Origin of the sequence: Polynucleobacter sp. IMCC30063 (genome assembly GCF_021395235.1) — a bacterium.
Lineage (GTDB): Bacteria > Pseudomonadota > Gammaproteobacteria > Burkholderiales > Burkholderiaceae > Polynucleobacter.
In genome coordinates this window covers 1-115,343 of sequence record NZ_JAJVCQ010000003.1, presented here as the reverse complement: position 1 = coordinate 115,343, position 115,343 = coordinate 1, and the positions used below count along the sequence as shown (strand labels likewise).

At 43.6% G+C, this 115,343-nt stretch carries 98 protein-coding genes, 1 tRNA gene, 1 other RNA gene, 1 pseudogene and 1 riboswitch (1 of these 102 running past the window's edge); of the genes and pseudogenes, 17 read left to right on the top strand and 84 right to left on the bottom strand.

Annotated features, from left to right (window positions below; all coding sequences use genetic code 11):
* The 21 genes from LZG75_RS07040 to LZG75_RS06940 all read right to left on the bottom strand — a co-directional run.
* A protein-coding gene (locus tag LZG75_RS07040; RefSeq protein ID WP_233936738.1) for a type VI secretion protein IcmF/TssM N-terminal domain-containing protein crosses the window boundary here: on the bottom strand, positions 1-3,106 show its 5' portion. It extends 767 nt beyond the left edge of the window; the window shows 3,106 of its 3,873 coding nt (coding positions 1-3,106); its start codon is at positions 3,104-3,106; its stop codon lies beyond the left edge, outside the window.
* 2 nt (positions 3,107-3,108) lie between these two features.
* Positions 3,109-3,792, bottom strand: a complete 684-nt coding sequence (locus LZG75_RS07035; RefSeq protein WP_233936735.1) for a DotU family type IV/VI secretion system protein — start codon at positions 3,790-3,792, stop codon at positions 3,109-3,111.
* Positions 3,789-4,448: a type VI secretion lipoprotein TssJ gene (locus LZG75_RS07030; RefSeq protein ID WP_233936732.1), complete on the bottom strand. Its 660-nt coding sequence runs from the start codon at positions 4,446-4,448 to the stop codon at positions 3,789-3,791. Before LZG75_RS07030 ends, LZG75_RS07035 begins: the two co-directional genes overlap by 4 nt.
* 88 nt (positions 4,449-4,536) lie before the next feature.
* Entirely contained in the window at positions 4,537-5,862 is a 1,326-nt protein-coding gene (tssK, locus tag LZG75_RS07025; RefSeq protein ID WP_233936730.1) for a type VI secretion system baseplate subunit TssK, read from the bottom strand.
* A gap of 179 nt (positions 5,863-6,041) precedes the next feature.
* Positions 6,042-8,684 carry a type VI secretion system ATPase TssH gene (gene tssH, locus LZG75_RS07020; protein WP_233936718.1) on the bottom strand — a complete coding sequence of 881 codons (2,643 nt, stop codon included), beginning with the start codon at positions 8,682-8,684 and terminating at the stop codon, positions 6,042-6,044.
* Between the two features lie 21 nt (positions 8,685-8,705).
* Positions 8,706-9,689, bottom strand: a complete 984-nt coding sequence (tssG, locus tag LZG75_RS07015) for a type VI secretion system baseplate subunit TssG (RefSeq protein ID WP_233936709.1) — start codon at positions 9,687-9,689, stop codon at positions 8,706-8,708.
* Positions 9,653-11,398, bottom strand: a complete 1,746-nt coding sequence (gene tssF, locus LZG75_RS07010; protein ID WP_233936705.1) for a type VI secretion system baseplate subunit TssF — start codon at positions 11,396-11,398, stop codon at positions 9,653-9,655. Before tssF ends, tssG begins: the two co-directional genes overlap by 37 nt.
* A complete protein-coding gene (gene tssE, locus LZG75_RS07005; protein ID WP_233936689.1) occupies positions 11,388-11,825 on the bottom strand; it encodes a type VI secretion system baseplate subunit TssE in 438 nt (145 codons plus the stop codon). Before tssE ends, tssF begins: the two co-directional genes overlap by 11 nt.
* Before the next feature lie 44 nt (positions 11,826-11,869).
* Entirely contained in the window at positions 11,870-12,355 is a 486-nt protein-coding gene (tssD, locus tag LZG75_RS07000) for a type VI secretion system tube protein TssD (RefSeq protein ID WP_233936683.1), read from the bottom strand.
* A 59-nt stretch (positions 12,356-12,414) separates the two neighbouring features.
* Positions 12,415-13,905, bottom strand: coding sequence for a type VI secretion system contractile sheath large subunit (tssC, locus tag LZG75_RS06995; RefSeq protein ID WP_233936674.1), 1,491 nt, complete (start codon positions 13,903-13,905; stop codon positions 12,415-12,417).
* Between the two features lie 33 nt (positions 13,906-13,938).
* Complete coding sequence (tssB, locus tag LZG75_RS06990) at positions 13,939-14,427, bottom strand: type VI secretion system contractile sheath small subunit (protein ID WP_233936664.1); 489 nt, start codon at positions 14,425-14,427, stop codon at positions 13,939-13,941.
* A 332-nt stretch (positions 14,428-14,759) separates the two neighbouring features.
* Entirely contained in the window at positions 14,760-15,137 is a 378-nt protein-coding gene (locus LZG75_RS06985; RefSeq protein WP_233936656.1) for a PAAR-like domain-containing protein, read from the bottom strand.
* 12 nt (positions 15,138-15,149) lie between these two features.
* Complete coding sequence (locus LZG75_RS06980; protein ID WP_233936654.1) at positions 15,150-16,661, bottom strand: pentapeptide repeat-containing protein; 1,512 nt, start codon at positions 16,659-16,661, stop codon at positions 15,150-15,152.
* Between the two features lie 9 nt (positions 16,662-16,670).
* Positions 16,671-17,894: a DUF2169 domain-containing protein gene (locus tag LZG75_RS06975; RefSeq protein WP_233936652.1), complete on the bottom strand. Its 1,224-nt coding sequence runs from the start codon at positions 17,892-17,894 to the stop codon at positions 16,671-16,673.
* Entirely contained in the window at positions 17,894-18,142 is a 249-nt protein-coding gene (locus LZG75_RS06970) for a hypothetical protein (RefSeq protein WP_233936651.1), read from the bottom strand. The genes LZG75_RS06975 and LZG75_RS06970 overlap by 1 nt, the downstream gene beginning before the upstream one ends.
* A gap of 47 nt (positions 18,143-18,189) precedes the next feature.
* Positions 18,190-21,120: a hypothetical protein gene (locus LZG75_RS06965; RefSeq protein WP_233936649.1), complete on the bottom strand. Its 2,931-nt coding sequence runs from the start codon at positions 21,118-21,120 to the stop codon at positions 18,190-18,192.
* A 151-nt stretch (positions 21,121-21,271) separates the two neighbouring features.
* Positions 21,272-22,081 (bottom strand): hypothetical protein, encoded by an 810-nt coding sequence (locus tag LZG75_RS06960; RefSeq protein ID WP_233936641.1) that lies wholly within the window; start codon positions 22,079-22,081, stop codon positions 21,272-21,274.
* Positions 22,082-22,148: 67 nt separating this feature from the next.
* Positions 22,149-23,189, bottom strand: coding sequence for a glycosyltransferase (locus tag LZG75_RS06955; protein ID WP_233936639.1), 1,041 nt, complete (start codon positions 23,187-23,189; stop codon positions 22,149-22,151).
* A 45-nt stretch (positions 23,190-23,234) separates the two neighbouring features.
* Positions 23,235-24,845 carry a type VI secretion system Vgr family protein gene (locus LZG75_RS06950; protein WP_233936635.1) on the bottom strand — a complete coding sequence of 537 codons (1,611 nt, stop codon included), beginning with the start codon at positions 24,843-24,845 and terminating at the stop codon, positions 23,235-23,237.
* 4 nt (positions 24,846-24,849) lie between these two features.
* A complete protein-coding gene (locus tag LZG75_RS06945; RefSeq protein WP_233936633.1) occupies positions 24,850-25,422 on the bottom strand; it encodes a DUF3540 domain-containing protein in 573 nt (190 codons plus the stop codon).
* Positions 25,423-25,438: 16 nt separating this feature from the next.
* The gene (locus LZG75_RS06940) at positions 25,439-26,509 is read right to left on the bottom strand and encodes a pentapeptide repeat-containing protein (protein WP_233936632.1); all 1,071 of its coding nucleotides are present in this window, start codon (positions 26,507-26,509) and stop codon (positions 25,439-25,441) included.
* A gap of 76 nt (positions 26,510-26,585) precedes the next feature.
* Here LZG75_RS06940 and LZG75_RS06935 point away from each other — a divergent pair, with 76 nt between their 5' ends.
* A complete protein-coding gene (locus tag LZG75_RS06935) occupies positions 26,586-28,469 on the top strand; it encodes a glycosyltransferase family 41 protein (RefSeq protein ID WP_233936631.1) in 1,884 nt (627 codons plus the stop codon).
* A 49-nt stretch (positions 28,470-28,518) separates the two neighbouring features.
* Positions 28,519-30,048, top strand: a complete 1,530-nt coding sequence (locus LZG75_RS06930; RefSeq protein ID WP_233936630.1) for an FkbM family methyltransferase — start codon at positions 28,519-28,521, stop codon at positions 30,046-30,048.
* Here the strand turns inward: LZG75_RS06930 and LZG75_RS06925 are convergent.
* The 14 genes from LZG75_RS06925 to ndk all read right to left on the bottom strand — a co-directional run bounded on the left by LZG75_RS06925 (position 30,045) and on the right by ndk (position 46,367).
* The gene (locus tag LZG75_RS06925) at positions 30,045-32,252 is read right to left on the bottom strand and encodes a malate synthase G (protein ID WP_233936629.1); all 2,208 of its coding nucleotides are present in this window, start codon (positions 32,250-32,252) and stop codon (positions 30,045-30,047) included. The genes LZG75_RS06930 and LZG75_RS06925 overlap by 4 nt on opposite strands.
* Before the next feature lie 59 nt (positions 32,253-32,311).
* Complete coding sequence (locus tag LZG75_RS06920) at positions 32,312-33,688, bottom strand: adenylosuccinate synthase (RefSeq protein WP_233923694.1); 1,377 nt, start codon at positions 33,686-33,688, stop codon at positions 32,312-32,314.
* 27 nt (positions 33,689-33,715) lie between these two features.
* On the bottom strand, positions 33,716-34,900 hold the full coding sequence (locus LZG75_RS06915) for an ATP phosphoribosyltransferase regulatory subunit (RefSeq protein ID WP_233936628.1): 1,185 nt from the start codon (positions 34,898-34,900) through the stop codon (positions 33,716-33,718).
* A 101-nt stretch (positions 34,901-35,001) separates the two neighbouring features.
* The gene (gene hflC / locus LZG75_RS06910) at positions 35,002-35,871 is read right to left on the bottom strand and encodes a protease modulator HflC (protein WP_233923741.1); all 870 of its coding nucleotides are present in this window, start codon (positions 35,869-35,871) and stop codon (positions 35,002-35,004) included.
* A gap of 5 nt (positions 35,872-35,876) precedes the next feature.
* A complete protein-coding gene (gene hflK / locus LZG75_RS06905; protein ID WP_255698819.1) occupies positions 35,877-37,409 on the bottom strand; it encodes an FtsH protease activity modulator HflK in 1,533 nt (510 codons plus the stop codon).
* A complete protein-coding gene (hflX, locus tag LZG75_RS06900; protein ID WP_233936627.1) occupies positions 37,402-38,658 on the bottom strand; it encodes a GTPase HflX in 1,257 nt (418 codons plus the stop codon). The genes hflK and hflX overlap by 8 nt, the downstream gene beginning before the upstream one ends.
* Positions 38,636-38,881: an RNA chaperone Hfq gene (gene hfq / locus LZG75_RS06895; RefSeq protein ID WP_233923697.1), complete on the bottom strand. Its 246-nt coding sequence runs from the start codon at positions 38,879-38,881 to the stop codon at positions 38,636-38,638. Before hfq ends, hflX begins: the two co-directional genes overlap by 23 nt.
* A 59-nt stretch (positions 38,882-38,940) precedes the next feature.
* Positions 38,941-40,296: a ribosome biogenesis GTPase Der gene (der, locus tag LZG75_RS06890; protein ID WP_233936626.1), complete on the bottom strand. Its 1,356-nt coding sequence runs from the start codon at positions 40,294-40,296 to the stop codon at positions 38,941-38,943.
* Between the two features lie 24 nt (positions 40,297-40,320).
* Entirely contained in the window at positions 40,321-41,451 is a 1,131-nt protein-coding gene (gene bamB, locus LZG75_RS06885) for an outer membrane protein assembly factor BamB (RefSeq protein ID WP_233923699.1), read from the bottom strand.
* Complete coding sequence (locus tag LZG75_RS06880) at positions 41,451-42,104, bottom strand: tetratricopeptide repeat protein (RefSeq protein ID WP_233936625.1); 654 nt, start codon at positions 42,102-42,104, stop codon at positions 41,451-41,453. Before LZG75_RS06880 ends, bamB begins: the two co-directional genes overlap by 1 nt.
* Before the next feature lie 63 nt (positions 42,105-42,167).
* Positions 42,168-43,475 carry a histidine--tRNA ligase gene (gene hisS, locus LZG75_RS06875; RefSeq protein ID WP_233936624.1) on the bottom strand — a complete coding sequence of 436 codons (1,308 nt, stop codon included), beginning with the start codon at positions 43,473-43,475 and terminating at the stop codon, positions 42,168-42,170.
* A gap of 9 nt (positions 43,476-43,484) precedes the next feature.
* Positions 43,485-44,762, bottom strand: coding sequence for a flavodoxin-dependent (E)-4-hydroxy-3-methylbut-2-enyl-diphosphate synthase (gene ispG, locus LZG75_RS06870; RefSeq protein ID WP_233923702.1), 1,278 nt, complete (start codon positions 44,760-44,762; stop codon positions 43,485-43,487).
* 11 nt (positions 44,763-44,773) lie between these two features.
* Positions 44,774-45,940, bottom strand: coding sequence for a 23S rRNA (adenine(2503)-C(2))-methyltransferase RlmN (gene rlmN / locus LZG75_RS06865; RefSeq protein ID WP_370634794.1), 1,167 nt, complete (start codon positions 45,938-45,940; stop codon positions 44,774-44,776).
* Between the two features lies 1 nt (position 45,941).
* Positions 45,942-46,367 (bottom strand): nucleoside-diphosphate kinase, encoded by a 426-nt coding sequence (gene ndk / locus LZG75_RS06860; protein WP_233923703.1) that lies wholly within the window; start codon positions 46,365-46,367, stop codon positions 45,942-45,944.
* Positions 46,368-46,656: 289 nt separating this feature from the next.
* Here ndk and LZG75_RS06855 point away from each other — a divergent pair, with 289 nt between their 5' ends.
* Positions 46,657-47,358, top strand: a complete 702-nt coding sequence (locus LZG75_RS06855) for a Bax inhibitor-1 family protein (protein WP_233923704.1) — start codon at positions 46,657-46,659, stop codon at positions 47,356-47,358.
* Positions 47,359-47,423: 65 nt separating this feature from the next.
* Here the strand turns inward: LZG75_RS06855 and rlmD are convergent, their stop codons facing one another.
* From rlmD to LZG75_RS06790, 13 genes and pseudogenes are all read right to left on the bottom strand, one after another.
* Positions 47,424-48,833 carry a 23S rRNA (uracil(1939)-C(5))-methyltransferase RlmD gene (gene rlmD / locus LZG75_RS06850; RefSeq protein ID WP_233936623.1) on the bottom strand — a complete coding sequence of 470 codons (1,410 nt, stop codon included), beginning with the start codon at positions 48,831-48,833 and terminating at the stop codon, positions 47,424-47,426.
* 11 nt (positions 48,834-48,844) lie between these two features.
* Positions 48,845-49,675 (bottom strand): 3'-5' exonuclease, encoded by an 831-nt coding sequence (locus LZG75_RS06845; protein WP_233923706.1) that lies wholly within the window; start codon positions 49,673-49,675, stop codon positions 48,845-48,847.
* Positions 49,676-49,687: 12 nt separating this feature from the next.
* The gene (locus LZG75_RS06840) at positions 49,688-50,569 is read right to left on the bottom strand and encodes a peptidoglycan DD-metalloendopeptidase family protein (RefSeq protein WP_233936622.1); all 882 of its coding nucleotides are present in this window, start codon (positions 50,567-50,569) and stop codon (positions 49,688-49,690) included.
* Positions 50,566-51,189: pseudogene (locus LZG75_RS06835) on the bottom strand (protein-L-isoaspartate(D-aspartate) O-methyltransferase); the annotation flags it as partial. The pseudogene LZG75_RS06835 and the gene LZG75_RS06840, both read right to left, overlap by 4 nt.
* A 26-nt stretch (positions 51,190-51,215) precedes the next feature.
* Complete coding sequence (gene surE, locus LZG75_RS06830; RefSeq protein ID WP_233936621.1) at positions 51,216-52,007, bottom strand: 5'/3'-nucleotidase SurE; 792 nt, start codon at positions 52,005-52,007, stop codon at positions 51,216-51,218.
* Between the two features lie 61 nt (positions 52,008-52,068).
* Entirely contained in the window at positions 52,069-55,125 is a 3,057-nt protein-coding gene (locus tag LZG75_RS06825; protein ID WP_233937199.1) for an efflux RND transporter permease subunit, read from the bottom strand.
* Positions 55,126-55,146: 21 nt separating this feature from the next.
* Positions 55,147-56,340, bottom strand: a complete 1,194-nt coding sequence (locus LZG75_RS06820; RefSeq protein ID WP_233936620.1) for an efflux RND transporter periplasmic adaptor subunit — start codon at positions 56,338-56,340, stop codon at positions 55,147-55,149.
* A 78-nt stretch (positions 56,341-56,418) separates the two neighbouring features.
* Positions 56,419-57,885, bottom strand: coding sequence for a TolC family protein (locus tag LZG75_RS06815; RefSeq protein WP_233936619.1), 1,467 nt, complete (start codon positions 57,883-57,885; stop codon positions 56,419-56,421).
* A 145-nt stretch (positions 57,886-58,030) separates the two neighbouring features.
* Entirely contained in the window at positions 58,031-58,678 is a 648-nt protein-coding gene (gene recR / locus LZG75_RS06810; protein WP_233923711.1) for a recombination mediator RecR, read from the bottom strand.
* Positions 58,678-59,001 (bottom strand): YbaB/EbfC family nucleoid-associated protein, encoded by a 324-nt coding sequence (locus tag LZG75_RS06805; protein WP_233936618.1) that lies wholly within the window; start codon positions 58,999-59,001, stop codon positions 58,678-58,680. Before LZG75_RS06805 ends, recR begins: the two co-directional genes overlap by 1 nt.
* Before the next feature lie 72 nt (positions 59,002-59,073).
* A complete protein-coding gene (dnaX, locus tag LZG75_RS06800; protein WP_233936614.1) occupies positions 59,074-60,660 on the bottom strand; it encodes a DNA polymerase III subunit gamma/tau in 1,587 nt (528 codons plus the stop codon).
* A gap of 24 nt (positions 60,661-60,684) precedes the next feature.
* On the bottom strand, positions 60,685-63,831 hold the full coding sequence (locus LZG75_RS06795) for a CHAT domain-containing tetratricopeptide repeat protein (protein ID WP_233936605.1): 3,147 nt from the start codon (positions 63,829-63,831) through the stop codon (positions 60,685-60,687).
* Positions 63,832-63,867: 36 nt separating this feature from the next.
* Positions 63,868-64,542: a hypothetical protein gene (locus LZG75_RS06790; protein WP_233936603.1), complete on the bottom strand. Its 675-nt coding sequence runs from the start codon at positions 64,540-64,542 to the stop codon at positions 63,868-63,870.
* Positions 64,543-64,711: 169 nt separating this feature from the next.
* Here LZG75_RS06790 and LZG75_RS06785 point away from each other — a divergent pair, with 169 nt between their 5' ends.
* Together LZG75_RS06785 and LZG75_RS06780 are read left to right on the top strand one after the other, a co-directional pair.
* Positions 64,712-65,116, top strand: a complete 405-nt coding sequence (locus tag LZG75_RS06785; RefSeq protein ID WP_233936601.1) for a hypothetical protein — start codon at positions 64,712-64,714, stop codon at positions 65,114-65,116.
* A 20-nt stretch (positions 65,117-65,136) separates the two neighbouring features.
* On the top strand, positions 65,137-65,736 hold the full coding sequence (locus LZG75_RS06780; RefSeq protein WP_233936599.1) for a hypothetical protein: 600 nt from the start codon (positions 65,137-65,139) through the stop codon (positions 65,734-65,736).
* A gap of 40 nt (positions 65,737-65,776) precedes the next feature.
* Here the strand turns inward: LZG75_RS06780 and LZG75_RS06775 are convergent, their stop codons facing one another.
* Positions 65,777-68,926 (bottom strand): CHAT domain-containing protein, encoded by a 3,150-nt coding sequence (locus tag LZG75_RS06775; RefSeq protein ID WP_233936590.1) that lies wholly within the window; start codon positions 68,924-68,926, stop codon positions 65,777-65,779.
* A gap of 77 nt (positions 68,927-69,003) precedes the next feature.
* Between LZG75_RS06775 and ffs the strand changes: the two genes are divergently transcribed.
* Positions 69,004-69,101, top strand: an RNA gene (gene ffs, locus LZG75_RS06770) — signal recognition particle sRNA small type.
* A gap of 79 nt (positions 69,102-69,180) precedes the next feature.
* The gene (locus tag LZG75_RS06765; protein ID WP_233936581.1) at positions 69,181-70,374 is read left to right on the top strand and encodes an outer membrane beta-barrel protein; all 1,194 of its coding nucleotides are present in this window, start codon (positions 69,181-69,183) and stop codon (positions 70,372-70,374) included.
* Positions 70,375-70,424: 50 nt separating this feature from the next.
* On the opposite strand, the gene LZG75_RS12280 is transcribed toward LZG75_RS06765, so the two are convergent.
* From LZG75_RS12280 to LZG75_RS06680, 18 genes are all read right to left on the bottom strand, one after another.
* The gene (locus tag LZG75_RS12280; protein ID WP_255698818.1) at positions 70,425-70,553 is read right to left on the bottom strand and encodes a hypothetical protein; all 129 of its coding nucleotides are present in this window, start codon (positions 70,551-70,553) and stop codon (positions 70,425-70,427) included.
* A 234-nt stretch (positions 70,554-70,787) separates the two neighbouring features.
* Positions 70,788-71,756, bottom strand: a complete 969-nt coding sequence (locus LZG75_RS06760; RefSeq protein WP_233936579.1) for a tripartite tricarboxylate transporter substrate binding protein — start codon at positions 71,754-71,756, stop codon at positions 70,788-70,790.
* A complete protein-coding gene (locus LZG75_RS06755) occupies positions 71,749-73,380 on the bottom strand; it encodes a hydantoinase B/oxoprolinase family protein (RefSeq protein ID WP_233936577.1) in 1,632 nt (543 codons plus the stop codon). The genes LZG75_RS06760 and LZG75_RS06755 overlap by 8 nt, the downstream gene beginning before the upstream one ends.
* Positions 73,373-75,469: a hydantoinase/oxoprolinase family protein gene (locus LZG75_RS06750; protein ID WP_233936574.1), complete on the bottom strand. Its 2,097-nt coding sequence runs from the start codon at positions 75,467-75,469 to the stop codon at positions 73,373-73,375. The genes LZG75_RS06755 and LZG75_RS06750 overlap by 8 nt, the downstream gene beginning before the upstream one ends.
* Positions 75,470-75,912: 443 nt before the next feature.
* On the bottom strand, positions 75,913-76,140 hold the full coding sequence (locus tag LZG75_RS06745; RefSeq protein ID WP_233936572.1) for a transposase: 228 nt from the start codon (positions 76,138-76,140) through the stop codon (positions 75,913-75,915).
* Positions 76,141-76,218: 78 nt separating this feature from the next.
* A riboswitch (SAM-I-IV-variant riboswitch) is annotated at positions 76,219-76,322 on the bottom strand.
* Between the two features lie 336 nt (positions 76,323-76,658).
* Complete coding sequence (locus LZG75_RS06740) at positions 76,659-77,633, bottom strand: tripartite tricarboxylate transporter substrate binding protein (RefSeq protein WP_233936569.1); 975 nt, start codon at positions 77,631-77,633, stop codon at positions 76,659-76,661.
* The gene (locus LZG75_RS06735) at positions 77,633-78,523 is read right to left on the bottom strand and encodes a TauD/TfdA family dioxygenase (protein WP_233936567.1); all 891 of its coding nucleotides are present in this window, start codon (positions 78,521-78,523) and stop codon (positions 77,633-77,635) included. The genes LZG75_RS06740 and LZG75_RS06735 overlap by 1 nt, the downstream gene beginning before the upstream one ends.
* Positions 78,524-78,546: 23 nt before the next feature.
* Positions 78,547-79,701 (bottom strand): mandelate racemase/muconate lactonizing enzyme family protein, encoded by a 1,155-nt coding sequence (locus LZG75_RS06730; protein WP_233925286.1) that lies wholly within the window; start codon positions 79,699-79,701, stop codon positions 78,547-78,549.
* A 12-nt stretch (positions 79,702-79,713) separates the two neighbouring features.
* Complete coding sequence (locus LZG75_RS06725; protein ID WP_233936564.1) at positions 79,714-80,673, bottom strand: NAD(P)-dependent oxidoreductase; 960 nt, start codon at positions 80,671-80,673, stop codon at positions 79,714-79,716.
* Positions 80,674-80,751: 78 nt separating this feature from the next.
* Positions 80,752-81,894: a mandelate racemase/muconate lactonizing enzyme family protein gene (locus LZG75_RS06720; protein ID WP_233936561.1), complete on the bottom strand. Its 1,143-nt coding sequence runs from the start codon at positions 81,892-81,894 to the stop codon at positions 80,752-80,754.
* A gap of 24 nt (positions 81,895-81,918) precedes the next feature.
* Positions 81,919-82,908, bottom strand: coding sequence for a tripartite tricarboxylate transporter substrate binding protein (locus tag LZG75_RS06715; protein ID WP_233936559.1), 990 nt, complete (start codon positions 82,906-82,908; stop codon positions 81,919-81,921).
* 86 nt (positions 82,909-82,994) lie between these two features.
* On the bottom strand, positions 82,995-83,897 hold the full coding sequence (locus LZG75_RS06710; protein ID WP_233936556.1) for an alpha/beta hydrolase: 903 nt from the start codon (positions 83,895-83,897) through the stop codon (positions 82,995-82,997).
* A gap of 38 nt (positions 83,898-83,935) precedes the next feature.
* A complete protein-coding gene (locus LZG75_RS06705; RefSeq protein WP_233936554.1) occupies positions 83,936-84,898 on the bottom strand; it encodes a tripartite tricarboxylate transporter substrate binding protein in 963 nt (320 codons plus the stop codon).
* A gap of 32 nt (positions 84,899-84,930) precedes the next feature.
* On the bottom strand, positions 84,931-85,845 hold the full coding sequence (locus LZG75_RS06700; RefSeq protein ID WP_233936552.1) for a hypothetical protein: 915 nt from the start codon (positions 85,843-85,845) through the stop codon (positions 84,931-84,933).
* 23 nt (positions 85,846-85,868) lie between these two features.
* Entirely contained in the window at positions 85,869-86,030 is a 162-nt protein-coding gene (locus LZG75_RS06695) for a hypothetical protein (RefSeq protein ID WP_233925293.1), read from the bottom strand.
* A 159-nt stretch (positions 86,031-86,189) separates the two neighbouring features.
* A complete protein-coding gene (mmsB, locus tag LZG75_RS06690; protein WP_233936549.1) occupies positions 86,190-87,086 on the bottom strand; it encodes a 3-hydroxyisobutyrate dehydrogenase in 897 nt (298 codons plus the stop codon).
* 17 nt (positions 87,087-87,103) lie between these two features.
* Positions 87,104-88,609 carry a CoA-acylating methylmalonate-semialdehyde dehydrogenase gene (locus tag LZG75_RS06685; protein ID WP_233936541.1) on the bottom strand — a complete coding sequence of 502 codons (1,506 nt, stop codon included), beginning with the start codon at positions 88,607-88,609 and terminating at the stop codon, positions 87,104-87,106.
* A gap of 42 nt (positions 88,610-88,651) precedes the next feature.
* Positions 88,652-89,863, bottom strand: coding sequence for an ABC transporter substrate-binding protein (locus LZG75_RS06680; protein WP_233936539.1), 1,212 nt, complete (start codon positions 89,861-89,863; stop codon positions 88,652-88,654).
* Between the two features lie 121 nt (positions 89,864-89,984).
* On the opposite strand from LZG75_RS06680, the gene LZG75_RS06675 reads away from it, so the two are divergent.
* The gene (locus LZG75_RS06675) at positions 89,985-90,929 is read left to right on the top strand and encodes a LysR family transcriptional regulator (RefSeq protein ID WP_233936536.1); all 945 of its coding nucleotides are present in this window, start codon (positions 89,985-89,987) and stop codon (positions 90,927-90,929) included.
* A gap of 61 nt (positions 90,930-90,990) precedes the next feature.
* On the opposite strand, the gene LZG75_RS06670 is transcribed toward LZG75_RS06675, so the two are convergent.
* The 3 genes from LZG75_RS06670 to LZG75_RS06660 all read right to left on the bottom strand — a co-directional run bounded on the left by LZG75_RS06670 (position 90,991) and on the right by LZG75_RS06660 (position 92,710).
* A complete protein-coding gene (locus LZG75_RS06670; RefSeq protein WP_233925309.1) occupies positions 90,991-91,407 on the bottom strand; it encodes a type II toxin-antitoxin system VapC family toxin in 417 nt (138 codons plus the stop codon).
* Positions 91,407-91,661: a type II toxin-antitoxin system Phd/YefM family antitoxin gene (locus LZG75_RS06665; RefSeq protein ID WP_233925310.1), complete on the bottom strand. Its 255-nt coding sequence runs from the start codon at positions 91,659-91,661 to the stop codon at positions 91,407-91,409. Before LZG75_RS06665 ends, LZG75_RS06670 begins: the two co-directional genes overlap by 1 nt.
* A 158-nt stretch (positions 91,662-91,819) precedes the next feature.
* Positions 91,820-92,710, bottom strand: a complete 891-nt coding sequence (locus tag LZG75_RS06660; RefSeq protein ID WP_233936533.1) for a heparin lyase I family protein — start codon at positions 92,708-92,710, stop codon at positions 91,820-91,822.
* A gap of 164 nt (positions 92,711-92,874) precedes the next feature.
* Between LZG75_RS06660 and LZG75_RS06655 the strand changes: the two genes are divergently transcribed.
* Positions 92,875-93,582 carry an SOS response-associated peptidase family protein gene (locus tag LZG75_RS06655; RefSeq protein ID WP_233936531.1) on the top strand — a complete coding sequence of 236 codons (708 nt, stop codon included), beginning with the start codon at positions 92,875-92,877 and terminating at the stop codon, positions 93,580-93,582.
* Between the two features lie 128 nt (positions 93,583-93,710).
* On the opposite strand, the gene LZG75_RS06650 is transcribed toward LZG75_RS06655, so the two are convergent.
* Positions 93,711-93,800: transfer RNA gene (locus tag LZG75_RS06650), tRNA-Ser, on the bottom strand.
* A gap of 111 nt (positions 93,801-93,911) precedes the next feature.
* On the opposite strand from LZG75_RS06650, the gene LZG75_RS06645 reads away from it, so the two are divergent.
* Positions 93,912-94,169 (top strand): type II toxin-antitoxin system Phd/YefM family antitoxin, encoded by a 258-nt coding sequence (locus tag LZG75_RS06645; RefSeq protein WP_233936527.1) that lies wholly within the window; start codon positions 93,912-93,914, stop codon positions 94,167-94,169.
* Positions 94,170-94,172: 3 nt separating this feature from the next.
* The gene (locus tag LZG75_RS06640) at positions 94,173-94,595 is read left to right on the top strand and encodes a type II toxin-antitoxin system VapC family toxin (protein WP_233936525.1); all 423 of its coding nucleotides are present in this window, start codon (positions 94,173-94,175) and stop codon (positions 94,593-94,595) included.
* A gap of 5 nt (positions 94,596-94,600) precedes the next feature.
* Here LZG75_RS06640 and LZG75_RS06635 read toward each other — a convergent pair whose 3' ends face one another.
* A complete protein-coding gene (locus LZG75_RS06635; protein ID WP_233936523.1) occupies positions 94,601-95,719 on the bottom strand; it encodes an NAD(P)/FAD-dependent oxidoreductase in 1,119 nt (372 codons plus the stop codon).
* 112 nt (positions 95,720-95,831) lie between these two features.
* Between LZG75_RS06635 and pgi the strand changes: the two genes are divergently transcribed.
* Complete coding sequence (pgi, locus tag LZG75_RS06630; protein WP_233936519.1) at positions 95,832-97,322, top strand: glucose-6-phosphate isomerase; 1,491 nt, start codon at positions 95,832-95,834, stop codon at positions 97,320-97,322.
* Positions 97,323-97,431: 109 nt separating this feature from the next.
* On the top strand, positions 97,432-98,829 hold the full coding sequence (locus LZG75_RS06625) for a phosphomannomutase/phosphoglucomutase (protein ID WP_233936517.1): 1,398 nt from the start codon (positions 97,432-97,434) through the stop codon (positions 98,827-98,829).
* On the opposite strand, the gene panD is transcribed toward LZG75_RS06625, so the two are convergent.
* From panD to LZG75_RS06610, 3 genes are read right to left on the bottom strand one after another with little or no spacing between them, the layout of a single operon-like run.
* A complete protein-coding gene (panD, locus tag LZG75_RS06620; protein WP_233936515.1) occupies positions 98,830-99,198 on the bottom strand; it encodes an aspartate 1-decarboxylase in 369 nt (122 codons plus the stop codon).
* A gap of 55 nt (positions 99,199-99,253) precedes the next feature.
* Positions 99,254-100,147 (bottom strand): peptidylprolyl isomerase, encoded by an 894-nt coding sequence (locus tag LZG75_RS06615; protein ID WP_233924678.1) that lies wholly within the window; start codon positions 100,145-100,147, stop codon positions 99,254-99,256.
* A gap of 37 nt (positions 100,148-100,184) precedes the next feature.
* Entirely contained in the window at positions 100,185-100,607 is a 423-nt protein-coding gene (locus tag LZG75_RS06610) for a type II toxin-antitoxin system HicB family antitoxin (protein WP_233936504.1), read from the bottom strand.
* 139 nt (positions 100,608-100,746) lie between these two features.
* On the opposite strand from LZG75_RS06610, the gene nadA reads away from it, so the two are divergent.
* Positions 100,747-101,892, top strand: coding sequence for a quinolinate synthase NadA (nadA, locus tag LZG75_RS06605; RefSeq protein ID WP_233924679.1), 1,146 nt, complete (start codon positions 100,747-100,749; stop codon positions 101,890-101,892).
* Between the two features lie 17 nt (positions 101,893-101,909).
* Positions 101,910-102,767 carry a carboxylating nicotinate-nucleotide diphosphorylase gene (nadC, locus tag LZG75_RS06600; protein WP_233936501.1) on the top strand — a complete coding sequence of 286 codons (858 nt, stop codon included), beginning with the start codon at positions 101,910-101,912 and terminating at the stop codon, positions 102,765-102,767.
* Between the two features lie 20 nt (positions 102,768-102,787).
* Here the strand turns inward: nadC and nadB are convergent, their stop codons facing one another.
* From nadB to LZG75_RS06570, 6 genes are all read right to left on the bottom strand, one after another.
* Complete coding sequence (nadB, locus tag LZG75_RS06595; protein ID WP_233936491.1) at positions 102,788-104,404, bottom strand: L-aspartate oxidase; 1,617 nt, start codon at positions 104,402-104,404, stop codon at positions 102,788-102,790.
* Between the two features lie 13 nt (positions 104,405-104,417).
* Positions 104,418-107,303, bottom strand: a complete 2,886-nt coding sequence (gene fdhF, locus LZG75_RS06590; protein ID WP_233936488.1) for a formate dehydrogenase subunit alpha — start codon at positions 107,301-107,303, stop codon at positions 104,418-104,420.
* Entirely contained in the window at positions 107,300-109,114 is a 1,815-nt protein-coding gene (locus LZG75_RS06585) for an NAD(P)H-dependent oxidoreductase subunit E (RefSeq protein WP_233936485.1), read from the bottom strand. Before LZG75_RS06585 ends, fdhF begins: the two co-directional genes overlap by 4 nt.
* A gap of 223 nt (positions 109,115-109,337) precedes the next feature.
* Entirely contained in the window at positions 109,338-109,562 is a 225-nt protein-coding gene (locus tag LZG75_RS06580) for a hypothetical protein (protein ID WP_233936483.1), read from the bottom strand.
* A complete protein-coding gene (locus LZG75_RS06575) occupies positions 109,563-109,709 on the bottom strand; it encodes a hypothetical protein (protein ID WP_233924685.1) in 147 nt (48 codons plus the stop codon).
* Positions 109,710-109,803: 94 nt separating this feature from the next.
* Positions 109,804-111,036 carry a cytochrome c peroxidase gene (locus LZG75_RS06570; protein ID WP_233936480.1) on the bottom strand — a complete coding sequence of 411 codons (1,233 nt, stop codon included), beginning with the start codon at positions 111,034-111,036 and terminating at the stop codon, positions 109,804-109,806.
* A 195-nt stretch (positions 111,037-111,231) separates the two neighbouring features.
* Here LZG75_RS06570 and LZG75_RS06565 point away from each other — a divergent pair, with 195 nt between their 5' ends.
* On the top strand, positions 111,232-112,185 hold the full coding sequence (locus LZG75_RS06565; protein ID WP_233936477.1) for a reductase: 954 nt from the start codon (positions 111,232-111,234) through the stop codon (positions 112,183-112,185).
* Positions 112,186-112,218: 33 nt separating this feature from the next.
* Here LZG75_RS06565 and LZG75_RS06560 read toward each other — a convergent pair whose 3' ends face one another.
* A complete protein-coding gene (locus LZG75_RS06560) occupies positions 112,219-112,527 on the bottom strand; it encodes a hypothetical protein (protein WP_233936475.1) in 309 nt (102 codons plus the stop codon).
* Positions 112,528-112,551: 24 nt separating this feature from the next.
* Positions 112,552-113,202, bottom strand: a complete 651-nt coding sequence (locus tag LZG75_RS06555) for an outer membrane protein (protein WP_233936473.1) — start codon at positions 113,200-113,202, stop codon at positions 112,552-112,554.
* Positions 113,203-113,449: 247 nt separating this feature from the next.
* Here LZG75_RS06555 and LZG75_RS06550 point away from each other — a divergent pair, with 247 nt between their 5' ends.
* Positions 113,450-114,754, top strand: coding sequence for a site-specific integrase (locus tag LZG75_RS06550; protein WP_233936471.1), 1,305 nt, complete (start codon positions 113,450-113,452; stop codon positions 114,752-114,754).
* Between the two features lie 9 nt (positions 114,755-114,763).
* On the opposite strand, the gene LZG75_RS06545 is transcribed toward LZG75_RS06550, so the two are convergent.
* Positions 114,764-115,066: a hypothetical protein gene (locus LZG75_RS06545; protein WP_233936459.1), complete on the bottom strand. Its 303-nt coding sequence runs from the start codon at positions 115,064-115,066 to the stop codon at positions 114,764-114,766.
* Positions 115,067-115,343: the final 277 nt, after the last annotated feature.

Here is a 115,343-nt window from a genome sequence, read left to right as displayed (position 1 = left end):
AGGTGTTAATAAAATCAGCACCGCTGATGGTTAAAAATGGCTTAGCAGTTTTATCAATGAAGGTCCAAAGTGTCCCCTGCTCGCCGAAGGTTTTTTGAAACATTTCAGCCTCAGTGGTAGCTAATTTAGTGGGATATATGATGTTGCTATTCCAAGCAGACTGCATAGTACAAGACGCCTGGTTATAAGCATAGGCAATAGTTGTCTTTAATGCTCCTTCCAACAAAACCCAACCGGGCTCGTTCCAGGGCTGATTTTTTACGCCCACCTTATCTTCAAGCCGTTGCAAAGCCTCTGTAGCATCCCGCAATATTGAGGTTTTAATCATTGGATCAACCCCGAAGCCACTGAAATTAATCGCCAATCCTCCAGCATTGCCTGGCGATGAAATTGCAGCAGTTAGAACTTTATTAAAAGCATCTGCATAGGTTTTAAATAGAGTTCTACTTTCTGAGATGTCTTTTTCCTGAGTACCTTGGTTGGAATTATTTAACTTTGAAATAGCGGCTAGTACCTTTAATTTACTAGTAATATCGCCAAAATAGGATTCGGTTAATGCTGATTCCTGCAAGGTTTGAATGAACTCAATGCTCGATACCCAGCCAGGTCGATTTCTAATGGACCCAGAATTAGGGTATTCAAGCAGAATGTGATTTGATAGACGCGCATAAGGGCTCTTTGGCCCCCCAAGAGTACTTAGTATTTCTTGCCAGGCGGCATTTGTTACCAAAAAATCTTTGCCGGCATCAAAACCCAGTAAAAATTTACGCCATTCAGCCTCTCTTTGAATTTGATAGGCCTTCTCAAAACGACTAATTTCTTCGCCGTAAATTTTATTTAATATGGGCTCGGCATTCATTCGAGCAAAGAACTGCTGAATCGCCGTCCACCCTTGAATTGTATATGGTCCAAATATTTTTTCGCCCTGAGGCTTGCTAGTCGGAACCCAATAGTCGCTTAGCCAAATATCAACTACGCTAGGTTGTAAAGCGGCCCAAGGCATAACCCACATTAGCGATTTATCACTTAAAGCAACTTTTTCTAAAAATTTCCTTACATTACTTAACTGCTCGTTGAGATTGCCCTCCTGAGCCAACCAATAAATATAATAATAAAATAAATTATTAACGACATTAACTTGTTGTAATGAAATATCAGGATAAAGAAAGGTGATTGGTTTTGCACTTGGTATAGGAAGCAATAAAATTTTCTGCAGAGAATCCCCGTCCATCGCGGCCTCAAGAATTTTAATGCGCCCCAAAAGAGAATCGAGAGTGATCCCAATTAAAGCGGTATTGATAGCTGGGGTATCTTCATATAAGCCTAGAAATTTCTTACCCAATATATCGCGCTCAAAGATTTTATAGGTTTGCACAAAACGGGTTTTTATATTTTCTTCAATGCCGCTAGTTGTTCCCGAAAAAGGTAAGAAAATATTCCAGCCACTGATTTCTCGATTTAAATTCCATTCAACAAATGGTTCCATCCCAATAATTGTATTTATAAACGTGTTTGCCGAGTCGGTTGCTTTAATGGGGGGCGGTAATTTCATCAGCTTAAGGTGATGCATACTTTCTGCTTGGTAAGAATATCCTACCAATAGCCAAACTACTAAGGCTGAGACACCTGAATAATAACTAAACCACATTAATTTATGGCGCTGTTTAATGGATCGCTCATATGAAGTTAAGGGTTGAAATATTCGATCCCTTAAAAGAACATCATTTAATACCCCAGAGCCAAATGCTAAACGTGGTGCATCTGATTGCTTATCAATACTAATACCTGCTTTTTCTAAATCAGCCGATAAAAATAAGCCTCGATAAATTGGCGCCTCTAAATAATTCGAGGCGCTAAATAAGCCTAAAATAACGCTATCAAGTGCTTCTTGTAAATTCAGCAGATCATGAGAGGCCATAAGGGCACTATTGCCTGGTTCAAAACCATCGGCAGCACTTCGCATAGCTAGCCAAGGCAAATAACGCGTAATTTCTAAAACTGACTCTTGTGAAGAAGTATTGGTGATAGCCAATTGATCAATGGGCAATAATGCCCCAGCCGGCTGTGCCAAAAGACTTTCAGGTAGAACATTAATTAAAGGGGCGAAGCCAATCAAATCTACTTGGGTTAATACCATATATACTGGCAAGCGCTTTCCAGATAACCCCATTAAATCCGCAATACGACGTCGAATAATTTGAATGCCTTGATAAGTATTGCCTGCTTGAGGTCCAGACAATTCATCAGGCGAAACACAAACAACCACCGAGGCAATTTGATGTGTATTCACATCAGCAGTGATGCTAGCTAATAAACTATTCCATCCGGCATCGCATGACTCAGTATTAATATCAGGGTCAACATGCTTGCCTGAAACCTCAATCATGATTCCAGCCTCTAAAAATGCAAGGCGGCAAGATTGCGTTGGGGTAATTACTACATCAGGATTAGTTTCGCCCACATGCGATCCAAAGCTGCTCCGTTGCAGTAACGTACTCTTTCCCGAGCCCGTCATCCCAAAGATAAAATGAATTTTGTGCGGGCCTAAAACGGCCTGCTGAGGTACTTTTTTACCAAATAAATAGGTAATACCCGGAATTACCGATAAAAACTCAATGCGATTTCTTTCCAGCGTATCAACTAAATTCTGATGAAGTCTCGCTAGAATCTTTTGAGTCCAATCAAAATCGAGGAAAAAACGCAAACGATTGCCATTAAGAATTTCAACTATATAGTTATCTAACCAAACAATAAATGCTTGAACATGTGGCAAATCATTGTTTAGCGTCAGCTCTTCTTCGTAATGAAAATTTTTGTCTTGATTATGTTGTGCTGTTAATAATTGCTGAACGCCAGCCGCCCAGTCTGGATCAGCACTAACCAATTCGGCAATAGGTAATTGCGTTCTAAGTCGCTCAGCTGCACGAAATTTAACCCATGCTTTGCGCGCAAGGAAAAAGGTTCCCCATCCGAATAAAGTAACTATGGGCCATAAATACATGCTGCCTGGGGGCCAATCTAAAAAGACTTGAAAAACCCATCCCAAAGCAAGCAAGACTAAAACTAGCAGCAAAATAAGAAAAATATGAAAAATTTTCTTTAGCATAATTAATTAAACATTTTTAATACAGCTGTAGCTTGATTTTGTAAAAATAAATACAAAAATAAACTGAGTGCAATAAGAACAATAACTGTGTAGGCAATTGGCTTAAGCACCTTAGCATCTAAAGCGATCAGCTCAGGCTCTTTAGCAAAATGGCTAATAGTAGCGAAAGTTTCAGCTTTGGGATTTTGTAGGCCTGTATACACTAACGATACTTCAATCGCTTTCTTCCTCTTGATCTCAAGCTCTTGTATTTCTAAATTAAAGACATACTTACCCTTAAAGCCTTGCGCCAAACACAGTGCATAGACATCATGCGCAATCATCGTGTCGCCAAATAGGGTATCTAACTTTTCATAAAATAGTTCGCCACCTAAATTGGTGTTAAAAAACTCTTTTTGTAACAAAGTATTAGACCAAATCTCAGAAACACCCTCCCATTCCGCATTCATAATTTGCTCGTCAGCCCAAACACAAACTGCAAACAAAGCTGCACTAACCGCATCTTTTTCAGTGCCAAGATGACTAGCGCTAGCTTGAGCATTTTTAACGCCCTCGCTTAATTCAATAAATAATTGCTCAACTGTTAACGTTTTAGACTCTATTGCAACAGTAACTTCCACCATAAAAAGTGAAAAAGGCTGCGCAAAAATAGCATGTTGTTCATATTTTGATGGGTAGCGCGTCATAAACCCATCACCTTACTGGGCTGAGAATTACTAGGCGGTTGCGCTCCATTAAGCGTTGGGTTATCTTTGTTTGGAGACTCAGCCTCATCATCATCAGTATTCGATTTGATTATGGATAAATCGACGATGGACGTTTCACCTAAATTCATCGAAAGGTTTAGAGGCAAGGCGCTACCCGAATAGGTATGCTCAAACCAACCTTTCGAGCTTATCTTCACAGGTATTTCATACATCCGCACGCGTTTATCTAACAAAGCGTTAAAGTAACCAGCATAAATAACAATGACTTGCGCGTCTTTTACGCGCCCAATCGTGAGCGTATCTGCTGCACTGGGTTGAATCACATAGCGATCTACCGACAGTACTGCATTATCAGTTGGTGGAATTCCTGATAATAATTTATCTAAATCAGGACTACTTTTTGATAAGGCTAAAGCTGCTTTAGAGGAATTTAGTTGCACCACAGCAAGCGCTAAAGTATGCGGCAGATTGGATACTAAATTGAGCCTAGCTGGCGCCACCAACTTAAGACTGATCCCATTGCGATCACTAGTGTAGTCAGCATTTTTTAATGCATCTTTTTTCGAATTTGAAGCACACGATGAAAATAATAAGGCGAAGCAAAAAAGCAAACTTATTTTGAATAGAGGCGTCAAAACAGCGATTTCTCGAATTAAGCTGTTTTGGCGGCCTAAGGTCATTGGGCTGTCTTTATAAAGGTATATTGATCGGCACGCAGACTTATTATGCTCTAAAGTAAACAATAAGCGCTCGCGCGTGCTTCGGTAAATCAAGCCAATTCAAACAGATAATGCCTGCAGTATTTGCCTCTTGCCACAATGGATCTTTATTATCAATCGCCCATACATAAGCGCCCATCCCTTCTGCTAAACCATAAGGAATGCGGTTTAGACGCTCCAAGAAAACGCCCGGGAGTGCACGACTGACGATGGTTTCAATGCGAGACAAAGGCGCCAACTTCGGTGGGCCAGCTTGCAATAATTCTGTTTCTGATACTTCCTGCAAAACCAAGTAAGCAAAATGTTGGCCAACTCTTGCTGCGCTTGGAACCTGGGCCTCAAACCAACCACCCCGGTGATGAAAGACTGCGGTGCTATCTGGTCCAGCACGTAATTGCTCCAATAGACCCGTCAAAATATCTTGAATCCGCTTAAATGAGCGGCAAGGGTCTTCAATTTCCCAAGCAGGCATGTCAGGAAAACTCAAGCCACCTGAAGAGCAAAGACGGGCAGCAAGTACCAAAGTTACCTCATACAAAATAGCAGGCTCAATATTTAATAAAATGCGATGTTGCATTTCTGTGATGGCTTGGGCTAAATCAGCCTGTACAAGGCGATCTCGCAGAAAGCCGGGCTCAATTGAATCACTCGCCAATCGCCAAGGATGCGCAAGTTTGGATAGTTGCGCTAAGTTGACTTTTAAAATATCGACCAAGTCATTTACTTGATTCTTAAGAATGTCATATCCCCCTATTTGCAGGCAAGGCGGGGCATAATTCGGGTCCAAACTAACGGTATTATTCTCAACCACTAGATACCCAATGGTTAAGAACGACATATCTTTGGCGGTCTCGATCTCATCACCAATCAGATAGCGACCACGAAACCAAAGGCGGTCAATCGCTAAATCTGGGCTATCGTCAAATAAATCAGGCAATACCTCAGGGTATCCGGGCGTCTCAAAACGGCCATCGTGCGCTGCCGTGGCTACAGCCGGCAAACCAGGCGTAATTTTTGGCAGTGCAAACACAACCCGATAACTACCCTCTTTACTGACTAAAGATCGAATATCCCGATCAGGCAAACGTGAATTTTGCCTAATATCAATCCATATACCCTCAGGCATTACGGCTTGCAAAATAGAACAGGATAAAAACCCCGCACTTAAGCGCTCTTTGGAAATTGTTAAGGCAGAAATCCCATAAGGCTGGCTTCGAGATAAGCCAAAAAGCCTTGCATATGAAGTGCCGTGATATTGGTCGCTATATTGAAAATGCTGCGGCTGGAGAAATATCCCCTGATGCCAATAAATTGGGTGTGAAAAGTTCATTTAGCGTATTCAGTGGCAATAAATTTTTGAATTAAATGGTGCAAAATAAGAAATTCTCCATATGATATATGCATTTATGCCCTTTTCATATAACTTAAAACAACGCATCTACCCTCAAAAAAGCTGTGGACAAAGTAATTTTGCATTATTTTGGTGCAAAATATAATTATCCTCATAATTTAACTAAAAATTGCCTTAAATTCGCCTTGCGGGTCGATTTCTAGGCTAACTAAGGATGGCTGCACATCATCAGCCATGCCTAACAATAGGGTGTTTGACAATAAAGGCAAAATTGCGCCTTTTAATATGAAGTCAATATTGCGAGCCCCGGTTTCAACCTCGGTGCAGCGTCGAGTAATTGCTTCGATAACCCCCGCACCAAGCTCTAGCGTAATGCCATTATTTTGATGCAAACGCTCAGCCAATTTAGCTAACTTTAGGCTCACAATAGAACGCAAGACCTCTTCAGGCAGGGTCAAAAATGGGACTACCGTCATCCGCGCCAGTAATGCCGGCTTAAAGTGCTGAGACAAAATAGGACGAATAGCTGTTAAAACTTTCTCGGTACTTGGCGGATATTGATGCGCACATAGCTCAGTAATTTGCTCTAAGCCCAAATTACTAGTTAAGAAAATAACGGTATTGCGAAAATTAATTTCGCGTCCCTCTCCGTCAGATAAAACGCCCTTATCAAACACTTGGTAAAATAAATTCACCACATCAAGATGGGCTTTCTCAACCTCATCTAGCAAAACAACAGAATAAGGCCGTTGACGCACTGCTTCAGTCAAAACGCCGCCCTCTCCATAGCCAATATATCCAGGAGGTGAGCCTACCAGACGACTAACAGAATGTTTTTCTTGGAACTCACTCATATTTACCGAGATTAAGGCCTGTTCACCACCAAACATCAGCTCGGCAATCGACAAGGCAGTTTCAGTCTTGCCTACGCCCGATGGACCAACAAGCAAAAAAATCCCCATTGGTTGGTTGGGGTCACGCAAACCAGAACGTGCTGACTTGAGCGTTTCCGCTATAAGCGTTAATGCAGCAGATTGGCCTTTGATACGCTCATTTAAATCTTGCTCAAGCTGTAATGCATTGGCAGCTTGATCGCGCATCATTTTTCCTAGTGGAATTCCAGTGCGATCAGATACGACTTTAGCAACGGTATCAGGCCCCACCTCAATGTGCACCAGCTTTTCTGTCTCTTGTAATTGAGCTAAAACTTTTTCTGCTTGTTCAAGTTGAGAAGTTAGATCAGCCAGTTTTACAGAATCAACGGGTAAAGCAAGCTTTATAACGCCAACTTCTTGACGCAAAGAAATAAGCATTTGTGCCGCTGCCATTTCATTTGAAAAGAGGTCGCAAAATTTTTCTAGTTCACTTTGAATAGAAATTTTTTCAGAGCTAATTTCAGCCAGTCGGCCCTTCTTAATAGGTAGGCGATTATCCTGATCTCGCTCTATTCCCTTTTGCTCGAGCTCAAGCATTTGCAGGGTGCGCTCACGATCTTCAATCATCGCGGGCTTAGAAGATAAATTGACTTTAATTCGAGCGCACGCAGTATCAAATAAGTCAATTGCCTTATCGGGCAATTGTCTACCAGTGATATAGCGATGAGACAATTCCGCGGCTGCTACTAAAGCGTCTTCGCGCACAATAACCTGATGCATCGCTTCATAGTGAGGTTTTAAGCCGCGTAATATTTGTACGGTCATCGCAACAGTGGGCTCATCTAATTTGACCAACTCAAAGCGCCGAGCTAAAGCAGGGTCTTTCTCAAAATACTTCTTATATTCCCCCCAGGTGGTAGCAGCAATAGTGCGTAGCTCACCACGCGCTAATGCTGGCTTCAATAAGTTGGCAGCATCATTAGTTCCTGCAGCACCCCCTGCGCCAATTAAGGTATGAGCCTCATCAATAAATAAGAGTACTGGACTTGTAAAGGCTTTAATCTCATTGATGACGTTACGCAAGCGATTCTCAAACTCTCCTTTTACTCCGGCACCAGCTTCAAGAGCACCCATATCAAGGCCTAAAATTGTTGCGCCCTGTAGCATATCGGGAACATCCCCCTCGACGATGCGTAAAGCAAGTCCTTCAATGACTGCGGTTTTCCCTACTCCGGGGTCGCCAACGCAAATCGGATTATTTTTACGACGCCGAGCTAAGATGTCTACAATTTGCCGAATTTCATCATCCCGTCCAAACACAGGATCAATCTTGCCTGCCTTTGCCTTTGCTGTGAAGTCATCACAAAAGCGATTAATTGCCTCACGACCTGGACTAGTCAATTGAGTTTTGTCATTAGCAGACGAACCATGCAACGCTTTTGATCCACTACTTTCGATAGAATTGGGCGCAACCTGGCGTAATAATTCAATGATTTTTTCCTGACTTAAGCCGCGGAAAAGAGCAAAGTATTTATTATTTCCAATTAGGTGATTACGGGCAATAAAAGCCGCCAATAATGCGCCTGAGCGAATTTTGTCGTCATTCAATTCAACCGAAGTAATAAGCCATGCATCTGCAAAAAATTCAGGTAACAATGGTGAAAATTGGGGTTTGCCCCCATTACCAATTTTCATTACTTCAATTTCACTCTCAAGCTGACGAATAAATTCATTGCCATCTAAATTTGCTTGTTTAAATATTAAACGCATGTCGCAGTATTGTTCATCCATCAAGCGCAGCATAAAATGTTCAGGTGTAATCTCATAATGAGTACGATTTAAGCAATTTACAGCGGCAGCTTCGAGAGAACTGCGGCAAGCAGAATTCAAGCGCTCTACTAATGATTTCAGATCAACTACTTGCATTCTGCATCCAGGGTATAAGTTTTAGGTAATGTAAAACGCTAAATTTTGGCTGCGCACTTGATTGCCTAAACTAGCGCCATAACCTAACGCCGTTTCAGAGAATCTGCTTGCTAACGTATTGGTCCTTACCTTAAGACAAAGTCTTAAGTAATTAGGGACATACAACGTTAAAGCCTGTTTTAATAATTGATATTTAGAGCCTCCTGGAAAAAAGGCCAAGGCATCATCATGTGATTGATCCTCTAGCTCAATATCCACATAATTATTATTTGGGGCAATTAAAGTACACCCTAAAACCGCTTGAGTACCCAATTCATTCCCCTGGATACCGAGTCGCAAAGCGAACTGATTTGGAATTACTTCACGCACAACAGGGCAAGAAGTTATTTTTACTGTACCTGATCCGACTAGCGTATTGATGAGCGCCTCCAACCCAGAAACAGAACAGTAAGCCGTGGATAAGATGGAAGCAATTTTTAACATTTCTGGCCACTCATTAAATCGCTCTGCAATTTTTGGGGTCGATATACCAAGCCAACTAGCCCGCCTCATTTTTTGCCTAGTGTTATCACCCTCTTGAAGGCCAGTTGAAACCCTAAAGTGCGTCATAGCAGAAAGTAATAATGGGTAAAGTGCATAATGAAAGAGGTCAAAAAAGCGCCGATTAAAGCTGCGACCATCATGCTCTAAAGCCAATAGATCTTCACAATAAAAATTTGGCAATGGAGAAGTCACTCCATAAAGCCCAAAAAAAGTAGTTTCTACTAAGATCTTATGATCCTTTAGAACTTCTATGGAATTAATACTATGACTAGGAAAGCTAATTGAGAGACTTGGGCGTATGCGGATAAGCTGCTCAAATGATTCCTCCCAATTTTGCTCAGGAAAAACTTTTTTTAAACAATGCGCCAGCAGTCGCATCAATTGAAAAAATTCAATTTGATGTTGATTGCGAGTGATATAGCCTATTAGATCGTTTGCTTGGACGACAGGAGGTAAGACCATTCGTATAGTTCTCCATTAGTAACGTCCAGTACCCGAAGGGTCACATAAGTATTAAGCTCTACAAATCCAGCTAAAACATATGCAAGTACATTGGCAAACAAATATAAATCACCAGTACAGGGATAAAAACTATGATTCAGTTGTATCGTTACAACTGAGCCACGGTATAAATTTCCTTTGACTAACCGTGTATCGTTAGTTAGAGAAATGTTCTCAATTCCTTCGACGCGCCTGCGCTGAGCGACGACTCGACCAACATCTTCCCCGCCTTCTGGAAGATATAAAGTTAGGAGCTCTTTAAGCGTTTTAGTATCAGCCGCTGCCCCTAAATTTAAACGCGCATGCGCAGCGACTTTCCACATGCCATCACGCCCAATAGCAGGCCTTGTCGCCCCAATAGGAACAGTAATATTGGTAACGGTGACCTTCTCAGGCGATTGCGGAGTACGTAGATTAATTTCACCCAGTCGAATGCGTTCAGCCAAGGCGCCATTAGTGCAGCGGACAAATAATGAGAGGGTTTCACGCTTTGGATTAGCGCCAATAAATGAGCCTATGCTGGAATCATTAAAAGGTAAGCGGAGAAAATGGTTGATTTGACCCTGCCGAACACCCTCTTGCGCAATCACTTGATAAGAATGACCATTAGCGCCGACAAAAACAGAGGAGGTTGGGTAGTATTCATGCTCAATTGAGTTTCCCTCTTCGCGCCCAGTTACCTTTTGAACATCAAAAATTTGTACTTTATCGCTATCAAAACCTAATGGGGCAATTAAATAATTTTCCTGCAAACCTGTCCTTTGGATTGGAATGGCGGTCGTATCAAAGATGTTACAAGCAGGCACTGCATTTAGCGTAAAGTGTGCGTTGCTGATTTTATTAACGTGCTGACCTTTGTAAATAAAATCAAAATCAATACTAAATTCTGTTGCACCTGGCGGTTTCGGTGCAGCATTAAATCCAGAAAGTTCAATAAAAAAACCTCTCTCTGGAAAGGCCTGCGACTGTCTTGCCCAACGTAAATGTTTTGCAATTACAGCCTTGACAGGGAATAACGATTTATCAGGGTCCAAACCAGGAAACTGAACTGTTAAGGGATAGCTCTGCGCATCCTTATCGGCACCAAAGCGAACTGAAACTTTTTTTAGCTTGTGTAATACGGTGTAAGCCATATTTGCGGCTTCAGGATAAGGGCCTGAAAAATAGATCGATAACTTGTCTCCTGCCCATTGCGCTAAGAGTAAATTTTGTAATTCCAAATGCAAACTAATGCGGCCGTTATTACCAACTGTTTCTGTTGCACAAGAAATTAAATGGACTGGCTGAATGGTGAAAGGCCAAGAGGTTGAAAAAATACAAGAGGTTCCATCTACGGGCTGGGAAGCAAATTCTGAGCCTGCCTTAATTTCAACACCCTTTGGATTTTTACCGATGCCCTCTATTTGTAATACGGTCATCGCAGGCAAAGGGCCCACAATATCAGTTCCAACTAGCGATACTACGTCGCTAATAAACTCTGGCACTTCGTCGTCTAATTTTTTGCGAACCAAGGCCGTTAAAAATGCGACTCCTTGCAACAGGCGCTCCACATCGGGGTCACCACTTTCGCCTCCTAAATAAGAAGCCACCATAGGCTGCTCTTGCGCAAACTCTTGGCCCAAAGTTCGTAAGCGCGATAATTCTTGAAGATAAACCCCCTCAAAATCCACGGTTTTCCTCTAGAGTAATACGGCCACCAGAGTTTAATTTCAGATCCACGATAAATTCCCGCTTTACATCCCCAATTTCAGAGATGTCAATCATCCCTCGCAACTCATAGCGAAAGGCGGTAGTATTCTTTTCGTCAATAACTTGAGTAATAGAGGGCTCAATATAGCGCTTTTCATAGATTTGAATTTGCTCCACAATGTCTTGCTCCAATTGCTCATTGGACTCTAAATGAAGAGTGCCAGCAATGTTGGCCATATCCGGCAACCCATAATAGGGATCAATAGCTGGATCGCCTCTCCGGGTATTGAGTAGTCGTTCGAGATAACTTATGATAGAACGTTTAATCGCAACCTCATGGGGCACTACCACACCGGTTGGATTGGATACTTCTAAATTAGCTATGCGCTCAAGTAATCTTGTACGCATAGCTATTCTAAGGACTCAATTACAGCGGACAAAGGCTGTAATAATTACTTGCTGCCTGTCCAGCTATAAGTAAACTCTTTCGACTTCAACTCATCGGTTCCCGTAATGCTTTCGGTAGTCATGGATATCGTTTCCATAAAACCTAAAGGGCCATTCTCAGACAATAAAGTCATTGGATTATCGTAATCGATCGCAGTCACGATGGCATTTTTAAGTTCAATAGTGTAGTAATTTTGTGGCTTACCATCTTTAGAAATATTCATAAACATGACTTTTACATCTGTTAGCACTTCACCAGTTGTAAGCGCTTGAGCCAATAAAGGAGAGGCTTCATCTACCTCCTTAGTAACCCGAATTGGTGCAATATGCACAGAACCGGTGGGCTGACCTGTTTGGGTATTTGTTGGAATTTCAAGTGTATTTTCATACCGATATACGATCATTTGATTCGTATGCCCTTGAATTTGGCAACTTCCTTGAATGGCGCCTTGTTTGGAGCCTGTAGCAGTCATATATGCATTTGTTGACATCGAAAAACCTCAAATAAAAATTGTTAAATAATTGTAATTTCTATAACCTCATGTAGAAGTTATTTCTTTTCCAATTTACCTGTAAGTGAAAGCGTAAAATATGCGCCCATGTATTTAAAGTGCGGTCTTACTGTCATATTGCAACGGTACCAACCTGGATCTCCATCCACATCTTCCACGGTAATATTAGCTTGACGCAAAGGCCGCTGGCTACGTACTGCAGCAGTAGGCGCCTCCATATCTGCAACGTATTGACTAATCCACTTATTCAGTTCATCTTGAATATCAGATTTCTCTTTCCAAGTACCAATATTTTCACGTTGCAAGACCTTAAGGTAGTGAGCAAGGCGGTCAACAATAAACATATAGGGCAATTGAGTGCCTAATTTATAATTGGTCTCCGCAATTTTGCCTTCAGGAGTATTGCCGTAAAACTTGGGTTTTTGTGCTGAATTGGCCGAGAAAAACGAGGCATTATTGGTATCTTTACGCATCGTTAAAGCAATAAAGCCTTGTTCCGATAATTCAAACTCACGACGCTCAGAGATCAGTACTTCGGTCGGAATCTTAGCTTGTAAAGTTCCCATTGCTTCGTAGGTATAAATAGGCAAGCCATCCACTTCACCGCCACCCTGTGGTCCAATAATATTGGCGCACCAACGGTAATCAGCAAAGCTAGCAGTTAAACGCGTAGCAAAGGCAAAGGAAGCATTACCCCAAAGAAAATTAGAATTACCGCCACTTACATCTTCGTTATAAACAAACTTCTTGGAGGGTATGGTGTTATCGCCATAAGGGGTGCGCAATAAGAAATGAGGCATAACTAAACCAACATTGCGCGAGTCATCGTTATCGCGAAAACCATTCCACATTTCATACTGAGGCATTTCAAAAATAGACGATAGATCCTTTAAATCTGGCAACTTCGCATAATCTTGTAAGCCAAAAAAGGATGCGCCAGCAGAACCAATGAAGGGGGCATGCGCCATAGCAGCAATACTAGCCACTGAAGTTAACAAGGCTACGTCTTCTTGGCCTGGACCAAAATCAAAGTTGGAGATCATCGCACCCCATGGTTGGCCACCAAACTGACCATACTCAGAGGTATAAGCTATTTTATAAAGACCAGACTTGGTAATATCTGGAGAGTCTTGAAAGTCACTTAATAAATCATCTTTCGTGGCGTTCATAAAGCCAATTTTAATATTCTCACGAAAATTGGTATTTTTGACTAAATACATCATTCCGCGCCATGCTGATTCCAGTTTTTGAAACTCAGGATTATGCAAAATCTGATCAACCTGCATGCCTAACTTTTGGTCAAGGTCAGCAATCATCTCATCCGCTAAGGCTGCAGTAACGCGATCCGTTGCATAAGCCGGCTCAAGAAGAGAGGCGACAAATGATTGCAAGCCCTCTTTAGTAACAGCATAGGCTGCATCGCCCGGCTTTACATTCGATGTTGCTAAAAGTTGATCAATTAAAGAAGGTCCAGCGGCTGATGGGGCTGCACCAGCTGCTGGTGTTGAATTAGTTTGTTCGTCTGCCATAGTAGTTCCTAAAATAAATGTATTTAATAATTATTATTTGTTTAGACCAAGTTCAGTCAAGAGTTTTGCGCGAGTTGCTGGATCTGTAACCAAACTTTGTAATTTGTTCCGAAAATCTGGCACATTACCTAGGGGACCCTTCAGGGCTTTTAATGCTCCGCGCAACTCTAACAACTTAGTCAACTCTGGAACATTGCTAACAATATTATCGGGAGTGAAATCATCCAACGAATTAAATTTCAAATTAACAGCTAACATTCCATTGGGATTGGCAGGATCTAATTTATTAGGGACTGTCATGCTTAAAGCCAAATTTTGCGCTTTCATAACGTCAAAGAAAGTATCTGCATCGATATCAATAGGGGCACGGTCTTCAATTGGCCGTGCATCAGGGCGCTGCGTAAAATCTCCCACAACCAATAGTTTTAACGGTAATTCAATTTGCTCTTCAGCGCCGCCTGTAGCGGGCTTAAAGGTGATATTAATGCGCTCCTTTGGTGCTACAGAACCTTCTGTGGACATACTCGCACTCCTTCAAATTAACAATGTTTGTTACTAAAAATTGATCACGGAAAAGTGATATTACTATTGAATTAAGTTAAGTCAAAGACAAAAAACGTAATAAATAATAAATAATTTTTTACGTATCAGGGTTACTACTAACATTAGTTATTTTCTAGTATTTCATTACCAAAAAATCATCAATATTTTAGCAAGTTAGATTTGCAGCAAAATAGCTAATTGCACCAAAATTAAGCACAATAATTATAAGAAATAAACTAGGCTTGATCACAAGCTGTAGTGATTTTTTATCAAAAAATACTACCTATAGGGTTTTATCAAAAAATTAATTACTAAGGACTTAACACCAGTAAAGTAACTTGACCAGGGGTCATATGCATACCTTCGCAATTACTGAGGTTTTGGATGGTTGTATCAAAAGTTGTTGTCGTAGGACCAGCATCCATAAGTACAGTAAAAGAACCCAGATCAGAAAAGGTTGGTCCCATGCACATACCACTTGCGAGGCCCAGTCCCACATCACCCTCCGAGAAAAGTACATCACAAAGCATGGTTTGAATTGGAGTGCCTTCTACCAAAATATTTGGGGCCATAGGCAAGGCCATTGCCGTTTCCGATAAATTAACAAAAGGAATTACAACAGGACCATCATCACAAACGTCTGGCAAGCCCATATTGAGCACTAACATGTTATTTGCAAAGCCTGGCATATTTAGATCATCCTATCTCTTAAACGGCGATTGAGGTAATAATGCCCTACTTAAGTTGGCATTGATAAAAGTGGTTGATTCTGTAGTTTTGGCTCTAGAAAAATCTGCGTGAGTCAAATCACAGTCGTCAAAACATGTTCCCGTTAAATTACTATTTCGAAAAGCAGCGCCAATCATTTTTGAGGAAAGAAAAGTAACATTAGTGAGATTGGCGCGCTCAAAATGACATCCAGCAGCGGATATTTGAATTGCGCTGGAATTGGTCATATTGGCCAATGAAAAATTACTTTTATCTAATTTTGCTAAATGAAAATTGGATTGACTAATATTGGCTCCCCGAAAAAAACTTGCGGTAATAGTTGCGCCCTGAAAATTAGATTTACTCATAGTGGTGCCCAAAACAACATTCGTACTAATAAATTGCGCACCAGAAAAATCAGCCGAATTGAAATAACAGCGTTGCAAACTCGCCCTAGCTAAATTTACTTTTTGCATCTGAATACCATCTTTAGCGTGACATCCCAACATAAATGCAAATGACAAATCAGCCTCGGTAAAGTCTATCGCCCCAATCTGCATCGCGTCAATAGCGTCGTCAATATGAGGAGCGTGGGTATTACTAAATTTCTCTAAATCAGGATTAAGGTGTATACCCAGCCATTTAGATTTAGTCAAATTTGCCTTACTGAAATTACCTTTTATAAATTGCGTAGCAATAAAAGAGGTCTCTTCCATATCAGCGCCCTGCATATCAGCGCCGTCAATAATGGCCTTATCGAAAATTGCACCTTTCAAATTAGCACCAGTCATTTTGGTATTACGTAAAGTGGCTCCTCCAAAATTGACTCCACTAAGATTGGCATTTGATAAATCAGCATTGGTTAAATTTGCTTCAGCTAAAGTTGAGTCATGCAAGTCGATGCCAATTAAAGATGCTGCAGTTAAATTAGCTCCATCTAAAAAAACTCCAACCAACTCTACCCCGTCTAAATTGCGATTCGATAAATCGGCGCCCAATAAATCCGTAAACATTGTGCCTTCAGGTGGATGGGGTATCTTTGCATAGCGCTCAATATGGTCACCAATTAAACGTGGGTCTGCCAGTGGCGCACCAATCACTGACATATGCACTGTCGACCGATACCGTACAGAAGCCATCCGCATCACATCAGCTAAATCTTTTTGCGACTGCTGTAATTTAGTTAACTCTTCTCCAGAGAGTCTATGCTCCGCATCCTTTAGTGAGTTAAGGGTAATGGCAAATCGCCTACTCGGAGGTCCGTCTAATTGAGTGACTGCTGGATGGTGAGGATGATCTTTGGTTTTCTTTCTAATTTCTTTAAAAACATCTTTGCGATGTTTATCGCCGATCTCTTTAAGTCGTTTGACCAAGTGGCTTAAACGTACTACATCGGGCTTAGGAGAAACTAGTATCTCTCCCATTTCCATACCCAAGGCTGCAGCCTCAGCCGCCTCTGCCTGAGTTTGCTCTTGTACTTTTTGATCAGGTTTTATCTCATTCATTGCAGCACCTCATTGAGGCTTAGATGAAAACAAAGGCGTACCATGATCATGTCCTGCTTTTTGAGCATCTATTGCATGTTGCATGGCCTTATTAATACGGTCCTTTGCATTTTGTGGAATCTCCGGCAGAATTAGGCCATTCTGTCCTTTAGGCAATAAACCAGAGTCATCAAGCATCATTAGTGCTGTAGTTTGTTCTTTTTCACCTGAACGTATATCAATTTGTAATGCGTAGTCACTTTCAGTGCGCGGGCTATCGGCGTCCTCTAATGCCCCAAACAATAAATCAACATCGTAAGCGTCCGTCTCTTGGATGGGAATGGTGCCTCGCCACATCATCCCAAGTAAATTCACGTGCGGGATAAGCCAGAGCGTATCCATTTGCATCTTAATGGGATACAACTGCTTCCCGCTATCTTTCAATGTGATGTAGCAACGTGCCTGCCAATCCGGCAAAACCCATCTCACAACCTCTCCTTTTGGGTGCATACCAGAGCACGTAATAATGTCTCCTGGCAAAAAGGCTTCATCCATTTGCTGATCAGGTGCTGACATCATAAATTGCTCAGGCGGTGTATCACTTGGAAAACCAGGATACTCCTCCTTACGCCAGCGCTCGTTATAAGTACCCTTGGGTTTAAAACGGCCTGAAGCTTCAATAGGTAGCGGACCAAAACCTGCTGGAAAAGAATTTTCGCTAGGCGATGCAAGTGGATTGTTTTTATATTCAATTTGCGGCATCAGTTTGCCTACCCAATCACTGTCGTATTGCCCAATACCATTTGGATTAATGGGGTTAGATTTGCTACCAAAAGCAAGTTGCCAATCTAATAACAGGGGAGCTGATAAATTTCCAGGCTTACCAGGCATAGCAATTCCTGCATAACTAGTCCATTTACGAGGACCAGTAACGTAAAGTATTTTTTCTGAAATTATTTCTTTATTACGAGTAATAGAAATTGCCAACTCTACTTCCTTAGCTGAAGAATTAGTCGGAAATGCTTTACCAAAAGCCAGCCACTCACTACGAAACTTAGGCATCATTAAATCGGGAGCAGTTTTTGGTGGCAGCACATCTTTTAATGCCTTCCAAATCTTCTGATCACTCGTTAAAACTGGAAAAGTGCCGCTCATTTCAAAGCCAGTCATACTGGTAACCATAAGCTCTGTGTTATTTCCAGTAACCATAGGTCGCCCACCCAAGGTGATGGCTTGAGGTTTGATCAGGCGCATTAAGGTTTTAGGGTTAGGATAATTTCAGAGTTTTCAGTAAGCAACTCAATTAACTGATCACGTGACATATTAAACTCTGGGTATTCGTCCCTGATTTCTTTGCTAGAAAGAACTATATCAGCATTTATAGCAATGTACCGCTTTCGCTGAGTTGGATTTAAGCTATGCCAAAAAGAAATAAAGTTTTCTTCTGGAGCTATATATACGCCACTATTTGTTGGGCTTAAAGGTTCATTTTTAATAGGCATATTAACTATTTTAGTTTGTTAAGTTTTATCCATTAAACGCTAATAAATTAATTAAAAACTTTTTGCCACCAAGGTTTATCACTGCTTGTACCACTGCCAGAAGAACTGTCATCCGAAGAAGAGCTAGAGCCACTACTTGATGAGCTACCTGAAGAACTTGAACTATCAGAGGAGCTGGAGCTACTTTTATCCGAAGAAGAGCTAGAGCCACTACTTGATGAGCTACCTGAAGAACTTGAACTATCAGAGGAGCTGGAGCTACTTTTATCCGAAGAAGAGCTAGAGCCACTACTTGATGAGCTACCTGAAGAACTTGAACTATCAGAGGAGCTAGAGCTACTTTTATCCGAAGAAGAGCTAGAGCCACTACTTGATGAGCTACCTGAAGAACTTGAACTATCAGAGGAGCTGGAGCTACTTTTATCCGAAGAAGAGCTAGAGCCACTACTTGATGAGCTACCTGAAGAACTTGAACTATCAGAGGAGCTAGAGCTGCTTTTATCTGAAGAAGAGCTAGAGCTGCTTTTATCTGAAGAAGAGCTAGAGCCACTACTTGATGAGCTACCTGAAGAACTTGAACTATCAGAGGAGCTAGAGCTACTCTTATCAGAGGAAGAGCTTGAGCCACTACTAGAGGAGCTATCAGAAGAGCTAGATGAACTATCAGAGGAGCTAGAGCTGCTTTTATCTGAAGAAGAGCTAGAGCTGCTTTTATCTGAAGAAGAGCTAGAGCCACTACTTGATGAGCTACCTGAAGAACTTGAACTATCAGAGGAGCTAGAGCTACTCTTATCAGAGGAAGAGCTTGAGCCACTACTAGAGGAGCTATCAGAAGAGCTAGATGAACTATCAGAGGAGCTAGAGCTGCTTTTATCTGAAGAAGAGCTAGAGCTGCTTTTATCTGAAGAAGAGCTAGAGCCACTACTTGATGAGCTACCTGAAGAACTTGAACTATCAGAGGAGCTAGAGCTACTCTTATCAGAGGAAGAGCTTGAGCCACTACTAGAGGAGCTATCAGAAGAGCTAGATGAACTATCAGAGGTAGAGCTTGATGAACCATCAGAAGAGCTAGAGCTACTCTCATCAGAGCTACCACTCTTACCTTGGTCCATATCGGTAATGGCATCTTGATCCGTGCCAATTGCAGCTGCTGTAGCACCTGCGCTCGCACCAGCAAAAATAGCTCTAGCTACCCCATTAATAGTCAAGATAGTATCTGGTGCCATTTTAGTGAAGCCCAATAAGCCATATTTTGAAAAAGTAGTGACCATATCATTGGTGCTTGCTGCCAGTTTTTGTGCACTTGATGCAGTTTTATAAGATGTATTTGCTTCATCCGCAAGCCTTGCAGTATCTTCAGCGGCCTCATCAGATTCCATAGACGCTTCAAGTGCAATATCAGCTGATTCTTCTGCGCCTTTTTCAGATATATTCGCGGCTAACTCCATAACTGCCTTTGAAATACTTGCTGCCGTTTTAGCTTCGGCAGCCGTATCAGCTGCCGTAGCAGCAACTGCACCACTAGCCGCTCCGGGGCTCACCGTCATTAGGCCAGTCATTTTAATGTTGGTTGTGTGAGAAGCCCAGTCGACTATCACCAATTTTTGCTCAATCATTTTCATTTCCATGATCAAGGTAGTTAATGGCATAGAAGCACCAACAATAGTATCCGCCTTCAAACCTATAATCGTTCCACTCGACATCCCTAATGTCGTCGCACTTCCCATCCCCTCTGTGGTGTTATTAGTTCCACCCATATAAGAGCTGTTGTAAACATTTTGGTAAAAATTAAACTGGCCACCATAGGTTTGATTTGATGCGCTGCCTTGATTAACCGTAAATTCAACGAATGGAGGCATGTTATCTGCACCAGAATTGGCAATAATCTCTGCTAGGGCTGGTATGAATGCTGCGCCACTACTTGCGCCCAAAGTAAATGCTACATTTAAAGTGGAAGAAGCCCATTCCCCACCAGTAGTTGGAGGAGGTGTATCAAAATCCTGACTTGAACTACTGGAGGAAGAGCCTTCGCCCATAGCTGAAATTTGATTAAAAGCTTGTGGTATTACTATCTGCACATATGACGAAGATGAAGAAGAACTAGAAGAACTTGAACTTGAATAAGTGGGTCCGGGGCCTGCAGAACCATATGTATGAATTGTTACGCCATTGACAGCAAAAGTGTGATTATTTGAAACATAAATGTTTTGACTGCCCATGACGGTTTGGCTATGGGTGTAACTACTAGTACTCGAAGTACCATAGTTTTCTGTTAAGGTTGCAGCAGTCAATACATCATTAGCATCAACATAAACATTACGCGAACCATAAATCGCCTGCTGAAATGCATAAGGGGAGCTGGAGCTGGAGCCTGAACTAGAACTTGAGGCTAAACTATTAGTGCCAACGATTGAATAAACTGTTCCCCCGATTGCTTCCCAATCATCACCAGATTGTTGCTTAACACTTTGCCCCAATATATTGACGTAGCTGGCAGCATAAGCTTCACGCTGAGCGGACGTTAAGCCCTCGCCTATAACATGTTGAAATACCTGGCCAGTATTTTGAAAATGAGCCCCGGTAGTCGCTTGCAGCCGATTGCCCCCTGCTGCATCCCAGCGGTGAGAGCCCGATACCTGATATGCCATACCGGGGGTGACCATTCCCATATGGTGATTTGATGAAACACCCGAACCCCCTGATGAGCTTGACGAACTATTTTGCGCCATCCAATTGAGTGCGGCCTCTACTAAGGATGGTAATGTAGCAGCAATAAACTCTTGGGTTTGTGCTGGCATGGTATCAAAATTTGGGATAACATATGACCAGGCCTTCTGAAGCGCGGGAGGCAATGATTCTTGCGTAGAACTAGAACTGCTATTGGAATTACTACTAGAGCTTGAACTGGACGAACTACTACTAGGCGCAAAGACGGCTGCCGCACTTTTTTTAATCTTATCTGTCTTCGATCGATCCATAACTGTTTTTAGGGGAAACTAAGTTTAAAAAATAAGACTGACTTAAGCGATAGATACATTATCGATCAAACCTACAAATTATTTTCAAAAAAATATTAGAAAAGATAAAGAAATAGGGCCGCCTTAACCACTCCATTGGATACCTTTAAGTCTAATAGCTTTTATTTAAGCTTGCTTTTGCCTCAGGCCATGGCGTAAAGGAAACTGAGTCAATTTTCTGACCTAAAATAGCCCTACCCTTGTCAATCAAAGCCACCTTTGACCTCATGGCATGCACAATTGCAGGGTTAACTATCGACCTTTCTCTTGTCATATATTCTTCAAACTCCCAGTTACTTCCATCTGGTAGATTACCGCCCAAAGCATTAGTCCACTCGCTTGCCCAGTGATCAATGTGCCTTGAGTGAAGATGTTTGCAGTAATCCAGGCTAAATAAATGGGTTAATACCGCGTCAGTCACTTCTTCGGGCAAACTAAGTCCATAAGCGTTCTGGTGCTCATCAAATAGTATAGAAGTAGCAAGAATTTGCTCGATCATATTTTTTTTGCAAATAAAAAACCCGCCATTAGTGTTGTATAAAATTTTTTGCTTAACTCCAAAACTGCGCCATAAGTCAACCATCATACTATTTGGCATACTCCACCAATCAGGCCTTTTAGTGGAGGGCGAATTAATGGGAGACTCTAAAAAAGTATGCCAAGAATCTCCCGCTAATAAATCGGGTAAGGCTATAGTTGGTTTTCTTACGAAATAATGGTCGCTATCAATAAATATAAAATTGTCGTAATCTAATTCACGCAATTTATACAGATAATGAAATTTCCACTTTTGATGAAAATCTAAATTAATTTCAGAATCTAATGGACAGGAAATAGCACGGGCAATCGGCTCATCGGAAAATGTTAAAAAATCATAGTTGAGCCCAACGCCCTTAACCGACGCAACTAGCGATTGCAACATATAGCGATAATCACCCCAGGCTACCGACCAAATTAAAGTCTTAATTTAAATCCCTTTAAAAATATATTTATATGTTAACTATATGAATTATCTTAAACCAATTTTCTTTGGCTACTTTTACATTGCACCAAAGATCACGTGTAAATTCAGAAGCCAATAATCCCTTTTGCTTTCTTAAATCATGGTTCATCAATATCGATAAAACTTCTTGAGCATCCTCTAGGGTATCCCATAAATACCCAGTTCTTTGATTCCAAACCATATTGGGGAAATTCCATTGATTCGGAGCAACAATTGGGCACCCAGTTAGTTGCGCCTCTATTAAGCTCCGAGATTGATTTTCTATAAATTTATGGTTGCAATTGTATAAATAAATATCAATCGTTTCTAACCATTTTTGGGTATTCATACCATTCTCAGGTAAAAATTCCCAGGAGTTTGAAAAATTAAACCAAGCATATTTTTTTTGAAGTGAATCATTCCAGCCCATGATTTTAAAATCTACGGGTAAATTACGAGTGGCTGATTCATAAAAAATTGGAAAGTCTTCTGAATATTTCATTGTGTCTGCACGACTAATTTTTCCACAAGTGACCGAGGTTTTTTGAGGGCGGTCAAAGTAAATCCAAGAATCAGAGTCAAAATAGTTTTCTAATACTGCAATTGCTTGACTTGGGTTGGCGTCTAAAACACTAGGAGCCATGAGCGACTTATGAAATGGCGAGGTAAAAAGTATGCAATTAATTTGACCTAAGGCAACAGCTTTAAGCTCATCAGGGGTATGCCACATCATATCGTTTGACCAAATAAATTTCAGGCCAGACTCCTGGATGAATTGAATACGATGCTTTTCCTCAAATATTCTAAAATTACAGTTTGCATACGCATAACCATTTAATCTTGGGCTTAGATTTGAAAATGAGGTGTATTTAATACCATTTTTATCCAAAAAATCAGTATTGTGCTTTTCCTTTAGGCGGAAATCATCATTGGGGATACAAGTAATATCAAAATCATTTTTTAGAAGTAGAAGTAAATCTTTTAAGCGTGTGTCTGCTCCACCGAGATCTGAAATCCACTGAAAAACATACAAAGAAGGTTTGAGCATTTAAGACGAACAGAGAACGATGGCTTATAAAAAACTAACAGTCGCCTATTCTCCCTCCCCATCGCTACCGGCTCCAAACTTACCCCCAAAAGCACCCAAAAACATCATAGATCCTTGGTTGGAGAGAAAGCGAACGCCACTGGTATTGGCCGTATCATCCAACTGGAATTGATTATTTGCATGAGAAATCATCTGGTTGACAGACGGATTTTGATTGTTAACCACATTTGGCGTAATGGAGTTAGCTAAAGCACCTGCAATTTCTGGCAGGTCAGGATCACCATTATTGAAAGTGAGCATAACTTCAGTACCAATTAACAGGGGAAATGAGAGTCCAGAATTACCCTGCTCGCCACCCCCGCCATAGGGAGTTGCCATCCGAATCCACGTCGATGCCTTACCCGCTGAATAAGAGTTAGCCGCAAAAGGAAATTTAACTTTATAGCGCCCTTGACTATCCAACTGAGGAATAGAAGAATCGCCATCGCCATCAATAATGCCTGGCAAAAAACCAGCGATCTTAGGCCACGGGGTTGTTTGTGACAGACGAAATTGAACGTCAGATGGAATAACTTCCAGGTCCGCGGTATAAAAATTCGCGCCCTCTCCATCAGCAGTATCTTGCGGGGCAGCATTTAAGCCAAAACCTGATTGGCTACCACGGTGATGCACCGCCACAACTCTAAACTTCGCATTTAGGGAATTCACTGGGTGGTTGCTAACAGATATAAGTGTGCCCGGTGCTATTCCTGTCACAAAGGTTTTACCGCGAACAACCATTCCAAAGGTGGAGCCCGCCTCAATACGTAACTCAGCATATTTTTTGGCATTACTATTCTTCAATAAATTACCACCAAAAATAAAATGCTGTCCCCATAGAGCCTTATTATTTTGCTTCTTTCCGTCGACTATATCCTGGGCATGCTGATAGTTATAGTCTTGCAATTGCACCGTATTCATATTTAAGCTTTGTACGGCATTAAAACTCATCAAAGCTTCACTAGACTGAGTTTTATTCATGGTGCCTTGCTGAATATATTTTAAGTTCACTATAGATGCAGGAAAACTCATATTGTCATCAATGATGACCATTTCCTCACATGAACTTCCCTGTTTAAAGTAATAAAAAGCCCCTTCATATTCCAGCCACCGCTGCATGAAATCGAAATCACTCTCCTGAAATTGCATAATAAATTGCCGCGTCATAATTGGCGGATTCAGGGTAAATTGATAATTAGTTCCAGACTGAAAAGAGTAACGATTAAAAACAGTGGTTAAGAGACTTGTTAAGTTATAGCCCTGGGTTGTATTGGTATAAACATAATTTAATATCGTTTGCCTCAATTGAGTAATCGAAGGCTCAATACGCAAACGAAAATGCATGTATTTATCTAGGGTCGTGCTAAAACTTTCAGCGCGGGTAACAATGCCATGATAAGAATTAGACTTTCCATTCCAAGGGGGGGATATAGTCAACATTGCCGGCTTACCCATCAACTCTTCCAAGTTCAGTCCCACTACTTTTGAAACAACATCAATATCAAAATAATAAGGTTGGCCTAATCTCTCCTGCCCATCGATGGCTGATACCTGAAAGTTCGGATTCTGACTTGATGAAACCTGAAATTGATAAGAGCCGAAGTTACTATTAGCCATGCTGCTAACCCATATGAATTTGTTTACTTTGCATCTTAATTAATTCCTCACCAGATATAGCAGTGACAGCGCCATTCATTTCTAATAAGGTAGGGCTTTCGAGTTTTAGATGCCCTGCGCGTGTTTCGTCCAATTCCTCTACCCTCTTAATGCTTCTTTTTGCTAGCATAAAAAATGTACCGAAACTAACTAAACAGTTCTCTACAAAGTCCTCTACCGAGTCAACAACCCGTTTCAATTTGCCAATATGGCACTCTACCTTTTCCGAGAACACCGCCATCTCGATACTTTTGATACTCAAGGAAGGGGTAATTATTTCTAACGGCGCACTAAAATGCAAAACGGATTCCTTATTAGGCTCTAATCGCTCTACGATTGATAAGATATAAGCATGGCCATCTCCTGCAAGAGCGCAAATAACCATATCGCCAACTCTTGGCTCTACCAAACAACTGGCAGAGAGTAGAGCGGGAGCATTATTTTTAATGCGTAAGGGATCAACCGAAATAATAGCGGTTTTAACTAACCGTACTTCACTATCAACGGCGACTAAATGATCAGTTTTTGGAAAGTCCATTATTCATTTTCCCATATTAAGAGTTAGCCATCACAAAAGCTGCGTAATTTTTATCTGGCGGTCTGGTGGTGGCAAATGCTGAAAAATCAAATTTTGTCCCAGTTTGATTAGTCAAATCTAAACGTGTCTCATATAAAGAACTACCCGCAAAATTAGCATCGGTTAAATTTGAGCCAATTAAATCAGCTTGATTAAAAACAGCTTTTCTACAATCGGCTGCCTGCAAATCTGCATGATGCCAAACTGACCTGGAGGCTTCAAGCCCAACTAAAGAAGCCTTAACAAAAGTACTTCGTGTTGACTGAGCATTATTAAAAATAGACTGATCTAATTTAGCGCCATTTAAATTACAACGCATAAAGGTCGTATTAACCATATTACAATGATTTAATTGAGCACCACTTAAGATCGAATCAGTAAAACAAGCACCCATTAATTGGCTCCCACTGAAGTTAGTATTTTTTAATTGACTTTTACTAAACTGGGCGTGCGTTAAATTCATATTAGAAAAATTCATCCCATCAATTATTGAGCTAGAAAACACTGTAAACGAGGCATTCGCTCCTAAAAAAATACAGGTGCGTAAATCAATATTAAATAAAATCGTTTGCTTTAAATAAGCCCCAGTAAAATTTGTTCTCGTTTGAGCTGATAGTGGCATTCCTGCATTATCAAGATTTGCTCTAGTTAAATTAACATCTTTCATGGGGCTTTGTATAAATTTTGCCTCTGGTAAAACCGCATCGGTAGCATCTAAATTATTAACAGCACTTTGTAAAACCGACCACCGATAACCCCTTGCTTTGACGGCAGTGCAGTCAGTCATGGGTGTTTTGAAGAAAGTAGCATTTTGAAGATTTGCGTCATTAAAGCTACAGCGAGTGAACTTACAGTCCGAGAACATAGTGTCCTCTAAATTACATCCTTCAAATTGAATGTCTTCAAACTCACATTCCATAATCATTAATGCTTTAAAAGAAAGCCCACTACAATTAGCCCTACGAAAGTAAAGACGCATATCTGGCTTTCCACTATGAGTAATGGCAAGCAGCTTTTTTTGAGCTTCCTCGCCTTCAAGCCAATTCATTGTCTATTTATACCCTGATAATTGTTTACACTAATATGGCATGTTCAATTTAATTTACTCTAAATTTTAACCAATCATGTCACTGGCTCAAACCTGGATGATGCGCGGCTTAGAGCTTAAAAGGCGGGGCCATTTTGAAGAAGCGCTCCAAGCCTATGATTTATCTCTAAAAGCCGAACCAACGTATTACCCAGCTATTTATAATAAAGGGAATCTCCTTTTTTATCTTAAAAATTATATAGGGGCGCTGGCAGCCTATGAGTTGACCATTACCCTGAAGCCAGATTACCCAGAAGCTTGGTTTAATAAGGGCCTAACCTTCTATCATTTGCAGAAGTTAGCCCCTTCCTTAGCCGCCTACGATCAAGTGCTGGCGCTCAACCCAAAGGACCATGAGGCTTGGACAAACCGTGGGGTTATCCTTGGTAAGCTGCATCAATTCAAATTAGCCCTTACTTCTCATCAGCAAGCGATTAATTTAAAAGCTGATTTTGCAGTGGCTTACTTTAACCAAGCAATGGCTTTTTATGAATTAAAAGAATACCAAGAAGCCTTTCATGCGCTAAAACAAGCAGTCTCGATAGATGAGCATCTGGACTATCCCAGCGGATTTCTTGTTTATCTTCAATTACTAATTTGCGAATGGGATAACTTGGACAATCTTTTATCTCTAATTAAAGTAAAAATTCAAAATAATGAATGTGTTGGTAGCCCATTTTGGTTGCTGGCTATTGTAGATGACCCTTCTCTACTCCATCAGGCCAGTAAAAGCTGGAATAAAAATCAATTAAATACTATTTATGCAGAAAACGATCATCAACAGATCCCTTTTTTTAGTAGACCCCAAAAGAGAAAAATTCGTATAGGCTATTTTTCGACTGATTTTTATGAGCACGCAGTGATGAGTCTTATGGTTGGTGTATTTGAATTGCATGATGAAAATCAATTTGAGATATACGCCTTTATCCTAGCTCCCCCGGTAAACGACGCAATGAATCATCGTTTGCAGATGACCTTTAAGCAATTTATCGATGTGAATGATAAGTCGGATGAAGAAATTATTGGGCTATCAAGAAGCTTAGGCATCGATATAGCGGTTGATTTAACAGGTAACACCCGCTCAAATAGGGCTAATATTTTTGCCCAGCGATTGGCGCCTATACAAGTGAACTACTTAGGGTACCCTGGAACTATGGGCTCACATTTTTACGATTACTTAATTGCAGATCCAATTTTAATTCCATTGGAAAGCTTTATTCATTATTCTGAAAATATTGTTTATTTACCTAACTCATACCAACCCAATGATCACAAAAGAACAATTCCAGAAAATAAGCTGACAAGACATCAATATGGGCTAAGAGATGATCAGTTTGTGTTTTGCTGTTTTAATAATAATTTCAAAATTAATCCGGCAATTTTTACCTCCTGGATCAAAATTCTTCAGGCTGTCCCGAACGGGGTTTTGTGGCTTCTTGAGGATACTAAGGAAGCAAAGCAAAACCTTCAGAAACATTTCGCTAACCATAATATAGCTGGCGATAGGCTCATTTTTGCAAAACGAATTCCCCAGACTGAGCATATTGAGCGATATCAATTGGCGGATCTCTTTCTAGATACCTTTCCCTACAACGCCCATACCACAGCAAGCGATGCCCTTTGGGCTGGCCTACCATTAATTACTATCATGGGCAAGTCATTTGCCAGTCGCGTTGCTAGCAGCCTCTTGACGGCAATAAATCTTCCGGAATTAATTACGAACTCAAGAGCGGAATACGAATTATTAGCTATTGAATTAGCCACAAATAAAGATAAATTAAGTGCAGTAAAGCATCGGCTAAGGAATCATCGCTTTACCACCCCTCTTTTTGATACTAAAGCTATAACTACTAATCTTGAAAATTTATACAAAAAAATGAATCAAGTACATCAGAATTATGGCTCACCAAAGCATGTTTAAATTTAAAACAATATAATTTAAATTTTCATTCAAGATTAAGAAATTTTAATTGACAATCATCATAGATAACCCATTTGGCTTGGGTAACCAACTAAAAAATATCGTATCTGGGCTTAAATTGGCAGACCAAATTGAGGATTTTGTTATGCTAATAAATCCTCATAGTCATATTTTTTCAATTAATAATACTTTTAGCCCTAAAAATAAAGATACTCATTTAAGCACGTGGATTTTAGCTGCCCACGAACCAGCGGATAAATTTAATAAACTTAAAATTTACCGGGAATTTTTGAATGCCGATAATGGTAATTTTTGGTATCTAAGCAGTAACATAGATTACCAATTTGAAAATATTAAGGATGAGGTAATTTTTCAATTTAAAAAATACTTCAAAAAAATTATATTTAATCCAACAATTTTAGAGTTAGTAAATCAATTCATAAAAAATCATCCAAAATTTATTGGCGTTCATATTAGAACTTGGCATGATAATACATGGCGAAACCAGCATTTTCATGATTTAAATTTGTTCAAAAAAATCATGGATAAGTTTCCTGGCCATCATTTTTACGTCTCTAGTGATGATATTTCGGTCGTGAATGCCCTCAGCTTATCCTATCCTGGAAGGATACTATCTGCCCCAAAATATCACACCAAAACCCACACATCAAGTACAACTAGTGTTCGAGTAGGTATTGAAGCTGCAGTCGATTTATTAATCCTGTCTAAGTCCCAAGAGATTATCGGCTCTTACGAGAGTACTTTTACAGAATGTGCCTGGTGGCTCGCAGATGTAATTCCTTCTACACCTTGGTGGCACGGCATGGGAAGGCCACCACCTATCCATATCCCCGTACCTCCTGTGATTATTAATCATTCCGATCCACGGCCCTTAATTAAAAATGATGCTAGATCTGTTCGGCTAGAGGCTGGCGGGCTAAACGGATCTAGAGTTTTTAATTTACTAAAAAAAGATAACCCCATAATTATCGAGATTGGCTCAAATAATGGTGAAACTACAGAAAATTTTCTTAGATTTATGCCTAATGCGAAAATCTTTTGTTTTGAACCTGATCCAAGGGCAATTAAAAAATTTAAGGAAAGAATTAATCATCCAAACGTTAAATTATTCGAATGTGCCATCGGCAGAGTCAATGGACCAATAACTTTCTACCAGTCTTCAGGATATGATGAAAATGCAGATTGGGACCAATCAGGGTCAATCAGAATACCAAAAGCCCATTTACAAATTTATCCTTGGGTTAAGTTTGATTCTCAAATAAAAGTTCAAATGGTTCGTTTGGACGATTGGCTCACTGAATATAATATTGAATATATTGATTTAATTTGGGCAGACATTCAAGGCGCGGAATCAGATATGATTATAAGTGGTCCTGAGGCCTTAAAAAGAACACATTTTCTTTACACTGAATATAGTAACCACGAGTGTTATGAGGGGCAGGCATCTCTTAAAGAAATTGACGAACTGCTTCCAGAATTTATGACATCTAGATTATTTAATGACGATGTTCTTTTTGAAAATCTCAATTTTGTAAATAAAGAGTATTCAAAGTTTTAAACCCCTTTTACTTTCCTACGCCACGCATGCAGCAGAGGCTCAGTGTAACCATTAGGCTGCTCGAGTCCTTTAAAGATCAAGTCACTTGCTGCCTGAAAAGCGAATGAGTCTTTGTAATTGGGCATCATTGGTTTGTAGAGGGGATCACCTGCATTTTGCATATCAACAATGCTAGCCATCCGTTGCAAAGCTTCATTAACATCATTTATAGTCACAATTTTGTGCAGCAGCCAATTGGCAATATGTTGACTAGAGATACGTAATGTAGCGCGATCCTCCATCAATCCAACGTTGTAAATATCAGGCACCTTGGAACAGCCAACACCTTGATCAATCCAACGAACAACATAACCTAAAATACCTTGGCAATTATTATTAAGCGCCTCGCGAATCTCTTCTTTAGTCCAATCTGGATAGAGCGCAATTGGCACAGTCAATAAATCATCCATTAACGATTCATACTCGGCTGCAGTATCTTTTTTCTCCATGTCTTCTTGAATTTTCGCCACGTTGACTTGGTGATAGTGCATGGCATGCAAGGTCGCAGCTGTAGGTGATGGCACCCAGGCCGTATTGGCGCCCGATTGAGGGTGGGCGATTTTTTGCTCCACCATTTCTCGCATGAGATCTGGTGCAGGCCACATGCCTTTACCAATCTGTGCGCGACCCCGTAAACCACAATCTAAGCCGGCCAATACATTGCGGCGCTCATACGCATTGAACCATTTGCCGACCTTCATCTTGCCTTTACGGACCATGGCACCGCCATACATACCAGTATGAATTTCATCGCCAGTACGATCTAAAAAGCCAGTGTTAATAAAAGCAACGCGTGCACCAGCTGCCGCAATGGCAGCTTTAATATTGACGCTCATGCGCCGCTCTTCATCCATGATGCCTAATTTGACGGTGTTCTCTGGCAAGCCAAGCAATTTCTCAACACGGCTAAAGAGCTCGCTAGCAAATGCAACTTCTTCAGGACTGTGCATTTTAGGCTTAACAATGTATACAGAACCTTTACGGGTATTGCCAATCGCTTGTGCTGCTGGGCGATTAATATCATATAAAGCAATTAATACGGTCACGACTGCATCTAAGATGCCTTCGTAAACTTCCTTACCTTCACTAGTAATGATGGCAGGATTTGTCATCAGGTGACCAACGTTACGCAGGAATAATAGTGATCGGCCATGTAAGGTCACCAAGCCATCTTTTGCATTTACTGCGCCAATACCGGCTTTGTATTGACGATCTGGATTGAGGCGGCGGGTAAAAGTTTTGCCACCCTTACTCACCTCTTCAACTAAGGTCCCTTTGAGAATACCTAACCAGTTCTCATAAGCGAGTACTTTGTCATCGGCGTCAACAACCGCTACTGAATCTTCCAAATCCAGAATGGTAGAGAGCGCAGCTTCTAGTACGACATCATTTACACCAGCTAAATCACTAGCACCGATGGTTTTCGTCTTATCAATTTCAATATCAATATGAATACCATTATTGCGTAGTAAAACAGATGAAGGTGCGGCAGGATCACCTTGGTAGCCCACAAACTGTTTTTCATCAAGCAAGCCAGTAGTGCTACCATCTTTTAACTTTACCGCCAGTTTATTGGCTACCACGGTATAAGCCACCACATCGCTATATGAAGCTTTAAGCAAAGGTGCAGCCTGATCTAAAAACTGCCGCGCATAGGCTACAACCTTAGCGCCACGAATTGGATTGAACGCTCCGCCTTTGGTAGCACCATCCTCTTCAGACAAAACATCTGTACCGTAGAGCGCGTCATACAAAGAGCCCCAACGAGCATTAGCTGCATTTAAAGCATAGCGCGCATTGAGCACAGGAACAACCAACTGGGGGCCCGCTTGGAGAGCAAGCTCATCATCGACGTTCTGGGTAGAAGCCACTACATTGGCTGGTATCTCATCTATATAGCCAATTTCTTTTAGATACTGGCGATACGCAGGCATATCTTTGATTGGGCCTGGATGAGTTTGGTGCCATTTATCTAAATCACGCTGGATTCGATCACGCTTGGCTAGCAATGCGTCATTAATTGGGGTTAAGTCTTTAACAATTGCGGCAAAGCCCTTCCAGAAGTCAGCACTTTTAATCTGCAGACCTGGTAACACTTTATCCTCAATAAAACGGTAAAGCGAATCGGCAACCTGCAAGCCAAAACAGTTAATACGTACAGTCATGATAAAAACCTTTAAATAAATCTCACAATAAAAATAGCCTATAAATTACACATTACCGCTTAATGCGTCGCTTCAAAAGGATGGTGCACCAAAATGGTTTCATCGCGCTCTGGCCCAGTCGACACCATGGCAATGGGTTTGCCAACGACCTCTTCAATACGACGCAAAAAGTGTTGTGCCTGAATTGGTAGGCGGTCCCAATTTTGAATACCAACAGTACTATCTTGCCAACCTGGAAAATCTTCATAAATCGGTTCACATAAAGCTACTGCCTCTGCACCCCGCGGCAATACATCGAGCTCTTTGCCCTCCAAACGATAACCCACACATAAGCGGACCTGCTCAAGGCCATCGAGCACATCTAATTTAGTGATACATAGTCCAGTTAGCCCATTAATCTGAATTGAGCGCTTTAATGCGGCCGCATCAAGCCAACCCGTGCGACGCGGACGGCCTGTTACTGAGCCAAACTCTTTGCCCACTTCAGCTAAGCGGATGCCAACTGGGTCTTGCTTCGCAGGATTATCGAAATCATAAAGCTCACTAGGAAATGGGCCAGCGCCCACTCGGGTGCAATAGGCTTTGGTAATACCCAAGATATATTGCAAAGAATCGGGGCCTACTCCAGAACCCGCGGCTGCATTCCCCGCCACACAGTTACTCGAAGTTACATAAGGGTAGGTTCCGTGGTCAATATCGAGCAGCGTACCCTGAGCACCCTCAAATAATAAATTTTGCCCAGCTTGTTCGACTGCATATAAAGCACTAGAAACGTCGGTAACCATCGGCTTAAGGCGCGCTGCATAACTCATGGCCTCAGCTAAAGTAGCTTCATAATCAACGGGGCTCGCTCCGTAGTAATTGGTTAAAACAAAATTGTGATATTCCAAATTTTCACGCAATTGCGCGGCAAATTTTTCGGGATAAAACAAATCTTGCACACGCAAAGCACGGCGGGCTACTTTATCTTCATATGCGGGGCCAATGCCACGTCCGGTAGTGCCAATTTTCGCTGCCCCCCGTTTTTTCTCGCGGGCGTTATCAATTGCGACGTGATACGGCAAAATTAACGTCGCTGCTTCAGAAATACGCAGGCGATCGCAGACATTTAATCCGGCGGCTTCGAGCTCACCAATTTCTTTAAAGAGTGCTTCAGGCGATAGCACAACACCATTACCGATATAACAAATGACCTGCGGATGCATGATTCCCGAAGGAATTAAACGCAAAATGGTTTTTTTATTACCGATAATTAAAGTATGTCCCGCATTATGGCCACCTTGAAAGCGCACGACGCCAGCAGCATGATCAGTTAACCAATCGACTACCTTGCCTTTGCCTTCATCACCCCATTGAGTGCCTATTACCACCACATTTCGGCCGCGTTTGGCTGACCTGGGTTGGCCAGGGTTTTGCTTACTTTGCTGCTGAGACATATTCAATCCAAATTTGATCAAGACGGGCTATTTTACCGACCTTAATGGGCTTACCACCCAGTTTTTACCTTGCTGAACCAATTCTCGATCACACTGGAATTGGGAACTTAAAAATTCCTCCCCCACCTTGATCTGAATCACCACTTCGCCAGCCTCCCGTAATTGGGAAATTTGGGCCAATAAAGCCGCATCAGAAAGCCAGGGTGCACGTATTGCCGGCCGCAGAGCGGATGCCTTAGAAAGATTTGCTAAGGTCAACAAATCGAGTGAAAACCCAGTTGCGGGGCGCGCGCGCCCAAAAGCAGCTCCAACCTGATCATAGCGACCACCCCGCGCAATGGGCTGAGCTAAGTCAGCAATATAAGCCGCAAACGTCACCCCAGTGTGGTATTGATAACCGCGTAAATCTGCTAAATCAATACTCATTTCGGTAGTAGGCGCGAGCTCAGTCATTGACGCGAGCAACGCTTCTAATTGCAATAAAGATTCCTGTACTTGAAGATTATTTGGCAAAGCAAATTCACCTTTGCGGGCCTTTTTTAAAACCTCGCTACTCGGTCCATTTAAATGCGTTAGTGCTAGCAAGGCTTTAGCACAATCGGTGGGCACGGCTTGCGACCAGGCCACCAAACTGGGGCGATCTTTACTTTGCAATAAGCCATATACAGTTTGCATATCTGCAGGCGTTAGCGTTACGCCCTCTAACACGCCAGCCAATACTCCGGCATGCGATAAATCGAGATAGACCTGCTCTTGCCCAGCCAAACGCAGGGTTTGCAATAAAAGTGAAATCGCTTCAGAATCCGCATCCAAACTAGCGCAACCATAAATTTCCGCGCCCAATTGCACCTCTTCGCGCGACGCACTAGTAATGCTGGCGCGGGCATGGACAACCGAGCCCGCATAACATAGGCGGGTTACGCCATCTCGATTTAATAAATGCGCATCGATCCGAGCAACTTGGGGTGTCATATCAGCCCGCAAGCCTAAGGTACGCCCTGAGAGCTGATCAACTAACTTAAAGGTTTGTAAATTAAGGTCCGCACCAGTACCCGTTAACAAAGAATCGAGAAACTCGATTAAGGGTGGGGTCACCAACTCATAGCCATAAGATTGATATAAATCGAGCAAGCGGCGACGCAAAGCCTCTACTTTGGCAGCCTCAGCTGGCAAAATATCAGCAATATCTTCAGGTAATAACCAACGGTTCATGCCTAATATTATGGCTCAACTATGCTTGACGATGGGCGATGCTGGGGAATCTCGCAGAACTCTGAGTCTGCGGCCTTTTAGGCCCCAAAGAGCGGGTCGTCTTATTGGCTCTTTTTATGCAAAAACTTGAAGAACTCACCACTGGGTTCAACCACCATCAAGTCTTTCTTATCTTTGAAAGAGCTGCGGTATGCCTCCAAACTGCGATAAAACTGAGCAAATTGGGAATCCCGCCCAAACGCTTCGGCATATAAGGCGGTCGCCTTCGCATCGCCAGCGCCTTTAATTTTTTGCGCATCCCGATACGACTCAGCCAAAATAACATCGCGCTGGCGCTCGGCATCGGCACGAATTTTATCCGACTCAGCTGCGCCCGTAGAGCGCAATTCATTAGCTACGCGTTTGCGTTCTGCTTCCATGCGTCGATACACTGAATCGCTAATTTCAGCCAATAAGTCGACGCGCTTTAAACGCACATCAACAATTTCAACACCAATATCGGCAGAATCATCGGCTACTTTCTTACGAATTCCCTGCATCACTTGTTCGCGCTGCTCAGAAATAAGTTCACGTACGGTACGTTTCGTAAACTCTTCATTCAAAGCTGAACGAACTAGCTGATTTAATCGATCGACCGCTAAACTTTCATCACCTCTAAAACTCACAAAAAACTTACGCGGATCAACAATGCGCCACTTCACATAAGAATCAACCAAGAGATTTTTCTTTTCGGAGGTAATGAAACGCTCAGCTTCAGGATTATCGATCGTTAAAATGCGGCGATCGAAAAAGCGCACATTCTCAAATGGGGCAGGAAACTTAAATTGCAAACCAGGGTCTTGAATTACCCGCACAATTTGACCAAAGGAAAATACCACTGCAAACTGCCGTTGGTCAACAATAAAAATACTGGAAGCCAATAAATAAATAATGGCAATGAGTCCAATTAAAGCAGCAAGTACGCGATTCATATTCATTAGCGGGCATCCCGATCGCGGCTGCGTAAGCCATCGCGTTTATCAACCGAACTATTACTGCCGCCCGTTGCCGCAGAGCCAGACGCAGGCTGTGCTGGTGAAACCGTGACCGAGCCCGTAGCTGGCAAACTAGGTACTCCAGTAGAGCTACCAACCGAACCCGAACCCATGCTGCTATTGGGTGCTGCCGCAGCCGCTTGGGCACTTTCAGCACTCACTTGCGCGGCAATTTTATCGAGGGGCAAATACAAGAGGCTATTACTCTTAGTGGTATCGACCAAAATTTTGGTTACATTGCTATAGACTTCCTTCATCGTGTCGATATACATCCGATCACGCGTGACTTGAGGTGCTTTTGCATATTCCGTCAAAATTTGTTTAAAGCGGGTGGCATCACCATCAGCAGTTGCAATGACTCGTGCTTTATAGCCTTCAGCCTCTTGCAGTAAACGTGCGCCAGTACCTTTAGCGCGCGGAATAATATCGTTTGCGTATGCTTGACCTTCGCTCTTCAAACGCTCAGCATCTTGACTGGCTTTGACGGCATCATCAAATGCGGCCTGAACTTGTTCGGGGGGTTGCACATTTTGCACTGTCACGCTCGTAATATAAATACCGGTTTTATAACTATCTAAGATTTTTTGAATTGAGATAGCTAAGTCAATGGCAATTTTTTCACGCCCCTCATAAAGCACGGTATCCATTTTGCTGCGGCCCACAATTTCCCGAATTGCCGTCTCAGCAGCCTGTGTTACCGCAATATCCGGATTACGATTATTAAATAAATAATCTGTCGGATTTTTTAAACGATATTGCACGGCGAATTTCACATCAATAATGTTTTCATCTTCGGTCAACATCGATGCATCTTTTAAGTTAGTTGACTTAATTAAGACTGGACGCCCTACTTCAACCGAACGAACGCCCGATAAATTTACAATTTCTTGCGCCTGAATGGGCCAAGGCATACGCCAGTTAATGCCAGGCCCAGCGGTGTAACTGTATTTACCAAAGGTGAGAATCACACCCGCCTGACCTTCTTGAATAATAAAGAAACCACTTAATAACCAAAACAAGACCGCACCAGCTGCAATAAAGCCAAAGCTTGCCTTACTGGAAAAGGGATTCGTAAAATTAAAATTAAATGGTGCTTGGTTTTTACCGCCACCGCCATTATTCGAGGGCTTATTAAATGGCGCTTTATTTGGCGATGAATTGCCAGAATTATTTGTAGTACTTTTGGGGCCTTTTTTACCGCCAAAAAAATTATTCAGGCGATTATTGAAATCGCGCCAGAGCTCATCCAGATCGGGCGGCCCATCGGTGGGTCGCTCAGGTGGCTTGGATGGTGGTTGTGGGCTGACTGTGGGTATATTTTCTGGGCTATTTCCTGGAGCTCCCTCAACGACTGGCGGCTTAGTTTCGCCTGCAGGCGTACCTTCGCCATTGCCAGAGTCTTTAGCATCATTACTGTTGCTACTATTGCCCCAGCCTGGGTCTTTTACTGAAAAAAGTGCAAGCAGTTTATGCATTATGTGGCGAATAGCTACGGGAAGGGAGGGGATTAAATTCGGCAGAGTCAGGTCGATCGGTTAAGGGAGCTAATAAATCAGTGGCGTTAGTGTGATTTTTGGCTCGGTCATCTTGAGCCCTAATTCTATCAGCCAATTGGGCATGTTCGCCTAAAGCACTACGGAGTAAGTCAAGGCCCAAGCCAGCCTGCGCTGAAAGGAAAATTTGGTTGGGTAAGCCATTATTATCCCTCTTGACAATAGGCCCATGGGCAAAGGTTTCAGGCATTAAATCAATTTTATTCATGATTTCTAGGCGCGGAATGTCAGTAGCCCCAATATCTTGCAAAACCCGCTCAACTTCAGCCCGTTGTTCGCGTGAAACTAAGCTAGCTGCATCAATCACATGCAAAATTAAATCGGCATGAATCGTTTCATCTAGGGTTGCTTGAAAAGCTTCTACCAATTGATGGGGCAAGTCGCGAATAAACCCCACCGTATCGGACACTACAATCGACCCCGTCTCAGGCAGATGCACTTTGCGTGAAGTGGTATCGAGGGTGGCAAACAATTGATCGGCCGCATAGGCACCAGCCTTTGTTAAAGCATTAAAGAGCGTTGATTTACCCGCATTGGTATAGCCCACCAACGACACTGAGAAAACTTCTTTGCGACTGCGTGAGCGGCGTTGAGTTCGTTGTTGCCGCTGTAACTTCGCCAATTCAAGCTCAAGTCGCTTAGCGCGTGTAGCCAACATGCGCCGATCTAACTCCATTTGGGTTTCACCTGGACCGCCCCGTAAGCCAATACCACCCTTTTGCCGCTCTAAGTGACTCCAAGCCCGCACTAAACACGACATGCGATAACGCACATGGGCTAACTCAACTTGGGTTTTACCCACATGACTTTGCACCCGTTGGGCAAAGATATCTAAAATTAACCCGGTTCGATCGAGCACATGGCGCCCCAAGTGGCGCTCTAAATTGCGTTGCTGACTAGGCGATAAAGGATGATTAAAAATCGCCAACTCCGCTTCTTGCTCTTCAAGAATGTGCTTCAGTTCGTTAGCTTTACCAGACCCAATAAATAAAGCAGGATCAGTTTTGCCGCGGCGCCCAATGACATTAGCCACTGGCAATGTTCCTGCGCTTTCCACCAATAAAGCAAGTTCTGCCATGCTTTCGGGAAAATCAGCTAAGCCAGTATCAACGCCGACTAGCACCGCTCGCACAGCGTCAATACTAGTTTTATGCAGAGGGCTCTTCCTCATCTAGGCGAAAAGTCACTGCGCGGGCAGGAACGATAGTAGAAACAGCATGTTTGTACACCATTTGCGTCACCGTATTGCGCAGCAAAATCACATACTGATCAAATGAATCAATATTGCCTTGCAATTTAATGCCATTCACGAGATAAATCGAAACAGGCACATGCTCTTTACGCAAAGCATTGAGAAAAGGGTCTTGCAACATCTGACTTTTATTATTATTCATACCGCTCCTTTAAGCACTAATGGGAGTCTTGATTTTTTCAAACTCAAAACAGAATCTTATTATCGCTTCTTCTTTTTGTCATCATCAACGTAAGGGTTACGATTGGTGCGTAATTCAATACGCATCGGTGTCCCACGGAGACCAAAAACCGCCCTAAACCGCCCTTCTAGAAAGCGTTTATAGCTATCTGTAACGCCAGAAAGGCCAGTGCCATGAATAATCACAATTGGCGGATTCATGCCCCCTTGGTGTGCATAACGCATTTTCGGACGCCCCATCCCCACCCGTTTGGGCTGCTGATGTTCAATAGCCTCAATCAAAATTCGCGTTAAACGCGGGGTGGGCATCTTCGTCGTGGCCGCTTTATACGCAGCATCAACATCTTTGAACAGTTCTTTTAGACCAAAGCCCTTGCGCGCTGAAATCGTATGAACATTGGCAAAATCGAGAAAGCGCAGTTTTTGCGCAATCTCTAAACGGCAACGCTCTTTCACATAAGCGTCGACGCCATCCCATTTGTTTACTGCCACCACTAAGGCTCGCCCGGCTTCAACAATAAACCCAGCAATATGGGCATCTTGCTCAGAAATATCTTGTTGAGCATCCAGCATCAAAATCACCACATTGGCGTCGGCAATGGCTTGCAAGGTTTTCACGACTGAAAATTTTTCAATCGCTTCAAACACTTTACCGCGACGCCGCAAGCCAGCGGTGTCAATCAAAATATAGGGGCGACCAGCACGTTCAAAGGGTACTTCAATGGCATCGCGGGTTGTGCCAGGTTGATCAAAAGCAATCACCCGCTCTTCGCCAATCAGTTTATTTATTAATGTCGACTTACCTACATTAGGACGACCCACCACAGCAATCTTGAGCGGTTTATCTGCACCCAGCACCTCAGCCTCATCATCCTCTTCAGGCACACCCAAGTCATCCAACGCATCCTCAATTAAGCTGCGCACGCCTTCACCATGAGCTGAGGAAATCGGCATGGGATCACCCAGACCTAACTCATGGAAGTCAGCGGTAACAACGCCCGCTGACATACCCTCGGTTTTATTTACTGCCAAAACAATCGGCCGTCCTGTTTTACGTAAGAAATCGGCAATGACACGATCTTGGGGGGCCAAACCTAAGCGCCCATCAACCAAGAAAATCACCACATCCGATTCCGCTACTGCTTGTTTAGTTTGCTTGGCCATTTCCGCGACGATGCCAGTTTTCGCTACAGGCTCAAAGCCACCGGTATCAATGCAAATGAAACCGCGACTACCTAGGCGTCCATTGCCATAATGTCGATCACGGGTTAAGCCAGAAAAATCAGCCACAATTGCATCGCGTGAGCGCGTTAAGCGGTTAAACAAAGTCGATTTACCTACATTAGGCCGACCAACAATTGCAATGACAGGTTTCATGGGACAAGTTTCATAAAGTAAACTTTATTTAGGTTGATAGGCAACTAATTTACCGCCTTGAGACTGCACTAGAACTAGGCCACCGGCGACCACCGGGGCCGACGCAATGGGTGAGGTATCGTGCCGAATGCGCGCCACAATCTCGCCATTCGCCTGTGAGATAGCGTGTAAATAACCTTCAGCGTCACCAAATAACAGCACTCGCCCGATGGCGGTAGGCTCACCTAAGTCACGCCAATTGAGCTTGCTCGTTTCCCAAACCTGCGTTCCGTCTGCGCTCTTAAAAGCCGCTACTTGCGATTTTTCATTGCTTGCAAAAACCAGTTCAGGGCCCTGCGCAGTACCGGTGTAACTCGAAAAATCCTTAGACCAAATTAAATTTCCCGTGCGTACCATGCTACAACCGATCTTGCCTTGATACGATACGGCGCATAATTTATCACCTTCCAAGCTTGGCTTGGCGGATACATCATTTAAACGCTCAATTTCAGAAAATCCTTTTGGAAAAGAAACCGATGTTTCCCAAATCAGGGCCCCATTATTTACCCCAATCATGCCGAAGCGGCCACTCGATAGGCCTGTCACAATTACTTCATTATTAACAAGCAGCATGCCATAACCTACACGCAATGACAGTACCGACTGTTGGCGCTGATAAAACCAACGGCGCTTCCCTGTGAGTACGTCTAAGCCCATAAAACGATTATCGAGCGTGCGAATCACTACGGTGCCAGCGGCCACTATGGGCTCAGTTAATACTTCACTGCCAACTGAAACTGACCACATATTTTTTCCGGCTTCATCAAAGGCATAAACCATCCCCTTAGCTGAAACCGCCACTGTCGTTTTGCCATCCGACCCTGGGCCTACAGCTAGCCTATCGGGCACGCTCACTTCCCAAATCGTTTTACCAGTTTGTAAATCTAGTCTTACTAATTTGCCACTAGCAGAAGCAGCATAGACTGAATTGCCAGCTACCATCGGATCAAAATAATAGGGTTCGGACGAGCCAACATTCGCTGCCCAAATTTCTTTCATTTCAAATTGATTAGTCACTGCCGTCAGATCGTTAGGCTTGCGAGTTCGCGAAGAGCCCGAGCATGCCAGCATTGAACATACTAGCAAAGCGAGTAAAGCAAATAAAGCCCTACGCATTAACCACCACCTACAGCATCCAGTTTTACCTTTAATAAGCGGCGGCTTTCATCGGGCAATTCTTTTGCTTGCAGCATCATTTTCCACGCGGTTTGATAATTCGTGCGCGCCTCAGCTATTTTTTGTTGTGATAAATACCAATCGCCACGCCGCTCTATCCATAAAGCCTCAAAGCCACTAACTGGTTTTTCTTTTAATAGTTGGTCGGCTTCAATTATCGCCGCATCACCGCCCTGTTCAATTAATTGGGCTACCAAGCGCATTTTGGCTACCCCTGCATATGCAGAATCGGTTGCTTTAGTACTTGTCCAGCGTAAATAGCTTAGCGCCTTTGCCGTATCGCCTGCATCTGCAGCAACTTTTGCGCCAACTAAACCCGACATGGCCGCATAACTTGTACGTCCAAATTGATTTTGTAAATCGTCTACTGCGCGAAAGATTTGTTCTTTATCACCTTTGGCCACCGCACTCAACATGGTGCCGTACAGTTTTGAGGCCTCCATTGCTTGATTATTTTTCCACCATTGCCAACCACTATAGCCCGCATAAGCTAATAAAATAGCAGTTAATAAGCCAGTCAATAACTTGCCATACTTTTTCCAAAAGTCTTTAAAGTTATCTAAATGTTCTTGTTCTTCTAGGTCCAGTGGCATAACAATCCGTAAGGTAAACGTAAATTAAATAAATGAGTAAAGTGGGATCAAGGGCAGGCTATTTTATTCCGAAGCGGAAACTAAGGCTTCAATCATGGCATCCAAGACCTGATTTAGCGGAACTGCATATTGTTTACCCAACCCGCGTAAGTCTTTAATTTGGGCTTCACCGCGCGCCAATTCATCAGGGCCAATAATTACAGCAAAGGCGGCACCACTCGCATCGGCTTTTTTCATTTGGGATTTAAAGCTTGCCGCTTGGCCATCGGGGGCACAAAATAAAACAACATCCATGCCAGCACTGCGCAATTGTTCAGCAGCAATAAAAGCGGCCGTTAAGGTTTCACCACCCTGATGTAAAACATACACATCACACACTGCCTCGGCTTCGGGGACTGATCCTGAGATGGCCATTAGTTCAAGCACGCGCTCAATGCCCATCGCCCAACCACAAGCGGGTGCCGCTTTACCCCCCATTCGTTCAACCAAAGGATCGTAACGCCCACCCCCAGCAATAGTGCCTTGCGCCCCAAGTTCAGTAGTGACCCATTCAAACACGGTGAGGTTGTAATAATCTAAGCCGCGTACTAACCGCGGATTAATTTTGCAGGGAATATTCTGGGCTTTTAATAAAGCCTGTACCGCAGCAAAGTGTTGTAGCGATTCTGCGCCAAGAAAATCGAGTAAACGTGGCGCTTGTTCAAGCAGTTCTTGCATTGCTGGATTTTTAGAGTCTAAAATTCGCAGGGGATTAGTCAGTAAACGACGCTGCGAATCTGCGTCTAAGGCTGCAGCATTTGCCGTGAAATACTCGACTAAAGCTTCACGGTGTGCAGCGCGCTCAGCAGCTTGGCCCAAAGAATTTATTTCAAGATGTACGCCCCGTAAACCTAACTCATCCCAGAGTCGTTGCCCCATGACGATAATTTCAACATCGATGTCAGGACCCGCAAAACCTAAGGCTTCAACCCCAAATTGATGAAACTGTCGATAGCGCCCACGCTGCGGACGCTCGTGGCGAAACATGGGTCCCATATAGCATAGGCGTTTAGGTCCGTCGTACAGTAAATTATGTTCAATGACCGCACGCACAACTGCGGCGGTTCCTTCAGGTCGCAAAGTGAGTTGCTCTCCATTCAGGCGATCTTCAAAGGAATACATCTCTTTTTCTACAATGTCGGTAACCACGCCAATACCGCGCTGAAAAACTTCAGTAGCCTCAACAATCGGGGTGTTTATTAACTCATAACCGTAAGCGCGGGTTAAATCGTGCAATATTTTTTCTAAATGTAGCCACTGCTTTGCCTCAGTAGGCAAACGGTCATTCATACCCCGCACGCCCGCTAGTTTTTGAATTTTTTGCGCACTCATTTTACGTATTTAGCTTGCCGAGCTACCATAGTGTGACTTCACATAGTCTTCTACAATCACCTGAAACTCTTCGGCAATACCGGTACCACGTAAGGTTTTCACTTTGACACCATCAACAAATACTGGTGCCGCAGGGGCTTCCCCAGTGCCAGGCAACGAAATACCGATATTGGCATGCTTGCTTTCACCGGGCCCATTCACAATACAACCCATCACCGCCACATTCATATTTTCAACTCCTGGATGCGATTTTTTCCAGACTGGCATTTGTTGGCGCAAGTAAGATTGAATTTGGGCTGCTAATTCTTGAAAAGTCGTACTGGTCGTACGCCCACAACCAGGACAGGCAATGACCATAGGCGTGAAATTCCGTAAGCCCATGGTTTGTAAAATTTCCTGAGCCACGATCACTTCATTTTCGCGCGGTGCACCAGGGTCAGGTGTCAGTGAAACCCGAATGGTATCGCCAATCCCTTCTTGCAACAAAATGCCTAAAGCCGCGGTCGAAGCCACAATCCCTTTACTACCCATGCCTGCCTCGGTTAAACCTAAATGCAAAGGATAATTGCAGCGGCGGGCTAAATCGCGATACACCGCAACTAAATCTTGTACACCACTCACCTTGCACGACAACATAATTTGATTTGGGCTCATACCTAATTCCACTGCCTTAGTGGCCGATTGCAAGGCTGACTGAATTAAAGCTTCAATCATCACTGCTTGCGCTGTTTTAGGCTCAGCAAGCATTGCATTTTCATCCATGATCTGGGCTAACAGCGCTTGATCTAAGCTACCCCAATTCACGCCAATCCGAATTGGCTTGTGATAACGGCAAGCGACTTCAATCATTTGGGCAAATTGCGGATCGCGTTTAGCACCCTTACCCACATTACCCGGATTAATGCGGTACTTTGATAACGCCTCTGCACAGGCTGGAAAATCGTTTAGCAAAGTGTGGCCGTTGTAGTGAAAATCACCAATCAGCGGGGTAAAAATACCCATCGCATCTAATTTTTCGCGCACGTAAGGCACGGCTGCGGCAGCCTCAGGCGTATTGACCGTAATACGCACTAATTCAGAACCGGCACGCGCCAATTCTTTTACTTGAATCGCGGTACCAAGTGCATCAACCGTATCGGTATTGGTCATTGACTGCACGCGCACTGGTGCATCTCCGCCCACGGTAACATGTACATCTTGCCAAGATACGGTTGCCTGCAAAGAACTGCGCCGCGGCGCAGGGCCGAGGGGCAGACAAGCAGAATCAGGAGTAGTACGCATATCCATCCTGTTAATAATTAACGTTCCAACCATTGCACAGTTTGCTCGCCCAGTGCTGCATCAACCGTGCGCTCACGAACTTTAGTGCGGTCAATAATATCGCCTGCGAGCTGTCCGCAAGCTGCTGCAATGTCATCACCACGGGTTTTGCGCACCGTCGCAATCATGCCCGCTTCTTGCAAGATATTACTAAAGGCAAAAATCCGTTGCGGCGAAGAGCGAGTTAAGCCCGACTCAGGAAAAGGATTAAACGGAATTAAATTGATTTTGCAACGAATGCCTTTTAGTAATTGCACCAACTCTCGTGCCTGCGCATCTTGATCATTGACTTCATTAAGCATGCAATATTCGAAGGTAATAAAGTCGCGCGGTGCATAAGGTAAATAGCGCTCACAAGCGGCTAGCAATTCTTTCAGGGGATATTTTTTATTCAGCGGCACTAGCTGATCGCGTAAGGCATCATTCGGCGCATGCAAAGACACGGCTAAAGCCACTGGGCAATCCTGTGCCAAGCGATCCATCATTGGCACTACCCCCGAAGTTGAGAGGGTCACTCGACGGCGCGATAAACCATATGCGTGATCATCTAACATTAAACGTAAGGCCGGCAAGACGTTATCGTAATTGAGGAGGGGCTCACCCATACCCATGAAGACTACGTTTGATACCACTCTACCCTCGTGAACATAACCTGGAGTGGGATATTCTTCAATGCGTTTAATGGCGTTAGGGTCGGCGCGCAAATGATGCTCAGCAAACCAAAGCTGGCCAATCATTTCACCCGTGGTTAAATTCCGCGAAAAACCTTGATATCCAGTTGCACAAAAAGAACAATTCACCGCGCAACCTGCCTGCGAAGAAATACATAAGGTACCGCGATCATCCTCAGGAATAAACACCATTTCTACGGCATTACTGCCGCCCACATCTAGCAACCATTTACGGGTGCCATCCGTCGCTAGCGCTTCATTTAAAACAGGTAGCGCACAAACTTCGGCCTGCTCGCTTAGAGTCTGGCGAAACCCCTTGGCTAAATCGCTCATGAGAGCAATATTGCCAACGCCGCGTTGATGCACCCAATTCAGCAATTGTTTTGCCCGAAATGGCTTTTCATGCAGACCCACAATGTACGCCTTCATTGCCTCGGCGTCTAAATCTAAGAGATTGATGCGGGGTGAATTCACATTAACGATTAAAAATAGTCATGCCAGGAAAAAAGAAGGCAATTTCTACCGCAGCAGTTTCAGGGGCATCAGAGCCATGTACTGAATTAGCATCAATACTGTCAGCAAAGTCGGCGCGAATCGTACCCTTATCAGCTTTCTTTGGATCAGTCGCGCCCATTAACTCACGATTCTTTGCAATGGCGTTTTCACCTTGCAATACTTGAATCATCACCGGACCAGAAATCATGAACTTGACTAAGTCGTTAAAGAAAGGCCGCTCTTTATGCACAGCATAAAACTGCTCAGCTTCCGATTGCGATAAGTGCGCCATTTTCGAGGCCACTATTTTGAGCTTAGCCGCTTCAAAACGCGCGTAGATTTGCCCGATGACGTTTTTAGCTACTGCGTCGGGTTTAATAATAGATAAAGTGCGTTCCATTGCCATGCATAACTCCAGTACTGAATCAAAGATCGTAAAAAGCAGTGTTAGAGCCCCAAAAAGGGCATCCTTGCTGCAGATGCTGAAAGCTGCGTCGCTTAGCAACGCCCACAGAATTATACATCCCTAGACCATCTTACCTTTAAGGGTAAATTAGCTAAGTGATTGAATTTACAGGGGATAACCCCTTTAGCAGTACTATCTTTACGAAAGCCCTTGAAATTAACCTATTTTGTCTATACTTAATACACAAGCCAATTTTTGGCTTAGTTAATTTAACAATGAAGGGGTCTCAATGAGCGATTTAAACTCTTTTGGCTTTGGACAGTCTGGTTCTGTAACAAGTCTGCAAATCCGTAACCGGGTTTTGCGCAATACCTATGCTTTGCTTGCTCTCTCGATGGTGCCTACCGTCATTGGCGCTTGGTTGGGAGTTGCAATGGGGTTTGTACCTTTTGCTGGTAGTCCTTTCTTAGGTTTCATCGTCTTTATGGCAGTTGCCTTTGGCTTCTTCTGGGCAATCAATAAAAACAAAGAAACCGGCATCGGTGTTTTGCTACTGCTAGGCTTTACCTTCTTTATGGGTCTCATGCTGTCAGGCCTAATTGGCTTTACCCTCAGCAGCTATAGCAATGGCGCTACCTTAATCATGCTTGCCTTTGGCGGCACTTCCTTAATTTTTGCCACCATGGCAACTATTGCAACTGTTAGCAAAAGTGATTTCCAAGGTATGGGCAAATGGCTCATGGTTGGCGTATTGCTCCTCATCGTGGCTTCCTTGGCCAATATCTGGTTGCAATTACCTGCACTCATGCTGACGGTGATGATTCTAGCAATTGCCATTTTCTCAGCCTTTATTTTGGTTGATGTGCAACGCGTTATTAATGGCGGCGAAACCAACTATGTAATGGCTACTCTAGCCATCTACCTTGATGTCTATAACGTCTTCACCAACTTGCTGGCTTTATTTGGCATTATGGGTGGGCAGCGCGATTAGACTCAATTAGCGACTGCTTACGCTAGCAACTAAAAAGCACCTTTCGAGGTGCTTTTTTTATGCGCTTATTTTTTCTCAAACACCGCAATCGATTCAATATGTGAAGTGTGAGGAAACATATTCACGATGCCAGCCTTAGTCAACTCGTAGCCAGCTTCGCCCAAGAGGATTGCAGTATCGCGCGCTAGCGTCTTCGGATTGCAAGAGACGTAAACAATACGTTTGGGTAGAAAGGATAAGGCGGTAGCATCGCCGGCGAGGCAATTCTTTTGTAGCTCTCCTAAGGCTTGGCACAGGGCCATCGCCCCCTCTCTAGGGGGATCAATTAACCAGCGGTCTGCTGGCCCCCATGAACGCACCATCGCTGCATCAGCTGTAAATAAATTGGCCAATTGAAACTGAGCCATATCAGCCAACCCATTATGTTTTGCATTACTATGCGCTCGCAGAGTTAAGGCGTTGTTACCCTCAATCCCCAAAACTGCTTTGGCTAAACGCGCTAAGGGTAAAGTGAAATTACCGATGCCACAAAATAAGTCCAGTATTCGTTCATGGGCTTGTGGTGCCAACAAGCGCATTGCCAGGCCTACTAAAGCACGATTCATCGCATGATTCACTTGGGTGAAGTCAGTGGGTAAGAAAGGCATTTCAAGCCCAAATTCGGGTAGTCGATAACTTAAGCTACCCTCAGTAGGATGAAATGGTTTGGCAGTATCGATGCCGCCAGCTTGTAACCACATCCATACAGAGTGCATCTCAGCAAAGTTACGTACCAGATCAAGATCAGCAGAACTCAGTGGCGCCATGTGGCGCATCACCAAAACTGTTACCGGCTGAAATGCATTGGTGGTATTACCCTCACCTACTGCTAATTCAAATTGCGCAATTTCATCGGGAATCGAGAGTGCGTTCACCAAATCCCGCAAAGGAAGTAATAAAGCCGAAACCGGCGGGGGCAATATTTCACAAGCTAGCATGTCGGCCACATACCCGCTATTGAATTCATGAAAGCCCACTAGGGCAGTACCTTTTTTAATCGAGCGATTCACTACACTTAAACGCGCCCGTTGCCGGTAAGCCCAATTTGGTCCATTTAAGGGGCGAAGTATTTCTGCTGGTTTAGCACGGGCAAGATGCCAGAGATCATCCTCTAAAACTCTTTGCTTCATCGCAATTTGTGCAGCCATATCAAGGTGCTGCATGCTACAGCCCCCGCAAATTCCAAAGGCTGCGCAACGCGGCTGAGTCCGAAATACCGCGGGCTTGAGGATGTGGATGACTTTGGCCTTGGCAAAGCGGGCTTTATCACGGGTAATTTGATAGCTAACCAATTCGGTTGGCAATGCGCCACGAATAAATAGCACCTTGCCAGCTTCGCCAGCAGGCGCATCTAGGGCGGGTGGCAGCCTGGCAATGCCCTGCGCTTCTAAATCAAGTGACTCAATCCAAATTGGCTCACTCACTAGCTCAGACATGCCGCAAGTACTTAAGCGGCATCCGCAAAACCAGCAAGGTATTCCTGCCAAGCTGCGCCGTGTGGCTGCTTCGATTCCTCTTGTAGATAGGCGCGCACAAACCGTAATTCTTCGGCATATTCTGCGGGAGAAAAACCGCCTCGCATTAATTGAAAGCGGCAATACATTAAATACGTGTTCACGACGTCGGTTTCGCAATAGCTGCGAATCTCAGGTAAGCGACCCTCTTGATAAGCGCCCCAAACTTGGCTACCATCCATGCCCATTTTTCCAGGAAAACCACAGAGTTTTGCTAAGCTGTCTAACGGTGCATTGGCGCGCGGATTAAATTTAGCCAAAATATCCATCATGTCAAGATGCCGTAAGTGATACCGCGAAATATAGTTATTCCATTTAAAGTCGCGGCTATCGCTGTCTTGGCTTTCGCCCATCTCCCAGTAACGTGCGGCTTGCACTTCCTGAACCATGGCGCGGTAATGCAAAACCGGCAAATCAAAGCCGCTACCATTCCATGAAACTAATTGCGGCGTATATTTTTCAATTAAATCGTAAAACGCCTGAATTAAAGTTTTCTCATCGTCACCCACTTCGCCTAAAGATCCCACTTTAAATTGCGGTAAACCTTCTTTAGTGGTACGACGAATCACGCATGAAATCGCCACAATTCGTTGTAAGTAGAGCGGTAGAAAATCACTTCCCGTTTTCACAGTTCGTGCTGCCATCGCTAACTGTGCTACCTCGGCATCAGCAATGGTAGTTGGGTAATCTTCTAAACGGCGTAAACCAGCCACATCGGGAATAGTCTCAATATCAAAGACCAAAACGGTTGCACCGACACGCATGAAAATAGCTAGTTATTGTAAAAATTGCATTGGATTAACCGGCTTACCATTCACGCGTACTTCAAAATGCAACTTCACTGCATTGGTATCCGTATCACCCATTTCAGCAATTTTTTGCCCTTTGCGTACGCTATCGCCCTCTTTCACTAACAAGCTCTTGTTATACGCATAGGCCGTTAAATAGGTATTGTCATGCTTCACAATGACCAAATTACCATAACCTCGCAGACTATTGCCGGCATACACTACCTTACCATCTGCAGCCGATTGAACTGGCTCGCCTAACTTGCCGGCAATATCTATCCCTTTATTTTTGCCTTCACTAAATTCTTCTACTACCTTACCTTGCGCTGGCCAAGATAAGCGAATACCTGGCTCGGCAACTGGAGAACTACTGGCATCACTCTTCAGGGGGTCAGTTTTTATGGTCTCAGTCTTGGTAGTATCGGGTTTTAAAGCAGCAGCCTTAGCGGCACCAGTGCCTCCAACTACACTTTCACCAGCAGGTAATTTTTTACTAGCTGCACTCGCTGCACTAGCTGATTTACTAGCAGTAGGTGATTTAATTAATAAAAGTTGATCCACTTCAATTTGATTCGGGTCGCTTAAATTATTCCAAAGCGCAATATCTTTATACGATTGACCATGATCTAAAGAAATGCGCAACAGGGTATCGCCTCGCTTCACCCGATAATAACCAGGAGGGGTTGGTTCATTAGCCATTGCAGAGGAAATGCTCGCATTACGATCGTTAATGGGCGCAGGCTTTGTACGTGGCGTAGAACAGCCAGCTAAAGCCAAACCCACTGCCAAAGTAATTGCTAGCGGTGCAGTTGAGGCTAAAGCGCGCTTTAAATCTACAGAAAATAATGGTTTAACAATCAATCGTTTCATATCACCCCCGATTGTAAAGGGACAAAAAAGACCTCGTCAAAGGCGGTTCTTTGATAGCGTTGCGAGCTAACTCGTTCAATCAGTAATAACTGCTGCAGATTGGCATTGCGGGCTACTGGGGCAATTAAGCGCCCGCCAATCGCCAATTGATCTAATAAAGCATCGGGAATACCGAGCCCTGCGGCTGCCAAAATAATGGCATCAAAGGGTGCAGCTTGGGGCAGGCCCAAAATGCCATCGCCGTATATGAGGCGTAAATTATTAATCCGAAAGGGTCGTAACTTCGCCCGAGCTAAATCATGCAAAGGTCGTATCCGTTCAATTGAATACACTTCTGTAGCTAACAAACTCAAGATCGCAGCTTGATAACCACAACCCGTGCCAATTTCTAGTACCTTGCCTAGGGGATGCTTGTTTTTATGTAAAAGCTCAATCATGCGTGCCACCACTGATGGCTTAGAAATGGTTTGCTGATGACCAATGGGTATGGCGGAATCTTCATACGCTTGCGCATGTAGACCCGCATCCATAAAGGCATGTCGTGGCACAGTAGCAATAGCTTCAAGGGTTTTCAGGTGCTTTACCCCACTAGCGGCAACTTTATCGGCAAGTGCTTGTCGGTGACCAGCATGCCGTGAAGTCGCCTTCAACCCCGATCCCAGCCGTTGGCACGCATCGCTGCTAAGCGGGCGTGGTGAGTTAAATCAAGCTGCATCGGTGTTAGTGAAACACAGCCATCAGCAATTGCACTAAAGTCAGTACCTGCCGAGGCATCTTTAGCCACACCGGCTGCCCCAATCCAATAAATGAGTTCTTCACGAGGATTTTTTTGCACTACTACGGGCTCAGAGTGATGACGGTTCCCCAAGCGAGTGACTCGCCAGCGCTGTAAATCGGCATAGCTTTGGTTCGGTAAATTCACATTCAATAAGGTTGCTATCCCTTTTTCAGAGCCAATCGGGTTCGCCAATAAATGCGTAACAATATCTTTAGCAATCGCTGCTGCATCATCAATACGAGCCCAACCACGGTCGATTTGTGAAAATGCCACTCCTGGCACGCCAAACATGACCCCCTCAATTGCTGCTGCCACCGTGCCTGAATAGAGCACGTCTTCACCCATATTTTCGCCCTGATTAATACCCGAAACAACTAAATCGGGGCGCTGATCTAAAAAACCGGTCATAGCAATATGCACACAGTCGGTGGGGGTGCCGTTAATAAATAAGAAACCATCACGCTCACCTCCCGCTACGCGATGAATCGATAAGGGACGCGATAAAGTTAATGAATTCGAGGCGCCACTGTGATTTTGCTCTGGTGCAATCACTGTAATGCGCCCCAGTGGACGCAAAGCATTAACCAGAGCAAGTAAGCCTGGGGCTAAGTAACCATCATCATTGGAAACTAAAATATGTAAATCGGTATCGGTAGGCATTAATATTGAGAATCTAAAATTAGTGCATTAAAAAGTAAAATTGATAGTCGATTCAATCAGGCTAAATGACCGGTGCATTGGGTAATGAACGACCTCTAAACCAACTATAAATCACGGGTAGGACCAATAAAGTCAGAATCGTCGTCGTTACCATGCCACCAACAATAACTAAGGCTAGCGGACGCTGCGCTTCAGAGCCGATTGAATGAGATAAAGCAGCCGGTAACAAACCAAGCCCCGAAAGCATCGCTGTCATTAAAACGGGGCGTACCCGCAATGATGAGCCTTCAACCATGGTGTCTTTCATTGCCGCCAAATCATCCGACATCGATTTATTAATGAAGGAAATTAAGATCACTCCATCTTGAATCGCAATACCAAATAAGGATAAGAAACCAAAGAAAGCTGAAATACTTAAAGTTTCGCCGGCTAGATGCAAGGCTAGAACCCCGCCAATTGCCGCAAAGGGTACATTAATCATCACAATTACTGCGTCGCGGAAGTTACCAAAGGCACTCACCAATAACAGGAAAATACCTAACAAAGCTAATGGCACAATAATCATTAACTTTTTCTGCGCTTGCTTCATTTGGTTAAATTGCCCATCCCAGCCAATCGAATAGTTTGCTGGCAAAGTGATGTTCTTTTGAACCAGCACTTGTGCATCTTCCACCGCACTGCCTAAATCGCGTCCACGCACGCTAAATTTAATCGCGATATAGCGCTTACCAGCTTCACGATAAATAAAGAAAGGGCCATCACTTAAACTCACTTTAGCCACCATCGACAGCGGAATTGCTGCGCCCGTAGGCGAGTCAACTAAAAGTTTCGAGACATCCAACACATCATTACGACTTGCTTCATTTAAGCGCACAGCAATACCAAAAGTTTTTTCATCTTCGAGCAAATTGGTAACTGGCATTCCCCCAATGGCATTAGCCACGATCGTTTGAATATCATTCACATTAATGCCATAGCGCGATGCTTTCTCGCGATCAATTTGAATGTTTAAGGTAGGCTGCCCTAACTCTTTCAAAATACCTTCATCAGCCACCCCAGAAACTTTTTTCAGCTCATCAATAATCTCGCGGGCTTTCAAATCTAAGACCTCTAAATCAGGGCCATAAATTTTTACTGAGTTTTCACCCTTAACACCAGATAAAGCTTCATTGACGTTATCTTGAATGTATTGTGAAAAACTATAATTAATACCAGGAATTTTATTTAATTCTGTTTCTAAATGTTCAATCAGTTTTTTCTTGCTCGAACCTGCTGGCATTTTGTCTGGGGCTTTTAAATAGAGCCCGTATTCCTGATTAAAAACCCCCGTTGAATCAGTGCCATCATCTGGACGACCAATTTGTACGGCTACTTTTTCAATTTCACCTTGCTTCAAAAAGATGCCGCGTAATTCATTAGCAATTTTGATTGAATAACCTAAATCTACTGTATTTGGCAAAGTTACCCGTAGCCAAATATTATTTTCTTCTAGGGTAGGCAAAAAAGCCGTGCCAAGCTTAGTCATACTAAACAAAGTTAAACCCAAAATAAACACTGCAATCGCTACAACGGTGCGGGGACGGTCCATCCAGCGCCGCAATAAAGGCTTATACCCAGCTAACAAACGCGTAATAAAGCGGGGTGGCTTGTGATGTAAGTTTTCCCCAAAAATTAGGGAAATCATCGCGGGTAAAAAAGTCAGGCTTAAAACCATGGCTGCAATCAGCGCAAAGCCCATGGTGAAGGCCATCGGCTTAAAAATAATTCCTTCTACCCCGCCCATGAAGAATAAGGGGGAATAAGCCACAATAATGATGCTGGTGGAATAAATCATGGCGCGTTGTACTTCACTAGTAGCAATGATGATGCTTTGATTTAAGCGCTTACCCCCCTCCTCTAAATGGCGCATGACGTTTTCCGTCAAAATGACTGCTGAGTCAACAATCACCCCGAAGTCGATTGCACCCAAAGAAATTAAGTTGGCTGGCACACTCCAAATATGCATCTGGATAAACGAGACACATAGCGCTAAAGGGATAACAGCTGCCACGACCGCGGCAGCGCGCAAATTTCCTAAAAATAAAAATAGAACCGCCAGTACTAAAGAGATCCCAAAAAATAAAGTGTGCTTAACCGTACCAATCGTAATATCTAGCAACGCCTGTCGATCATAAAATGGTATTACTTGAATACCGGGTGGCAAAATATGTGAATTGATATTTTTGATTTTGTCGCGTACCCGAGCCAACACCTCAGTAGCATTTTCACCGCGGCGCAAAAATACAATGCCTTCAACGGCATCGGCGTTCTCTCCGTATTGAAACATACCTAAACGTGGCGCAAAACCAATCTCCACTGTCGCTACATCACCAATCCGAATAGGTACGCCTTGGTTTACGGCAACCACAACCTGTTTAATGTCTCCTATATTTTTAAACAGGCCAACACCCCTCACCACAAACTGCTGCTCCCCTGCTGGCAATAAACCGCCGCCTGCATTGCTATTGGCGTTACTAAGGGCAGTAATAATTTGCGACACGGTTACCCCTTTTGATTGCAGACTCTCAGGTGTAATAATCACTTGATATTGCCGCACCTTACCGCCAAAAGATGAAACATCAGCTACCCCAGGGGTTTGTTTCAGCTCTTTATAAATCTCGTAATTTTGTAAGGTTTTTAAGCGAGTTGGTGAAGCAAAATCGGATTGCACGTGGTAACGCATAATTTCACCCGTCGCATCTGAGTCGGGGCTAATGCTCGATGAAACGCCAGCGGGAAAAGTTACGTTACCAAGATTAACAATAAACGTTTGACGCGCTTTAAAAGGATCAGTTGTATCGGTAAACTTTAAGGTAACAACCGATAAGCCGAATAAGGAAACCGAACGAAAAGCCTGTACGCCTGGAATACCCGCAAGGGCATTCTCAACCGGAATAGTGACTTGCTGCTCAACTTCGGAGGTACTTCGCCCAGGCCATTGAGAAATTGCCTGAATGGTTAATGGCGCCACTCCAGGGTAGGGCTGAATTGGTAATTGACTCAGGCTAAACATACCCAAGCCCAATAAACCAATTGAAGCCACAATAACGATCACGCGCTTTTCAAGCACGCCTCCCATAAAGGAAGAAAACAGGCTCACTTAGTCCTCTTGCCTAGCAAAACGATCGTTCAGCAGCACAGCACCATCGGTTAATACATTAGCATTAGGCATTAAACCCTCGGTAACTGCATACGTTTTACTATCGATGTCATAGCCCTTCACGGGTACCCGTCTATAGGTATCGCTAGCGATACGCATAATCACATACTTACTTTCACGCACCCGAATAATGGCAGTTTGGGGTAACACATAAGCCTCAGCCATGCCCGTAGTTAGTTTCGCTGAAACATACATGTCTGGTCGCAGCAAGCCCGCCGAGTTATCTACATCGCAACGAATTAAAAGCGCGCGCGTGACTGGGTCAATCGTGGGCGCTATATAGTTTGCATAAGCAATAAATTCTTTATCGGGGTAAGCCTCGGTACGAAGAACTAATTTTTGCCCGCGGCTAATTAAACGCATATCTTGCTCAAATACATTCCCTAAAAACCAGAGCTGCTTAGGGTCGGCCAAGGTTGCAATAACATCGCCTGAATTCACAAAGGCCCCTGGATCGACATTGCGCTTTACCACTACTCCCTGCAAAGGTGAACGCATAATTAAATTCGGCTGACCTTTTTCGGTTTTCTCTAAATTCTGAATATCTTGATCAGAGGCGCCTAAATTGCGCAAGCGATTACTAGCAGCTTGAACCGTAATTTGGGCATCACCCAGAACATCACTTAAGGATTGCTTGCCACTTAATACTTGAGTTGTTTTGGTCGCCAATAAAAACTCTTGCTGAGCCGAAAGAAACTCAGGGCTATAAAGCTCAACAATAGGCGAACCTGCTTGCACGAGTGCGCCCTCAAAGGCATAAATTCGCTCAACCCTACCAGGTATGCGGGCAGAAAGCACTTTCGATTTCTCGGCATTAAATGCTAGCCGTCCAGGCACCTTAATGTCTTCCGATACTTGAGCCTTTTGTACAACTTGGAATTGATAGATAGCTGGGTTTAACTTGAGATCGGGAAGTTTGATTTCAATTGCGCCACTTTTTTCAACCTTCAGCTCCACTTTCTCTGCTTTTTCAAGCCCCACCACTCGATTCACATTGGTAATGCGTCCGACCAAAAAGCCCAAGGCCAAAATAGCAAAAGCAAAGGCCACTAAACGCACCCGCTGGCGATTATCAGGCGTTAAATCCCAATACATGGCAAAAACTTGGTCTTTGAAAGCACGCAGACGACTCATTACGCTCGCGCTAAGTGGCTTGATCAGAGCAAGAGTTTTTTCAAGATAGATGGTCAGTTTTTTTAACATTCGTAATACCTATTCAATTGGGTCTTTACCTGCCGCAGCAAATAAAGTAGCCTGAGCTTGCATTAAATTACTTTCTGCAAGCGCTAGTTGTATTTCAATCGAGCGTAATTGAATTTGTGCAGTCATTAAATCGTTAAACCCTTGACCATTATTAGCATACTGTATCAGTGAAACCTTATATGCGGCTTCGGCCACCGGCAGCTGACGGTCACGTAGAAATTCATACAATTTTTTAATTTGCTCATAAGAAGCATAAGAACTCCCCACGCCCAAAATAATCTCTTGGTGCATTGAGGTATTACTGGCCTCAATGGCCGCTTGGTTTCGTACTGCCTGCTCTACTCCGTACCGCTCCTTCATAAAGAAGTACAAGGGAATGACAATATCGAACTCAATTTGGTAATACGAAGCACTATTATTCGCCGCAAATGGGCTACGGTTCATAAAGTTCGTGCCAATAATCTGAAAATCGGGCAAATACGCTTTCTTTGCGTAAGTAACGCCTTTTTTAGCGGCATCGACTTGCAACAGCGAGCTTTTCAACAAGGGATGGCTCGATTCAGCATAGCTTTCTAACTCGACCAGAGTGGGTACCTTGCGCACTGCTGCACCTGGATCGCCACGCAATACTAATTTTTCACGGGGATCACGCCCGATTAATACATTAATATTTTTATAAGCAACTGCGAGTTGTCGCTCTAAAGTAAAGCGATCCGATTCAGCAGCGCTTTGTGAAACTTGCGCATTCAAGAACTCCACATAAGCAGCAGAGTAATTCGCATAACGTGCTTTCGCAATATTTTTAATCAGCTCAGTACGCACTACAGTTTCACTCAGCACTTTTAATTGTCGTTGCGAGGCGAGCGTACTGTAGTAAAGACTAGCTAATTGTGCGCCATACTGTAAATAAAGATTTTCATTGCGCGCTTGTAAGGCCTCGGCAGAGGTATCGGCAATATCGGCAGCCAAACTGCGCTTACCTGGAAACTGAAAAGGCTGCTGGAAAGAAAACGCATTCTGACTTTGTGGGCTAGTTCCCGCAGTACCAAAGGCGAGTGGCGAGCCTGACCCAGGCATACCAGAAACGACTAGCCCAACTGTGGGGTTGGCAGGCGCATTAATTTGCGGCACGGTCGCCTTGGCAGCAAAATAGGCTTCACGGGCGGCAATCAATTGCGGGTTATTCGCTCTTAACTCATTCCAGAGCTGCCGCAAATCCCAACTGCTACGCGCATTGTTCACCGATTGATTGAGAATTTTAGGTAAGGGTAGCTCGGTAGAATTCAGTTCTGGTGGCGGTAAAAATGACTCAACTTTATTGCTCGGGGCGGCACGATTAAAAGCATCAAACTTATTGGTAGGCTCTACCGTCACCGTTGCCGGTACAGATTGAGCAAATGCACCGTAGCCATAGCCGAGCGTCAACAAAGTAAAGCAGACCACGCTCAGGGTGCGCCGAGGTAATTGCTTCAACAAGTGACCGCAGGGTTGGTTAAATAAGTTCAATTCAATCGAGATAGATTATTAAATTCGGGTTTACCCCCCGAATTATAGGTGACAAAGCCCTATTTTTAGTAAAAATTCGATGTACTATCCCTATGATTTATAAGCAAAAAATAGCTTAACCCAAGGTTCGACGATCGAGCATGGCTCGTGCCAAGGTGCCTGCATCGACATATTCTAGCTCCCCGCCCACCGGTATACCACGGGCGATTCGGGTTACTTTAATGCCTTTGAGTTTTAAAACCTCGCCAATATAGTGGGCGGTGGCCTCGCCTTCGCTAGTGAAATTGGTTGCTAAAACAACCTCTCGCACTGGCACTTCAGTATCGGGATTCTCAATGCGAGCAAGTAAGCGATCAAAGTGAATTTCGCTTGGCCCCATACCATCTAGTGGAGAAATACGCCCCATCAAAACAAAATAATTGCCCTTAAAACTCAGGGTCTGCTCGACCATCACTTGGTCGGCAGGGGTTTCGACAATGCATAACAAACTGGGATCACGCCGCAAATCACTACAGGTAACACATATTTCAGTTTCCGAAAAAGTATTACAGCGTTTGCAATGCCCTACTTTCTCCACCGCCTCACCAAGCGCTTGAGCCAACAACGCCGCACCTGTACGATCGTGTTGTAATAAATAAAAAGCCATGCGTTGTGCCGACTTAGGTCCTACCCCAGGCAGCACTCTTAAGGCATCAATTAAGCGCTGTAAAGCATCTTGCGGCAAATCGTACTTACCGTTCGGCTTCGTTGAATTTCGCGTCATTAAAATGGAAGCTTAAATCCAGGTGGCATCGGCATACCTGCTGTCGCACCCGACATCAGCTTTGAATTTGCTGCCTCGGCTTGCTTAAAGGCATCGGCATAAGCTGTCACAATTAAGTCTTCGAGCATTTCGCGGTCTTCCATCGCGCCAGCATCAATTTGCACGCGCTTGGTTTCATATTTACCCGTAATGGTAATTTTTACTAAGCCACTCGCAGCTTGCCCTGTAATTTCAAGCGCACTTAACTCTTCTTGCGCACGCTTCATATTTTCTTGCATTTGCTGAGCTTGCTTCATCAAGCCTGCCAATTGACCCTTCATCATTTTGCGTCCCTCATCTTTTTACTCAATTCCGTATTACGTATTTGCCAATCCATTCAATCACAGCAACTGCAGTTACAGCGGCCGTACTGATCCACTTACAACCTTTGCGCCGAATTGCTTTTCGAGCTCTTTAATCAAGGGGTCTGTAGCAATTTGCTCTTCGGCATTTAAACGGCGTTCTTGATGAACTTGCGCATCAATTTTAGCCACCGACTGAACAACCGCACCCCCAACTACTTGAAGTCGTACAGGTTTGCCAAAATGGGCAGCAAGCACTTCGCGCAGGCGCTCCACACAATCATCCGTGGCTAATTGGGGCAAGCTGCTTAACGCAGTGATTTTAATTCCCTGAGCTGAGTCAGTCCAATCTTGTAAATCAGTTTGAAAAGCCATTTGCTGCACTAAACCACGCAGCGGTAACTGACGCATTAAATCGTGCCAATTGGGACGCCCCGCTGGCGGTAACGCTTTGCTTACAACTGCCGAAGGCGTAGCGAGGGGTGCCGATGAGGCTACCGGCTTACTGGCGGGTGGTGCCTTTGGCGATAAATCGCCTGATCCCGCTGGACGAAACGCCAGCATCCGCAACAAGGCCATAGCAAAGCCAGTCTGCTCATCAGGTGCCAAGGAAATATCAGCCCTACTGGTAATCGTAATCTGATAAAACAATTGAATTTCTTCACGGGTGAATACCGACACCAAGCGCCGAATTTCACCTGCCTCGGGCCAATCATCTAATACCGACTCGGGAACAACTTGTGCAGCAGCAATTTTTTGCAGCAGGCTCGATAAATCCTGCAAAGCTAAGGAAAACGACATACTACGCACGCCCATTTCCTCCGCAATAGCCAATAAGCTCGCCCCATCATGTGTTGCCAGGGCATCTAACATGCTAATGAGATAAGCATCATCTAGGGTACCCAACATGCCGCGAACTGCAGTTTCGTTTACAGCGCCAGCAGCATACGCAATGGCTTGATCAGTCAGTGAAAGCGCATCGCGCATCGAGCCCTGCGCAGCCTTGGCAAGTACCCGTAAGGCTACAGGCTCATAACTCACTTTTTCAGTGGCTAATACTTTTTCCAGATGCTCGATGATCAGCGCAACCGGCATTTGCTTTAAATTAAATTGTAGGCAACGCGACAAAATTGTTACTGGAATTTTTTGCGGATCGGTCGTTGCCAAAATAAACTTCACATGAGGAGGCGGCTCTTCGAGCATTTTCAACATCGAATTAAACGCTTGGGTACTTAACATATGTACCTCGTCAATCATGTAGACCTTAAAGCGTGCGCTACTTGGTGCATAGGCGGCTTTTTCAAGCAAAGCAGCCATATCATCGACCCCGCGATTACTAGCGGCGTCCATTTCAATGTAATCGACAAAACGGCCTTCATCAATTTCAACGCAGGCGGGGCACTTACCACAGGGCTCTGAAGTCATCTGACCTTTACCATCAGCGCCAGTGCAATTTAAGGCTTTGGCCAAAATACGGGCAATGGTGGTTTTTCCCACACCGCGTGTACCCGTAAATAACCAAGCGTGGTGCAGGCGCCCCTGATCTAGAGCATGTGTCAAGGCTTTGACCACGTGGTCTTGCCCTACCAATTGGGTGAAGGTTTTAGGGCGCCACGAACGGGCTAATGCTAATGCGGTCATCCCTAGATTCTAACAAGGCTTGAATCAATCCCCCACCACCATAAATGGTGCCCAAAAGAGTGGGTGGGCATAGGTGTATTTACTATCCTTATCATCGGGCTTACCTTTATCTAACATAGCAAGGCTAGCCTGCTGAAGCGCTTGGGGTTTAGAGATGGCTTGATCTTTGGCTTGCCGTTGGAATAAATCCACCATCAGTTTACGCGAGGCTTGGCTATCTACTGGCCAACTCGAGACCAATAACGATCTGGCGCCAGCATAGAAAAACGCCCTGCCCAAGCCAGAGAGTGCTTCAGCACCATCGCCTTCACCAGCAGCGGTGTTACAGGCTGATAAAACCACCCAATCGGCATTGAGTTTGAGATTCAATATCTGATCTACTTTTAAAAGACCATCGCCCTTTTCATTCAGAACCGCAGGGTTCGTTAGCGCCAAAGCGGGTTGCGTTAAGCCATTCAACTCCCCCGGCACAAGACCATGGGTTGAGAACATCACCACCTTGCGATTGGACATATCGGTCTTCATCACTTCTTCTAAGGTGGCTCTCTTTTCTAAAAAGATATCGCGATTGGGGTTTACGGTAAAGACTTTAGCGACCTCTAAAATTTCTTCCTTCGTATCTGGTAGCCTGGGTAAAATACTCACTTCCGCAGAACTCACTTGACTGGTATTTGGCACATTACGCAGTTGCAATGGCATACCGCGCGTGGCTAGCTGAGTGTTGGCAGCTTTGTCTTGGGATTTGGCCTGCTCTAAACTAAAAATCGGATCACCAAAACCAATGAAGTCAAAGCGCCCTTCTTTAGGTTTAGGTAAGCTTCTTAAACTATTGAGCGCGGTAGCCGAAGGAATACTCACAAGGGCATATTTTTTAATCAGCCATGGAGCTGCGCGGTAGCTACTAAAGCGCTCTTCTTCTTTGTTCGCTAGAGTAAAAGGTGAAGTGATCAGAACCCCTAAAGGCAGGCTCGCTACATCGCCTTGGGGCACAACTACCAAGGTATTTTTACCTTCTAAACTGGTTTGAACAGGCGTAAATAAACTGTCATAGAGCTGATTAGCAAGCACAAAGTTAAATGCGGGAATTTCATCCACACTAGCGACATTTGGGTCTAGCGCTTTACGCAACTGGGTGACCATTTTTTTTAGCTGCTCTTGGTTTAGTGGTATAGCTTTAAATTGGGCAGGCGTGTCTTTACTTACAGCCCAGACATAACTACTTTTTTTACCAATAAACCAAGTCACTAAGACCTCATTGGGCCGCAAGGTTTTTTGCAAGTTGGCTAGAGAGACGGGTTTGGGGCTAATGAGGTCAGCATATTCAGGGAAGTTTTTCTCAATCTCTTTAAAGGTTTTTTTGGCTTCAAGGCGCAAATTCTGCAGATCTTTTTTAATGTTTGCCTGTACTTGCGGTAATTGCTGATTGGCTGGGGCCATCGATAATTCTTTAACAAAGCGCGATAAGAAAGTAATTTGCTGGTTTAAGTCTTGTTCTTTTCTAGCAAGCTCAGCAAGCTTAGGGTCGGTAATATTGGCTCTAGCAGTACTCGCATTTAGCGCACGCTGCACCCCACTGCTTCTGGCAATATCTCCCAGCTCAAAAGACTGGGCAATTAAGGCAGGATTTGGTGTCTGGCTTTGCGAACGACTCAGTACCGCTAAGAACGATTCAATATAAGCAAATTGATAGGCCTTTTCTTTAGCGCTAGCTCCTTCAGAGTCTTCAGCAATTTCGCGCTCCTGATCAATTAACTCGCTCATGGCGCCAGCAAATAGGGTTTTAGCTTCGCTATCCTTTTTTTGCTCAGCTAAGGTAGTCGCCAGCATCAGTTTGGCGTCCAGCGTTTCTTTCGCTCTAGGGCCAGTTCTAGTCTGCGCAGAAATAAGTAGTTTATTGGCTAACTTTTCTGCCTCTACATAAGAGCCTGTTTGAGTCAAGGCTAAGATGCGCTCTAGGCTGTTGGTGTCGATAAAGCGGCCTGTTTCTGGATAAGTAGCTATTGTTTTGTCTAGCTCAACAAAGATTTTTAAGGCTTCAGCATACTTTTGGTCGGCAATCAACGCAGAGGCAAGTGATTTTTTGGTCTGAGCCAATTGAATAGATTCATTAGTAGCGCCTGCGTTGGTATATCCATCAATCGCTTGATTCAGCAAATAGATTGCATCTTTATTACGATCACGGGCAAGCATCACATTTGCCAATTGTCGAAGAGCAGCAGAGGTAGGGATGGATGATTTTCCGGTGCGCTCTAAAGCCATCAATAATGATTTTCTGGCATAAAACTCTGCTTCATTGATTTTACGCAGCCTTAATAAAACACTCGATTCATTGCGATAAATTGCTTCAAGCCCATTTTTAAAGGCACTTGGCGGGGATAAGTCTGAATCGCGACCCACTCCCGGAACTCCACCCATCGAAGCGAACATATCTTCAACCGAAGCAATACCAGACTCTGTAAAGTCAATCGATTTTTTATAAGCAATATCAGCATCATCAAAACGGCCTTGATACTGAGCATAAGAACCTAAGGAACGATAATATTGTGAGTTCCACATCCAGCCGTATTTTGGATAACTACGATTAGAGCGCAAAGAAATGAGGATGGATTCGGCGCTATCAAGATATTTTTTTGCATTTGGAAAATCACCAGCAGTTGCATAAATTCTTGCTACATAATTACTTTGACTACTTTGGCGAGCTTTATTCGAGTTTGGAATACGCTCTAATAAACTCACCATCCTCTCGATAGCCGATTTGGAGTTTCCAACGGCCAGCTCAGCAAAAGCCAAATCTTGGTTAATCACGACATCTTGCGGACTGCCGGGCACCACAACTTCAGTAGCTTTTTTTAAAATAGCAATTTTCTTATCTGTGCGCCCCATGCGCTCTGCTGCCTCAACCTGTGTAAATAAGAAAGTGTACAAATCAGCCTGTGATAAGCCAGGTGCTGGGCTCTCAAGAATTAATTTCTCATCAGCCGCCTTAAGGGCTGTATCCGATTTTGCATCTTTAAGTAGCTGAACAATATCGCTGATACTTTTCGGAGCAACTTCACTAGCGGAAGTGAAGCTTTCGTTTAGATTTTTAGCTGGAGCCGACATGCTTAAGCTCGTATACAAGCCAGCACTGCACATCATCATGCAAGTAAGTAGCCGCAGCATCAAACGCATAACGTAAATCCTTATGTTTGCATCAACTTAATTAACTTACCGAATATTACGCTCTTTCATTACCTGCAACACCAAAGGCAGCATATTTTCCGCCCACAAATAGCAGCCTTGGGCGGTTAAAAACTCCTTATTTTTTTCATAATTACCTGTGATTGCATCATTACCTGCTTTAGCTAAATTTTGCCGAATCATTAAAATCGTATCGCGGTATACCCAGTTTTCAGCAGTATCAGGAATATTTTTTGCATAACTACCATAGTCATAACCATTATATTTTTTGGTTAAGGCCTCGGTTTTTTTCAGAAAACTACCATTAGATTTAAGTTTTCTAATGGGCAAAGCAATAATAGTGGGTACATCTCTTTTTTGCGTGTATGCCAACACTTTTTCAATATAGTCAAGTTGCATCCACTGAGGATGGTGATAGCCGCCTCCAGGAGAAACATAAATCACTAACTTCACTTCGGGATTCATATCCTGTTTAAAGCGACGGTACAGAAATTCCAAATTGGTTTCTTTACTTGCGCCGCCATTCACTACAGTTACATCAACACCTTTTTCAACTAATAGTTTTTGTAAGTCATCGGTAAACTTTTCAGGGCTGGGAACGTATAGGCAATCTTCTACACCTGTTCCTGTGGCATAAATTTGAAAGGCGGATGAGTCAATAGGCAATAAAAGTAGCATGCCAGACAATAGCCATATTTTCATTTTTTTCCTAGGATCAATTCCATCTTAATCTCCCGCTGCAGGCCTAAAACTAATGAAGCAATCAGCTAATCTCTAGCTTAAATTTACTTCTATTCTTATTAGGCGTAAATTAGTTGTCTAAATGAAATATAGCATGTCTTTATCTAACTTATTCGAGGCAAATTTCATAATGCTTAAAGTAATACTTAAAACACCGTTCATTTTTTTATTCCTTGGTTTTTCGGGCATTTTGCAAGCTGGAACTATGTATGAAGGTAAATTCATACTTTCAAATAATGGTATAGATACGAGCTATCATTTAAAATATGATTTAGATCTCTCTGACCCAACTGATATTAAGGGTTTTGTGAATATGACAATTCACCCAACCTTTCGACATCGTGACTGCGGCGGTGATACCAAAGTGAATGGCTACATTAAAGCCTCCAGAATTGAACTCAGTAGTGAAAAAATGGCAAGCATGTTTTGCGGCCCCTTTATTGATTTTAAAGGTCGGGTTGAAGCAGAAAATTTTGTTGGCACAATTCCGTGGAATGGCAAAGCACGAGAAGTCACCTTAGAAAAGAAAAATTGAGCTCACTCTATCTTGATAAGATGAAGCGAATCAGCGCCTTAAAAATATTATTTTGTCTGCCGGCTTTTATATTGGCATGTCAGCCTTCTTTTGCAATGGATATTTCTTATTCAGGCTCGACAGTACAAATGTCTGGTCCAGTGGTTAAAGGTGACTGCGATAGACTGAAAGCAATTATTAGTGCAAATAAAATTGAACGGCTTATTTTGACTGATTCCTTGGGCGGAGATGCCAATACCGGTTTTTGTGTTGGTGAAACGATTCGCGCTAATAATATTTCTACGGTAATTAAAGGATATTGTGAGTCGTCCTGTTCGCGTATGTGGCTAGGTGGAGTGACCCGTAAATTAGATGGCGATGACTCCACGGTGGGTCTGCACGGTAACTACGACTTTAGAGGCCACCTTATTGATGAGAGTACTGTGCGCTTACGCGAATGGATTCCGCGTTTTGCACCCAAAGTTGATGTTGAACTAATGAACCGTTGGACTTCTCTGTATTACAACCATTACATGATGTTTTTTTATAACGATCGAGCGCAGCTTTGCCTTAATGGCTCAAAAGAGTGTGAAAACATAGCTGGGCGTAATGTATTTAATGCCGGACTTGAGTCGCAATAAATGGCGGTCATCTGAAGCCCCATTTTTAGACTAGCCCCAATCAATCCCCCACCACCATAAATGGTGCCCAAAAGAGTGGGTGGGCATAACTGTATTTCACCGTACTGCCCTCTTTCACTCCTCCCTGATCGATTTGTGCGAGCATTGCTTGTCTTAGGGCTTCGGGTTTGGCTAAGGTCTTATTGTCTTGTTGACGCTTAAAAAGGTCAGTCATGAGTTGCCTTGAAGCGACGGAGTCGACTGGCCAGTTTGAGACTAAGAGTGCTTTGGTTCCGGCGAAGAAGAAGGCTCTACCAAGACCAGAGACTGCTTCTGAGGCAGCGCCTTCGCCAGCGGCCGTATTACAAGCCGATAGAACTACCCAATCGGCATTCAGTTTTAAACCAATGACTTTATCCATGGTAAGTAGTCCATCATCCTTATCTCCCGTGACATCGGGTGACGATAAAGCGAGCGCTGGTTGGGTTAAACCATTAAGCTCTCCCGGAACTAAACCGTGGGTAGAGAACATCACCACCTTACGGTTAGACAGGTCCATTGACATGACTTGCTTCACACTGGCCTGCTTATGTAAAAAGATATCGTCTGGCCCTGCTCCTACCACTTTGGCAATATCCTCAATCTCAAGACTCGTATCCGGTAGTCTTGGCAGTAGAGCTAGTTCAGCAGAGCTGACCCCACTCGTTTTAGGAGCGCTCCTAAGCGCTAAGGGAATGCCTCTAGTAGCTAACTGAGTCCCTTTAGCTTTATCGGCTTGTTTTTCTTGAGAAGCGCTAAAGTACGGGTCACCAAAACCGACAAAGCTCTTGCGGTTGGGATCGCCCTCAGGCAGACTTCTTAGGGCTGTGAGTGCAGTAACAGAGGGAATCTGGGCAATGGCAATATCTTTGGTTAAAAAAGGCACAGTCTTGTATCCTGCAAAAGGAGTGCCTGCTTTAGTGGGTTGGGTCGTAGCTTTAGTAACTAAGACCGATAAAGGCAATTGGCCTAGTTCGGCGTGGGGTACCACAATCAAGACCTTTTTACCCTTCAGAGCCGACTCTACGGGCGCGAGTATCTGTTGATAGAGTTGATTAGCGAGCACCACATCAAAAGGCGGAATCTCTTCAACCGAAGAGACCCCAGGATCTAAGGCTTTACGCAGTTGCGCCACTTCTTTTGCGATTTGTACTCTACCAATAGGCAATTGCACAAACTGTACCGGAGCATCTTTACTAATCGCCCAGACATAACCTACCGTATCAGCAAAGTACCAGGAGACTAGCACTTCATCGGGCTTGAGTAACTTCTGCGTGCGCTCAACGGTCGCCGGCTTAGGATCAACTAACTCGGCGTACTCAGGAAACTTCTTCTCAATCTCTTTTTTAATCGGGTCACGCTGGGCTTTAAAGGTATCAATATCGGTTTTAAGTTTAGCTTGTACGCCAGGGAGTTGTTGATTAGCGGGGGCAGATAAGAGGCCTGTTAACAAATCAGATAAGGTATTAATCCGCCGCTGTAAATCTTGTTCTTGACGCGCTAAAGTAGCTAGTTGGGGGTCTTTAATCGAAGCGCGCGCGGCACTCTCGGTTAAGGCGCGTTGTACCCCACTACCGCGTGCCACATCAGCGATTTGGAAAGCTTCGGCAGCAGCATCACCTGCTTGAGAGGGGCTTGCTTTAGCGCTTTGGGCAAGGAGTGCTAAGTAATTACTCAACACAAAATTAAGGCGCTGGGTCTGAGTAAAGCTACCGGTTGAGTTCTCGGCATCATTTTGGGCTTGATTCACTAAAATGGGGATTGCTTGTTTAAATTCGGTAGCTGCGGAACTACTTTTACCATCAGCTTGTAATGCTGAGGCATGAAAAGCGCGGGTCATGGCTAGACTAGGAGAGTTTTTATCCATGCGGCCTACTGCCTGCTTGAGAAGCCCATCGGTCATTTGGGTGGCTTGGGCTGCTTTATTGGTTTTAAGCATGGCTAGCACCCAGCTTAAATTTCTTGGTTGAAACTTAATCAATAATTCAGGGTCTCTCTGTAAATTGCTTAATAAATTTGAATAAACTTTATCTGCTTCAGCATATTTGCCCTCAGCGGCAAGAACTTGGCCGAGAAAATTTTTCTGCCTTATCATCCGAGTCGACAAGTCATCAGAATTACCTAAAGTTAATATTCTTAAAGACTCAAGGGCTAAAATGCGAGCCTCATCAGCCCTCCCCTGAGCCAAAAGAATATTTGCTAACGTGGTTAAACCTGAAGTAATTTCAGGAGCTACCACTCCAAAGGAGCTTATGACTGTGTTAATACTCTCTCTAGCCATTATTTCAGCATCAACAAATTTATGTTGATTTAAAAATGCCATTGCTAGGTTATTCTGAAGTTCAGCTAGTCTGCTTTTGGCATCGATTACTCTAGTACTTTCAGCATTTCGTTCGGAGGAGTTAAGCTCGTTAGTGACACCCTCATAACTAGCTATAGTATCCAGTGTTAATTTAATGGCCTTACGGAATCTCCTTTCCGCATCAATTGGTCGCCCCTCTCTAAGAAAAATTGACCCCCTAACAGTCTCAACCTGACCCTCTAAGCGCACTTTGTCAACAAAACGTACTTTAGGATTAGCTAATAGTTGTTCTAACTGGGTTTCAAGCAAGCCCATAGTCTTTTTTGCAGCTTCTAAGTTGCCAATAGTAAGAAAATATTGAATTAAAATGCGATTATTGGGTATAAAACCCCTTTGATTGCCGATCGAAAAATTTATTGCATATGCTCGCTGCATTAAGTCAATTGCTTTAAGAGGATTGCCATTTCTCATTTCAGCCAATGAATAATAAGTAAGCTCGTCAGCGCCAGCTCCTCCAGTGAGAGGATATTCAGTGATTATTTTTTCATAAATAGCAACGGCAGCTCTATAGTTGCCAAATCTTTCAAATGCCTTAGCTTGTTTATAGTAAAAATTATTTAATATTTTGGGATCATTTGAATCTGGCTTGGGAGATGCCAGAATTTTTTTTGCTTCATCTTGAGCAGCGAAGTCTTGCTTACTAGTATCAAGCACCTGCAAAATATCCTGAATATTTCTAGGTGGGGCTTTTACGTTTTCTAGTTCTATATCGCCTTCTGAACCCGCAGGAGGGTTAACTTGAGCTAAGCAGAAACCAATTCCACTAAGGCCGACCATCATCGACATTAACGCAATTCTGACTAAACTCATATTCATTATTTGCCCCCCTAGGTGTGACCCAATACTAATACTGCCATAGGTATTCGAACAAGGCTAAAATGTGGGTGGACGGGCCTCCTCGCATGGTGGCTTGGTAACCTGGTCAGGTCGGGAACGAAGCAGCCAAACCCAAGTACTGCCAGTGCCGGGGGTTGGGCTCGTCCCCTTCGCTGACGCTTCAATTCAAACATCTTCTAAAGCAAAGCTTGTCCTCTAAAAAATATCCATCAATTTGCTGCAACATTTTGGCAGCAGCACTAGGGCTTATTGCTAATAGCGGCTTATGCCAAACAGCGACTCTGCAGTCCTTTATATCCGCTACGCCAACCGATACTATTCAATTGGGTATTAATATGGATAACTCGCTTGAATTTAGCAGCAAGGGGCTGGCAATTGATTTAGGTCAATATGGTGAATGGATCGCCTCAGCCGCAGTAAGTGCTATTGGCGTCAGCCAAACTAATACATCCCCAGGCTATCCAAGCACCACTGCCGACCTCTCGAATGCACAATTAATTTTGCAAAAAAATACTGGGGTGGCTCAGTTTTATTTTAAAGCAGGTTCGTATAGCTTTCCTACGCTGGGCACAGCATACAAAAGAGCGAATTTTTATACTGCCGATACTTATGGCTACGTTCCACAGGTTTATGCCGCTTATGTTCCCAATAGCAATTGGTCGGCAATGATAGGTAAGCTGCAGGCCATGGGGGGTTATGAGTCTGGCTTCACCTACCAAAACTTAAATATTGCCCGTGGCATCTTATGGGCCCAAACGAATGTCATTACCCGCGGTATTCAAGTCAATCACACTCAAGATAAGATCGATTTGGCTTTTACGCTTAATGATGGCGCGTATTCAGGAAAATATAATTGGCTGGGTGCTTCAGCTAGCTATCGACCTAATCTAAATCATTATCTTGGCATTAGCTATGTCGGCTCTTTCAGCCCCAATAATACGAATACTTTTAATACGCCTTTATTAGAAAACAATTCGCAAATTGCTAATGTCGTTTATAAATTTAGCTCTGATCATTGGCAAGTTGTACCTTATTTACAGTACTCATTGATACCCGCCAACCCTTCGATTGGTATACCTGTTTCGTATACCACTCGGGGTGGCGCGATATTGGTGAACTATAAAATGCGCCCTACTGAGATGGGCGCAGCTAAATTAAAGAATATAAGTTTGCCAGTGCGCGTGGAGTATTTATCCACTAACGGCGGCAATGTAGCTGGGGCGCCAATACTGCTTTACGGCCCCAATAGCTCAGCCTGGACCTTCACCATCACCCCCACCTATCAGTTTGAGCAATACTTCATGCGCCTTGAAGCATCGCTCGTAAAGGCCATAAATGCCACCGCTGGTGCAAGCTTTGGCGCAAATGGCACTAATACCTCTCAAGTAAGGGCTATGGTTGAAGTGGGGATTTTGTATTAATTAAGCAACTACACCCCAAGTCGCTAGCCTTAGTAGGGCTATTTACCACGTTAAAAATATGTCAGCAACACCAGTAAACGCCAAATGACGACGGCTAGGCAGATACCAATCAAAATGTAGTAATTTAGTTCAATGCGAAATAAGCGAACACGTTTATGGGTGTAGTCAATTGCAAGCATGAGATTTCCTTTATTAAGTCAAGCTGGGTTAAAGATGTAAGCGTAAAGCCTGCATTAACCATTACATAGCAGAAAAATCGTATTTTCTTGTAGGAAATTACTGAGAATCAGTATTTCTGCCTTGCGCTACTTTCTTTCTTAAAAAAGCGGGCTCTCCGGTTGTCAAGCCAATCACATCACGACCAATAATAGAGCTTGAAATTGAGACTGCAGATACAACTTAAAAAAATGAAACTAATCTCTAATTTTATTTCTAGCAACTATCATTTTCCAAAGCTCCATATCTTTATTTAAATATTCTTGAAATTCTAATGGAGACATTTTTTGCATAACGATGCCACTTTTATTAGTCAGAACACTAATTAACTCTGGATCAGATAGCGCATTATTAAAACTTTGATTAATGGTCTCAACCGTCTTTTTTGGCATCCCTTTAGGCCCCATTAGACCGTAATAAACTCCAACATTAAAGTCATAGCCTAATTCTTTGAAGGTTGGAATATCTGGGGAGAGTATTGATCGACTCTGTCCAGTTATCGCAAGCGAAGTAATCCGCTCCGACTTAATGTCTCCGAGGAGCGGATTAATCAATATATCAACCTGTCCACCCATCAGAGCCGCCAATGCATCACCCCCGCCTTTATAGGGAATGTGGGTCATTTTGATATTTGCAGTTTGCTCGAACAGCACACTAGCCATGTGTGGTGTTCCTCCCTCTCCAGAGGATCCATAATTCAGTTTTCCAGGATTGGCTTTAGCGTAATTAACCAACTCTTTTATAGAGTTAATTTTTAAGTCATTATTTACTTTTAATATTACTGGTCCTATGCCTAAATAAGCAATTGCCATTAGATCTTTTTTGACATCAAAACTGAGATTTGGATAGATCGCGGGACTAATCGCAATGCTATTGGCAACCACAAGAAGGGTATAGCCATCTGGCTTTGATTTGGCTACTAGTTCAGCCGCAATATTACCGCCAGCCCCTACTTTATTTTCTATAATGACCGGAATTTTTAATGTATTAGTGATCGATTTAGCAAAAGTTCTTGCTACTAGGTCGATACTACTTCCCGGAGAAAATCCTACAACAAGAGTAATTGGCCTATCAGGATAAATAGGCTGAGCTAAAGCAAAACTAACAGCAGCAAAAAAACCTAAGGTAGGTAGTATAAAAAATTTGAAAAAAGGTAAATTATTCATATTGAGTGCTCGATGTAGTATATCCGTGGTGAAAGTCAAAATTTATTAAATTTACATTCCGGTGCTTTTTTATACCATAACCCCCACCACCTGGTGTGCGAAGCAAAACTTCATCTCCTGGCTGCAAAGTATGAGGTTTACGAGAGTCAATTTTTATATCATTAATATATACTTCCCCTAATTTTCCAGATTCACCTCCAGCGATTCCGGGAGCTGCAACGATAAGTCGTTCAGTTAAAAAGACAATAGTTAATGGAAAAGAATGCATATTAATAAAACTAATTTCCTCACCAAGGCCGCCTCGATGTAAGCCGGCTCCACCAGAATCAGGAAGTAGTAATTTTCTTTTAAAAAATAAGGGAAAGTCTCTTTCAGCAATCTCAATTGGCGTTGGAGAAATATTACTTGGCCATGACATAGCAGATGAGCCGTCTTTTAAGGCTGTTGCACCTAATCCCCCATTAAAAAATAAAACACTGGCAAAAGGTTTTCCATCTTCTTTTATCCCATTTAAATTGGCGATCCATACCGGTGATCCGGAGGCGGCCATTACCTTTTTTTCCAGAATAGGCGCAAGTGCACCAAAGATTAGACAGGGCACGTAATGACCCGTACAGGATCTTCCTCCAACTGGAGCAGGTGACTTTGGGTTAAGAATCGACCCCTCAGGAGCAGAGGTAGTAATTGCTTTAAATAAACCATAATTATTAGCCAGATTTGGCAAAAGTAAGGATTTAATCGTATAAATCACCATTGCATTTGTATAGGGAAGAACACAATTGATTGCAAAATTTTGCTGCTGTGGTGAGCCTGAAAAATCACAACTAATATGTAAATCTTTGATTTCAACCTTTACATTAAATTGGAAGCGCTCTTGAAACCCGTCAGTTTCCATTGTGTAATAGTAATTACCCTCTGGCAGAGCTTTAATTGCCCTACGCATAGCTTGGTCGCTAAGCTCAAATAACTCTTTTGCTAATTCTGAGAATGAATTAAGTTTATATTCTATAAGTAATTCTTGGATTCGACTCTGAATTAATTCAACTGCACCTACATGACAAAATATATCGCCAACAGTTTGGTCTGGGGTACGAACATTAGTTTTAATTAATTGAATTAACGTGAGATCTTGCTCTCCATTTCTCATTAATGGCATTATTGGTATATGAAAACCTTCTTCATACAATTCACGAGCATCAACTGAGCGAATCTTTCCCCCAATATCAGGGACGTGTCCAGCTGTAGCTGCAAAGCCAACAATCGTTTCTTGGTAGAAAAGGGGTTTTACTAAACAAATATCATTTAAGTGGCCTGTACCAACCCAGGGATTATTAGTGATATAAACATCACCCTTTAGCATTTTATCTTTGCCGATTTTATTAATAGTAGCTTGAACTGTATTTGGTAAGGTGCCAATAAAAGATGGCAGACTGCCGCTATTTTCAGCGAATGCATGACCATCGTTATCGGTTATGACAACAGCAAAATCATTTGCTTCAGAAGAGAGAGTTGAAAAGGAGGTGCGGATGATTAACTGAGCTGCTTCATCAGCAATTGCTTGTACTCGCGACCAAAAAATTTGCAAGAAAATTGGATCTGAGTTCAAGATCGGTGCATTATTCATTCCTAACCTCATTTTGAATATTGATGATTAGGTTACCATTAGGACTTAACCTGACAAATCCCGATGGTCCCACCACGATCGTCGTACTGGGCTCTTCTATAAGTAAAGGGCCCCAATGTTGGAAGCGCGAGTCTAACTCCTCTCGATTAAAGACGGGAGTATCTATGAAACCATTACTTTCTTGGAAATATACGCGCCGAAATTTTGGCGTTGGAATTATATGCAATTCTTCAACTTGCCTTACTTTTTGTTTTTGAAGTGGAGTTGCGCTTCCAGATATTCGTAGATTTACTAATTCGATTACACCATTAGGGGGTGTACGTCCGAATTTTTCTGCATATGCAGCTAAAAATGCATTTTTAATACTTAGATTATTTAACTTCTTGCCATAAGAAGCGGGTAAATTAAAAAGCAAATTAAATCCTTGCCCTACAAAACGGGCTTCAGCTTGATAATGTATGTGAATGGGCCCATAGCTTTTACTAAGGGCTTGAAGAGATGACTGTATTTCTAATTCAAGAACGTGGATATTCTTATCTAACTCTGCAACGAGATCAAAATCAGGTTTATAGCTTATTGTTTTAGAACGGTCAGTTCTGGCCGAAGCGATTAACAAACCAAATGCAGATGCAGTTCCTGCATCGGGAGGGCAGATAACAGTTGAGATGCCTAATTTTTTAGCTACCATATAGCCATGTAGGGGTCCTCCCCCTCCAGTTGCAAGCAGGGCAAATTTACTAGGGTCACGACCTTTTTCCGCTACATGCAATCGCGCAGCAGTTGCCATATTTTCAGCTACTAGATTATGAATGCCCCATGCAAGTTGAATTTGGCTTAATTTGAAACTAGCACTTAACTCTTTTAAGCACTGTTCTGCTGTGTCCACATATATAGGGATGCTGCCACCAGCAAAAAAAACAGGATTCAAATAGCCTAATAGTAAGTTCGCATCGGTAACAGTTACTTGATTACCACCTAGGCCGAAACAAACAGGCCCAGGTTCAGATCCAACACTTTTTGGACCCACTTGCAAAAGGTTTAATTCATCTTGGCATGCTATACTGCCGCCGCCAGCACCAATTTCAATTAGCTCAACCGTTGTGATATTAATCGGAATACCACTACCCTTCGAAAAACGCTTACGTCTAGCAGCCTCAAAGTTATAGGCAATAGAGGGTTGATTCTCATTGACTAAGCAGAGTTTTGCTGTAGTCCCACCCATATCAAAGGCTAATAAGTTGGCAACGCCTTCTTGTGCACCAAAATAACCTGCAGCAATAACTCCAGCAGCTGGACCAGATTCAAGAAGCTCAATGGGTTTATTTTTGGCTTCACTAAGATGGCTTAGCCCACCATTAGAGAGCATCATTAATACTTCAGATTGAACTCCTAATTGGAAAAGTGCACTTTCTAATTGATTTAGGTATGCTAAAGCGATTGGCTTAATGTATGCATTAGCAATAGTAGTCGATGCTCTTTCAAACTCGCGGATAATTGGGCTAACTTCCGAAGAAATAGTTGCCACCAAATGCGGAAATTTTTCTTTAATCAGTTTAGCTAGCAATTCTTCATGTGTAGAATTGATATAGGAATGAAGAAGGCAAATAGCAACCGACTCAACCCCCAAACTAATTAGTCTTTCAATCTCAAATAAGGCTTGCGACTCATCTATTGCTTCAATTTCAACGCCCTTGGCATTAATTCTTCCAGAGATTTCAGCTCTATGCGATCTTGGTATTAATGTCTCAGGTCGATCAATTGCCAAATCATAAAGATCATATTTACGCTCATTACCAATTTCAATAATATCTCTAAATCCATGATTGGTAATCAGGCCAGTGCAAGAGCCTTTGCGTTCAATGAGTGCATTTGTAAATAAAGTTGTTGCATGCATGATACGAAAAATTTCTTTAGCAATAACTTTTTTTTCTTGAATTAATTTTTTTAATCCAATCGTAATTCCAAGTATTGGATTATTGTGCGTAGTTAGTACCTTTATAGCCTCAGATTTCTGCGTACTTAAGTTAAAAGCAACAATATCAGTAAAAGTTCCGCCAATATCAATACCAATAGACCATACCTCTTTCATTATCTATGATCTCTTTTTTTGTTTTAATAAATTGAGGTAGATTCAAACACGAAGTGCAACACGGTTTAAAGATTGGGTAAAGACTTCACTTGGTGTTTTAAATCCTAATCGCTTTCTCGGTCGGTTATTGAGTTTATTAACACTCATTCTAAACCCCTCATCTGTGACAGTTGATAGCCCCCTTTTCTTGGGGGATGTTTTGCTTAAGCCAATCAAAGAGGTTTTCATTAGATTCCCGTTGCCAGTTAGCAAAAAGAGGCTAAATTTAAACTCCTAAATAAGCTTCTCGCACTCTCGGCTCTTCGGATAAATATGCTGTAGAGCCAGTTAAAGTAACTTTACCAGTCTCAATTACTACGCCATATGATGATAAATCAAACGCCGTCATTACTGAACTGCTGTCAATTTAGGTCTACTACCAAAGAGAGTTTTTCTATAGTAAATCATTGCAGCAAAATGGGTTGATTTTGGATTACTTGGGGTACTTGGGTTTGGGGTGCTGGTGGTCTGTAACCTAAAGCACTATGGGGCCTGACATGGTTGTCCCTAAAGGGATTCCCTTTGGTCATTAGTTTCACCCACTCCCCATCGATTTTCCAAATTTTGATTCTTTTTCCGACCATTACTACTTCTGCGGGCACAGAAACGCCGCCCTGTATTAAACGTGCCATAGTTATTTCTCCAAATTGTTAAAGAACGTGGGCTTAAAACAGAAAAGCCCTCTTAAGAGAGGGCTGGCAGATGAAAACGGTGAACCGTTTAGTTACCCTTTCGGGTCACATCCGCTGTTAGCGTAAGCACCTTGCTCGGTAAGCAGGTTGCTGGGGCACAAGCCCATCTCTTAATGTAAGATTGAATTGTAAATACTATTTTTGATGGGTGTCAAGTTTATTTTTAATATGATGAAAATTATCTTATTGCTGGTGGGCACCCTTAGTGCACCACTTCTTTTTGCTGACTCCTCTAGTTGTTATTCAATTAATGACGGCGATAAAAAGAATTATTGTCTTGGCATTTCTAAAAATGATGCTTCTTATTGCTATTCAATTAGGGAAGAGGACCTTAAAAACCTGTGTCTAGGCCAAGCGAAGCATGATAAATCGTATTGTTACTCTATTCGGTCAAGCGATACCAAGAATCTCTGTTTAGGTTTAATGAAATAAGGATCAAACAATTGGAGTTCAGGGGCCTACTCCGCAGTTATCTTGCCATTCTTCACCACTACCGCCCATTTAGCTATCTCAGCCTTTAAAAAGCGATCGGCTTCTTCAGGTGAGTTACCAATGACTTCTGAGCCCCCATCAATAAGCCGTTGACGAACCTCAGGGGTGTTCAACGCTTTGACTACTTCAACATTCAGCTTATTAATAATCTCTTTTGGAGTGCCAGGGGGTGCCACCATACCGAACCAAGCTACTGCTTCAAAGCCTTTAACGCCAGACTCTGAAAGCGTAGGCACATCAGGTAGCTGCGGATGACGTTTGAGGGTAGTAACTGCTACGGGTCGTAATTTGCCACTCTTAAAGTGAGGCATGAGGGCCACTAAATTATCAAACATCACCTGAATTTGCCCGCCCATCAAATCAAGATGGGCTGGTCCAGATCCTTTATAAGGAACATGGGTCATATTGATGCCAGCATCTAATTTTAATTTCTCGGCGGTTACATGATGAGAAGTACCAACACCTAAAGAGCCAAAATTTACTTTGGTTGGATTGGCTTTAGCGTAATCAATAAATTCACGCACATTTTTTGCTGGAAAAGTAGGATTAACGGCTAAGGCCAACGCAGAATTAGTAAAGACGGTAACAGACACAAATGCGCTAGTGTCATACTTCAGATTGGTATAAGCGCTTGCGCTGATGGGTAAAGCCGCCGTTGAAATTAAGAGCGTATAGCCATCAGGAGGTGCCTTTGCTACATAATCATTCGCAATCGTACCTCCACCACCAGCCCTGTTCTCTACTAAAAATGGTTGGCCCATCGATAGCGTTAAGCGCTCAGCTACTGAGCGCGTCACTGTATCCGATGCTGAGCCTGCAGCAAAAGGCACAATTAACTTTACTGGCTTAGATGGGTAAACATCTGCCCATGAAAGACTTGTGTACATCATTGTCGTAATGACTAGGAAGCAATGCAAGCATCGTTTTTTTAAGATCATCATTAAGCGGTTACCTCCAATGGTATGTAGTCGCGCTCTAGGGTGGTGGTTCTCCGTAAATCGCGACGCACTGAGAGGTCATAGCGACGGCCACGATGCAAGGTTGTGCGGTTATCCCACATTACATAATCACCGGGCTGCCAGTGATGTGAATATACAAACTGTGATTGCGTAGCATGTTCAATTAACTCGGCCACCAACAACCGCCCCTCAGGCACTGTTAAATCGCTAACCTCGGTAATATGGACACTGGGAAATAAAACCTTACGGCCTGAACCCGAGTGTATGTGCACTAAAGGTCGCCTAACAGGCGGAAATTTAGCCAACTGCTCCTCGGTATAGTGCTCATCACCCAAAGCAATACGAGAATGAAAAGCAGAATGCAAACCTGTGCGTCCCTCAACATACTGCTTGGTTTTTTCTGGCAACGCATCCCAAGCGGCGCGTAAATCAGCCCACTCCGATTGACCGCCCTCTTCGGGAACAATGACTGCAGATAGCATCGAATATTTAACTGGGATATTTTGGAAAGTACTATCGCTATGCCACAATTGATTAGCCAAGACGCCCAACAACTTTTTGTTATCTCGCTTAGCGATTGATCCATCTAAAGCTACATTACCTATATCGATGAGCTGCTCATGCTTAAAACGGGTAGGCGCCCCTGTAGCTTTACGTAAGCCTGAATCTAATGGGCCAAATTGTTGTGAATAGTCAATTTGCTCATCTTGCGTTAATGGCTGACCTCGAAAAACGAGGACTGCATATTGATCCATAGCACGATCAATCGCTCGTATGGTTTCCTCATCCTGTGGATTTCTTAAATCAATACCACTAGCAATCCCAACAAAATGAGGTCTTGCTGGATTTTCTGGTTTAATTATCAAACTCATTAGTATTCTCCAATTGAGAAAGGCTAAACATAACAAGGACCATCAATTAATGGATGATCTTTGATGAAGTCTAAATTAATTTTCATGCCAATGCCGATACCATCATAAGGCCTAACAAAACCATCTGCATCTAGTACATAGGCTACCTTATCCATCATCTCATCTCTAAAAGGATTTAGCGAAGTAACATCACCCTCGAAATACCCTGGGTTATCAACCGCGCAGAGATAGTGAATGGTGGTTGCCATATTAATTGCAGTAGCCGAGGTATGTGGATTCACAGTGAGCTTATTAGCACTAGCCATAGCTGCAATCCGCATTGATTCAGTCACGCCACCCGCCTTAGACAAGTCGGGCTGCATAAATTGCACATCCCCATCCTCAATTAAGGTAGCGAACTCATAGCGGGTGAAATGGTTTTCACCCGCAGCAAATGGCACTCTCCCCAAGCTGCGTGCCATCCGATAAGCTTTTCGATCTTGCGGAGGAAATGGCTCTTCAATCCAATTAACGCCAGCCTCATCAAAGGCGGGCATCACTTTACGAACATCTAGTAAGGTGTAATTTGTATTCGCATCTACTAGCAGATCGATCTCGGACCCTACTGCTTTTCTTACTGCTAGCACGCGAGCAATATCTTTTTCAGCGGTATCGCCAACCCGTAATTTCAATGCCCGATAGCCTGTGGCCACATGCTCTAAAGCTTCTCTCGCTAACGAATCGGGCTCTTGCCAGCCCAAAGCAATGCCGCCAGCATAAGCCTTAATTTTTTTAGATGAACCTCCTAATAAGCGATACAAAGGCTGCCCATCTACTTGCGAACGAATATCCCACAAAGCGATGTCAATTCCACTTAGGGCAAGAACGGCAGCTGCCCCCATGCCGTGAGTCGAGATTTGCATCTTATAGACCCGTGCCCAAATGCCATTAATATCTGAAGCGTCTTGATTTAATACCAACTCGCGCATGGTGGTATCAATTAATTTAGCAATGGCGCCAGGCGCTCGCCCATGATGCGCCTCCCCCCACCCCACATGTCCATCTTCGGTCTCAATGCGCACCAATACCGAATCACGTTTAACGCTTCTACCAATACCCAAGCGCACTGATTTATTTTCAGGCACTGGGAATGAAATAGGCACAGCCTCTAATTTAACGATTCGCATGGGATTTTTCATGGTCACAACATTCTAGTTAGTAAATACGGTGGGGTTAACTGTATTGTCGGGGCGATCCCCACGCAATAAAGCTAACATTGTTTTAACAGCACCCTCACTCATGCCACGCATACTACTCGCAGTAATAGAGGCCAGATGAGGCGTTAGAAGTAAGTTGGGGCAATTAAAAACTTCTTCTTGTCCAGTTAAAGGATGCTCATCATGCACATCCATGGCTGCCCCAGCAATTTTTCCTGCCTTAAGAGCTGTAATGATAGCTTTAGTATCGACCACGGGTCCGCGCGCTACATTAATTAAGATGGCATTGGGCTTCATGAGCGCAATGGCACTTGCGTCAACTAAGCCGCGTGTTTGATCATTCAGGGGACAACAAATGGCAATCACATCAGCCTGAGAAAATAAATCGTTCTTGCTCACTGCGCGAATATGTTTAGGTAAATTTTCTGGGCGCCTCGTTAAGGCGACCACTTGCATATTTAAGCTACTGGCAGCTTTTGCTAAAGCGCTGCCAATGGCCCCCACGCCAATAATGCCTAAGGTAGTAGTTTGAATTTCTGTTACATCATCTGCTAATGGGCGAGCAGTTGCCCAACCTTTATCTCTCAGTATTGAGTCAATGACATGCAGACGCCGACGGAAATGAAAGATAACTGCGAGGCAATATTCCACTACCGCATTCGTATTCGATCCGGGCAAATTGGCTACGGCGATATTCTTTTTAGTAGCCGCCTCAACCGGTATGAAATCAAGCCCAACCCCATGCCGTACCACCGCCTTCATCTGTTTTGCATTCTCAAAAATATCGGCTGGCAACTGAGAACGCACTATTAACCCATTGCAATCGCCAATTAAGGCTTTAAGGGTTGCAGGCTTCGTATCTGGGGCTACCACCACCTCACAGTGTTGAGCTAATTCTTCAAAAAAATGAGGATGAATTGGATTTGTTAGTAATACCTTTGGCTTCTTGCTCAAGAAAAAGAACCCCTTGTTTTATTGGATTTTGATGACTGCACAAGTAAACTAGTTGCTAGACTCAAAAAAATAATATTCTTATGAAACTCGGTATTGATCTAAAACGCTGCGATTAATTTCAATTCCTAAGCCGGGTCCAGTTGGGATTTTTACCTTACCATTGTGTTGCTCAATGGGCTCAATCGACAGAAGATCGCGGAATGGATTTTCACATTGCTCTAATTCTAATAATGGGGGGTTACCTTTAAAACTTGGGGGTTGATCAGGCAGTGCAGCCAAGAAATGCAAAGTAGCAGCCAAACCAATGGCAGAACCCCAAGCATGCGGCACACACTCCACCCCATGAGCGCTAGCTAGAGTGGCGATCTTACGGCACTCACTTATTCCTCCGGCGGCACAGACATCAGGCTGCACAATATCCATGGCTTTTCTTACCACTAGATCACGGAAGCCCCAGCGGGTAAATTCATTCTCACCCCCTGCGACAGCCATATCTAAGGCACGGGTGACCTCAACATAGCCATCAATATCCTCTGGTGAAATAGGTTCTTCAAACCATTCCACATCCAATTGCTCTAACTCGCGGCCAATACGAATTGCTTGCGGTACAGTAAAGCAATGATTGGCATCAACCATCAGCCGAATATCATCGCCAATTGCTTTGCGGACTGCTTCAACACGCTTGATATCAAATTTGGGATTACCCAAACCAATCTTCATTTTGATTGCTGTAAAACCGTTACCTTTAAATTCCAGGGCCTCTTCAACTGCCTCTTCGATTAAGCGATCCATATCAATAAAATATAGTCCCGTAGCATAGGCAAACACCTCGGTGCGGTAAGAGCCGCCAATTAATTTATGAATGGGCTGACCACAACTCTTACCAATAATGTCCCACAGGGCAATATCAATACCGCTAATTGCTGAAATCGCCATTCCTCTAGTGCCGTAATCTTTAATGCGGTTGTAGAGCTCCTCCCAAATCACTTCTACATCAAATGAGTCCATGCCCAGAATACGCGGCGCATACTGGGTATCGATAAAACTTTTTGCAACTGCTGATGGACCATAACATTCGCCCCAACCAACAATGCCATCAACGGTTTCGATTTCGACAATACAAGATCCACGGGTTTTATAAATCCACCCTCTTGAAGATGTAAAGGGTTTTGCAACCGGAGCCGAAACAACGTGGCACGTGACTTTCTTAATTTTTGACATGAATGAAGGCTTTCAGCTAGAAAATTATTTCTTTTCTGTTGTAAATATTTTTGGACCAACTACAGCGAGTGTTTTAGTAACGGCCACGATTTCTTCACCAAGTGCTTTGCCTGTTACATCATCTACTTTAGCTCCACCCTCTTCAGAGGCCTTCTTAAATCGTGGGTCTTGAATTGCCTTACTAAAAATAGTGATCAAGCGATCTTGCACGGCTTGCGGGGTTTTTGCAGGCGCAGCGATATATGCCATCTGCACAAGTGGCCCAAAAGGAAAAACGTCAAAGCCTTTTTCTTTAAAGGTTGGAACGTTCGGCAAAGTTTTAATCCGGTCATTGGCAAATACGCCGATGGGCTTTACAAGGCCAGCATCAATTTGTGTTTTACTTTCCGACGGTTTTAAAACTGCAGCATCAATTTGCTTACCCGCCAAATCAACAATAACTTTCGATCCACCTGTATAAGGAATAGTAATAATTTCAGTATTTACGACCCTCCCAGTCATCACAGCAAAAATATGATTCAAGTTATTGCTGCCAGGTGTGCCAATCGAAATCTTATTTGGATTCTTTTTAACCATAGCGAGAAAAGCATCTAAATTTGTCGCCGGCCCATCGCCAGGCACTAGTAATAACAATTGATCTGTCGTTACTCTGGCTATAGGTGCAAATTGATCATTTTTTAAAGTGGTTAAATTTTGCGCAATCATCGCCATGGTTGAGCTTGTGCCCATGCCAACTGTATAACCATCAGGCTCTGCATTAGCCACTTTGCCCATGCCAATTGAACCCGTAGCCCCAGCTATGTTTTCTACCACCACCTTAATGCCTTGCTCTGCAATTAGCTGCGATAAAAGTCTGGCTGAAATATCATTAGAGCCACCTACATTCCAAGGTACGATGAGGCGAATTTCTTTGTTAGGAAAAGGTTCGGCTGCTTGCCCTAAACCTGAGTAATGTAAAGCTACTGAAGCACATAAAAAACTCATTACTTTCGAAATATAACTTATTTTTTTCATTTTATTGTCCCCTAATATTTTTCTTTATCTTATATCAAACTCAAAATTAAGGCTCAGAACCTTCAACTTCCAGCGCTCTAAACTACTTATTGCTGCTGATTTTCCCAAAACTCTAAAATCTGCCGCCCCAATTCATCTTCACTGCTATTAAAGTGGGCCACAATCGACATGTGATTATGCATTGCCTTTTCTAATAACAAAGGCTTTGCCGAGCGAACCTCTGCTAATTTTCTAGCAAAGGCTTTCCCATATACATCTAAGAGCGGATTTTCAAATTCTGCCACCACTACTAAGGTTGGCAAGGAGCTATTAGCCACGTATGTCAGCGGTGATTTTTCAGCATATTGATTTTCATCTGCACCAAAATAAGCGCGTACTCCTTCAGCATTCGGATTTTCTGGCAGAACGTCTGCCTTTAAACGTGCAGAAATTAAAACTAGCGCCTCTAGATATTTACCAAAACAAGCTACGGCAGGATCAAACACATAAGCAGCTGCATGAGTACCGCCAGCGGAATGTCCAATTAATAGAATTTGTTTAGGATTGCCGCCAAATTGAGCAATATGGTTATGCACCCATTCAATTGCCAAAGCCACATCAATGCCACCAGCAGGGTATGTTGCTGCTGGCGCCAAACGATATTCAACGTTGACTCCGATATAGCCTTGACGGGCAAACCAATATAAAACATTGTCATACAAGCTATCGGTGGTACATTTTGCACCCCGTACAAAGGCACCGCCATGCACAAAAATGACTACGCCAGCATTTTTTACCTGCGCAGGTATAAAAATATCCAGTACTTGCCGAGCATCTTCGCCATAAGCTAAATTGCGTTCAACGGTAATGGCCTCATTATTCGTTAAAGCATGCAAAGGGGCGTAGAGGTCTTTTACTTCTTGGCTATACCGCTGAATATCGCTAGCCCAGGAATTGCCAATTCTCTGTAGACTAGGAAATAAAGCTACAGGAATTTGACTAGGGGCCACAAGCTAGATGAGAAATTTTTCGACGCTTAAATAATGAATTAAGGGGCCAAGTTTGCCAACTTCACAACCGTTACCCACTTTGCTGCTTCCTCGCGCACAAAACGCTCATATTCTTGTGGCGTTGCGGTCTCGGGTTCAGCACCCAACTCACGCAAACGTTTTTGCATTTCCGGATTTTTAATTACTGCAGTAATTTCAAGATTTAATTTATTAATAATAGCTATCGGCATTTCTGCAGGGCCAAAAATACCAAACCACGCGCTTACTTGATAATCGGCTAAACCACTTTCTCGCATGGTTGGCACTTGGGGCAATAAAGATGTGCGCGCTTTACTGGTTACTGCCAGAGCCTTCACTTTTCCTGCTTGAATCATCGGTTGCGCAGTGGCGATTAAATCAAACATGATTGGCACATGACCGCCAATAACATCATTTAATGCTGGCGCACTTCCTTTATAAGGTACATGCACTAAATTAATTTGTGCAGCTGAAGCTAGCATAACGCCCGCTAAATGATTTGACGTGCCTGGGCCCGCAGATGCGTAACTGACTTTCTCAGGATTTGCCTTAGCATAGGCAATTAATTCACCCACATTATTACGAGGAAAAGTGGGGTTGGCTACCAAAACAAATGGGATGGCGGCCACAGGTGCAATCGCGACAAAATCTTTGATTGGGTCATAGCCAACCTTAGTCATCGCAGGATTAATCGCATTCGAGCTAACGGTGCCTAATAGCAAGGTATAGCCATCGGGGGCCGCACTCGAAACTGCCTTTGCACCAATTGCTGTACCCGCTCCCGCGCGATTTTCAATCAAAATAGTCTGTCCCAAGCGTTCGCCCAATTTTGGCGCTAGTGCTCTCGCCAAAATATCAGCTGAACCGCCAGGGGGATAGGGCACGACTAAGGTAATCGGTTTCTGCGGGTAAGTTTGTTGGGCTAATGCAGGGAGGCTAAATAAAGCTACTGTCAGCACTAGTAATTTAGAAAAACTGTTCAATTCCTTAATCTCCCTTAATAACAATATTTTTCTTAACTTGATAACTGACCTAAGCCGTCTAGCTCTGGAATAGCAGGAATCTCAACTCCGTAAGGGGCGACGTCAGCGCGAATGCGGTCTAAAGCATTGCGGATCACTTCTACTTCCTCATCGGGATGCGTAGCACCCAAACCATATTCAGATGCAAGCGCCCTGTTACGCCCTGCACGCTTACGCTCATCCTCCGGCAAGTTCACCACTGAATACACACCATTAAGCAAGCTGCCACGTAATTTTTTGGAGAACTTTTCCCCAATCAGGCGCTTTTCATCAGCACTTAAAGTTTCAAAAAAACGCCGCATAATGATTCGACCAAACTGAATATGGCGAGCTTCATCACGCAAAATTAATTTACAGGCCATGCGGATCGATTCAAAGCGAGCATTTTCATATCGTGCTTGCAACAATTCACCTGATAATTGTTCAAATAAGGTATTGACTGCTAAGCCCGCAAAAAAACTCATCGCCTTTTCATCACGTTCATCATGAAAACGGGGAATGACCAATTTAAAGTAATCAGCTCGTGGCTCGTCGTGATATCCGCCTAAATTTTTGGCAATTAATACCGAGGCTTCATGGTGGCGTAACTCTTCAGCAATAAAATTGACAATATGCTGCTTAATTTCAAACGGCTGGTGATCAAAAATAGCTTCGCGAAGGCGTTCTGTTCCATAAGCGATGGCGCCATGCTCCATCCACGAGCGCAAGCTCCACCACTCGCCCCCAGCCTCTCTTACCTCTTGGGGTAAATCGGCATCACGAATATCAGCAAAATCAATGTGATCAGGATTCCACGTTAAATCGCGCGCTTGCTGGCAAAGGTGCCAGACTTCATCATATTGAACTTGAAAACGAATTGGATAAGGATTAGGTACTGTGATTACTTCTTCTAACATAGAGGCTTGCATGTCAATTCTCTCTTTAAAATAAGTTAAGTAGAAATCCAATATTGCAAACTACTATATTTAGGCGCATCAAATAACAAAGAAACATCGGCCTCAGCTGGCAAAGTAATTAGGTAAGCAATGACGCAGGCTGCAGCGACACATAATAATCCAACCAGTAATGTCCAATTGCGGAAATTTGCACGCATGCTTAGCCTTTTTAAATTCACTTTATTATTTATCTCTATTTTTCACAAATATTATAAGATACTCTTAGTGAATTATGAAAATATGGCAGCAGTGGGATAGGCACGACTTAGAGCGAAGTTATTTTTTCTGCAAAGGGGTGCAGAATTCTTAAGAATTTTTTATTTTTTGTGAAATAACTTAATAATGGCTGAAAAATCGAGCTTGCCGTGGCCTTGTAAGCTAAAGGTCTGATAAATTTGCTGTGCCAGCCCACCCATAGGTATAGGTTGCTTCGCTAATTTAGCGGCTTCGGTAGCCAGCCCAAGATCTTTTAACATTAAATCTGTGCCAAAGCCACCTGTATAGCCACGTGCTGATGGCACGTTTTCGAGTACTCCAGGGAACGGATTATAAGTATCAGAACTCCAGCAACGACCACTCGAAGTATTGATAATTCCCGCTAATACTTTAGGATCCATACCTAAAGACACTCCTAACGACATTGCCTCAGCAGTACCAATCATGGAAATACCTAGCAGCATATTATTAGCTACCTTGGCCACCTGGCCGTTACCGCTACCGCCGCAGTAAACAATATTTTTTCCTAATACCGCAAAAATTTCCTTGAACCTGATAAATTCTTTTTCATCACCACCAACCATAATTGTTAAGGTCGCAGCCTCAGCTCCCGCTGTTCCACCAGATACCGGGGCATCCAACATGGGGTTGCCTTGTTTAGACGCTACTAAAGCAACCTCTCTCGCAGTTTGTGGATCAATTGTGGATGAATCAATGAGGGCGATATTAGGAGAAATATGAGCCAATAAGCCCTCTTCACCTAGATATACTGCTTTCACATGATGGGCAGCAGGAAGCATGGTGATAATCAAATCTACATTAGACTTGGCTACGGCCTTAACAGAACTCAATGCAGTTATTTTTTCAGGAAAGCGACTAGTCAGCTGCTGAACTGCCTCAGCTACCAAATCATGAACAACTAAAACATGGCCAGCTTTTAATAAATTACCAGCCATGGGTAAACCCATATTACCTATACCAATGAACCCAATTTTCATAAGCGCCCTATAACACTTTATTTCAAGCTAATGGTGGTGTTAACTCCAGCCGAGACCGAGCTGTCATCAAACCAACGCGCTGTAACAGTCTTAGTTTGAGTCCAAAAGAAAACAGCCTGCTTACCATTTGGCCCTAAGTCTCCTAACTTTGAAGCGCGTGATCCGGTAAAACTAAAATAAGCTACTGGCACTGGTATAGGGACATTGATACCGACCTGACCAACATCAATTTCATTCTGAAATTTTCGCGCTGACCATCCGCTTGAAGTAAATATAGATGTGCCATTACCATTAGGATTGTTATTAATAAAAGTGATTGCCTCATCTAAAGTGTCGACACAAGCAATATCTAACACTGGAGCAAAAATTTCCTGATCGTAAATATCCATCCCTGGCTTAACATCACTAAAAATGGTTGGGCCAATAAAGTTCCCTTCCTCGTATCCAGGAACCTTACATTGCCTGCCATCCAAAAGTAATTTCGCGCCCTGAGCTACCCCCGAATCAATTAATGCTAGCGCACGCATTTTGGCATGCTTATTAACCAATGGACCCAAGTCAATGTCTTTCCCATCACCAGGACCAACCTTCAATGCTGCTGATTTTTGAACAATTTCAGCTAGCCAATTTTTTGCTTCGCCAACTAAAATCGTTACTGAATTTGCCATACATCGTTGTCCTGCTGCACCAAATGCCGAGCCTAATAAATTATTAATTGCTTGACCCTTATTGGCATCGGGCATGATCACGCAATGGTTTTTTGCACCCATCATTGATTGCACTCGCTTACCTGCTTCAGATCCACGCCGGTAAATATGGGTGCCAACTTTAGTAGAGCCAATAAATGAGATCGCCTTAATATCGGGGTGATCACAAATCATGTTGGCCACTTCTGCCCCACCATGCACCACATTTAGCACCCCCGGCGGCAGACCAGCTTGATGGGCTAATTCCACTAATAACAAACTAGAGCTGGGGTCTTGCTCTGACGGCTTAAGAATAAATGTATTGCCAGTGGCAATTGCCATGGGAAACATAAAACAGGGCAACATTACCGGAAAATTAAACGCCGTAATGCCAGCCCCAACCCCAAGGGGCTGCATCAAGGTGTAGACCTCAACCCCCGTGGCTGCATTTTCAGCCATCTCTCCAAGCTGTAAGGAAGTAATTGAGCATGCATGCTCGACTACCTCTAACCCACGATTAATTTCTCCCTCGGCATCGGGCAACGTTTTACCATGCTCTCGAGTAATTAATTCAGCTAATGGCGCCATGTTCTCGCGAATTAATTGTTGAAATTTCAACATAATTCGCATGCGCACAGATAAGGAAGAATTTCGCCAAGTTTTAAAAGCGTTTTTTGCTGAGAGTACGGCTAAATCGAGTTCTTGCTGAGTAGCAAAAGGCACCCTTCCAACGATCTCTTGATTAGCGGGATTAATAACTTCCCGCCACTCAGTTGACTTTGATGGGTATGGCTTGCCATCAATAAAGTGATGAATTTGAGGAATCGATTTCGGCAAAGTGTCGCGCTTTCTATTGTAGGAAAAGGGGGTTAAGCGTAATTAATTTTTAACCAAATCGCATTTAGACTCTGCAAGAGGTTTAAATGCAATTTGGGCGGGGATGGTACTAACTAAATTATAGTAATCCCATGGACCCTTGGATTCACTTGGCTTTTTCACCTGGAATAAATACATATCATGAATAACCCGACCGTCTGGACGAATCGAAGCATTACGCATTATTGGATCTTTAATTGGCATCTCGCGCATGGTTTTTGAGACTACTTTCCAGTCATCTGTTTTCGCGGCAGCCACTGCTTTCAAATAATGTAATACGCTCGAGTAGACCCCGGCCTGAACCATGGTGGGCTTAAAGCCTTTATGCAACTTTTCAAAACGTGTTGAAAAGGCTCGAGTTTGATCATCAAAATTCCAATAAAAACCATCTGAAAATAATAGGCCTTGAGCTGTATTTAAGCCCATTGCATGTACGTCGGTCAAGAAAAGTAGCAAGGCAGCTAATTCCTGATTACTATTACTACCACCAATTCCAAATTCTTTAGATGCTTTAATTGCATTCACGGTATCTGCTGCGCCATTTGCCAACCCAATTACATTAGCCTTAGAGGCTTGGGCCTGTAAAAGTGCAGAAGAAAAATCCACATTATTTAATGGGTGGCGAGTACTACCAACGACTGTGCCACCATTTGCCCTCACCACATCACCTGCGTCTTTTTCTAAAGAGTGACCAAATGCGTAGTCAACAGTTACAAAAAACCAAGACTTGCCACCTTTGCGAGTAATAGCGCTTGCTGCACCAGATGCTGACGAATACGTATCGAACATCCAGTGAAATCCATTCGGGGCACAATCTTCATTAGTTAGTCGAGTAGTTGCTGGCCCGCTATATAAAGCAATGCCGCCCTTCTCTTTAATTAATTTTTGCACTGCTAATGCCCCAGAAGAGTTAGTTAAATCAGCAAATACATCTACCTTGTCGCGATCCATCCACTCACGGGCTTTATTGGCGACGATATCGGCTTTATTTTGATGATCGGCAGAAATTAATTCAATTTTCATGCCCTTACATTCGGACTTAAGGCAATCATCAATAGCCATTTGCGCAGCAATCACCGATCCAGAGCCGCCCATCCCAGAATAAGGCCCAGACATATCGGTCAAGATCCCCACCTTTACTACTCCATCACTAATTTGCGCGTATGCAGTCGAGGCGGCAAAGCCAAGAGACATTGTAAGAAACAGCTTTTTCATTGAAAACATGGAATCTCCTTATTTTTTATATGAATGATTTTTATTGTTTTTCAGTTTAAACATGCATTTTTACAAAATAAATACATTAAAATGCATAGTTGTTTTGCAAAATTGCATATTTATGAATACAAGTCAGATTAATTGGGATAACTTGAGAATTTTCCTTACAGTAGCGCGCTTCCAGTCTGCGCTAGAAGCCGCGAACCATCTCAATATCGATCAATCGACAATTAGTAGACGCTTAAAAAAGCTGGAAGCTGAAATAGGTTCAAAACTGTTTACCAGATCTGCTCAAGGGCATACCCTTAACTCCACAGGTCATCGACTCTATGAGTACGCAGAGCAAATTGAAAGCACGATGGCAACTTTAGAAAGCGAATTGGGTGGAGATAGCCAAATATTAACTGGGCAAGTGCGACTGGGCACTACGGAGGGCTTTGGTAGCTTTTTTATCGCTCAACATTTAGCCTTATTTTGTGACAAACACCAAGCCATTAATGTTGATCTGATAACGCTACCTCGATTTATCAATTTATCAAAACATGAGGCCGATATCGCAATTAGTATTGAGCGCCCTTCTTCAGGTCCCTATGTCAGTTGCAAACTAGCAGACTATCGCCTACAACTATATGCAACGCAAGAATACCTCAATGAGCATCCAAAAATTAAAACTATTCAAGATCTTAATCAGCATCGTTTAATCGGTTATGTAGATGAGTTTTCATTTAGTCCTGAATTACGCTACCTAGAACAGTTAGCTTCAAATACGGCAGTTCCTCTAAAAAGTACCAGCATCATTGCTCAGTATTCTGCAACTTTAAAGGGGAAAATGCTGGGTATTTTGCCCTGCTTTATGGGCAGCACATCTCCTCACCTAATACCTGTTCTTCGCGAAGAAGCAAGTATCATTCGCTCATTTTGGTTAATTACTCCAAATGAAAAAAGGGAGGTCTCACGGGTCATGGTGCTATGGGATTACCTGCGAGAAGTCGCTGATATTAACAGCGAATACTTAATGGGAAATTCCAATGCAATAAATTGGGTTAACACAGACAGCCCCCATTAGATCTCAACTTAGGCCAGCCTTTATAACAAGTCTCAACTCATTTAATAAGATCAGCGATAACTTATTGCCAAGGATCAAAAATTTTTACCCCAGCCATTTTAAAATCCTCTACATTGCGCGTCACCACAGTCATGCTATGAACTAATGCAGTTGCGGCAATTAAGCCATCTCTTAATGGCTTTGGATTTGGTACGTGTAAATGCGCACTACGTAAAACGATGGCCATATCAATTTCTAATATGCGCCCTTCAAATGCAGGGAAAACTTGATGATCAAGCCAAGCTCTTAGAACAGCGCCTTGTTTTGGGTCTCGTCGCTCTAGTAATAAAACGCCAATCTCCAGTTCTTCAACTGTGATAACAGAAAGATATAGTTCTCGAGCATCTACATCATCAGCCCATTTCGCTACATTTTTGTTGGCACTTCCAAAACGAATCTTACGAATTTCAGAAATTACATTTGTATCGATTAAATACATTAGAAAAATTCAGCTGGTTTAGCGATATCCCGACTACCTGAAGGCAAAAAATCAATATTTTCAGCCCCAACTAGTGCTAATAAATCGGCAATTTTGGCTTCTTTCCCGCATATATTTTTATACGCTTCATAAGTTAATAAAACATGAGCAGGCCGTCCTCGATCAGTAATAAATACTGGGCCAGATTGGCTGGCTTTTTTTACTCCGCTAGCATCTTGGTTAAATTGACGGCTAGAGACGGTAGTAATGGTCATGGTAGCTCCTAAAATCAGGTAATGTAGATATGTTACTACAATTATATCCTTATTGAAACCTACTCCTACAAGATCTTTTGTTTAAATCGGGCCATGCCACTATTTAGCTAACAGATCATCTAGATCAGAATTGGATGCACAGCAAGATACCTGCCTTCTTAATAATTGCTAACTTGCTTGCTAATTCCATCAAAATAAACTACTTGCGTTTCGCTTGCTTTGCCACCCGCCTGATAAACATCATAAATACCAAAACGAAGGATGTTAGATGCTAATGCAGATGGAAGTGTAGAGCGGGAAGTTTCATTAACCAATAAAGTCCCATTTACGAATGCCTTAAAATATCCATCACCGCTAGCAGTTGATTTAATTTCATAGCGAATATTAATCCACTGATTCATCGGGCTGCTAGAAACCGTGTAACTATTTAGTCGAGTAAAGCTACCATCTAAGTCTGAATAGGTTTGAATAATTAAAGCGCCGCTTTTATTCATTTGAAGCGCTGCAAGACTCCCATAGGAAACCAATGTCCCGTCTAGTAAATTATAAATATAATTTATTTGGGTAAGGTCCACATTTAAGGTTTGTGAGGTGTAAAGATTTGACTGAGTTGGAATAAAGATATTCGTATTAAGCGTAATAATTTGACCCTGCGTTGCTGAGTAGTTTGTCTCCTGAAGCTCCCACCTACTTCGATTATTTGTGCAATCGTTAAAGGTTGAGTTTGCCCCACAATCACCAGGTCTTAACTCAAAACGAGCCGATTGAGTACCGTCTATTACGGGTTGGTTATCCGACTTATTAACAATCAAGCATCCCCAAGAAGTAACTCCGCTGGTATTGGGATTGATAAACTTCATATTTCCAAAAACATCTGTATTGGTTACGTTAATACATGTAGTTCCTGGTGGAGTAGCTAAACTAATAGTAGATGCTGGAGTTGTTGAGCTAGATGAGGAACTAGAGGCATCACTGCCGCCTCCGCCCCCGCATGCATAAAGTAATACAGCAATTAGCGTAATGAATGGGTATATAGAATACTTTTTCATATAAACCTTTATAAAATTTAGAATTGTTTAGCAATATTACCCCCCCCCGCTTGTTTTTTGGCAAATTTAGAAGTGGCGATGTTGTTATAAACCGACTTTTCTATGGTCAGGAAACTTCACAAAAGGTTAGCCCTTGAGCAAATTACTACGTATTGGCTGGCGTAGTGAAGTGGCCGATTAAGGTGGGTGGGTATCTGGATTATGGCAAACCGCTAAGGGTAGCTTATGATTTTGCTATGTGTACCAACTTCACGCCGACCCAAAATAGCATTTGGACTAAAGAACACTTTGATGTGGACTTGCCTTCCCACTATCCTATTGAAACTTACCCTAGCTACCCTGCTCCAATCGTATTACGTAATGACAAGACTCAAATCGCCTGTGGATTAGCTCGCTTTGGGCTTATTCCGCATTGGGCTAAAGATGAGACCTTTGGTAGACATACATATAACGCCAGAGCTGAAACCGTTGCTGAGAAACCTAGTTACCGCACACCATGGCGAAAACGGCAATACTGCTTAGTCTTGGTCGATAACTTCTTTGAGCCTTCCTATGCCAGTGGCAAAGCTGTGCGCTGGGAAATAAAGGCCGCTAATACTGAACCAATGGGCATTGCCTCAATTTGGGATACGTGGACAGATAAGGAGTCAGGTGAACTGGTGGTCTCATTTAGCATGCTCACTATTAATGCAGATCAGCACTTGGTGATGCAGCAATTCCATAAGGTAGGCGAAGAAAAAAGAACGCCTGTAGTGCTTCGCCCTGAATTCTTCCAAGAATGGCTTAACGCCACGACAGAAACCGCCAATAGTCTGATGACAGTCGATGTCATGCCAGAGCTAGTTGCACTGGAGCATCCGAAGGGGTTGTAAGCCACCCTCAAGTCTGGAAAGTTCACTAAGGGGGTCCCCCCCTTGAGCAAAATACTATGTAAAGGCTAGCGCACTGAAGTGGTCGATTAAGGCAAATAAATATAGCCCAATTTAGGGCTATATTTATTTGGCGGAAGCGGTGAGATTCGAACTCACGGAGGACTTTCATCCTCGCCAGTTTTCAAGACTGGTGCATTCAACCGCTCTGCCACGCTTCCTTTGCTTGGGATTATAAGGAACTTAAGCAAATAAGCCTAAAAGTGGGGGGATGAGTTGGCTCATAAAATCAGGTAAACTAGTCAGATAACTAGTCATTTGGAGTTTTTTATATGAAAAGTAATTGGGCTGTACAGGATGCTAAAGCCAGATTTAGCGAATTTTTAAATGCCTGCCTAAGTGATGGTCCCCAAGTCGTTACCAAACGCGGGCTTAAAGCCGCTGTGCTTATTACCATCCAAGAATGGGATGCTTTAAGGGAATCGGCTCACCCCGCCCTTAAAGACTTACTGCTTTCTGATCAGGATAGAACTGAATTACCTTTACCTAAGCGTGGTCAGTTGCAACGCCGTAAGTTAACTCAAATTTAAAGAATGTACTTACTTGATACCAATATTATTTCTGAGCTGAGAAAAGTAAAGCCGCATGGAGGTGTACTTACATGGTTAAAAACAATTAGCGATACAGATTTATATATCTCAGCAGTATCTATCGGTGAAATACAAGCAGGAATAGAAATAACTCGCGAGCAGGATGCGCTTAAAGCAAAGAACTTAAGTGTCTGGCTAAATAAATTAATGAATCTTTACAACATATTGCCAATGGATGCGCGGGCATTTCGAATTTGGGCTACATTAATGCACCGAGAATCTAATACGGTCAATGAAGATGCCATGATTGCATCAACTGCACTAAGTAAAGAACTTACGGTAGTTACTAGTAACGTAAAAGACTTTAAACGCTTTAAAGTTCCAATTTTCAATCCATTTGATTCGAAAATAAACCCGAAAACTTAATCAACTCACCCCGCGATCAAACCCTCAAGATAACGCGCGATCGCCAGAGATGATGTCAGCCCTGGGGACTCAAAACCATATAGGTTATAGAGCCCAGGCAAACCATGTTGCCGGGGCCCATCAAAAATAAAGTCGCCGGCAGTCGAATTAGGGGGCACAATTTTTGCCCGAATTCCTGAATAATCTGGCTGTAAAGCCCCGTCTTTTAGCCCCGGCCAATAACGCCGGATGGCTGCATAAAAGCTATCGCCTCGTTGCTGATCAACCGCATAGTTAATTTTATTCTCTTCAGTAATATCAAGCCACTCCACATCGGGGCCAAATTTAGCTTGTCCAGCTAAATCTAAGGTCAGATGCACACCTAAACCACCAGGCTCAGGAATGGGATAAATCAAATGTTTGAATGGTGAACGCCCCGCCAGAGAAAAATAATTCCCTTTAGCAAAATACGCCCGCGGAATTTTTTCTATTGATAAGCCGTCAATTTTGCTGGCAACTTGTGGCGCACTAAGGCCTGCACAATTAATTAATAAACGGGTTTGTAGTTTCATGGCGTCATTACCGCCAACAGCCAATTCAAAACCATCATTGACGACATGTGCACTAAGCAAAGGTGATTGATAGGCAATCATCCCTCCCGCATCTTCAAAACCACCCAGTAGCGACAGCATGAAACCATGACTATCAACGATACCTGTTGAGGTCGATAACATCGCTGCGGTGCACTTAAGATCAGGTTCTAAATTGAATGCTTCTGTACTTGATAGCAAACGTACATCGGGCACACCATTATTTTTGGCTTTATACAAAATATTTTGCAGATCATGTATTTGCTCACCATCGGCGGCTACCACTAACTTGCCATATGCTTGAGTTGCTACCTGATGACTACGACAATACTCATATAAAAGTCGATTGCCTTCAACGCAGAGCTTTGCCTTGAGAGAGTCCTTCGGATAATAAATACCAGCATGAATCACTTCGCTATTACGCGCACTGCTAACGGTACCAAAAGCCGATTCGCGTTCTAAAATGATGGTTTCATACCCCTGAAGTGCCATCTCGCGTGCAACGGCTAAGCCGATCACTCCTGCACCGATCACGACACAATCAACCTGCTCCATCTACCTGTTCCAGACATATTGATTAATAAGAATAGGCACAAATCGTAACATTTTCAGTACTTTAAGGGGGATTTAAACCATTTCTCCCGCTACTTATTGATAAAATCTAGAGATGTCCTCAAATCCTGCTTCAGAGAACCCCAATTCCATCTTTCGCGCTGCAGATATAGTCTTAGATAGCGCCTATCAAGGTATCGATGCTAAAGGCTGGCAAGCTCTATTTGCTCAAGCCCGTAAAGCCAATCTGCAACAGTTCATTGCCGATCTATTTGCTGGAAAGCACCTTAATACATCTGAAGATCGTCCTGCACTGCACTCAGCACTGCGCAATTTAGATCAAAAACCAGTATTAGTTGATGGCAAAGATGTCATGCCTGCTGTGGCAAATGTTTGGCAGCGTATTGAAGCGCTATGCAATAAATCGGAGGGTGTAACCGACGTCATTCATATTGGCATTGGTGGCTCTGACTTTGGTCCACGTTTAGCCATTGAAGCACTAGCCCATGTTCCCGGTATTGAAACTCGGGGCATGCGTATGCATTTCTTAGCCAATATCGATACCGCTGAATTAGGCCGCATTTTGCAACGCGCATTACCGCACAGTACGCGCATCATCATTGTGTCTAAATCGTTTACTACTGTAGAGACCACTAAAAATGCCAAAGCCGTTGTACGCTGGCTTAAAGATAGCGGTCTCACTAGCAGTCAAATTAATAATGCCCTATTTGCCGTCACTGCCGCTGTGCCTGCTGCTAAAGCGTTTGGCGTCAAAGAAGAAAATATTTATCCTTTCTGGGACTGGGTTGGCGGGCGTTATTCCGTGTGGTCAGCAGTTGGACTGCCAATTGCCTTGCAATATGGTTTTGAAAGTTTTAAAGCATTTTTAGCGGGTGCGCAGGCAATTGATCAACACTATCAATCTGCGCCTTTAGAAGAAAACTTGCCGGTAATTATGGCGCTGGCTCTACTCTATCAACAAGAGCAACACGATATTAAATCCTTCGCTGTTATTCCCTATGCCGATGCATTAGATGGGTTTCCAAAGTGGTTGCAGCAGCTCGATATGGAAAGCAACGGTAAGCGCGTTGACCGCAATGGTATGCCCGTAAAGTTCTCTTGCCCTGTTGTATTTGGTAGCTCTGGCAGCAATGCCCAGCACTCCTTCTTCCAATTACTTCATCAGGGTACTGAGGTCATCCCAATTGACTTCATAGCCATTCGTGAACCCATGAGTCATTTGCCTGAAGCCAAAGAACATCATCGTATTTTGCTGTCTAATTGTTTAGCGCAAGCCCAAGCCTTAGCCAATGGTAAACAAACCGCTAACCCTAACAATACCTACCCAGGTAAGCGGCCCAGCAACTTACTGATTTTGCCGAAGTTAAATGCTTTTTATCTAGGCGCTCTTTTGGCGCTCTATGAGAATCGTGCCACTACCCTAGGGGCGCTCTGGAATATCAATAGCTTTGATCAGCCTGGCGTAGAGCTCGGTAAGGTCTTGGCTAAACCGATTGAAGCAGCACTCAAAGATTCTGTGTCAGTAGCTGCCGATGCCAATATCGATGCGATTACAGCGCGGCGTATTAATCTTTTCAATAGCTAATGCAACAATCTTTCATTTATAGAACCCAATACAAGAAAAATTAGATGAATAAGCGCAATAAAGATCAATACACAAAAATAGCTATAAATCATTTTTACTTGGATTAAATATGCAACTATCTCCATCCATTTTTAAAGCCTACGATATTCGCGGCATCATCGATCAAACACTCGATGCCTCTGTTGCCAAATCGATTGGACAAGCCTTTGGTAGCCAAATGCGCGAGCTTGGTGAAACTGTCATTGTCATCGGCCGTGATGGTCGCTTATCCGGACCCAACTTAATCGAGGCACTAGCTGAAGGTCTACTTTCAACGGGCATCGATGTCATCGATTTAGGGATGGTTGCCACACCGATGGTCTACTTTGGCGCAAATCAAACGATTGAAGGTCGCAAGCCCCTTTCTGGAATCATGATTACGGGAAGTCATAACCCCCCTAATTACAACGGCTTCAAAATGGTCCTTGGCGGCGCGGCAATTTATGGCGATCAAATTCAAGCAATCCGCCAGCGCATTGAAGCGCAGCAATTTATTCAGGCGCCGCTAGCTGAAATTGGCCAGCGTTCGTATTTCGATATTTTCCCCCTGTATCTAGAGCGCATTGTGAGTGATGTGAAGTTAGCCCGCCCCATGAAAATTGCAGTAGATTGCGGTAATGGGGTTGGTGGTGCATTTGCCGCCACCCTCTTTCGGGCCCTTGGCTGCGAAGTGGAAGAGCTCTTTTGCGAAGTCGATGGACACTTTCCCAATCATCACCCCGATCCAGCCCATATTGAAAATCTGCAAGACCTCATCAAGAATTTAGCTACAACTAATAATGAACTGGGTTTAGCCTTTGATGGTGATGCCGATCGTTTAGGCGTGGTAACAAAAGATGGACAAGTCATTTTCCCCGATCGACAAATGATGCTTTTTGCTAAAGATGTATTAAGCCGTAATCCTGGCAAGCAAATTATTTATGATGTGAAGTGCACGCGTAACTTAGCAACTTGGGTTAAACAACATGGTGGTGAGCCCTTAATGTGGAAAACCGGCCACTCACTAGTAAAAGCCAAGTTAAAAGAAACTGGTGCGCCCCTTGCTGGCGAAATGAGTGGGCATATCTTTTTTAAAGACCGCTGGTTTGGCTTTGATGATGGTTTATATACTGGCGCGCGTTTATTAGAAATTTTGAGCAAAGAAAAAGATCCAAATCAAACCTTGAATAACTTACCCAATGCCATCTGCACCCCTGAATTGCAACTGGAATGCGCAGAAGGCGAGCCCTTTACGATTTTAGAAAAAATTAAGGCGAATGCGAAATTCCCCACTTCACAATCGATTAATACCATTGATGGTGTGCGGGTTGAATATGCTGATGGTTTTGGTTTGGCCAGGCCCTCTAACACCACGCCAATTGTGGTAATGCGCTTTGAGGCCGACAACGAAGCAGCAATTCAACGCATTCAGGCTGAGTTTAAAGTGGCTTTGTTAGCCGCTAAGCCAGATGCAAAATTACCGTTTTAATTAACGCGTAATCTTTTTAATTTCTTTAAGCCGATTTTGCTCATCAACCAAAATTACTTTAGGAATATGTAACTTGGCTTCAGCCTGATCAAGCGGCCCATAGGTACAAATAATCAACTGGTCGCCTACATGGGCTTTGCGAGCGGCAGCACCATTCAGGGCAATAGCACCTGAGCCCCGCTTAGCTTTAATGATGTAGGTTGAGAAACGCTCACCATTATTGATGTTATAGAGCTCGATCTTCTCGTACTCACACATCTCAGCGGCGTCGAGCAAATCCTCATCGATACCGCAAGAGCCTTCGTAATGCAAATCGGCCTCGGTAACCACTACCCGATGCAATTTAGCCAATAACATAATTCGTTTCATACAGCCCTATCTTAACTATCTAAGGCGCTTATTCTAGCGCGAAATATGGGCAAAGCTATTGCACAATCTTCGCTGTTTCCCGTAATTTCTTTACGGTTTCAACTAAATATTGCTGCACCATGGCTTGGCGAAGTTGCGGCTTAGCTTCTTCTAAGGATGGAAATTTAAAGGGCCGTTTATCGTCTAAGCGAATAATCACCCAACCCTCAGAAGTTTGAATGGGGGTAGTAGTAATTGCGCTTTTATTCATTTTGACAACCACGTCGGCAATTGGCTTAATCACTTGACCAGGAAACAACCACCCCAATTGGCCGCCACTACCTTTCGTGGCTTGATCGATCGAGTATGCTTGTGCCATTGTTCCAAAAGGTTCCCCTTTTTGAAAGCGGCGGATTAAATCTTCTGCATCTGCTTTGCTAGGCACAACAATTTGACTTAAGTAATACTGAAACGCAGATGCACTTTCGCCTACCAATTTACGCTGCCGCTCGTATTCAGTTTGCAATTGCGCATCGGTAATGGGGTTAGTGCTGAAATGATTTTCAACTAAGGCTTGAATCAATAAAGTTTGCTTAAGTTGCGTATATTGATCCGGAAAATCAATCAAACGCTCTAAACCTTTTTTAGTGGCTTCATCAGTTAACAATTTGCGGTTAATTAATTCCTGCTTGAGGGCATTTTGTAATTCAGGGCCATCTTTTTGACCCTGACCCATGGCATTGCGAATATTTAAGGCTAACAAGCCAGTCGAAATCGGCTGCCCATTGACGGTCGCAAAAAATTCAGCGTTTGTCTCTGAGACCGTGGTCATTTTCTTGTCTGCAGTTGCGGCAGATCCACTCGCCCCAATAGCTGGGATAGGATTAGGGCTCGTAGTTTGAGCCTGACTAAGACCAGGCAAGCTGAAGCTAATGAGGCCAAGAGCAAATATAGGGATAATTTTTTTCATAGCTTTATTGTATTCGAGTCGTGCTTCTACGCAGCAATTACACTGCGCGCATTTCTAAATGCTTGCCCAATACTTGCAGGGCGGCCGCAATACCATCAATGCGGGTTGTATGATGCAAATCAGTCAAGCGATTTACCTCTTGAGCAGAAGTTTTTAAGCGACGCGCCAATTCTGCTGGGCGAACTTTTTGCCTCACCATTTCATTTAAAAGCAAAATTTTTGCAGATAAGCTGGCCGGCAATTCAATAGTTAACTGATCTCGCTTTGGTTTTGATGGCAAGGGCACTGGCCGCTTATCTTCAAAATAAAAATCAAGGGCAGTTTCAAGTGCGTCTCTAGCGGCCTTTATCGCCTTAGCTTCTGATGCACCTTGTGAAATAGCCTCAGGAATATCAGGAAAAGTAACCGAAAAACCGCCCATTTTTTTATCGGCAGTTAAAATTACTGGGTAAATAAACATTGTCTTACTCCTTATTTCACTCGTGAATTATAAACAATTTTGTTTATATCATAAACCCATTAAATCAGCAGGGCAATCTATAATTTATGCTGAATTTCTCAACTAAAGCACCAACCCGCCGCTCGGGTTAAGATTTGGTATGAATCCTGTTTCTGTGGCTATGCCAGCCTCGTCAAAACCCATTTCTTTTGATTATCCCCAGCAAGATGGCGCTGGTAGAACCTGCACTGCGCAAGCTTGGGCTCAAACACCTCCCCAGATCTCGGGAGACCAAAAGGCTGCGGTGATTAACCGCATTAAAACCCTCTTAATCGAGAAAGATGCGGCGATCGTGGCGCATTACTATGTCGATGGTGAAATTCAAGACTTAGCCATGGAAACTGGTGGCTTTGTGGCTGACTCCCTTGAAATGGCGCGCTTTGGTAAAGCCCATGCAGCGAAAAATTTAATCGTCGTTGGCGTCCGCTTTATGGGTGAAACGGCGAAAATTCTCAGCCCCGAAAAACGCATTTTTATGCCTGACTTGGATGCAACTTGCTCACTCGACTTGGGGTGTCCTGCCGATGCATTCGCTGACTTTCGTGCCGCTCACCCTAAGCACACCGTAGTAGTCTATGCCAATACGAGTGCCGCCGTTAAGGCCCAAGCAGATTGGATGGTTACCAGTTCGTGTGCTTTAGCTATCGTCCATCACCTCAAAGAACAGGGCAAACAAATTCTCTGGGCTCCCGACCGACATTTAGGACATTACATTCAAGCGCAAACTGGAGCCGATATGTTGCTCTGGAATGGTGCCTGCATTGTCCATGATGAATTTAAAGCCACCGAGCTGGAATTATTGCGCTTGCAATATCCGCGGGCCCAAATATTGGTTCACCCAGAATCACCGGCTGCAGTTATCGCACTTGCCGATGTGGTGGGCTCGACTTCTGCCATGATTAAGGCTGTAGTTGAGGGCTCTGCTAATGAATACATTGTCGCAACCGATAAAGGCATCTTGCACCGCATGCGTCAATTGGCGCCTAATAAAAAACTGATCGAAGCCCCGACTGCGGGAACTAGCGCTACCTGTAAAAGCTGTGCCCATTGCCCCTGGATGGCGATGAATGGACTGCAAGGCATTCTGGATGCACTAGAAAATCAAACAGGTGAAGTTTTCATTGAAGAGGCCACCAGAATAAAGGCCCTCATCTGTATCGATCGGATGCTCGATTTCACGAGCCAGCATCCCGATTTATTAGCTAAAGCCCAGCATGGCTTTGTCAAACACATTGGCGCAGCTTAAGGATTACTTGCGATCTCATGTTTGATGCCAACGAAACTTTAGACCAAGCCCGTACGCGCAATATTCAAGATGCCTTGAGGGAAGATATTGGCGTTTGTGATTGGACTGCGCAACTTGTGCCCAGCAAAATAGGGCGAAGCCAGCTAAGCGTACGACAAAAAGCCGTGCTGTGTGGTAAGTCTTGGTTTGAAGGGACAATTCAAGCGCTTGATCCTAAAGCCGTACTGACTTGGTTTTATCAAGAAGGGGATTGGATGGTTGTCGATACGCCAGTGTGCGAAATTAAAGCGGATGTACGTGCCTTACTCTCAGGAGAGCGTACCGCAATTAATTTTCTTCAAACCCTCTCTGCTACCGCTACTAACACTAGAAAATATGTGGAAGCGATAGTTGGCCTAAGTCCCAACCCCAATGGCTGTGTTGTGCTGGATACCCGCAAAACCTTACCCGGCCTACGCCAAGCGCAAAAATATGCAGTGCGCATTGGCGGTGGTGAAAACCAACGGATGGCTTTATGGGATGGTATTTTGATCAAAGAAAATCACATCGCTGCAGCTGGTAGCATTCGTGCAGCGCTTGATGCCGCAGAAAAACTCAATGAAGGTGTCAGCATTCAGATTGAGGTGGAGAATTTAGCTGAACTAGATGAAGCTATTAAAGCGGGTGCAAAAAATATTTTGATTGATAACTTCTCAATCGAAAAAATGCACAAAGCGGTAGCCATTAATCAAGGCAGAGCACTATTAGAAGCTTCAGGAGGTATTGGCATCGAGTTGATGCGTGCTATTGCAGCTACAGGTGTAGACCGAATTTCGCTTGGTAAACTGACCAAAGATGTGCAGGCTGTTGATTTTTCAATGCGGATGGTAGCTTAAGCGGTCTAGCTAAATTCAGCCTACTGCTTAGGTGTCAAAATTGTTGGGAGAGAAACTGCCCCTGTATTAGGGTAGTCGCGACTATAGTGTAGGCCACGGCTTTCTTTACGCATTAAGGCCGATTCCACAATCAGCTCAGCGCAATCTAACAGATTACGCAATTCAATTAAGTCGCGAGTCACTTTAAAGTTGGCATAGTATTCCTGCACTTCATGATGCAATAGCTCAATGCGATGTAAGGCACGCTCAAGCCGTTTAGTCGTGCGCACAATGCCAACATAATTCCACATTAATGAGCGTAATTCATCCCAATTATGAGCAATCACCACTTGCTCATCAGCATTTTCAACTTGGCTTTCATCCCATAAAGGTAAATTTGGTAATTCAGGAGTGACTGCTAAATCAATATCAGCAGCAGCTGCTTTGCCAATGACAACACATTCTAGTAATGAGTTACTTGCTAAGCGATTTGCACCATGCAGACCCGTATAAGTAGACTCACCTACAGCGTATAGGCCAGGTAAATCGGTGTGGCCATGCAAATCGGTCACTACCCCACCGCAGGTATAGTGAGCAGCAGGTACCACAGGAATAGCTTGCTGAGTAATATCAATTCCAAGGCTAAAGCAACGCGCATAGATCATTGGAAAATGCTCTTGAATAAACGCTGCACCTAAATGGGTGGCATCTAAATTCACATGATCTAAGCCATATTTTTTCATTTCAAAATCGATTGCGCGTGCCACAATATCACGCGGCGCTAATTCATTGCGCTCGTCATGTTCAGGCATAAAACGTAGGCCTTGGGTAGCGCCACCTTCAGGCAACTTGAGTAAGCCGCCCTCTCCACGCAAGGCCTCAGTAATTAAAAAAGTACGATCACTGGGGTGATACAAGCAAGTTGGATGAAACTGGATAAATTCCATATTACCCACTCGGCATCCAGCGCGCCAGGCCATAGCGATACCATCGCCCGTAGCCGTATCGGGATTGCTGGTATAGCGATAGACCTTACCAACCCCACCAGTAGCTAAAACTACGGCTTTAGCCGCAATGGTCTCTACTTTGGAATTATTAATATCTAATGCATAAACGCCGTAACAGCGATTGGGTAATTTTTTCTTATCCTTACTCGACAAGTGTCGATTCGTAATAAGGTCGAGTGCAATCCAATGTTCAATTAAACGAATATTCGGATGCGACCGCGCTTGATCTAAGAGCACCTCATGAATTGCCTTGCCTGTAGCATCCGCAGCATGTGCAATGCGGCGATGACTATGACCACCTTCGCGAGTTAAGTGCAAACCTAGCGGGCCCGCTACATCAGTGGTAAAAGGCACGCCTTGATCAACAAGCCACTGTATTGCCGCGGCACTCTCTTCCGCAATATATCGCGCAGTTGTTTCATCGACTAAACCCGCGCCAGCGTTTAAGGTATCGGCAACGTGCGCATCAACACTATCGGCCTGATCTAGCACGCCAACAATTCCGCCCTGCGCCCATGCAGTAGCGCCCTCACCCAAGCTACGCTTAGCCATCACAATCACGGCTTGGGTTTTAGCAAGATGCAGAGCCACTGTGAGCCCTGCTAAACCAGCGCCAATAATCAGCACTGGCAATTCAGCGGTTTTTTGCAATGCAGTATCCACTTTAGGTGTGCGCTGCTACCTTGTCACTCGATATTTCATCGTTGGTACCGTAACCTAATTTAACCGCCGCATCACCGCCTTTAACTACAGAAACTGCGCAATACTTAAACTCAGGTATTTTGCCAAAGGGATCTAATGCAGAGTTAGTCATTAAGTTAGCCGCAGCCTCGTAATATGCAAAGGGAATAAAGATTGCGCCACGTGGAGTGCCATCATCACGCCGCACATGAATTGCAATGGTGCCGCGTCGTGAAGCAACCGTCACTACATCACCAGTGGTTACGCCTAACTGCACCATATCATCCCCACACAAGGAGACAGTAGCCATCGGCTCAATCGTATCCAGTATGGTCGCACGTCTTGTCATGCTGCCAGTATGCCAATGCTCAAGTTGACGGCCGGTAATTAAAACAAAGGGATATTCATCATTTGGGCGTTCATCCGCGGGAATAATATCCGCGGGAACCAGCTTGACTTTGCCATCCGCTGTTGGAAAAGCATCATTAAAGACAATCGGTCGACCTGGATCTTCTGGGCTTAAACAAGGATAAGTGACGCTTGACTCGCGCTCTAAGCGATCCCAAGTAATGCCTTTAATTGCTGCGTGCATCGCTTGACGCATTTCATCAAACACCTCTGCAACACCTGAATCAGGCCCTGCATACTTCCAATTGAGGCCCATGCGTTTGGCCAACTCTTGCAGAATCCATAAATCGGGTTTTGCCTCACCTGGCGGATGAATCGCACGCTTACCCATTTGAACCATGCGATCGGTATTGCTCACTGTGCCAACTTTTTCTGGCCAAGCACTCGCTGGCAAGACTACATCGGCCAATAAAGCCGTTTCAGTCATGAAAATATCTTGCACTACTAAATGCTCTAGCGAAGCCAAGGCATGGCGTGCATGATTTAAATCAGGATCGCTCATAGCGGGGTTCTCACCCATGATGTACATACCCCGAATTTTATCGGGATCACTATCCACCGCTAATATCTTTTCCATAATTTCAACCACGGTATAGCCAGGTTTGGACTCTAATGGGGTCCTCCAGAATTTTTCAAACCAATCATGCGCATTAGCGTTATCAACCCGCTGGTAATTGGGAAACATCATCGGAATTAAACCCGCATCGCTAGCACCCTGGACATTATTTTGTCCACGTAAGGGATGTAAGCCTGAACCTGGCTTACCAATTTGACCTGCAATGGTCGATAAAGCAATTAAGCAGCGGGCATTATCGGTACCATGCACGTGCTGACTAATGCCCATGCCCCATAAAATCATTGCCGACTTCGTCGTCGCAAATTCGCGCGCTACTTCACGCAATGTTTCTGATGGAATACCGCAGATAGGCGCCATTAATTCTGGGCTATAACCCTTGACATTTTCTTTGAGGGCTTCAAAGTTACTAGTACGATTTTTAATAAATTCCTGATCACACAAACCTTCTTCAATGATGGTGTAGATCATGGCGTTAAGCATCGCTACATCGGTATCAGGTTTAAATTGCATAATGCGCCACGCATGCTTACCCATTTGGGTAACACGTGGGTCGGCTAACACCACCTTAGTACCCCGTTTAGCGGCATTTTTAAACCATGTTGCTGCAACGGGGTGATTCACTGTCGGGTTTGAGCCAATCAATAAAATCATCGTGGAGTTTTCCACATCATTGACTTGATTGCTAACGGCCCCTGAACCCACGCCCTCTAATAATGCAGCCACGCTAGACGCATGACATAAGCGCGTGCAATGGTCGACATTATTATTACCAAACCCAGTGCGTACTAATTTTTGAAATAAATACGCTTCCTCATTACTGCCTTTAGCTGAACCAAAACCAGCCAAGACCTTGCGGCCGTATTTTTCATTGAGGCCCTTTAATTTACTCGCTGCAACATCTAAAGCCTCTTCCCAAGTCGCTTCACGGAATATGCTGGACCAATCATTCGGGTCTTGCGACGCAGTTTCATCCTTAGGAACACCAGTCTTACGAATCAATGGTTTAGTAAGGCGCTGTGGGCTATGAATGTAATCCATACCAAAGCGGCCCTTTACACATAAACGATTGTGGTTTGCAGGGCCATCGCGACCGTCAACACTAACAATCACATTATCTTTAATGTTGTAAGTAATTTGGCAGCCGACACCGCAAAATGGGCAAACTGAATCAACTTTACTATCCACTTTTTGTGAACCGATTAACCCTTTAGGCATCAATGCGCCGGTGGGGCAAGCTTGTACGCACTCGCCACAGCCTACACAAGTACTCTCGCCCATGGGATCGTTCAAATCAAATACGATTTCACTATGGCTACCACGCATCGCGTAACCAATCACATCATTTACTTGCTCATCGCGACAGCCCCGTAAGCAACGATTACATTGAATGCAAGTATCTAAGTTCACTGCCATGGCAGGATGCGAAATATCTGCCTTAGCTTGCTCACGACGCAGCGCTTTTAATTCGGGGCGAACGGTGACATCCATTTGCTTAGCCCAACTACTTAACTCACCAAACTGCATGCTCTCGTCATCGCCGATCCACTTATAGCCTTTATCAGGCATATCCGAGAGGAGCATTTCTAAAACTAATTTCTGGCTTTTAACGGCACGTTCACTTTGGGCCTTGACTTCCATACCAGCAGTGGCATTGCGACAGCAACTGGGGGCTAAAGTACGCTCGCCATTAATTTCAACCACGCAGGCACGACAATTGCCATCGGGTGCGTAACCATCTTTAAAGCACAAATGGGGAATATCAATGCCATGGCGTTTAGCTGCTTTTAAAATTGTTTCGCCATCATAAGCAATAATTGTTTTGCCATCGAGCTTGAACTCCACCGTTTGTAATTCGAGTTCCTGCGGATTTACGGGTGCGTTCATGCAATCTCCTGCGGGAAGTATTTTTGGACACAACGAATCGGATTCGGTGCAGCTTGGCCCAATCCACAAATCGAGGCATCAACCATGACCGTAGCCAAGTCTTCTAAGGTTGATTGATCCCACTGTTTGGCTTGCATTAAAGTGGCGGCCTTACCTGTACCAACCCGGCAAGGCGTACATTGTCCGCAACTCTCATGCTCAAAAAAGTGCATGATATTTAAGGCGGCATTACGAGCGCTATCTTGCTCACTTAGCACCATCACTGCTGCAGAGCCAATAAAGCAACCATAGGGCTGCAGCGTATCAAAATCGAGTGGAATGGTATTCATTGTCGCTGGCAATATACCGCCTGATGCACCACCCGGCAAATAAGCATAGAACGTATGGCCTGCTTGCATGCCACCACAATAATTGTCAATCAGTTCTTGAATCGTAATGCCTGCTGGCGCCAACTTCACGCCAGGTTCTTTTACTCTGCCGCTGACGCTAAAACTACGTAAGCCTTTACGACCATTCAAACCGAATGAACTAAACCACTCAGGGCCACGCTGCACAATATCGCGCACCCAATACAGCGTTTCCATATTATGCTCAAGGGTAGGACGTCCAAATAAGCCAACTTGGGCAATATAGGGTGGACGCATACGCGGTTCCCCACGCTTACCCTCAATACTTTCGATCATCGCCGACTCTTCACCGCAAATATAGGCGCCAGCACCACGGCGCAATTCAATTCGAGGTAAAGCGCATGGCGGGTTAGCTTGTAGTTTGGCTAATTCAGCTTGTAGTAATTCACGGCAGCCATGATATTCATCACGTAAATAGATGTAACAAGTCTCGATACCAACTACTTGAGCGGCAATCAGCATGCCCTCTAAAAAACGGTGGGGATCACGCTCTAAATAAGTGCGGTCTTTAAAGGTGCCTGGCTCGCCTTCGTCAATATTCACTGCCATCAATTTCGGTGCGGCTTGGTCTTTCACAATCCGCCACTTGCGACCCGCAGGAAAGCCCGCACCACCTAGGCCACGTAAACCTGAATTCTCCATGGCTACTAATACAGCCTCAGGGCTATGCTTACCCGTACTCACATCGCTTGCTAATTGGTAACCACCTTTAGCGCGATACGCCTCGTAACCAACATACGCTGGTGACATTAGCTGATTAGTGCCCTGTGGAGAAATACCCTTCTCCACATAATTAATGGGATTGAAATCACCATCATTTTTACCCATCGGCTGATGGGTTGATTTGGTTTCTACGGCCGCAACGACTTTATCGACCGAGGCAAACAAAACAGGATATTGCGAAACCACGGCAATGGGGGCTTGTTCACAGCGTCCCACGCAAGGCGCAGGTATCACTTTGACATTAGCAAAGTTGGTTCCCTCGCCCAATACTTTTGGCAAACGGGCTAACAAATCTTGCGCGCCATGCAATTCACAAGAGAGGCCATTACAAACCCGTACAGTAATTTCTGCGACAGGATCATCACCGCGGACCACTTCAAAGTGATGGTAGAAGGTTGCGACCTCATACACCTCTGCCATGGATACATTAATCACTTTAGATAAGGCGACTAAATGCCGATCATGCAAAGCACGATACTCATCATTTAGGTGATGTAAATACTCAATTAATAAATCACGTCGATAAGGCGGTAAGCCGATTAATTGCTGCACCTCGGCAACAGAAATATCATCTGGCTGGCGACCCTTCATTTTGCTTTTTTGACGAATGCGCTGCCTTAAGTCATCTATGGTTGCTACTGCAACAGCCTTCATTTCACCAGCAGGTTTGGGATGATTCATTAGTCCTAATCTTTATTGATTAACGTCATAGCAAAATAAAACAAGGTAACCTTAAAAACGTATCTACTATTGTATTAGATTTATAAATCATTTGATAAATAACGAATTACAAAGTCTATTCATTATTGATGAATGGCGCCTAAAAACTCTTGACTAAGCTCAAACTAAGCGAAATGCGTGAAAAAGCCAGAGTGCTTATTAGGGTTAACCCTTAAATAAGTCCTTATTTCGAGTCTGTCGACTGAAAACCTTGGTTACTTGGCAAAAAAGTGCTGCTGTAATCAGCATTACGCTCACGAATACGCGCTGAAACGCAGCTGTTGTAGTCGGCAGATCCTGCCCGGTAACCTGCCCCAGCGCAATCTTCTTGCGCCGCCTCTTGAATTGAACCGCAGGAAATGAGGCTAAAGGGAATAAGAAAAAAAACAAGGTAAGTTAATTGGCGCAATTAACCCGCCCACTGTTTAGCAAAATAAACCCCAATTAACACCACAATGGCAACGCATACAGGCATGAGGTAGAAAGCGACTATGCCGATAGCCTCTTCTTGTTGTTCTTTACCAAATTCCGGTTTATTTGATGATGACTCAGTCATTTGCAGCTCCAAGTTGAATTAAATTACTCATCAGCAAATTTAGCTCAAAAGCAGATGAATAGGTCATTATCATTATATTTGATCAACCACAATCTTACCGCCCTACGGTTGGTCTTCCTGGCGCAGCAGTCTTGTCGTCACTGAGAGTTAAGAGGAAAGCCGTGATATCGGCAACATCCTCAGCATTAATAATCGGGGTAGCACCATTAGCGAGGCCAAAAGGCCTAGTTTGAATCACATTACCTCGCAATGCTGCTGGTAAATCATTAAATTTTTGTACTGCGCCGTTCACTGTTGGATACCAACGCGTGGGGTTGATATCGCGAGTCGCATAAAACCCTACCGCATCAGACAAAGTAGCAATACTTGAGTTATGAAAATAAGGCGCTGTCAAAGCAATATTTCTTAAGGTGGGAATTTTAAATTGGCCACATAAATTCGTTCTAGCGGATAAGTCTGTTCTTACTGGGCCACACAAGCCCATGTCATAAAAAGAACTGTCGGCATTGGCCTCGATATTTGTATTACGTGGCAAACCTAGCGCGGCATACTTAAAGTTAGTAAACACAGGTCTTGTGCCCCCGGGCCCCACTTGACTAGTATGACAACTTGCGCAATTGCCTTTATTAGGATCATTAAAAGTAGCTAAGCCACGCGCCTCTTGCGAACTGAGAGCTACAGTGCCGTCTAAAAATCGATCAAACTTACTATTAAAAAGTAAATAATCGGGATCAATTTGTTGATATGTTTGCAAAGCTGTTAATAAAGTGTCAAACACCTGTTGATCAGATGGATTGGCGGGTAAATTAAATACGGCGGCAAAATCACTAAAATAAGATAGGCGTCGTACCTTGCTAGCTACGTCTGCCACACTAGCATTAGCCATCTCATTCACTGCTAACAAGGGACCGGAAGCTTGCGCTGCTAGCGTATTTACCCTACCGTCCCAATCAAAACCACCAACTGCATTGCCCTCGGCATCAAAACTAAATCCGGGGGTTGCGGCTTTATAAAGAATGCTGGGAGCGGCCCGAAAAACTTGCTGATTCATTGATGCGCCCCCAAGCGGTAATGCAACATTAGCAGCTGTTGAATGCGCAGTTTCATCGGTATGACAGCCAGAACAGGCTAATTGGCCGCTAGCCGATAACGCTTTCTCATGAAACAAAGCGTCGGCTACCGACAAGGTGGTGGCTGCCGCGCTTGTAGGCGATGAGGTGCTGCTTGAGGTAGATGCAGATGATGTGCCACTTGAACCACCCCCGCAAGATGACACTAAAAATAGACAAGCCAGGGATAGTAATAAAGGCGGATTTTTATTGATCACTATATACGGCCCAAGGTAAATTTATTCAAAATAATTTACCATAACTTGATCATCCAATTACCTTGCATTGTTCATCCTTATAAATTCTTCAATTATCCAGAAAAAGCAATTATTATCAGGGTTTGGAAGGATCAATTAAACTCGTTTTACGCTTGTTCATCTTTTCATTTTGATTTATTGAAAAAGGTTTTCCCCATGACCGCCACACAGAAAAATACCATGGTTGAAGAGCTCGAGTTCGCCCCTTCCTGGGATCAGCCAGTTTCTTATATGCAACGCACGCGCTCCTATTATTTAGGGCTTGGCTATGAAAACCCATATGTCTGGGCACACTATCTAACCGTGCCATTTAGTCCATTAAAAAAGCCTCTCAGGGAATCGACTCTAGCTTTAATCACTACCGCCGCTCCTTACCAAGCCGACAAAGGCAATCAAGGCCCCGGCTCTGCTTATAACGCACTAGCCAAGTTTTATGAGGTGTACTCAGGTCCAACGACAATAGACTCGGATTTACGGATCTCACACGTAGGGGTAGATCGTAAAAATGCCGATATGGCCGAAATGAATGCGTGGTTTCCTTTGGCTGCCGCTAGAAGAGCAGTCGCAAGTATGCGCCTCGGCGCTTTATCGCCACGATTCTATGGCTTACCCAGCAATCGTAGTCAACGTCACACGCTTGAAGTAGATGCGCCAGCAATTGCCAGTCTTTGTAAAGCCGATGGGGTGGACGTAGCCATCCTCATTCCCAACTGCCCCATTTGCCATCAATGCCAAAGTTTGTTGGCGCGCTACCTTGAAGAGCAAGGCATTGCCACGGTCATTATGGGAGCAGCTAAAGATATCGTTGAATATTGCGGTGTGCCACGACTGTTATTTAGCGACTTCCCCTTGGGGAATGCGGCTGCTATACCCAATGATGTAGCCTCACAAGATACCAATTTTGAACTGGCATTACGCATTCTAGAATCTGCCCCTGCACCCCGCACTACCGTTCAGTCACCATTAATTTGGTCGACAGACGCGCAATGGAAATTAGACTACTCTAATATTGAACGCCTATCCCCTACAGAAATTAAAACCCTCAGAGAGGAAGCCGAAAAAGTGCGTATTGCTGCGCGCGACTTACGGATACAAACGGTGGGTAGTTAGGGCGCTCTATACACCAATCAATTAGACTAAGGTCTAGTTGGTCCGGGGTGGGCAGAAGGAGAGATTTCTATCCATAGGAACATGGCAGCTTGAGCAGGTGACGCAATATTGGTGTCCTAGATTTGCTTTGGCAATTACTGGCGCTACACCAGTGCGCTCATCAACCTGACCGTTGATCTTGGGTTCAGTAGGGGTTGATGCAGTAGTCGTAGCATCATTTGTTGTTACTGGAGCAGCCGCACTTACGGCACTAGCTCCGCTTGAGGCTATATCGTTACCGCCACCGCAAGACGCCAGTATGAGGGTTGTTGCTAAGAGTAGTGAAGTTATATAGGTACGCATGATTTATCCTTAGTTATTCATGTACTAAAACTTATAACCAACGCCTACTAGGGCATTAGTGACTTTAAAGCTCGCTGTGCCTGATGCATTAGTAGCGACATTTTGATTGCCGTAGCTCGTGTAATTGACTTCAGCAAAGCCGTACCAGTTGCCTTGAATGATTTGGCGATAGCCAAGACCTAAGGAGTAACCGTTATAGGTGTCGTTGCCTCCACCGATTTCATAATTGGCATTGGAGTAGCCCACCTTAGCGTAAGCCAGCTTTTCTTTATCAATAGCGTAAGCAGGAGAAATAAAGAGGTTATACGAGTCACCTTTTTTAATCGACTGAGATTCGCTATATTTAAGCGCTGGAATCGTCACAGTAGCATTACTACTAGTTCCTGATAAGGGTGAATACTCTGCTCCAATACCTAGGAGAAAATTACCAGTAACTGGGAAGTAATAGCCAACCGTTGCCGTAGCTGCAAAGCTATTGGTCGTGCCACCTGACATGCCATAAGAATAAAGCGGCCCAGAGGTGATGCCATTCAAAGTGCCGCCTGAATAGCTTGGGGTTGAGTTCTCATAACCAATACCAACTTGTCCATAAAAGCCTTCAAAGACGGACTGGGCTAAAGCAGGGGTAGTAAGGCTAATGAATCCAATGCCTACTATTAATGATTTAACTTTCAAATAGCTGCCCTTAGTTACTATTTTTATGAAATGTGGAAAACTATGCCCAAATCGTAGCATAGCTAATGGCTATTAATTTATATAGGCTTATGGCGGAGAGGGAGTCAAAAAATTCACCCTCCGTGTAAGTCTACCATTACCCATCAAACCCTTGTAATACATGGCTTACAAGGTAACCCTACTCCAATCTAACCCATTCAAGTTCACTAAAATCTACGTTTAACTGGTGGGTACAGTGGTGGGTAGATTGAGCGCTAATTATGATGATAAACAAGGAGTGAAAGGTCCTCGCAAGACCTCTTTCACTGCACGTGGAATTATCTCAGTTAACAGACCTGGATATCATGCTGATCCTGAAAATAAAGGGCTCTATCTTCAGGTCACCAACACTCCTACTGGCATTGCTCGTAGCTGGATTTTTCGGTTTACGAGTCCAATCACTCTTAAACGACGAGAAATGGGAATTGGTCCAATTGAGTCCTTTTCACTGGCCAATGCCAGGTTGAAGGCCTTGGACCTAAGACGATCAATTTTGGATGGGATCGATCCTCTTGAACAAAGAATAGCCAAACGATCTAAGGCAATCGAGGCAAATATCCATACGATTACCTTTGAATCTGCCGCAAAAAGATGCATTCAGGCTAAGAAAGCCGAATGGTCCAATAGCAAGCATCAAGATCAATGGACCACTACGATAAATAAGTTCGTATCGCCCTTCATTGGAAAACTAAGAGTCGACCACATAAGTACTAGTCATATCGTCAAAGTTCTTGAGCAAGATATTAAGAACAAGAAGGGTGTAGTAGAAGGAACCTTTTGGAATGTTCGCACTGAAACAGCCACTCGGGTTCGTCAGCGGATTGAGGTGATATTAGATTGGTGCAAAGCGCATCGATACATGCAAGGAGAAAATCCAGCGCGGTATCAAGGGGCGCTAAGCTACCTTTTACCCAAAGCAAGCAAGATTAAGAAAAGTGTTCATCACCCTGCTCTACCTTTTCAACGTATTGGGGAATTTGTATCAGATCTGCGAACTCATTCAGGATTCTCAGCACTTGCATTGGAGCTCTTGATTCTGACTGCGAGCAGAACCGGTGAAGTTATAGAGGCACGATGGGATGAGTTTGATTTGGAAGCTAAAGTTTGGATAATTCCAGCGGCGCGTATGAAGGCAGGCAAAGAGCATCGAGTTCCGTTAAACACTAGGGTAATGGAAATCCTTGGGCAACTCAAAGAAATTCGAGTGAATTCATATTTATTCCCGAGCACTCTACACAAGGATCGCCCACTATCAAATATGGCTCTACTTGCAATGATGAGAAAGATGCAAAAGTATGCTGATTATGTTCCCCATGGCTTTAGATCAACATTTAGAGATTGGGCTGCGGAGACAACGGATTACTCCAATGAAACAGTTGAGCTGGCTTTAGCCCATACTATTAAGAATAAGGCTGAGGCTGCTTATAGGAGACAGGATCAATTGGAAAAAAGAATGCTATTGATGATAGATTGGAATACTTATATCAATAAATCATATTTCAAAAGGCAATAGTAGAAATCATTACATCCTAGGTAAAAAAACACCCGGGACAGGGATCCACTCTGTTTCTGTTTTTTGATGAAAGACAGCTATCAAAAAAATTGGTTTCTCACCCCTTTTGGCCAGTATCACTCTGAAGGGGTGGCTAGGAGTTAGCGCACCGCCCATTGGACGAATAAATATTCCATGAGCAGTTATACCGCCGTCAAAAGTAAATGCATCCTTACTGTAGCCACCAACAAAAGGTTGTTTATTTTTTAACTCCCATGAAATCTCTGCTTCTGAATTGTGAGTGACAAATGCAAAACTCGGATTAGGCTCCATTAAGTGCGAGGCATAGATAGATGCCTCAATGGATCCATCATTATTTAAGGACTGCTCAAATGAGAGATTAGAAAATCCCTGGTGCTGCGGTGTGAATGAAGCATGTCCCTGCGTAACGCTAACAATTTGGGCAATAGCAGCTTCTAGACCGGGGGTGTACTAAATTTTGTGTAAACGGTCTAATAATGGGTAAAAGCCCACTCCATAGGAGTAATGATGATGACCGAAGCAGCAAAACGAGCAGTACCCCAAGAACTCATTGATAGCCTGCTGGCAG

Coding starts and splice junctions, on each gene's coding strand:
- LZG75_RS06680 (WP_233936539.1), bottom strand. CDS start 89,863: ATGAAAAAGCTGTTTCTTACAATGTCTCTTGGCTTTGCCGCCTCGACT.
- tssE (WP_233936689.1), bottom strand. CDS start 11,825: ATGCGTACAAGATTACTTGAGCGCATAGCTAATTTAGAAGTATCCAAT.
- LZG75_RS07035 (WP_233936735.1), bottom strand. CDS start 3,792: ATGACGCGCTACCCATCAAAATATGAACAACATGCTATTTTTGCGCAG.
- LZG75_RS06585 (WP_233936485.1), bottom strand. CDS start 109,114: ATGAATCATCCCAAACCTGCTGGTGAAATGAAGGCTGTTGCAGTAGCA.
- LZG75_RS06700 (WP_233936552.1), bottom strand. CDS start 85,845: ATGCAAGCCTCTATGTTAGAAGAAGTAATCACAGTACCTAATCCTTAT.
- tssB (WP_233936664.1), bottom strand. CDS start 14,427: ATGTCCACAGAAGGTTCTGTAGCACCAAAGGAGCGCATTAATATCACC.
- LZG75_RS06720 (WP_233936561.1), bottom strand. CDS start 81,894: ATGTCAAAAATTAAGAAAGTCACGTGCCACGTTGTTTCGGCTCCGGTT.
- LZG75_RS06745 (WP_233936572.1), bottom strand. CDS start 76,140: ATGGCACGTTTAATACAGGGCGGCGTTTCTGTGCCCGCAGAAGTAGTA.
- LZG75_RS06970 (WP_233936651.1), bottom strand. CDS start 18,142: ATGCCTATTAAAAATGAACCTTTAAGCCCAACAAATAGTGGCGTATAT.
- tssK (WP_233936730.1), bottom strand. CDS start 5,862: ATGAACTTTTCACACCCAATTTATTGGCATCAGGGGATATTTCTCCAG.
- LZG75_RS06855 (WP_233923704.1), top strand. CDS start 46,657: ATGAGCGATTTAAACTCTTTTGGCTTTGGACAGTCTGGTTCTGTAACA.
- ispG (WP_233923702.1), bottom strand. CDS start 44,762: ATGGATATGCGTACTACTCCTGATTCTGCTTGTCTGCCCCTCGGCCCT.
- LZG75_RS06980 (WP_233936654.1), bottom strand. CDS start 16,661: ATGAATGAGATAAAACCTGATCAAAAAGTACAAGAGCAAACTCAGGCA.
- LZG75_RS06845 (WP_233923706.1), bottom strand. CDS start 49,675: ATGCGTGTCGGTGCAACCGTTTTGGTCTTTGATATTGAGACTATTCCC.
- LZG75_RS06925 (WP_233936629.1), bottom strand. CDS start 32,252: ATGACTGTACGTATTAACTGTTTTGGCTTGCAGGTTGCCGATTCGCTT.
- LZG75_RS06985 (WP_233936656.1), bottom strand. CDS start 15,137: ATGCCAGGCTTTGCAAATAACATGTTAGTGCTCAATATGGGCTTGCCA.
- LZG75_RS06610 (WP_233936504.1), bottom strand. CDS start 100,607: ATGTTTATTTACCCAGTAATTTTAACTGCCGATAAAAAAATGGGCGGT.
- LZG75_RS06935 (WP_233936631.1), top strand. CDS start 26,586: ATGTCACTGGCTCAAACCTGGATGATGCGCGGCTTAGAGCTTAAAAGG.
- panD (WP_233936515.1), bottom strand. CDS start 99,198: ATGAAACGAATTATGTTATTGGCTAAATTGCATCGGGTAGTGGTTACC.
- LZG75_RS06775 (WP_233936590.1), bottom strand. CDS start 68,926: ATGAGTTTAGTCAGAATTGCGTTAATGTCGATGATGGTCGGCCTTAGT.
- LZG75_RS06670 (WP_233925309.1), bottom strand. CDS start 91,407: ATGTATTTAATCGATACAAATGTAATTTCTGAAATTCGTAAGATTCGT.
- LZG75_RS06675 (WP_233936536.1), top strand. CDS start 89,985: ATGAATACAAGTCAGATTAATTGGGATAACTTGAGAATTTTCCTTACA.
- LZG75_RS06565 (WP_233936477.1), top strand. CDS start 111,232: ATGACCGCCACACAGAAAAATACCATGGTTGAAGAGCTCGAGTTCGCC.
- LZG75_RS06635 (WP_233936523.1), bottom strand. CDS start 95,719: ATGGAGCAGGTTGATTGTGTCGTGATCGGTGCAGGAGTGATCGGCTTA.
- tssH (WP_233936718.1), bottom strand. CDS start 8,684: ATGCAAGTAGTTGATCTGAAATCATTAGTAGAGCGCTTGAATTCTGCT.
- pgi (WP_233936519.1), top strand. CDS start 95,832: ATGTCCTCAAATCCTGCTTCAGAGAACCCCAATTCCATCTTTCGCGCT.
- hflX (WP_233936627.1), bottom strand. CDS start 38,658: ATGAGGAAGAGCCCTCTGCATAAAACTAGTATTGACGCTGTGCGAGCG.
- der (WP_233936626.1), bottom strand. CDS start 40,296: ATGAAACCTGTCATTGCAATTGTTGGTCGGCCTAATGTAGGTAAATCG.
- LZG75_RS06560 (WP_233936475.1), bottom strand. CDS start 112,527: ATGCGTACCTATATAACTTCACTACTCTTAGCAACAACCCTCATACTG.
- LZG75_RS06880 (WP_233936625.1), bottom strand. CDS start 42,104: ATGCCACTGGACCTAGAAGAACAAGAACATTTAGATAACTTTAAAGAC.
- LZG75_RS06755 (WP_233936577.1), bottom strand. CDS start 73,380: ATGAATAATGCACCGATCTTGAACTCAGATCCAATTTTCTTGCAAATT.
- LZG75_RS06790 (WP_233936603.1), bottom strand. CDS start 64,542: ATGAAAATATGGCTATTGTCTGGCATGCTACTTTTATTGCCTATTGAC.
- dnaX (WP_233936614.1), bottom strand. CDS start 60,660: ATGACCGCATTAGCATTAGCCCGTTCGTGGCGCCCTAAAACCTTCACC.
- hisS (WP_233936624.1), bottom strand. CDS start 43,475: ATGAGTGCGCAAAAAATTCAAAAACTAGCGGGCGTGCGGGGTATGAAT.
- LZG75_RS06785 (WP_233936601.1), top strand. CDS start 64,712: ATGCTTAAAGTAATACTTAAAACACCGTTCATTTTTTTATTCCTTGGT.
- LZG75_RS06780 (WP_233936599.1), top strand. CDS start 65,137: ATGAAGCGAATCAGCGCCTTAAAAATATTATTTTGTCTGCCGGCTTTT.
- LZG75_RS06950 (WP_233936635.1), bottom strand. CDS start 24,845: ATGGCTAATAGTAACTTCGGCTCTTATCAATTTCAGGTTTCATCAAGT.
- surE (WP_233936621.1), bottom strand. CDS start 52,007: ATGCCTACCGATACCGATTTACATATTTTAGTTTCCAATGATGATGGT.
- LZG75_RS06640 (WP_233936525.1), top strand. CDS start 94,173: ATGTACTTACTTGATACCAATATTATTTCTGAGCTGAGAAAAGTAAAG.
- LZG75_RS06645 (WP_233936527.1), top strand. CDS start 93,912: ATGAAAAGTAATTGGGCTGTACAGGATGCTAAAGCCAGATTTAGCGAA.
- LZG75_RS06915 (WP_233936628.1), bottom strand. CDS start 34,900: ATGAACCGTTGGTTATTACCTGAAGATATTGCTGATATTTTGCCAGCT.
- LZG75_RS06665 (WP_233925310.1), bottom strand. CDS start 91,661: ATGACCATTACTACCGTCTCTAGCCGTCAATTTAACCAAGATGCTAGC.
- tssD (WP_233936683.1), bottom strand. CDS start 12,355: ATGTCAACAAATGCATATATGACTGCTACAGGCTCCAAACAAGGCGCC.
- hflC (WP_233923741.1), bottom strand. CDS start 35,871: ATGAATCGCGTACTTGCTGCTTTAATTGGACTCATTGCCATTATTTAT.
- LZG75_RS06955 (WP_233936639.1), bottom strand. CDS start 23,189: ATGCTCAAACCTTCTTTGTATGTTTTTCAGTGGATTTCAGATCTCGGT.
- mmsB (WP_233936549.1), bottom strand. CDS start 87,086: ATGAAAATTGGGTTCATTGGTATAGGTAATATGGGTTTACCCATGGCT.
- LZG75_RS06735 (WP_233936567.1), bottom strand. CDS start 78,523: ATGAGTTTGATAATTAAACCAGAAAATCCAGCAAGACCTCATTTTGTT.
- LZG75_RS06795 (WP_233936605.1), bottom strand. CDS start 63,831: ATGCGTTTGATGCTGCGGCTACTTACTTGCATGATGATGTGCAGTGCT.
- LZG75_RS06920 (WP_233923694.1), bottom strand. CDS start 33,688: ATGTCTCAGCAGCAAAGTAAGCAAAACCCTGGCCAACCCAGGTCAGCC.
- LZG75_RS06740 (WP_233936569.1), bottom strand. CDS start 77,633: ATGATGATCTTAAAAAAACGATGCTTGCATTGCTTCCTAGTCATTACG.
- LZG75_RS06840 (WP_233936622.1), bottom strand. CDS start 50,569: ATGAAACGATTGATTGTTAAACCATTATTTTCTGTAGATTTAAAGCGC.
- LZG75_RS12280 (WP_255698818.1), bottom strand. CDS start 70,553: ATGCTTGCAATTGACTACACCCATAAACGTGTTCGCTTATTTCGCATT.
- bamB (WP_233923699.1), bottom strand. CDS start 41,451: ATGCGTAGGGCTTTATTTGCTTTACTCGCTTTGCTAGTATGTTCAATG.
- tssC (WP_233936674.1), bottom strand. CDS start 13,905: ATGGCAGACGAACAAACTAATTCAACACCAGCAGCTGGTGCAGCCCCA.
- hflK (WP_255698819.1), bottom strand. CDS start 37,409: ATGCATAAACTGCTTGCACTTTTTTCAGTAAAAGACCCAGGCTGGGGC.
- LZG75_RS06660 (WP_233936533.1), bottom strand. CDS start 92,710: ATGAAAAAGTATTCTATATACCCATTCATTACGCTAATTGCTGTATTA.
- LZG75_RS06975 (WP_233936652.1), bottom strand. CDS start 17,894: ATGCGCCTGATCAAACCTCAAGCCATCACCTTGGGTGGGCGACCTATG.
- ndk (WP_233923703.1), bottom strand. CDS start 46,367: ATGGCAATGGAACGCACTTTATCTATTATTAAACCCGACGCAGTAGCT.
- LZG75_RS06750 (WP_233936574.1), bottom strand. CDS start 75,469: ATGAAAGAGGTATGGTCTATTGGTATTGATATTGGCGGAACTTTTACT.
- LZG75_RS06695 (WP_233925293.1), bottom strand. CDS start 86,030: ATGCGTGCAAATTTCCGCAATTGGACATTACTGGTTGGATTATTATGT.
- nadC (WP_233936501.1), top strand. CDS start 101,910: ATGTTTGATGCCAACGAAACTTTAGACCAAGCCCGTACGCGCAATATT.
- LZG75_RS06825 (WP_233937199.1), bottom strand. CDS start 55,125: ATGGGAGGCGTGCTTGAAAAGCGCGTGATCGTTATTGTGGCTTCAATT.
- fdhF (WP_233936488.1), bottom strand. CDS start 107,303: ATGAACGCACCCGTAAATCCGCAGGAACTCGAATTACAAACGGTGGAG.
- LZG75_RS06820 (WP_233936620.1), bottom strand. CDS start 56,340: ATGAGTCGTCTGCGTGCTTTCAAAGACCAAGTTTTTGCCATGTATTGG.
- LZG75_RS06965 (WP_233936649.1), bottom strand. CDS start 21,120: ATGGATCGATCGAAGACAGATAAGATTAAAAAAAGTGCGGCAGCCGTC.
- rlmD (WP_233936623.1), bottom strand. CDS start 48,833: ATGTCTGAGCTAGTGAGTGAGCCAATTTGGATTGAGTCACTTGATTTA.
- LZG75_RS06760 (WP_233936579.1), bottom strand. CDS start 71,756: ATGAATAATTTACCTTTTTTCAAATTTTTTATACTACCTACCTTAGGT.
- LZG75_RS06940 (WP_233936632.1), bottom strand. CDS start 26,509: ATGAATTGGCTTGAAGGCGAGGAAGCTCAAAAAAAGCTGCTTGCCATT.
- LZG75_RS06625 (WP_233936517.1), top strand. CDS start 97,432: ATGCAACTATCTCCATCCATTTTTAAAGCCTACGATATTCGCGGCATC.
- LZG75_RS06945 (WP_233936633.1), bottom strand. CDS start 25,422: ATGGACTTTCCAAAAACTGATCATTTAGTCGCCGTTGATAGTGAAGTA.
- nadA (WP_233924679.1), top strand. CDS start 100,747: ATGAATCCTGTTTCTGTGGCTATGCCAGCCTCGTCAAAACCCATTTCT.
- LZG75_RS06545 (WP_233936459.1), bottom strand. CDS start 115,066: ATGGAGCCTAATCCGAGTTTTGCATTTGTCACTCACAATTCAGAAGCA.
- recR (WP_233923711.1), bottom strand. CDS start 58,678: ATGACGCGAAATTCAACGAAGCCGAACGGTAAGTACGATTTGCCGCAA.
- hfq (WP_233923697.1), bottom strand. CDS start 38,881: ATGAATAATAATAAAAGTCAGATGTTGCAAGACCCTTTTCTCAATGCT.
- LZG75_RS06805 (WP_233936618.1), bottom strand. CDS start 59,001: ATGATGAAGGGTCAATTGGCAGGCTTGATGAAGCAAGCTCAGCAAATG.
- LZG75_RS06615 (WP_233924678.1), bottom strand. CDS start 100,147: ATGAAAAAAATTATCCCTATATTTGCTCTTGGCCTCATTAGCTTCAGC.
- LZG75_RS06715 (WP_233936559.1), bottom strand. CDS start 82,908: ATGAAAAAAATAAGTTATATTTCGAAAGTAATGAGTTTTTTATGTGCT.
- tssG (WP_233936709.1), bottom strand. CDS start 9,689: ATGGTCTTACCTCCTGTCGTCCAAGCAAACGATCTAATAGGCTATATC.
- LZG75_RS06730 (WP_233925286.1), bottom strand. CDS start 79,701: ATGAAAAATCCCATGCGAATCGTTAAATTAGAGGCTGTGCCTATTTCA.
- LZG75_RS06575 (WP_233924685.1), bottom strand. CDS start 109,709: ATGACTGAGTCATCATCAAATAAACCGGAATTTGGTAAAGAACAACAA.
- LZG75_RS06960 (WP_233936641.1), bottom strand. CDS start 22,081: ATGTTGCAATCGCTAGTTGCGTCGGTTAAGGGCGTTGGGCTCAACTAT.